The organism is Pseudomonas sp. TWR1-1-4, assembly GCF_049897165.1.
Classification (GTDB): domain Bacteria; phylum Pseudomonadota; class Gammaproteobacteria; order Pseudomonadales; family Pseudomonadaceae; genus Aquipseudomonas; species Aquipseudomonas canadensis.
The window spans coordinates 171,826-270,716 of the sequence record NZ_JAFCVS010000006.1 but is presented as its reverse complement, the minus strand read 5'-3'; the positions used below and the strand labels follow the sequence as shown (position 1 = coordinate 270,716).

Genomic DNA, 98,891 nt, shown 5'->3' with positions numbered 1-98,891 from the left:
CTACCCGGGCACCCCCGGGGCTGGGGGGCCCGGGGGCCGGGCGCGGGCCCCCACACCCCCCCCCGCCCCGCCACCCCGGCTCCTACAGGTCGGGTGTCAAATGCCCTGGCTGCGAAGCCACGCCATCAACTGCGGCAACGGAAACGCCCCGCTCTGGCGCGCCACTTCGCGACCGTTCTTGAACAGAATCAAACTGGGAATCGAGCGAATCCCCAACTGCGCCGACAACTGCTGATTGGCCTCGCTGTCCAGCTTGGCCAGCCGGCACTTGCCCGCCAACTGCCCGGCCGCCTGCTCGAACACCGGCGCAAACGATTTACACGGTCCACACCAGTCGGCCCATACATCCACCAGCAACGGCAGGTCGCCTTTGATCTGGCTGGCGTAGTCGCCTTGTTTCAGCTCAAACGGCTTCTTCAACAAAACCGGCTGCTTGCAGCGCCCGCACTTTGGCGCATCACCCAGGCGTTCACCAGGGATGCGGTTGAGCCCGTTGCAGTGGGGGCAGGGGATTACAAGAGGTTCGGACATCGGGGGCTCCTAGGGTGTGGCCATTAGGTTCAATCTGGAGCCGGCAACGAGGTTTATCAAGACCAGATGCGATCTGCCGGGGGGGGGGGGGCGCAATCGCTCGTCTCCGAGAGATTGCGTGGCAAGCGCCAGCTCAACATACGTCAAATACGTTGGCTGGCTGAGCGTTTTGGGGTTTCAGTAGAAACCTTCATTTAAAGGTTTTTACGAGGAACAACTAATCTCCAAATGCTTCCCCCAATCCGGCGGCCGCTGTGCGTATTGCTCCATCCCCGCTTGCTCCTCAAACGGCTTGGAAAGCACCTCATGCAGCCGTCGCACCTCGCTGTAATCCCCGGACTCGGCGGCAGCGATGGCATTCTGCGCAAGATAGTTGCGCAAGATATACAGCGGGTTCACCGCATGCATCCGCGCACGGCGCTGTTCCTCGCCGTAGTCACCATCCCGTGCAACACGCGCCTTGTACTGCTCGGCCCAGGCATCAAACCCGGCCAGGTCGACGAAGTCATCGCGCAACCGCGCCACGGCCAACGCCGCCGACTCATCCCCCAGGCGGCGGAAGAACAGGGTGTAATCCACGCCGCTGTTCTGCATCAGCTTCAATAACCGCTCCACCAACTGCTGGTCATCGTCTTCGGCGGTGGTGAGTCCCAGGCGGCGGCGCATCAGATCCAGGTAGTTCGCCTGATACAGCGGCAGGTACAGCCCAAGGGCTTCTTTCAAGGCGTCGACGCTGATAAACGGCGTCAGTGCTTGCGCCAATGCACTCAAGTTCCACTGCCCAATCGGCACCTGATTGCTGAAGGAATAGCGTCCTTCATGGTCCGAGTGGTTGCAGATGAAGTGCGCGTCAAAATCATCCAGAAACGCAAACGGCCCGAAGTCGAAAGTGATGCCGAGGATCGACATGTTGTCGGTGTTCATCACGCCATGGCAGAAGCCATAAGCCTGCCACTTAGCGATCAATTCGGCGTTGCGCTCGACGATTTCGCGGAACATCGCCAGGTACGGCTCGGGTTGTTCGCGGCACTCGGGGTAGTGCAGGTTCAGTACATGCTCGGCCAACAGCGCCTGCTGCTCGGGCTTCTTGGTGTAGTAGAAATATTCGAAATGGCCGAAGCGGATATGGCTGTGCGCCATGCGCAATACCATCGCGCCACGCTCCTGTTTCTCACGCCACACGGGGGTGTCGGAGCCGATCACGCACAGTGCGCGGCTGCTGGGGATGCCCAGCGCGTGCAGGGCTTCGGAGGCCAGAAACTCACGGATCGACGAGCGCAACACGGCACGCCCATCGCCCATGCGTGAGTAAGGTGTCATCCCGGCGCCCTTGAGGTGCAGGTCCCAGTGCTCGCCGGCTTCGTTGTACACCTCACCCAGTAACAACCCACGGCCGTCACCCAGCTGCGGGGTGTAGCCGCCGAACTGATGCCCGGAATAGACCATCGCCCGCGGTTCTGCCTCGGCCCACAGCTTGTGGCCGCCAAACAATTCGGCAAATACCGGCGTTTGGGCAACAGCGGGGTCAAGGTCGAGCAGGGCCATCGCGGCCTCACTCGCTACGACCAGGCGCGGTGCGTCGAGGGGCTCAGGCAGTACGTGGGTCGAGAATGCGTCGCCCAGGCGTGCGAAGCGGTTGTCGAAGGTCAGTTTGTCGAGGGCTTTCACCGGCCATCTCCAGCAGAATGTCCGAGCATTCTGCTGGGGATAGCGGAGTTAGTCGAGCTTGCTCGGCGGCGGTTCCGGCGCATCGTCGACTTTGCCGGGTGGCGGCTCGGGGGCGTCTTGCTCTGTCTCAGGCCCTGCGATGGTCTTGCGGTCATCCTCAACCGGCACCAATTTGTATTCCTGACCGTGCATATTCTTCAGGTACACCTCCATCTGCCGGAACGAGATGTTGATGTGCTGTTTCTTGAACTCACGGTTGATGTAGCGGTTGACCTCGTCCAGCACCGGGTTACGGTCACCCAGGTCGCGTACATGCATGCGCAGTTCGTGGTCGAGCGTGCTTTCGCCGAAATTGAGGAAGTAAACATGGGGTTCTGGCTCTTTCAGGACCCGTGGGTTTTCCCTGGCAGCCTTGAGTAACAGTTCCTTCACCAGGTCCAGATCCGAGCCGTAGTCCACGCCCAGTTTCAGGGTGACGCGGGTGATGGTATCGGTCAGCGACCAGTTGATCAGTTGCCCAGTGATGAAGGTTTTGTTCGGGACAATGATGTCCTTGCGGTCAAAGTCAGTGATCGTGGTGGCGCGGATGCGGATCTTGCTCACCGTGCCCGACAGGTTGCCGATGGTGATGGTGTCGCCGATGCGCACCGGGCGTTCGAACAGGATCATGATGCCGGAGATGAAGTTCGCGAAGATCTCCTGCATACCAAAGCCCAAGCCCACCGACAGCGCCGCCACCAGCCATTGCAACTTGTCCCAGCTCACGCCGAGGGTGGACAAGGTGGAGACGAAACCGACGCCGGCAATCACATACGACAGCAACGTGGTGGTCGCATAGGCGCTGCCCTGGGCCAGGTCCAGCTTGGACAGCACCAGCACCTCGAGCAGGCCGGGCAGGTTGCGCGCCAGGGCGAAGGTGATGCCGATGATGATCAGCGCGCCGAGCAAGTCGCCGATGCTGATCGGCACCATGCTGATATTGGCACCCGTACCGCTGGTGTATTCGTACAACGTGACGTTATCCAAATACGAAAACACCGAGATCAGGTCAGACCATACCCAGTACAGCGCGGCAATAAAGCCGCCGAGCAAGGCCAGGCGAATCAGTCGCATGGACTGTTCGTTAACCTGTTCGATGTCCAGGGTCGGTTCTTCGATCACTGCTTCGCCGTCGCCGGCTTCCTTGGCGGCCTGGCGTTTGGCCAGGGCACGCGCATAGGCCAGTCGCCGGGCGGCAACGCCCAGGCCGCGGACGAAGGTGGCTTCGATCACCAGCCAGAACATCAGCAGGTAAAGGGTGTTGATCAGGCGGTCGCTGAGCTTGAGCGCGGTGTAGTAGTAGCCAAAGCACACGGCGATAAACAGCGCGACCGGCAGCGCGGTAAACATCAGGCCCACGGCCTTGCGGAACAGTGAGGCCTTTTCATGGGTCGGGCTGTTGAGCAACAGGCGGCCGAGCAGCCAGGCCATCAGCGCGTAGCAGGTGAGTACCACGCCGATGCCCAGCACGTCGTCGGCCAGCGCCGCCGGTTGGTGTTCAGCGATGGCCACCACGGCCACCAGCGCGAGTACCACCAGCCCGAGTTTGCGCACCCAACCTTGCAGGAATTCGACCTGGGGCTTTTCCCAGCGAAAGTGCAGTTCCGCCACGCCACCCGGCGCCAGGATGCGATAAGCGGTATAGAACACCAGCCAGGCCTGGGCGATTTGCAGCAAGGCCGAACCGAGGTTGGCGTTCTGCCCACGGGCGTCGATTTGCAGCGCGTAGCCGCACAGCGCCAAGCCTAAGGAAACCGGCATTGCCAGCAGAATATTGATCAGGATGGCCTGGGGCGTGTGCCACTGGCTGTCGCGCTTGAAGTGGCCAATATCCAGATGCACCTTGTTCAGGCGCTGGTACAGGTTTTTACGGCGCCATAGCAGCGCGCCAATCAACAGCAGCAGCGGCAGGAACAGCAGCGGGCGCTGGGTCAGGCCGTCGTACAGTTCGCTGACGCTGGAGGCCCAGGGCAAGGTGGCGACTTGCTTGCTCAGGTGCGCCGGTACCGTTTCCAGCCATTCGGTGTCCAGCGGCTTGTTGCTGGGGATCCAGAACATCTGCTCATCCAGCGTCGCGCGCAGGGTGGTGGCGGTGCTGAGCAGTTGTTTCTGGTTCAGTTGCAGGGTGATGGATTCATTGAGCAGCGCGCTCAGCTCACGGCTCAGGCGCTCCAGCAGGTCGCTGCGGGTGATCGCCAGTTCCAGCAGGGTGCGGCGCAGTTGGGGGGTGATGTCTTCCGGCGCTTGGTTGGCCAGCAAGTTATCCACATAGGCACTTGGCGAACTGATCAGTTCGCGTTGCTGGTTGACCTCGAATTGGTACAGGCGAATGTTGGCGATGTCGTCCGCCAGGTCGCGGTCCACGGTCAGGCGTGGCAAGGCTTGTTTCTGTTTGTAGAGGATCTTGGACAGCAACAGGCTGCCCTTGAGCACGTTGATCTGCTCGTCCAGGGCCGAGTCGCTCTGGGTCACCGTGTCGAGTTGCTGCTTGGTTTTCAGGTTCTTCTGGGTCAGATCGTTGAGGCGGTCGGTGCTTTTGAGCAGGTAGTCGGACAACTTCAGGTTGGCCGCGCTTTCCGTGGCCAGCAGGCTACTGCCGCCGGCCTTTTGCGCTTCGATGGACTGCTGGGTCACCGTTTGTTGGGACTGGGCCAGGCGTTTCTGGTTGATCAGGGTTTGCAGGTCCTGGATCTCTTGTTCCAGGCGCGCGGTTTTTTCCATCACCAGGTCGTGTTGGCTGTTGCCCAGGTCTTGCAGTTGACTGTTGCCGGCCAGTTCCTGGCGACGCAGCGGGATCAGTGCGTTGAGGGCGGCCAGTTCGGCATTGAGCTGGTTGCGCTGGTCGCCGCTGAGGGTCTTGCCGTTGTCCTTGCCGGCCTTGAGGATCGAGTTGATCTGCAGGATGCGCGTCTGGCTGCTGCTGATTTCAGTCTGGGCGCGCTCCGGGCGGGTCTGGGCGGCGATGGACAGGCTATTGGCGTCGGCCAGTTCTTTTTGCAGGTCACCTTGCTGGGTGGTGCGTTGCACCAGCAACTGCTCAAGCTGCGGCACCGGCAGGGTGGCGTAGCGCTGGGCGACCGGGATGATTTTGGTGGCCTTGAGCCGGGTCAGTTCGCGCTGGTTGTCGGCGGTCTCGCGCGGCGCGTCTTCCAACTGGCGCTTGAGGTCGACCAGGCGCTGCTCGTAATCCTGCTTGTTGCCCAGGTACGTCAAGGTCTGCTGCAGGATGCCCTGCAGGGCCTTCATGTCGGCGTCGGGCAGCTTGCGGTCGGGCAGCTTGTCCAGAGTTTGCTGGATGGCGTCGGCGCTGGGCGGGTCGGCCGCGTGAACGGTGCCGACACAAAGGGTCAGGCCCAGCAGGGCAGTGGCGAGGAACGTGCGCAGGGTAGGCATAGAGACCGGTCTTGCAAGGTGAAGAATCGGGGGCGTCGTCGCCCCGCAGTTTAGAGGAAGAGTCCGGGGCCCGGGCGACTTCCTTCGGGGAATCTGACGCCCACTTTGCCAATCTTGTTCCCGTCCATGACCGCGACGGTCCAGATGGTGTTGTTCCACTCCACCTGGTCGCCGACGATGGGCGCGCCGCCGACTTTCTGGGTGATGAAACTGCTCAGCGGCATATCCGGGTCGATGCCTTCCAACTTCAGGCCGTACAGCGCGGAAACCGCGCCCAGTTGGGCATCGCCTTCCAGCACGAAGTCGCCGAAGAAACGCAGGTCCAGACCGCGTTGCGGGGCTTGGCTGAACAGTTTGCCCAGGGCCGGCAGGTTGTGTTCGTGGCCGATCACGCAGAGCAGGTCGCCGACTTCCAGCACGGTACTACCCGACGGATGGAGCAGTTGCTGGCCACGGAACAGCGCGGCGATCCGCGTGCCTTCGGGCATTTTCAGCTCACGCAGGGCTGCGCCGATGCACCATTTTTCCGCGCCCAGGCGGTAGACGAACAGCTCCCACTCGCTGGTGACGTGCACTTCCAGCGCGGCACGGGAAATCGGCGCCGGGTCCGGCGGTACGGTGACTTTGAGCAGCTTGGCCACCCACGGCAGGCTCGTGCCCTGCACCAGCAGCGACACCAGCACGATAAAGAACGCGAGATTGAAGTACAGCTGCGCATGGGGCAGCCCGGCCATCAGCGGGAACACCGCCAGAATGATCGGCACCGCGCCGCGCAGGCCCACCCAGGCGATAAAGGCCTTTTCCCGACCGTGGAACGCTTTGAAAGGCAGCAGGCCGACCATTACCGACAATGGCCGCGCAAACAGAATCATCCACAGCGCCAGGCCCAGGGCCGGCAACGCGATGGGCAGCAAGTCATGGGGCGTGACCAGCAGGCCCAGTACCAGGAACATGCCGATCTGCGCCAGCCAAGCCATGCCGTCGAGCATATGCAAAATGCCATGACGGCTGCGCACCGGGCGGTTGCCGATCACCAGGCCGCACAGGTACACGGCGAGGAAGCCGCTGCCGTGCAGGGCGTTGGTTACGGCGAACACGAACAGGCCGCCAGCGATCACCAGGATCGGGTACAGGCCGGTGGCCAGGTTGATGCGGTTGACCATTTGCAGCATCAGCCAGCCGCCGCCCAGGCCGACCACGCCGCCGATGCCGAACTCGCGCACCAAGTGAGTCAGCAGGCTCCAGTGCAGGCCGGTCTGGCCGCTTGCGAGCATGTCGATCAAGGTGACAGTGAGGAACACCGCCATTGGGTCGTTGCTGCCGGATTCGATTTCCAGGCTGGCGGTGACCCGTTCGTTGAGGCCCTTGCCGCCGAGCAGCGAGAACACTGCCGCAGCGTCTGTGGAGCCGACAATTGCGCCAATCAACAAGCCTTGGATGATATTGAGGTCAAACAGCCAGGCCGCGGCCATGCCGGTGAGGCCGGTGGTAATCAACACCCCCACCGTGGCCAGCGACAACGCCGGCCAGAGTGCCACGCGGAAACTCGCCACCCGTGTGCGTAAACCGCCATCGAGCAGGATCACGGCCAGGGCGAGGTTGCCCACCAGGTAGGCGGTTGGGTAGTTATCGAAGATGATGCCGCCGCCATCGACGCCGGCGACCATGCCCACGGCCAGGATGATCACCAATATCGGGATACCCAGGCGGGACGAAAGAGAACTCACCAGAATGCTCGCACTCACCAGCAACGCGCCGATCAAGAACAGGCTGTTGATGGTCGTCGCATTCAAAGGCAGTACTCCATGAGCAAACAAGACGGGGCGCAAACTGACCATGCAGTCTGCGTGCCAGCGATTCTAACCTGTTGAATTGCTGCGCTGTCAAAAAGCTTTTTCTGATTCGTGCGGAGCTAATGTGGAAGCTGGCTTGCTGTAGTGAGCAGGGCTCTAGTGGTGAGCAGGCAGGCTGTGATGATCAAGACTTTTGTGGTGAGCAGGCTTGCCCTGCGCTGGGCTGCGAAGCAGCCCCAAAACCAGTCACCGGATACTGTCTGTAAAAATGAGGTGTTCCTGTTGGGGCTGCTTCGCAGCCCAGCGCGGGGCAAGCCCGCTCACTACAGTCGGTCGGGGTCAGTTACAGGCGGAAGCGCCCGACCATTCCATTCAAGTCCACCGCCAGGCGCGACAGCTCGCTGCTCGCCGCACTGGTCTGGCTGGCACCGGTGGCCGATTGCACCGACAGGTCACGGATGTTCACCAGGTTGCGGTCCACTTCCCGCGCCACCTGGGCCTGTTCTTCCGCTGCGCTGGCGATCACCAGGTTGCGTTCGTTGATCTCGACGATCGCGGTATTGATGGTATCCAGCGACATCCCGGCGCCTTTGGCGATATTCAGCGTCGATTCGGCGCGTTCGGTGCTGTTGCGCATCGAATCCACCGCGTGTTCGGTGCCGGCCTGGATACTGCCGATCATCCGCTCGATCTCGCTGGTCGATTGCTGCGTGCGATGAGCCAGGGCGCGCACTTCATCGGCGACCACCGCAAAACCGCGACCGGCTTCGCCAGCACGTGCCGCTTCAATCGCCGCGTTCAGGGCCAGCAGGTTGGTCTGGTCGGCCAGGCCACGGATCACGTCCAGCACCTTGCCGATATCGCGGGACTCATTGGCCAGGTCGCCAATCAAGGTGGCGGTGGCTTGCACATCGCCGCTCATGCGTTCGATGGCGCTGACGGTTTCCTGCACCAGGTCACGGCCATCGCCGGCAGAAGTGGTGGCGTTGCGCGATGCCTCGGAGGTGCTCACCGCATTGCGGGCAACTTCTTCGACGGCACTGGTCATCTCGTTCACCGCCGTGGCGGCTTGTTCGATTTCGTTGTTTTGCTGGGTCAGGCCACGGGCGCTTTCGTCGGTGACGGCGTTCAGTTCCTCGGCAGCCGACGCCAGCTGGGTCGCGGACCCGGCAATGCGTTGCAGGGTGTCGCGCAGTTTGTCCTGCATCTTGGCCATGGCCGCCAACAGGCGCCCGGCTTCGTCGTTGCCGTCGACTTTGATCGGGCGCGTCAGGTTGCCTTCGGCCACTTCTTCGGCTGCTTCCAAGGCCTGGGAGATGGGCAGGGTGATGCTGCGGGTCAGCAGCCACGCAAACAGCAGTGTCAGCAGGGTGGCGATCACCAGAAGGCTCACCACCATGTTGAAGGCCATGTTGTATTGGTCTTCGGCGTCTTTATTGGTAGCCAGGGCCATCTTATTGTTGATGTCCAGCAGGCGGGTGAGCACGGCGTTGACCTGCTCGGAGTTGCTCAGCAGTTCGGTGTTGAGCAGGGTGCGCAGCTCTTCCACTTGATTGGCGCGCGACAGGCTCTTCATGCGCTCTTCAATCTGATGGTACTGGCCCAGCAGGCGTACGTATTCGTCGTAGGTCGAGCGCTCTTCGCTGCTCTCGATGAGTTTTTCGTAGATGCCCTGGGCCGTGCGAATCTGCTGATTGCGCAGCTCAAAGGCTTCCAGGGTTTTTTGCTGGACCTCCGGCTCGCGGTTGGTCAGCAGGCGGTACGACAGCACCCGCAGGCGCAGAGTCAGTTGGGTGAACTCATCGAGGGCACGAATGCTTGGCACGCTGGACAGGGTGATGTCTTCCGTGGCGGCGCGTATCTTGCTCATTTGATTCAGGGCGAACACACCGAGAAACAACATCAACGCGCCAATAAACGCGAAGCCGAGGAAGGCCCTCGGAGCGATATTCATATTACGAAGCGACATGCGGGAATCCTGGGGGAGATGCGCGATCCGTGCGGCCATCAGACGGGGTGTCCCTCTTTATCGGTCGTACGACTAAAGTCTAAAGGGGCGTGTGCGGTTTTGTCGCATCTGACGAGGGGTTTGATCGATTCAGGAACCAGATCCGGTAAATGCAGTCACTAAGGCTCGAAAGTGCGGCCCGGCCCTTAAAAATCGGGCTGCGCGCCGGGGATAACCCTGGCATCCGAGGTGAATTTTCTTTATCGTCACCGCCCTTTTAAAAAGCTCGAGAAATCAAAATGTTAGAAGCATCCCTCAGCCAATTGGAACAACTGGTCAGCGACCTGGTACAGCAGAACCAGGATCTGCTGGGCACCAACGAATCCCTCAAGGCCGAACTGGCCCGCGCCAAGGACGAGAACGACAGCCTGCAACTGAACCTGATGGAACAGGAAGAAAAGCACGGCGCCACCGCCGCGCGTATCCAGGCGCTGGTTGAGCGTGTGAGCGCAGGGCCTGTCGGCGCATGAGTGAAGGGATAAAGGTCGTTTCGATTCTCGGAGAGGATTACTCGATCAAGGCACCGGCCGGGGAAGAGAAAACCCTGATGCACGCCGTGACCCTGCTCAAGGCGTCCCTGGCCACCACCAAGAAGAAGTACCCGACCCTGATCGGTGACAAGCTACTGGTGCTGGCGGCGCTGAACCTGTGCGCCGAGCAGATCGAAATGCAGCAGGCGCACCAGCAGGAACTCGACCGTTACCAAGAGCAAGTCAGCGCCACGGTCGATGTGATTTCCAAGGCGATCGGAACGCCTTAGAACCACTCATCTTGCATGCCGAGGCACGTGTCATCGCGGGCCTCCAAGATTGCCAGTTCATGATGGCAGCTCGGCACTTCCCAGGTCAGGAAGTACCGGGCAGCCTGGAGCTTGCCTCTATAGAAGGCCACATCCGCCGCATGACCCTTGGCCAAGCCTGCTTCGGCGCGAATTGCCTGTTCCAGCCAGCGCCAGCCAATTACCGTATGCCCGAACACCTTCAGGTACAGCGCCGAATTCGCCAGGCTGCTATTGACCTTGCCCTGGGCGAGATCCGTCAGCAGGCCAAGGGTGACGGTTTGCAGGCGGTTGACCAGCTGTTCCAAGGGTTCCCTCAGCACGGTAAGGCTCGGGTATTCCTGCGCACGGGCGCCGGTTTCGGCGATCAGTCTTATCAGTTGCTTCAAGCCCGCGCCGCCATTCTGCGCCAGTTTGCGCCCGAGCAAATCCAGGGACTGGATGCCGTGGGTGCCTTCATGAATCGGGTTCAGGCGGTTGTCACGGTAATACTGCTCCACAGGGTATTCGCGGGTGTAGCCATGGCCGCCGAGAATCTGGATCGCCAGTTCGTTGGCTTTGAGGCAGAACTCCGACGGCCAGGATTTGACGATGGGCGTGAGCAGATCCAGCAGTTCGTGAGCTTGTTTGCGTTCGGTTTCGGTGGCCAGGGTGGTGGTGTCGTCGAACAGCCGCGCGGCGTAGAGGCCGAGGTCGAAGGCGCCTTCTACGTAGGATTTTTGGGTGAGCAGCATGCGCTTGATGTCTGCGTGCTGAATGATCGAGACCGGTGCGGTCGTGGGATCTTTACTATCGGGCAGGCGGCCTTGTGGGCGTTCGCGGGCGTATTCCAGCGAGTAGAGGTAGCCGGCGTAACCGAGCATGACGGCGCCCATACCGACGCCAATCCGCGCCTCGTTCATCATCTGGAACATGCAGCTCAAACCCTGGTGCGGCTTACCCACCAGATAACCGATGCAATTGCCGTTATCGCCGAAGTTCAGCGCAGTGGACGTGGTGCCGCGCCAACCCATCTTGTGGAACAGCCCGGCCAGCAACACATCGTTGCGCTCGCCCAGGCTGCCGTCGTCGTTGACCAGGAACTTGGGCACGATAAACAACGAAATGCCCTTCACCCCGGCCGGTGCGTCCGGAAGTTTGGCCAGCACCATGTGCACGATGTTTTCCGACAGCGGGTGGTCACCGCCGGAAATGAAGATCTTATTGCCCTTGAGTCGGTAAGTACCGTCAGCCGCTGGCTCTGCGCGTGTACGAATATCTGACAGGGATGAGCCGGCGTGAGGTTCGGTGAGGGCCATGGTGCCAAAGAAACGGCCGTCGATCATCGGTTGCAGAAAGCGTTGTTTCTGGTCCTCAGTGCCGAAGCTCTCGATCAGGTTGGCGGCGCCCATGGTCAGGAACGGATAGGAAGTAGATGCCGCGTTGGCCGACTGGAAGTGCGCAAAACAGGCTTGGGACAGCAGGGTCGGCAGTTGCATACCACCCGCTGCAAAGCTGCGGGCTGCGTTGAGGAAGCCGGCTTCGAGGAACGCATCCACCGCTGGCTTCACTTCCGGAATCAGGATGGCCTTGCCGTCTTCGTAGCGCGGTTCGTTTTCGTCGTTCTTGCGGTTGTGAGGAGCGAAATACTTCTCGGCAATAGTGCGCGCGGTACTGATGGCCGCATCGAAGGTTTCGCGATTGTGCTCGGCAAACCGCTCGCGCTGGGTCAGGCCCTCGGCATCGAGGACTTCGTACAGCTCGAAAGCCAGATTGCGGGAACTGAGCAGCGTCTCGGACATGGCGGCTTACCTTTGGAGGAATTGGCCTGAGTCTAAGTGCGCGAATAGAGGCTGGATAGCAAGATTGATTTGGGTGATGGAAGGCCAGAACAAACTCGGTTCTTGTGGGCGCTGGCTTGCCTGCGATGCAGACACCTCGGTGCGTCAGTTGCACTGAGGTGCTGCTCTCGCAGGCAAGCCAGCTCCCACAGGGTTTACCGTTAGCCGATGGTCATGAGGCTGGCGTTACCGCCAGCTGCCGCCGTGTTAACACTCAACGCCCGCTCGATCACCAGGCGTTCCAGTGCAATCGCGGTCTCGCCTTGGGACAAACCATGCACCCCGACAATCGCCCCACTGCGCTGCGCAACTTGCTGGCACACCGCACGCAATTGATCGGAATCACCGTGATGCAAGACCGCGTCGAACACTACGTCGTCCTTGGTCCAGTCGGCCACGCGCTTGATCTTCGCCTGAATCTCCTTCGGCAGGCGTGGGAACAAGGCCTTGGTCAGGTCAGATTCCGGCCATACCGCCGAACCGCCCACGGCCAGTACCGCCGCCAGTTGCGTCAGCAGATCGCCTTCCACTTCTGCCAGGCACAGTACGTGCTCGCGGGGCAGGATGGCGTAGCTGTTGCGTTCGCCGGTCGGGCCGGCCAGTTGGCGGGTGATACCGCTTTGCGATTGCGCGGCGAACTGGCTGCACAGGGCGCTCAGGTCGCTGAACTTATTGCTGTCGGCCCAGGATTTCAGGGCGGTCAGCGGCTGGCTCATGGCATCTCGCAGGCGCACGTCCGGCGCGGCCAGTGCGTCGCCGCGTACGAAGGATTGCTCGATGGCATCCGTAGGGCGCGTCGACAGCAGGCGGTACAGGTACAGCGGGCCTCCGGCTTTCGGGCCAGTGCCCGACAGACCTTCGCCGCCGAAAGGTTGCACGCCGACCACAGCGCCCACGATGTTGCGGTTCACATAAACGTTACCGGCGTTGACGTTGTCGATCACCTTGGCGATGGTCTCGTCGATACGGGTGTGCACGCCCAGGGTCAGTCCGTAGCCGGAAGCGTTGATCTGGCCGATGAGCTGGTCGATCTCTTTGCGCTTGTAGCGCACCACGTGCAGCACCGGTCCGAAGATCTCCCGTTGCAGCTCGTCGAAGCTTTCCAGCTCGATCAGGGTCGGCATCACGAAGGTGCCGCGCTTGATCTCTTCACCGTCGGCAATCGCCACTTGATACACATTGCGGCCTTTGTCGCGCATGGCCTGGATGTGTTTTTCGATGCCGGCCTTGGCTTCGGCATCGATCACCGGGCCGATGTCGACGGACAGGCGCTCAGGGTTGCCCAGACGGCATTCCGCCATGGCGCCCTTGAGCATTTCGATGACACGGTCTGCCGAATCTTCCTGCAGGCACAGTACACGCAGGGCCGAGCAGCGTTGGCCGGCACTGTCAAAGGCCGAGGACACCACGTCGATTACCACTTGTTCGGTGAGCGCCGAGGAGTCGACGATCATCGCGTTCTGGCCGCCAGTTTCGGCGATCAGCGGGATCGGACGGCCCTGGGCATCCAGGCGGCCGGCGACATTGCGTTGCAGCAGGCGCGCCACTTCGGTAGATCCAGTGAACATCACGCCTTTGACGCGATCATCCCCCACCAGGCGGGCACCCACGGTTTCGCCCTGGCCCGGCAGCAGTTGCAGCACGCCTTCCGGAATACCGGCTTCCAACAGGATGCGCACGGCTTGCGCGGCGACCAGCGGAGTTTGTTCGGCCGGCTTGGCCAGTACCGGGTTGCCGGCGGCCAATGCGGCGGCGACTTGGCCGCTGAAGATGGCCAGCGGGAAGTTCCACGGGCTGATGCACACCACCGGCCCCAGTGGGCGGTGGGCGTCGTTGGTGAAATCGTTGCGTGCCTGCACCGCGTAATAGCGCAGGAAGTCTACGGCTTCACGCACTTCGGCGATGGCGTTGGCGAAGGTCTTGCCGGCTTCACGGGCCAGCAGGCCCATCAGTGGCTGAATCTCGCCTTCCATCAGGTCGGCGGCACGTTCCAGGATGGCGGCGCGCTCGGCGGGCGGGGTGGCCTGCCAGATCGGACCGGCGCTGATGGCGCACTGGATAGCGTTGTCGACGTCTTCGACGGTGGCTTCTTGAACATGACCGACCACGTCACGCAGGTCGGACGGGTTCAGTACCGGCGCCGCCGCTTGCTCGCTGGAGGCGCAACCGAGCATCGGCGCAGCTTTCCAGTTGTTGTGAGCCGTGGCCAGCAAGGCGCAGGACAGCGACGCCAGGCGGTGTTCGTTGGCCAGGTCGATACCGGCCGAATTGGCGCGGTCGCTGCCGTACAGGTCACGCGGCAAGGGGATACGCGGGTGCGGCAGGCCGAAGCCGCCTTCCAGCGTGGCCATTTGCTCGATGCTGGCCACTGGATCGGCCACCAGCTCCTGAATGGAGATGGATTGGTCGGCAATGCGGTTGACGAACGAGGTGTTCGCGCCGTTTTCCAGCAGGCGACGGACCAGGTAAGCCAGCAGTGTTTCGTGGGTGCCGACTGGAGCGTACACACGGCACGGACGGTTCAGCTTGCCATCGGCAACCTTGCCTACAACCTGCTCGTACAGCGGTTCGCCCATGCCGTGCAGGCATTGGAACTCGTACTGGCCGGGGTAATAGTTCTGACCGGCGATATGGTAGATGGCCGACAGCGTGTGAGCATTATGCGTGGCGAACTGCGGGTAGATGACTTCCGGCACCGACAGCAGTTTGCGTGCGCAGGCAATGTAGGAAACGTCGGTGTACACCTTGCGGGTGTAGACCGGGTAGCCTTCCAGGCCTTCGACCTGGGCGCGCTTGATCTCGCTGTCCCAATACGCGCCTTTCACCAGGCGGATCATCAGGCGATGGCGGCTGCGGCGCGCCAGGTCGATGACGTAGTCGATCACATACGGGCAACGCTTCTGGTAGGCCTGGATCACGAAACCGATACCGTTCCAGCCGGTCAGTTGCGGCTCGAAGCACAGGCGCTCCAGCAGGTCCAAAGACAGCTCCAGGCGGTCGGCTTCTTCGGCGTCGATGTTCAGGCCGATGTCGTATTGCTTGGCCAGCAAGGTCAGGGACAGCAGGCGCGGATACAGCTCGTCCATCACGCGCTCGTACTGCGCACGGCTGTAGCGCGGGTGCAGTGCCGACAGCTTGATGGAGATACCCGGACCTTCATAAATCCCACGGCCGTGGGAGGCTTTGCCGATCGAATGGATGGCTTGTTCGTACGAGGCCAGGTACTTCTGCGCGTCGTGTTCAGTCAGCGCAGCTTCACCGAGCATGTCGTAGGAATAGCGGAAACCCTTGGCTTCGAACTTGCTCGCGTTGGCCAGGGCTTCGGCGATGGTTTCGCCGGTGACGAACTGTTCGCCCATCAGGCGCATCGCCATGTCGACGCCCTTGCGGATCATCGGCTCGCCGCTCTTGCCGATGATGCGGCTCAGGGACGAGGTCAGGCCTGCTTCGTTGTGGGTGGCGACCAGTTTGCCAGTCAGCAGCAGGCCCCACGTAGCAGCGTTGACGAACAGCGACGGGCTGTTGCCCAAGTGCGGCTGCCAGTTGCCGGTGCTGATCTTGTCGCGGATCAGTGCGTCGCGAGTACCCTTGTCCGGGATGCGCAGCAGCGCTTCGGCCAGGCACATCAGTGCCACGCCTTCCTGGGACGACAGGGAAAACTCCTGCAGCAGGCCCTGAACAATACCGGCACGGCCGCCAGCACTTTTCTGGTTACGCAGTTTTTCGGCGATTGAGGCGGCCAGCTTGTTGGTGGCTTCGGCCATCGGGGCCGGCAGACGAGCCTGTTCGATCAGCATCGGCACCACTTCCGGCTCGGGGCGGCGGTAAGCGGCGGTGATCGAGGCGCGCAATACGGATTGCGGCAGGATGCTCTCGGCGAACTCAAGGAAGCACTGGTGGGCGTGGTCGGTCTGGACCTCGCCTGCATCGTCCGCGTCCTTGCTGCTCAAACCATTGAGTTCGGACAGGGTTGCACCACCCTCCAGTTTCTCCAGGTAATTGAAAATCGCCTGCTTGATCAGCCAGTGCGGCGTGCGATCAATGGAGGTCGCGGCAGCCTTCAGGCGCTCGCGGGTCGGGTCGTCGAGTTTGACCCCAAGGGTGGTCGTAGCCATTTTCTTATCCTCATGGGTGCCACTACCGAGTGGCATTAGCTGGCGGCAAGATTAGCTTTGCGCATGCAGAGGTGCAACCGGGTGCAACCCTTTTTATTCAGGAAATTTTCGATCGTGATCGGCAAAAAAAGACACTGCCGACGGATTCCGCTCTGCCTTGGTGCGTTTACTTCTGAGATCGGCTGTTCTTGCTCCGAAAAGGAGCAAAAACAGGGCGTTTTCCACAAAACATATCAAGGTGCAACTTATTCTCACGAAACTGGTTGCACCTTATTTGCTTTGTTGAATAGCATTCGCGCCCAAGGTGCAACCACTTTGAAAGTTCGGTTCATCGGCTGACGGCTTTCCTGGGGAAACGTCAGTCATAAATGCGCGGCACGCAGCTACGTCTACCTACTTCCAGTGGGTGGCCGTCTGACAGACCGTTGCTACATAAAAACAAAGCCAGGGCGTCACTCTTATGAGCGTTAGTAATCCAACCCTGATCACGTTCGTGATCTATATCGCAGCAATGGTGCTGATCGGCTTCATGGCCTATCGCTCCACCAACAACCTTTCCGATTACATCCTGGGCGGTCGCAGCCTCGGTAGCGTGGTGACTGCCTTGTCGGCCGGCGCTTCCGACATGAGCGGCTGGTTGTTGATGGGCCTGCCGGGCGCGATCTACATGTCTGGTCTGTCGGAAAGCTGGATCGCCATCGGCCTGATCGTCGGTGCCTACCTCAACTGGCTGTTCGTCGCCGGTCGCCTGCGGGTCCAGACCGAGCACAACGGTGACGCGCTGACCCTGCCGGATTACTTCTCCAGCCGTTTCGAAGATAAAAGCGGCCTGCTGCGGATCATCTCCGCCGTGGTGATCCTGGTGTTCTTCACCATTTACTGCGCCTCCGGTATCGTCGCCGGCGCCCGCCTGTTTGAAAGCACCTTCGGCATGTCCTACGAGACTGCCTTGTGGGCCGGTGCCGCAGCGACCATTGCCTACACCTTCGTCGGTGGTTTCCTGGCCGTGAGCTGGACAGATACCGTACAAGCCACGCTGATGATTTTTGCGCTTATTCTCACGCCGATCATCGTGCTGCTGGCCACCGGTGGCGTCGACACCACGTTCCTGGCGATCGAAGCCCAGAACCCTGACAACTTCAACATGCTGAAAAACACCACGTTCATCGGCATCATCTCGCTGATGGGCTGGGGCCTGGGTTACTTCGGCCAGCCGCACATCCTGGCGCGTTTCATGGCGGCGGATTCGGTGAAGTCGATTGCCAAGGCACGTCGCATTTCCATGACCTGGATGATCCTGTGCCTGGGCGGCACCGTGGCGGTGGGCTTCTTCGGTATTGCCTACTTCTCGGCGCATCCGGAAGTGGCAGGTCCTGTGACCGAAAACCACGAACGCGTATTCATTGAGCTGGCCAAGCTGCTGTTCAACCCATGGATTGCCGGCGTGCTGCTGTCGGCCATCCTGGCGGCGGTGATGAGCACTTTGAGCTGCCAACTGTTGGTGTGCTCCAGCGCCTTGACCGAAGACTTCTACAAGACCTTCCTGCGCAAAAACGCGTCCCAGGTTGAGTTGGTATGGGTCGGTCGCCTGATGGTGCTGCTGGTTGCACTGATCGCCATCGCAATGGCCGCCAACCCGGAAAACCGCGTACTGGGCCTGGTGAGCTACGCCTGGGCCGGTTTCGGCGCCGCATTCGGCCCTGTGGTGCTGATCTCGGTGATCTGGAAAGGCATGACCCGCAACGGCGCACTGGCCGGTATCTTGGTCGGCGCGATCACTGTGATTGTGTGGAAACACTTCGAATTGCTGGGCCTGTACGAAATCATCCCAGGCTTTATCTTCGCCAGCTTGGCGATCTACTTCGTGAGCAAGATGGGCGCACCGACTGCCGGTATGGTCGAGCGTTTTGATGCTGCGGAAAAAGACTACAACCTCAATAAGTAATTCGCTGGGTGTTTAGCGCCAAGTGAGTTGAAATAAAGGCCCGCGTCCTACGGATTGCGGGCCTTTTTTTATGTGTAATTTATGTCGGTCCTAAGAAAATTCGGACGTGCGCACGTAGGGTTTTACTGATTTTCTTGGCGAGTGCTCAGCAGGTTGCAAGGGTGATGCAAAATCGGCAGCCCACTCCCCGCAGAGAAACACCGGATGTTCGCTCCTGCCAACCAAAGCGCCTTTACCCTGACCCTCGACGGGGAGCCCAGTGAATTCCAGGTCCACGGTTTCGTGGGGGATGAGTTCATCAGCCTGCCTTTTCGCTTTGACCTTGAGTTGGTCAGCGAACAGTCCGATCAAGACCTTGAGAGCCTGCTACACCGTCAAGCGTTCCTGGGGTTTGACGCTCATGGCCATGGTATTCATGGCTTGGTGTATCGGGTGGCGCAAGGCGATTCGGGCAGGCGCCTTACCCGTTACCAGATCACCCTGGTGCCGCAGCTGGCTTATCTGGAACACAGCACTCACCAGCGGATTTTCCAGAAAAAAACCGTATCCGAGATCATTGCGCAGGTATTGCAAGCTCAGACTATCCAAAGTGATGCCTTCGCGTTTCAACTGAGCGGCAAGTATCCCGAGTGTGAATACTGTGTTCAGTTCGGCGAAACCGATCTGGAGTTCATTCAGCGTCTATGTGCCGAATCGGGCATTCACTATCACTTCCAGCACACCCCTGAGCGTCACCTGTTGGTGTTTGGCGACGATCAAAGTGTTTTTGCGCGGCCTGATCAACCCACACCGTATTCGCCTGGTACCGGGATGGTTGCCGACGAGACAGCGATCAAGCGCTTTATTCTGCGGCTGAAGACTCGTACCACCGGTGTGAACCTGCGGGACTACGATTTCAAAAAGCCTAGCCTGACGTTGGAAAGCGAAGTATCCAGTCAGCTGCGGCCCACCCTGGACGACCAGCGCTACCCTGGGTACTTCACGGATCGTGAGCGTGGTAAGTACCTGGCGCAACGCCTGCTGGAGCGTCATCGCAGCGATTACCGTCAGGCGAGCGGCGCTAGCGACCAGCCGGCGTTGGTCACTGGGCAGTTCTTGAAGATGACTGGGCATCCTCGTCAGGAATGGAATGATTTGTGGCTGATTACCCAGTTGCACCATGTAGGGCACCAACCTCAGGTGCTTGAGGAGTCTGTTGGCAATGAGTCGCCTCAAGGCTACAGCAATGAATTTGTTGTAACGCCTTGGGACGTAGCGTTTCGAACACCTCTGATTATGTCCCGGCCTCAAATATCGGGTTACCAGAACGCAGTGGTGACCGGTCCCGCCGGCAGCGAAATCCATTGCGACGAATACGGCCGGGTCAAGGTGCAGTTGGCGTGGGATCGCGATGGGGAACATAACGACCATTCCAGCTGCTGGCTGCGGGTTGCCAGCGGCTGGGCGCATGATCGTTATGGGGCGGTATTGATCCCTCGGGTCGGTATGGAAGTGTTGGTAGGCTTCGTTAATGGCGACATGGATATGCCGCTGGTCATGGGCTGCCTACCCAATGCGGCCGCCCAGGTGCCCCTCGATCTGCCTGCGGACAAGACCCGCAGCATCTTCCGCAGCCAGAGCAGCCCCGGTGGTGGTGGCTACAACGAGTTGCGCATCGAGGACCGCAAGGGGGCCGAGGAAATCTACCTGCGTGCCCAGCGGGACTGGACCCAACACGTGCTGCATGACCTTCGGGTAAAAGTGGACGGTGAGTCGCATCACGAACTGCAAGGCGAGGAGCTGCGCATTATCCATGGCAACCGTCTGACAGACCTGAAGCGAGACGACCACTTGATGGTTGGCGGCTCTCGGCAGGTAAGGGCAGGGCAGGCCATTCTGATAGGCGCGGGGCAAAGCGTTGTGATCGATGGTGGCGCAACTGTCACGATTCAGGCGGGCGGGCAGTCGATCACGCTGTCTGCGGGCGGGATTTTCAGCAGTATGCCAATCCAGCTTGGCAGTGCGCCCGCTGCTACTGCAGCGCCGTTAACGCCTGGACTGAAGGAAACACTGCTGGCGGTGATTCCTGCTCCGCTGAGCCGCGTGCAGGTGGCCAGCCTCAAGCGCAGCGCGCCGTTTTGCGAAGAGTGCGAGCGTTGCAAAAACGGCCAGTGCGGCCCCATCTGACTTTTAAAGGGATTTACGAAGATGCATCAACCTTTGCTGCCTGGCGAACAACTGTTTGCAGTGCTGAGCGCTGCCAGCGACGCCAAACCCCTTGACGCTTGGCGGGCGCTTGCCGTCGGTGCTCCGCCGCAACCCATATGGGCCGGCACGGCCTATGCGACATGGGACGAGATCATGCCCTATGTAGGTATTGTCGAGCCGGGCAGTCCTTTCCTGGAATGGGCCGCCTGCACTGATGCCACGGATTGGGGGTGGTTGGCCATATCGACCCACCCGCTGGAAACCGTGATTGCACACCTGCAAGGACTGACCAAGGTCTACCTGCCCGATGGTCAGGATGTGTTCTTACGGTTCTGGGATGGTGCTCAATTCCTGCCAATCCTTCAGCAGTCGGGCGATGAGCTATTGCCGGTGTTCCAGCGCTACGTGATCAATGGCCAGTCGCTGACCGGCACTTCTGGCCCAGTCACAGCCGCCAAGGCGAGCCCGTGGTGGCGAGTGCCTGCGCCTTTACTGCAACATCTGGCCGAGCAATCGCCCCAAACCCTGATCGATAACCTCCTGCAAGGGCTCGAAGAGCAGCGGCCCGACCTTTACACCGCATTCGTGCCGACGACCTTGCGGCACAAGGTCGCCTATTTCACGCGCCGCCGGGATGTCAGCCATCACGGTTTGGCGGACTACCTGGCTTCAGAGTTGAGTTGAACCCAGCGCCTGCTGCAGATCTTCGATCAGGTCTTCAATCGCCTCGATGCCTACTGACAGGCGAATCATTTCCGGCTTCACGCCGGCTTTGGCTTGTTCCTGCTCGTTCATTTGCCGGTGAGTGGTGGACGCCGGATGACACGCCAGGGACTTGGCGTCGCCGATGTTCACCAGGCGCTTGAAGATTTGCAGCGCATCGTAGAAGTGCACACCGGCGGCATAACCGCCTTTAAGGCCGAACGAAAGAATCGCCGAGGGTTTGCCCTGCAGGTATTTCTGCGCCAGTTCGTGGTGCGGATGATCCGGCAAGCCGGCGTAGCTGACCCATTCCACCTCGGCATGGCCTTGGAGGAACTGCGCAACTTTCAAGGCATTTTCAGTATGACGTTCCATGCGCAGGGCCAGGGTTTCCAAGCCTTGTAGCAGCAGGAAGGCATTCATCGGTGCCAGCGCCGCGCCCGTGTTGCGCAACGGCACGGTACGCGCGCGGGCGATGAAGGCGGCGGGACCGAACTTTTCGGTGTAGACCACACCGTGGTAGGCCGGCTCTGGGTTGTTGAGACCGGGAAATTTCTCCGGGTAGTCGGCCCAGGGGAAAGTGCCGCTGTCGACGATTACGCCCCCCAGGGAATTGCCGTGGCCGCCGATGTATTTGGTCACCGAGTGCACCACGATATCGGCGCCGAACTGGATCGGCTTGCACAGGATCGGCGTGGCCACGGTGTTGTCCACCATCAGCGGCACGCCACGCGCGTGGGCGACCTTGGCCAGGGCTTCCAGGTCGACGATATTGCCCGCCGGGTTGCCGATACTTTCGCAGTAGACCAATTTGGTGTTGCCGTCGATCAGTTCGGCGATAGCTTCGGCCGAGTCGTCACGGGCGAAACGCACATCGACGCCAAAGCTGGGCAGCAAGTGCGCGAACAAGGTGTAGGTGCCGCCGTAGAGCTGCGGGGTGGTGACGATATTGTCACCCGCTCGCGTAAGGGTCTGGATCGCATAGTGAATCGCTGCGCTGCCGGCCGATACCGCCAGCGCCGCGATACCGCCTTCCAGCGCGGCGATGCGCTGTTCCAGCACGTCATTGGTGGGGTTCATGATCCGTGTGTAGATATTGCCGGGCACGTCCAGGTTGAACAGATCGGCGCCGTGCTGGGCGTTATCGAATTCGAACGCGACGTTCTGGTAGATCGGCACAGCGACGGCCTTGGTGGTCGGGTCCGACTTGAAGCCGTGGTGCAATGCGATGGTGGCGTCTTTCATGATGGTGGTGGACCTCCCTGGCGTGTGGATCGCCACAATAAATCCGCACCCTCACCAACATTTAGACTTTTTTCAGGTGCACACCTCTCTTTTCGACATAAGCACCGCCCGGCACGCCGCACTGCACCAACGCCCGCGTAAAAGGTAAACTTCGCCCCCTGCGCAGGAGCAACCATGAATTATCGTCACGCCTTTCACGCCGGCAACCACGCCGATGTCTTCAAACACCTGACCTTGACCCGCCTCATCGCCCTGATGTCGCGCAAGGAGCAGCCGTTCGCCTACCTCGACACCCACGCCGGGATCGGCCTGTACGATCTGCAGGGCGACCAGGCCAATCGGACCGGTGAATACCTGGAAGGCATCGCGCGCCTGTGGGGCGAAAGCGATCTGCCGCCGTTGACAGCCGATTACATGCGCGTGCTGCATGAGATGAACCCGGATGGCGAGTTGCGTTACTACCCAGGTTCGCCGGAGTTGGCGCGACGCCTCACTCGTCCACAGGACCGTGTGCTGCTCAATGAAAAACACCCGGAAGACGGTGTGCTGCTCAAGGACAATATGAAGGGTGATCGCCGCGTGAAGGTGCATTTGGGCGAAGGCTGGCATGTACCGCGTGCCCTGCTGCCGGTGCCGGAAAAGCGTGCGCTGATGCTTATCGATCCACCGTTCGAGAAACTCGACGAGATGCAACGCTGCGCCGCTTCCCTCAAGGAAGCCGTGAGCCGCATGCGCCAGACCGTCGCGGCCATCTGGTACCCGGTGAAAGACCAACGCATGTTGCGCCGTTTCTACCAGGACTTGGCCGGCACCGGTGCGCCGAAGTTGCTGCGTGTGGAGTTGCTGGTGCATCCGTTGGACACACCCAACACCCTGACCGGCTCGGGCCTGGCGATCGCCAACCCGCCGTGGGGTTTAGAAGAGGAGTTGCGTGAGCTGCTGCCGTGGCTGTCCAAGAAGCTGGGCCAGACCCAGGGTGGATGGCAGATGGATTGGCTCATCGCTGAGTAGTCAGCAACGCTGATCAAATTGCGGGGGGCGGGCTGTTGTGGTGAGCGAGCTTGCTCGCGCTGGGCTGCGTAGCAGCCCCAAAACCAGTCACCACGGTCTATCAGAAAAACCGTAGCGGCCTTGTTGGGGCCGCTTCGCGCCCCAGCGCGAGCAAGCTCGCTCACCACAGGGGATCTGTGTAACCACAAAATGGCTTCAGATCGGGCAGCTCACGCCCGTTCCGCCAATCCCGCAATAGCCCTGCGGATTCTTCGCCAGGTATTGCTGGTGATACGCCTCGGCAAAATACACCGTCGGCGCTTCTTCGATTTCCGTGGTGATCGCACCCAGTCCGGCTTTGGTCAGCTCAGCTTGATAAGCCTCGGCACTCGCCTTCGCTGCCGCCAATTGCTCCGGCGTGGTCGCATAGATCACCGAGCGGTACTGGCTGCCGATGTCGTTGCCCTGGCGCATGCCCTGGGTCGGGTTGTGCAGTTCCCAGAACATCTTCAGCAAATCTTCGTATTTCACCTTGGCCTGGTCATACACCACCAGTACCACTTCGCTGTGGCCAGTCAGGCCGGAGCAGACTTCTTCGTAGGTCGGGTTCGGCGTGTAGCCGCCGGCGTAACCGACCACGGTGCTGACCACGCCATCGCGCTGCCAGAACCGGCGCTCGGCCCCCCAGAAGCAGCCCAGGCCGAAGATCGCAAAGCCGACGTCATCAAGGAACGGGCCCAGCAGCGGGTTGCCGTTGACGAAGTGATTCTCTGGCAGCGCCATCGGGGTTTCACGGCCAGGCAGAGCTTGTTCTTGGGTAGGCAGCACGTTTTTGTTCACCAGAATTTCCGAGCGCAAGACCATGATCAGTCCTCTCGTCAGGTTGAGTTAGCGGTAAATTTTCAGACCGTCAGTGTGCCCGAGTGTTACAGCGCTGTCAGGCGATTGGCCCGCGCGGGTAGCGTTTGAGCATCGCCAGCAGCTCTGCACCGGGGATTGGCCGGTCAAACAGGTAACCCTGGCCCACATCACAACGGTGCCGACGCAGGAACGCCAGCTGCTCGGCGGTCTCGATGCCTTCGGCGACCACCTTGAGCTTGAGGTTGTGGGCCATGGCGATCACCGCGGAGGTGATTTCCATGTCGTCCTGGTTGTCCGGGATTTCGTGGATAAAGCTGCGATCGATTTTGATGATGTCGATGGGGAATTTTTTCAGGTAACTCAGCGACGAGTAGCCGGTGCCGAAGTCGTCCATGGCCAGGGTCAGGCCAAAGCTTTTCAGTTGATCAAGCTGTAGGCGCGTGTCTTCGGTGGCTTCCAGCAGCAGGCCTTCGGTCAGTTCCAGCTCCAGCAGGTTGGCCGGCAACTGTTCTTCCTTGAGGATCGCGGCAATCGAGGCCACCAGGTCCGGGTCGGAGAACTGCTTGGGCGACAGGTTGATTGCCACCTGCAAGTTGCCCATGCCGCCGGCGCTCAGTTGCTTGCTCATGCGGCAAGCCTGGCGGGCGATCCATTTGCCGATCGGGATGATCAGGCCGGTCTCTTCCGCCACGCTGATGAATTGGTCCGGGCGGATCATGCCTTTTTCCGGGTGGTTCCAGCGCAGCAACGCTTCCATGCCCAGCAGGCGGCCGCTGCGCAGGCACAGCTTGGGCTGGTAGAACACGTCCAGCTCGTTCTGGGTGAGGGCGCGGCGCAGGTTGTTCTCGACGAACAGCTTGTAGCTGGCCTCGGCGTTCAGCGCTTCGGTAAACACTTGGACCTGATGCTTGCCGTTGGCCTTGGCCTTGTGCAAGGCCAGGCCGGCGTTGCGCATCAGTGTTTGCGGATCGCGACCGTGCAGTGGCGCGCACGCCAGGCCCACGGAGCCGGTGACGCTGATCAACTGGTTGTCGACGAACATCGGTTTGTCGAGGGTTGCCAGCAACTGGCTGGCAACCTGCTGGCCGCTCTCCAGGTCGGTGTCGTCGAGCAGCACCGCGAACTCGTTACTCGCAAACCGTGCCAGGCTGCCGCCGGCACTCAGGCTGTTACGCAAACGCCGTGCGAGGCTGATCAGCAGCTTGTCGCCGGTCTGGTGGCCGAGGCTGTCGTTGATGCGCTTGAAGTTGTCGATGTCCACCAGCAACAGGCTGATCGGGCTGTCGCTGTCGCGGGCAAAGCGTTCGTCGAGGTTGCGGATGAACGCCGGGCGGTTGCCCAGGTTGGTCAGGTTGTCGGTGTAGGCCAGGCGCTCGATGCGCTGCTGGGCCAGCTTGGTCTGGGTGATGTCTTCGTAGATGCCTATGTAGTGGGTCAACTCGCGGTTGTCGCCATACACCTTGGAAATCGACAGTTGGCCCCAGTAGGGTTCGAGATTTTTGCGGCGGCTCTTGAATTCACCCTGCCAGCTGTTGCTCTTGGCCAGGGCTGACGGTGCGTCGAACAGCAATTCACTGAGGTTTTCCAGCGCCGGCAACTGGGCCAGGCGGTGGCCATGGACCTCTTCGGCACTGTACTGAGTGATCGCGGTAAAGCTCGGGTTGACGTACTCGACCACACCGTCGCAATTGACCAGCAGAAAGGCATTGGCGCTTTGCTCCACGGCGCGCTGGAACAGGTGCAGAGCGCTGGTCGCCGTACGGCGGTTGTGGTTGTTGATGACCTGCGCGAACTGATCGGCCAGCTCGCCGGCAAAGGCAATTTCATCGGCTTGCCAGGCGCGGGTGCTGCCGCTTTGCTCCAGGCACAGCACGCCCACCACATGGCCGTCGACGCGAATGCTCGCGTCGAGCATGGCGTGGATGTCTTTATCGCGCAGGCTGTCGGCCATTTCCCGGGTGCGAGGGTCGCGCAGCGCGTTGGTGGCGTCGATCGCCCGGCTGCTGTGCAAGGCTTCCAGGTAGTCCGGGAAGCAGCTTGCATCAATGGATTCGGGCAGGTGGTGTTGCTCGTCGGCGCGGTGGTAGGCGGAGATCGGCACCAGGCGCTGGCCTTCGAGGTTCCAGATGCTGGCGCAGTCAATCTGGTAGATATCACAGGCACTGCGGGTGATCAGTTCGGCGGCTTCTTGCAGCGAATTGTGGGTGGTGTAGCGCTGGCGGGCCAGCAACAGGATCAGTTCCTGCTGGGCGCGCACCCGCTCCAGATGCTGCAATTGTTCAAGTTGGGCACGCTGGTTGAGCTCCAGGGCGATCTGCAGGCGGCTGTTCTGGTTCTCCAGGTCTTCCGTCGGGGCAGCGGTGGGAATTTCGCTGAACAGGCCGTCGACCACCATCAAGTAACCGCGCAGCAGGTGGCGATTGTGTTGTTTATAGGATTCGCCCATCTCCAGCAGGCTCATCGGCCCGTCGTTGGTGTGCAGGGTGTAGCGCACCAGGTAATGCGGGCTCTGGGTCAGTTGCTGCTGGATGGTGTCGTGCAGTTGATAGCGTGCCTGGGGCTCCATCAGGCTGGCGTAGGGCGTGCCGATCAAGGCGCACAGCTCGACCGCCGGCAGGCCGAATTGGCGTTCGCAATTGGGGTCGAGGTAAAGGAGGGCCCAGCTTGCCTCATTCAGCCGCTCGAAACGCAGCATACCGAGGCGCGAAGGCACCGGTAACTGCGTCACTACCTCGGCCGCCATACGGGCGACATCGGGCTGGCTTTTCATGGGGGAAACTCACTTGAAATTACGCGCACGGCGCCGGGCTCACGCCCTCTTTTCTGTTGCCTGCGGCAAGGTTGCATCATGCGGCGCGGGCTGACAAGAGAGGATGAAGGCTAAGTGCTATAAGGGGGGTATCGGCCGCGAAAGGGATTTCTGCAATCGGGGTGATGGAAGGTGTACAAGCCTGTTTTTATTGTTCAACAAACCGGCAAAAAAAGCCCCGCCAAGTGGCGGGGTTGAGGTACGAGCGTGGCGCTCGAAAATCGGTGCAACCAGGCCTCCCGGGTGAGCGGGAGGCCTGTTCCTGCTTATAGCAGGATGGTACGGATGTCGTTCAGCAGTTGGCTCAGACGCTGGGTGAAGCGAGCAGCAGCAGCGCCGTTGATCACACGGTGATCGTAGGACAGCGACAGTGGCAGCATCAGCTTCGGCTGGAACGCTTTACCGTCCCACACAGGCTGGATGGTTGCCTTGGACACGCCCAGGATCGCCACTTCCGGCGCGTTGACGATTGGCGTGAAGCCAGTGCCGCCAATGTGACCGAGGCTGGAGATGGTGAAGCACGCGCCCTGCATGTCGTCCGGGGTGAGCTTCTTGTCGCGGGCCTTGGCAGCCAGTGCAGCGGCTTCCGCAGCGAGTTGCAGCAGGCTCTTCTGGTCGACGTTCTTGATGACCGGTACCAGCAGGCCGTCCGGGGTGTCGACCGCAAAACCGATATGCACGTACTTCTTGCGGATGATCGCCTTGCCGCTTGGCGCCAGCGAGGCGTTGAAGTCCGGCAGCTCTTTGAGCAGGTGCGCGCAGGCCTTGAGCAGCAGCGGCAGCACGGTCAGTTTCACGCCGGCCTTTTCGGCCACGGCTTTCTGCGCAACGCGGAAAGCTTCCAGGTCGGTGATGTCGGCCTGGTCGAACTGAGTCACGTGCGGGATGTTCAGCCAACTGGCGTGCAGACCGGCCGCGCCGATTTGCATCAGGCGGGTCATCGGCACTTCTTCGATTTCACCGAAGCGGCTGAAGTCGACGGTGCGGATCGGCGGAATGCCCGAACCACCGGTAGCGCCGCCGGCAGCCGGAGCTTCCTTGGCTTTCTGCATCATGGCCTTGACGTAGACCTGCACGTCTTCCTTCAGCACGCGACCGTGAGGGCCGGTGGCCGACACAGCGTTCAGCTCAACGCCGAACTCACGGGCCAGCTGACGCACGGCAGGGCCGGCGTGCACCTTGGCGCCGCTTGGCGCTGGAGCGGCAGCAGCAGGGGCCGGAGCAGCCTCGGCTTTGGCAGCAGGCGCAGGGGCGGCAGCAGCCGGAGCCGGAGCCGATTCAGCCTTGGCAGCCGGAGCGGCCGCTGGTGCTGGCGCGGCAGCAGGTGCAGCGCCTTGTACTTTCAGCTTGAGGATGAAGTCGCCAGTGCCGACTTCGTCTTCCAGCTTGACCGCGATGCTTTCCACCACGCCGGCAGCCGGCGAAGGGATTTCCATGGAGGCCTTGTCGGACTCCAGGGTGATCAGCGACTGGTCGGCTTCGACGGTGTCGCCGACTTTGACCAGCAGCTCGATGATCTTGGCCTTGCCCGACGAACCGATGTCCGGGACATGAATGTCCTGGACGCTGGCGGCGGCAGGTGCGGCAGCCGGGGCCGGAGCGGCCTCGGCAGCAGCAGGCTTTTCAGCAGCAGGGGCAGGGGCAGCAGCCGCAGCAGGAGCCGCCGCAGGGGCCGCATCAGCGGCACCTTCGATTTCCAGTTCCAGCAGTTCGTCGCCTTCTTTCAGGCGGTCGCCCAGCTTCACTTTCAGGCTCTTGACCACGCCGGCCTTGGGAGCAGGGATTTCCATGCTCGCCTTGTCCGACTCCAGGGTCAGGATGCTCTGGTCGGCTTCGACGGTGTCGCCGACCTTCACAAACAGCTCGATTACTTCACCTTCACCGCTGCCGATGTCAGGTACGCGAATGAGTTCGCTCACAAAAAATCTCCTCAGCAGTCCAGTGGGTTGCGTTTTTCCGGGTTGATCCCGAACTTGACGATAGCGTCAGCCACCACCTTAGGTTCGATCTCACCACGGTCAGCCAAGGCTTCCAGGGCTGCCAACACCACGAAGTGACGGTCAACTTCGAAGAAGTGACGCAGCTTCTTGCGGCTGTCACTGCGGCCGAAACCGTCGGTGCCCAGGACTTTGAATTCCTTGGACGGGACCCACTGGCGAATTTGTTCAGCAAACAGTTTCATGTAGTCGGTCGATGCGATCACCGGGCCTTTACGGCCAGTCAGGCATTCTTCGACGAAGGTGCGCTGTGGCTTCTGGCCAGGGTGCAGACGGTTGTGACGCTCTACGGCCAGGCCATCGCGACGCAGTTCGTTGAAGCTGGTCACGCTCCACACGTCAGCGCCAACATTGAACTCGTCACGCAGGATCTTCGCCGCTTCACGCACTTCGCGCAGGATGGTGCCGGAGCCCATCAGCTGTACGTGGTGCGCCGCTTCCTTGGTGTCTTCTTCGAGCAGGTACATGCCCTTGATGATGCCTTCCTCGACACCGGCCGGCATGGCTGGCTGCTGGTAGGACTCGTTCATCACGGTGATGTAGTAGAAAACGTCCTGCTGCTCTTCGGTCATCTTCTTCATGCCGTCCTGGATGATCACCGCCAGCTCATAGCCGTAGGTAGGATCAAAGGTGCGGCAGTTCGGGATGGTGGCAGCCAGGATGTGGCTGTGACCGTCTTCGTGTTGCAGGCCTTCGCCGTTCAGCGTGGTCCGGCCGGCGGTGCCGCCGATCAGGAAGCCACGGGTACGGCTGTCGCCTGCAGCCCAGGCCAGGTCGCCAATGCGCTGGAAGCCGAACATCGAGTAGAAGATGTAGAACGGCAGCATCGGCTGGTTGTGGCTGGAGTACGAAGTACCGGCAGCGATGAAGGAGCTCATTGCGCCCGCTTCGTTGATGCCTTCTTCGAGGATCTGGCCCTTCTTGTCTTCCTTGTAGAACATCACTTGGTCTTTATCGACTGGCTCGTAGAGCTGGCCGACGGAGGAGTAGATGCCCAACTGACGGAACATGCCTTCCATACCGAAGGTACGGGCTTCGTCCGGGATGATCGGAACGATGCGCGGGCCGATGTCCTTGTCCTTGACCAGCTGCGCCAGGATGCGCACGAAAGCCATGGTGGTGGAAATTTCACGGTCGCCCGAGCCGTCGAGGATAGCCTTGAGGGTGCTCAGGTCTGGCGTCGGTACGCTGAAGCTGTTGGCGCGGCGCTGCGGCACGAAACCACCCAGTGCGGCGCGGCGCTCGGCCAGGTAACGGGCTTCGGCGCTGTTCGGCTCCGGCTTGAAGAACGGCAGGTTCTCCAGCTCTTCGTCCTTGACCGGGATGTCGAAGCGGTCGCGGAACAACTTCAGGCTGTCGACATCGACTTTCTTGGTGTTGTGCGCAGTGTTCTTCGCTTCGCCGGCACCGGTGCCATAACCCTTGATGGTCTTGGCCAGGATGACGGTCGGTTGTTCTTTGTGGTTGACCGCTTCGTGGTACGCCGCGTAGACCTTGTACGGGTCGTGGCCGCCACGGTTGAGTTTCCAGATCTCGTCGTCGGACAGGTCTGCAACCATTGCCTTCAGTTCAGGCGTGTTGAAGAAGTGTTCACGCACGAACGCGCCGTCTTTGGCTTTGTAGTTCTGGTACTCGCCGTCGATGACTTCGTCCATGCGACGTTGCAGGATGCCGTCGACGTCTTTGGCCAGCAGTGGGTCCCAGAAGCGGCCCCAGATGACTTTGGTCACGTTCCACTGAGCACCGCGGAACACGCCTTCGAGTTCCTGGATGATCTTGCCGTTGCCGCGAACCGGGCCGTCGAGGCGCTGCAGGTTGCAGTTGATGACGAAGATCAGGTTGTCCAGCTTCTCGCGGCCGGCCAGGGAGATGGCGCCCAGGGATTCTGGCTCGTCACACTCGCCGTCGCCCAGGAAGCACCAGACTTTCTGCTTGCCTTCAGGGATGAAGCCACGGGCTTCCAGGTACTTCATGAAACGTGCCTGGTAGATCGCCTGGATTGGGCCCAGACCCATGGAAACGGTCGGGAACTGCCAGAATTCAGGCATCAGCCAAGGGTGCGGGTACGACGACAGGCCGTTACCGTCCACTTCCTGGCGGAAGTTGTTCATGTGTTCTTCGGTGATGCGGCCTTCCATGAACGCACGGGCGTAAACGCCTGGAGAAGTGTGGCCCTGGAAGTAGATCAGGTCGCCGCCGTGTTCGTCGGTCGGGGCCTGGAAGAAGTAGTTGAAGCCGATGTCATACAGGGTTGCGCTGGAAGCGAAGCTGGAGATGTGACCGCCCAGGTCCGAATCTTTCAAGTTCGTGCGCATTACCATCGCCATGGCGTTCCAACGTACCAGCGAGCGAATGCGGCGTTCCATGAACAGGTCGCCAGGCATGCGTGCTTCGTGGGTAACGGGGATGGTGTTGCGGTATGGCGTAGTGATGGCGTAAGGCAGTTGCGAGCCGCTGCGGGTCGCGAGTTCGCCCATACGGGTCATCAGGTAGTGAGCACGGTCTTCGCCTTCTTTGTCGAGAACCGATTCCAGGGCGTCCAGCCATTCCTGGGTTTCGACGGGATCGAGGTCTTGCATGGCTTGCTCCAGGGCGGAAAGGCTACCAGAATCGGTTGCCTGAAGTTTGCGACTGGCCTTGTGGGCAGACGACATAAATTCTTGGATGGCCGAAGGTTGCTTCGGCGTCCTGTAGTTTTACTACAAATCGTCGGCCATTTCAGCCTTTCGAATGTATATACGAGTAGTAAAACTACACAAGACTGAGCGTATGGCTCGGTCTGGCTGGTGAGCATAATCGTTATTGTTGATCTTTTGCGAACAAGAAAAGGTGAATGTTTGATGTTGGCTGCCAAAATGAAATTAATTTCAGCTATTTCTAACCTTTGTTCGACAGTCCTTCATAGAGCGTGGTTCTTGCGTTCACAGCAACAGGCCATTTACGCGCCGATCAAGGATAGACCATGAGCCTTCCAACACTCGCCGAACTCCCGGCCATTCTCTTGCCAAAAGCCCAGCGGGCCGAGCAGTCATTTCGTGACGCAGTGGCCGCGCTGGACGACGATCATGGACTTTCCGCGTGGACGCCGCAACGGTGGGCCGACTTCGCCCGCGTGTGCGCGGCGAGTGATTTCGTCATTGAACAGAGTGTTCGTGACCCTTTGATGTTGCTCGAACTCGTGGCCTGGGGCGAGCTGGACCGTGGTTTTGCCCCTGGTGAGCTGTGCGGGCAGATTGCTGGCGCCGTGCAACAAGCCGAAACAGAAGATGAGCTGAGCCGTGTGCTGCGTCGCCAGCGTACGCGCCAGCAGGTGCGCATCATCTGGCGCGACCTGACCCGCCAGGCCGACCTGGTGCAAACCTGCCGCGACCTCTCCGACATGGCTGACGCCAGCATCGACCAAGCCTACCAATGGCTGTACCAGCGCCACTGCGTGCAATTCGGCACGCCCACTAGCCGGCGCAGCGGCGAGCCGCAGCACATGGTCATCCTCGGCATGGGCAAGCTCGGCGCGGTGGAGCTGAACCTGTCGTCGGATATCGATCTGATCTTCGCCTACCCCGAGGGCGGCGAGACCGTTGGCGTCAAACGCTCTCTGGACAACCAGGAGTTCTTTATTCGCCTTGGTCAAAAACTGATCAAGGCCCTCGATCCAATGACCGTCGATGGCTTTGTGTTCCGTGTCGACATGCGCCTGCGCCCCTACGGTTCGGCCGGCGCGCTGGTGCTCAGCTTCAATGCGCTGGAGCAGTACTATCAGGACCAGGGCCGCGACTGGGAACGCTACGCCATGATCAAGGCGCGGGTTGTTGCCGGCGACCAAGTGGCCGGTGCGCAACTGCTCGACATGCTCCGACCGTTCGTCTACCGCCGCTACCTGGATTTTTCCGCCATCGAGGCGCTGCGCACCATGAAGCAGCTGATCCAGCAGGAAGTGCGGCGCAAGGGCATGGCCGACAATATCAAGCTGGGCTCGGGCGGGATCCGCGAAGTGGAATTCATCGCCCAGGCCTTCCAACTGATCCACGGCGGACGTGACCTGAGCCTGCAACAGCGCCCGTTGCTCAAGGTACTCGGTACGCTGGAAGGCCAGGGCTACTTGCCGCCGACGGTGATCGCCGAATTGCGCAATGGCTACGAATTCCTGCGTTACACCGAACACGCGATCCAGGCGATTGCCGACCGGCAGACGCAAATGCTTCCAGACAGCCCGGAAGACCAGGCGCGCATAGCCTTTATGTTGGGCTTTGCCGACTGGGCCGCCTTCCACGAACGCCTGATGTACTGGCGCGGTCGGGTGGACTGGCATTTCCGCCAGGTGATCGCCGATCCTGACGAAGAAGAGGGCGAAGAAAGCGAGTTGGTGGTGGGCGGTGAGTGGTTGCCGCTGTGGGAAGAATCCCAAGATGAAGAGGCCGCCTGCCGGCAATTGGCCGAAGGCGGCTTCACCGACGCGACCAAGGCGCTCAAGGCGTTGGCCGGCCTGCGCAACAGCCCGCAACTGCGCGCCATGCAGCGTTTGGGGCGTGAGCGGTTGGATGCATTTATTCCGCGCCTGCTTGCCCAAGCGGTGGAACACGCCAACCCGGACCTGGTGTTGGAGCGCGTGCTGCCATTGGTCGAAGCCGTCGCGCGGCGTTCCGCTTATCTGGTGCTGCTCACGGAAAACCCCGACGCCCTGCGTCGGCTGTTAACCCTGTGCGCCGCCAGCCCGTGGATCGCCGAGCAGATCACACGCTTCCCGCTGTTGCTCGATGAATTGCTCAACGAAGGCCGCCTGTTCAAGCCACCGTTGGCGCCGGAGCTGGCTGCCGAGCTGCGCGAGCGCCTGACGCGCATCCCGGAGGACGACCTGGAGCAACAGATGGAGGCCCTGCGGCACTTCAAGCTGGCCCACCGCCTGCGCGTGGCTGCCTCGGAAATCGCCGGCAGCCTGCCGCTGATGAAAGTCAGCGATTACCTGACCTGGCTCGCCGAGGCCATCCTCGAACAAGTGCTGGCCCTGGCCTGGCGCCAGACTGTGGCGCGCCACGGCTCGCCGCAGCGTTTGGACGGGACCCTGTGCGATCCTGGGTTCATCATTGTCGGTTATGGGAAAGTCGGCGGGATCGAACTGGGGCATGGTTCGGACCTGGACCTGGTGTTTATCCACGATGGCGATCCACAAGCGGAAACCGATGGCGCCAAGCCGATCGACGGGGCGCAGTTCTTTACGCGCCTGGGCCAGCGCATCATTCACTTGCTGACCACGCAGACCAACTCCGGCCAGTTGTACGAAGTCGACATGCGCCTGCGGCCTTCCGGCGCGTCTGGTTTGCTGGTGAGTTCGCTGGGGGCGTTTGACCGCTATCAACAAAATGAAGCCTGGACCTGGGAGCATCAGGCGCTGATCCGCGCGCGGGTGCTGGTGGGCAGCCAGGATGTGGGCCAGGCATTCGAGCAGGTACGGGCTAAAGTGTTGGGGCAGGAACGCGACCTGGCGAAGCTGCGCCAGGAGGTCAGCGAGATGCGTGCCAAGATGCGCGACAACCTGGGCACCAAGACTACGGCGGCCGGCACCGGCGCCAATGCCTTCGAGGCCACGGCGGCGTTCGACCTCAAGCAGGACGCCGGAGGTATCGTCGATATTGAATTTATGGTGCAATACGCGGCTTTGGCGTGGTCTGCGCAACATCCATCGTTGCTGCGCTACACCGACAATATCCGCATTCTGGAAGGCCTGGAGCAGGTGGGCTTGATGCCCGCGGCCGATGCCCACCTGCTGCGTGAGGTGTATAAGGCCTACCGTTCCGCCGCACACCGCCAGGCCTTGCAAAACGAGGCGGGCACGGTGACCGGGGATCAGTTCGCCGACGAACGGCGCCAGGTGATGCGAATCTGGAAAGAACTGGGGTTAAGTTGAGTCAACTGTAGGAGCCGGCTTGTCGGCGATGAGGCCCTTGGAATCCATGGAGATCTTTCGGACGTTATCGCTGGCAAGACAGCTCCTGCAATTGTTCGTCTCCTACAGAAAATTTCGATGCGGGGAGGCATAAGCCTCCCCGCATCGTTTGTGGAAACTACATGAATATTCTGATCGTTGGGCCCAGTTGGGTCGGTGACATGGTGATGGCGCAGACACTGTTCCAGTGCCTGCGTATGCGCTACCCGGACTGCCAGATCGACGTACTTGCCCCTGAGTGGAGCCGGCCGATCCTTGAACGCATGCCCGAAGTGCGCAAGGCCCTGAGCTTTCCGCTCGGCCATGGCGCTCTGGAGCTGGCGACCCGCCGTCGTATCGGTAAATCCCTGGCGGGTGAATACGACCAGGCGATTCTGCTGCCCAATTCGCTCAAGTCGGCGTTGGTGCCCTATTTTGCTGGCATCCCCAAACGCACCGGCTGGCGTGGCGAGTTCCGTTACGTGCTGCTCAATGACGTGCGTACCCTGGACAAAGCTCGCTACCCGTTGATGATCGAGCGTTTCATGGCCCTGGCCTACGAGCCGGGCGCCGAGTTGCCCACGCCGTATCCGCGTCCGAGTTTGCAGATTGACCCGGTGAGCCGTGACGCCGCCCTGGCCAAGTTCGGCCTGGAGCTCGACCGTCCGGTCCTGGCGCTGTGCCCGGGGGCAGAGTTTGGCGAGTCCAAGCGCTGGCCGTCGGAGCACTACGCCAAGGTTGCCGAGGCCAAGATCCGTGAAGGCTGGCAGGTGTGGCTGTTCGGGTCGAAGAAGGACCATCCGGTAGGCGAAGACATTCGCCAGCGCCTGATTCCTGGCCTGCGTGAAGAGGCGGTCAACCTCAGTGGTGACACGTCGCTCGCCGAAGCCATCGACCTGCTGTCATGCGCCGATTCGGTGGTGTCCAACGACTCCGGGCTGATGCACGTCGCCGCCGCGCTGAACCGCCCGTTGGTGGCGGTGTACGGCTCCACATCACCGGGCTTCACGCCGCCGTTGGCCGACAAGGTCGAAGTGGTGCGCCTGGGCCTGGAGTGCAGCCCGTGTTTTGATCGCACCTGCCGTTTTGGTCACTACAACTGCATGCGCCAGTTGCTGCCGCAGCCGGTGAATGAAGCCTTGCAGCGGTTGCAGGGCTCTGCGGTCGAGGTCCGATAGTTTGCGCGTACTGGTAATCAAGACCTCATCCCTGGGCGATGTGATTCATGCCTTGCCGGCCCTGACCGACGCGGCGCGGGCGATCCCCGGCATCCGATTCGACTGGGTGGTGGAAGAAGGCTTCGCCGAGATTCCCACCTGGCACCCGGCGGTTGACAAGGTGATCCCGGTGGCGATCCGCCGCTGGCGCAAGAACATCTGGCAGACCATCAAGAGTGGCGAATGGCGGCGCTTCAAGCAGCAAGTCCAGTCGACCAAGTATGACCTGGTGATCGACGCCCAGGGACTGCTGAAAAGCGCCTGGCTGACCCGCTACGTGCGTGCGCCCATCGCGGGTTTCGACAAAAATTCCGCCCGTGAGCCGATGGCTGCACGTTTCTATTCCCGCCGCCTCGCCGTGGCGCGTGGGCAGCACGCGGTGGAGCGTTTGCGTCAGCTGTTCGCCGTGGCCCTCGGTTATGACTTGCCCAAGGGCTTGGGCGACTACGGCCTGAGCACTGAAAAGCTCCTGGGCTTGCCGCCGAAAAAGCCGTTTGTACTGCTGCTGCACGGCACCACCTGGGACACCAAGCACTGGCCCGAAGCCTACTGGCGCGAGCTGGCCGAGCGCATGGGGCGTCTGGGCGTGGATGTCAAATTGCCGTGGGGCAACGCTGCCGAAAAAGCCCGCGCCGAACGCCTGGCCCAAGGCCTGCAAAACGCCGAAGTGCTGCCCAAATTGAACCTGGCCGGTGTCGCCCGGGTACTGGCCGGCGCCCGTGCCTGTGTGGCGGTGGACACCGGTCTCGGTCACTTGGCCGCCGCGCTGGATGTGCCGACCATTTCCCTGTTCGGCCCGACCAACCCCGGTCTCACCGGCGCCTACGGCAAGGGCCAGATTCACCTGGCCAGCGACTTCCCTTGCGCGCCGTGCCTGCAAAAACACTGTACCTATCAACCGACGGCCGACGACCTGCGTCGGTTCGACCTCAAGCGCGAGTCGCCCCTGTGCTTCACGCGCCTGAACCCTGAGCGTGTGGCAAGCCGACTGAGCACGTTGTTATTGGCTGAGGAGCTGCACTGATGCAACTGGCTTTTGTTTTGTACAAATATTTCCCCTTCGGTGGCCTGCAGCGCGACTTCATGCGCATCGCCCTGGAGTGCCAGCAGCGCGGCCACCAGATTCGTGTCTACACGCTGATCTGGGAAGGCGATATCCCGCCCGGTTTCGAAGTGCTGGTGGCACCGGTCAAGGCGTTCTTCAACCATCGGCGCAATGAGAAACTCAGCGCCTGGATGGCCGCCGACCTGGCCAAGCGCCCGGTGGACCGTCTGATCGGCTTCAATAAAATGCCTGGCCTGGATGTGTATTACGCCGCCGACGGCTGCTTTGAAGACAAGGCACAAAACCTGCGCCACTCGCTGTACCGCTATTTTGGCCGCTACAAGCACTTTGCCGAGTACGAGCGCGCGGTGTTCGGCAAGGACGCCAAGACCGAGGTCTTGATGATCTCCGAAGTGCAGCAGCCGCTGTTTATCAAACACTACGACACGCCGCTGGAGCGCTTCCATCTGCTGCCGCCGGGGATTGCCCAGGACCGCCGCGCGCCGCCGAATGCCGCAGAAATTCGCGAGGGTTTCCGTAAGGAATTCAACCTGGGCGACGACGATTTACTGCTGGTTCAGATCGGCTCGGGCTTCAAGACCAAGGGTGTCGACCGCAGCCTCAAGGCTCTGGCCGCGTTGCCGTCTGAGCTGAAAAAACGCACGCGCCTGTTTGTAATCGGCCAGGACGACCCCAAAGTATTCCAACTGCAAAGCGCAACGCTGGGTCTGGGCGACAACGTGCAGTTCCTCAAGGGCCGCAGTGATATCCCGCGCTTCCTGCTGGGCGCCGACCTGTTGATCCACCCGGCGTACAACGAAAACACCGGCACCGTATTGCTTGAAGCCCTGGTGGCCGGGCTGCCGGTGCTGGTCTCGGCCGTGTGTGGTTATGCCCACTACATTGGCGAAGCCGACAGCGGCCTGGTGCTGGATGAGCCGTTCGAACAAGCGCAGCTCAATCAATACCTGGCGAATATGCTCACTGACACTGCACGGCGCGCGGCCTGGAGCCGCAATGGTTTGGCCTTCGCTGAGACGGCCGACCTTTACAGCATGCCGCAGCACGCTGCGGATGTGATCCTGGCGGAGCCAAAACGATGAAGTTGATTCTTGCCGAACCGTTCCAGACGTTATGGGCCGGGCTTGATGCCTTTGCCGAAGTCGAGAAACTGCAAGGCGAAGTATTCCGTGAGCTGGCGGCGCGTCGCACCCTGCGTACCGTGGTGGATGGCCGTCCCTATTTCGTCAAGATCCACCGTGGTATCGGCTGGGGCGAGATCTTCAAGAACCTGATCACCGCCAAGCTGCCGGTGCTGGGCGCGGGCCTTGAGTGGGCGGCGATTCATCGCCTGCAAGCACTCGGCGTGCCGACCATGACCGGCGTGGCCTTTGGCGAGAAGGGCAGTAACCCGGCGGACCAGCACTCGTTCATCATCACCGAAGAGCTGGCGCCGACCCTCAGCCTGGAAGACGTGACCATCAACTGGGTGGCCGAGCCTCCGGCGCCTGCGTTGCGTCATGCGCTCACCCATGAACTGGCGCGCATGGTCGGCGACATGCACCGTGGTGGTGTGAACCACCGCGACTGCTACCTGTGCCATTTTCTGCTGGACACTGCCAAGCCCATCGATGCGAAGAACATCAAGCTGTCGGTGATCGACCTGCACCGCGCCCAATTGCGCGCGCACTTGCCGTTGCGCTGGCGCGACAAGGATCTCTCCGCGCTGTACTACTCGGCGCTGGAGATTGGCCTGACCCGTCGCGACAAACTGCGCTTCCTCAAGGGTTACTTCCGCCAGCCGCTGCGCCAGATTCTGGCCGAGCAATCGGCGTCGTTGAACCTGATGCAGCGCAAGGCCGACAAGCTCTACGCACGCAAGCAGCGCCTCGGGGATGCAATCTAATGGCGGGTTGGAACCTGGAGCCTGCTTACGCCAACCTGGCGGATGATTTTGGAAGCCTCGAAGCGGTATTCGCCCTGCAAGGCGAGCGGCTGACCCGTGACCCACTGTCGGAAGTGATCCGCGTGGAGCGCGGCGGGGTCAATTACTACGTCAAGCGCTACACCGGCGCCGGCAAGGGCCTGCGGCGTTACTTGGGCAAGCCGCGGGTCAAGTCCGAATGGCAGAACCTCAAGCGCTTCGCCAAGTGGGGCATTCCCACCGCCGATGTGGTGGCCTGGGGGCTGGAGCGCAAAGGCCTGGCCTACAACCGCGGGGCGATGATCACCCGCGAGCTGCCGAGGACCGAAGACCTCTCGGTGCTGGCCGAGCGCAACGATGCGCGCCTGAGCGACCCCAAGTGGGTCAATGCGGTGAGCCGCCAACTCGCCGAATACACGCGCACGATGCACGGCCATCGTTTTACCCATAATGATTTGAAGTGGCGCAACCTGCTGATCGATGACCAGGCCACCCTGTACCTGATCGATTGCCCCAATGGCGATTTCTGGCGTGGGTTTTGGCTCAAGTACCGCATCACCAAAGACTTGGCCTGCCTGGACAAGGTGGCCAAGTATCATCTGTCCGCCACCCAGCGCCTGCGCTTCTACATGCAGTACCGTCAGTGCCGGCACTTGAGTGCATCGGATAAAGAGCGGATTCGCCACGTGGTGAAGTTTTTCGAGGGACGCGAATGAGTGATTTCCTGGCGGCTGAAGACCGTGCGCTGTTGGAGCGGCACGGCCTGGCGACGTTCGACGCCTTGTGGGCCAAACAACTGGACGCGGTGGATGAACCCAATACCAGTCGCGGTGGCTGGAGCAGCGTGTTCCGCCTTGAACTCGACGGTCAGGGTTACTACCTCAAGCGCCAGAGCAATTACCTGACGCGCAGCTTGCACCGCCCTTTTGGCGAGCCGAGTTTTTCCCGCGAATTCCGCAATATCAGCCGTTATCGCAAGCTCGGTATTCCCGCCTTGCAAGCGGCGTTCTACGGCGAGCGTAAAGTTAACGGCGAACACCGTGCCATGTTGCTGACCCGCGCCCTGGACGGCTGGAATGACCTGGATTCGCTGCTGGAGCAGTGGGCGCAACTGAGCGATGCGCAGCACTGCGCGATCCTGTTGGCCTGCGGTCAGCTTGCGCGTCAATTGCACAGTGTCGGCCAGGTGCATGGCTGTTTCTATCCCAAGCATATTTTCCTACAGGCCACCGGCGACGGTTATGCCGCGCAGTTGATCGACCTGGAGAAAACCCGCCCGCTGCTGTTCGGCTGGCGTGATCGGGTCAAGGACCTGGAGCCGCTGTTGCGTCGTGCGCCGCAGTGGTCGGACGAGCAGGTGCGTCAACTGCTGGCTGCCTACCTCGATCAGCCGGAAGACAGCGCGCTGGTCGCCACTTGGCTACAGAAGTTGACCGTCCGCCGCAGCCACAAGGAAAACCGTTGATGCGTTTGTCCGAGCTGAAAACCGCCGGCCGTTCCCCGGACTTGCCCCTGACACTTGAGCTGGCCGATGCGGCGGGCCCAGGTCAGTTGCAACTGTTGAGCCTGTTGCGCGTGCTGCCGGGCGAACGCTATGTAGGCGCCGCCGTGTGGCGTGGCCGTCCGGTGTTGGCCAAGTTACTGGTGGGCAGCAAGGCGGCACGGCACTTTCAGCGAGAGCTCAGCGGCGTGCGCCTGCTGGCCGAGCAAGGCCTGACCACGCCGTTGTTGCTGGCCGATGGCTTGCAGGAAGGCGAGGGCGGTTGGCTGCTGTTCGAATTCATCGAGGGCGCCGAAAGCCTGGCCGATGCCTGGCAGGCCGTCGAAGGGTTGCCGCCGTTGGCTGATGAACAAACCGCGGTGCTGGCCGAAGCGCTGGGCGCAATTGCGCAGATGCACACTCGGGGGCTGTGGCAGGAAGACCTGCACCTGGACAACCTGCTGCGCCAGGACGGCAAGCTGTACCTGATCGATGGCGCCGGGATCCGCGTCGAAGAGGCGGGCAAGCCGTTGTCGCGCAATCGCGTCCTGGAAAACCTCGGCGTGTTTTTCGCCCAGTTGCCAAAGAATCTCGAACCGTTCACCGAAGAACTGCTGGTGTACTACCTGCTGAGCAATGGCGAGCACGCCCTGCCGTTGGAAGCCCTGGAGAAGCAGGTGCGCAAGGTCAGCGCCTGGCGCCTCAAGGACTTTTTGAACAAAGTCGGGCGCGAGTGCACCTTGTTCAGCGTGGTGCGTGGCGCTTTTGCTTTGCGCGCCATTCGTCGCGAAGAAGAGGCGGCGATGCTGCCGGTGCTGGAGCAGGCCGATTCGCTGCTGGATAAGGGCCATCTGTATAAAACCGGTGGTGCTGCCAGCGTGGCCAAGGTCGAAGTGGCTGGGCGTCAGTTGGTGATCAAACGCTACAACATCAAGGGTTTCGCCCATTGGCTCAAGCGCTTCTGGCGTCCGAGTCGCGCCTGGCATTCCTGGCGTGAAGGCAACCGCCTGGCGTTCCTCGGTATTGCCACGCCCAAGCCGCTGGCGGTACTGGAAAAACGCTTCTTCTGGTTGCGTAGCCGCGCGTACCTGATCACCGAATACCTGCCTGGTCCGGACATCATCGAACGCTTTGCGCCGTACGTTGAAAACGGCGATGCGCCGGAAAACGAGCTGCGGGCGCTGGATCACCTGTTCGCTGAACTGATCCGCGAGCGCATCAGCCATGGTGATTTCAAGGGGCACAACCTGTTTTGGGACACGGATCGCTGGTCGCTGATCGACCTTGATGCCATGTGCCAACACACCTCCGACGCCAGCTTTGCCTCAGCGTATGCCAAGGATCGTGCGCGGTTTATGCGTAACTGGCCATCGGAGAGTGCGTTGTACAAACTCATCGATCAGCGCTTGCCAGCTCAGGTCTGATCGCGGTCAAAATGTGGGAGCGGGCTTGCCCGCGAGTAGGGTGTGTCAGTTAGTACATTTGTTGCTGACCTAACGCATTCGCAGGCAAGCCAGCTCCCACATGAGCCTTGAGGTGGTTTTAGAATTGGTACTCGGCACCAGCACCGGCGTACCACGAGCGGCCAGGAGCGGCTTCGTAGTAACGGTTGTTGCCATCGCCGACGATCACCGAGCCGACGTACTGGCGGTCGAGCAAGTTGTCCAGGCGCAGGGTCTGGTGGAAGGTCCAGTGTTCGACCTTCTGCTCAAAACGTGCGCGCCAGTTGAAGACGCTGTAGGCCGGCGCGGCACGCTGGCTGTTGGTGTCTTCGACATAGACCTTGCTGCGGTACAGGCCTTCGATGGCGGTGCTGACCCAGTCGCGGGGCTTCCAGTTGAGTTCGGCGAACAGCGTGGTTTGCGGCACGCCGGGCAGGTAGTTGCCCTTGTCGACGGCAGTGCTGCCGCCGCTGACGAAGTCGCTGTCGTAGGTGGCTTGCAGGCGGGTGTAGGCGAGGTTGGCGGTCCACTGTTCGCTGAGTTGGCTTTCGACGCCCAGTTCGAAGCCGCGGCGCAGGGTGCGACCGGCATTCTGGTAGCTGGTGCGACCGCCCAGGGATTGATAGACCACCAGTTCATCCTCGGTGGTTATCTGGAAGACCGCCGCGTTGATGCGTGTGTTGTTGAGCTGGGCCTTCAAGCCCACCTCGTACTGGGTGCTTTCGGAAGGCTTGAGACCGAAGTTGAAGCCCTCGATGCTGCCCGGTGCGTAGGCCAATTCCGCCTGGGTCGGTGTTTCGAAGCCTTTGCCGGCACTGACATAACCGTGCAGCTGCGGTGTGAACGCATACATCACGCTCATCGACGGCGTGTTTTTTTGATAGGTCTTGTTACCGCTGGAATCGCCGTTGCTGAGGAATTGGTCGTCGACGTCCAGCTCCATGGTGCTGTGGCGGACCCCGGCTTGCAGAGTCCAGCGGTCGAGGGCCCAGTTGGCCTGGATATAGGGGTCGAGGCTGCGGGCGGTGTCGATTTCATCACGGCGTAGTTGGCCTTTCACGCCGAGGGTGTTGCCACTGTAGTTCTGGTAACCGTGGCGACTGTCCTCGCTCTGGTCGAAGTCCAGGCCGGTGATGATCATCAGCTCGCCCGGTGCACTTTCGATGGGCTGCATCCAGCGCACGCTGCCGCCGTAGAACTTGCGGTCGAATTGCACCACGCCGCCGCCGCGTTCGTTGGCCGGGGTGCCTTTGGGAATCGACAAATACTGAATCACACTCCGCCGCCCCGTATACCCATTCACCTGCAACGTCGCATCACCGATATAGCGCTCGTAATTCATCCCCAATTGCTGATGATCGATACTTTTTCGCGTGTTGTAGGTGAGTGCATTGGCACTCACCGAGCGCGGATCGGCCTTGTACGCCGCCCAGGTCTGCCCCAACGGATCCTGCGTGCCGTTTTGTTCCAGGCTGCTGTAGATCAGTGCCAGTTTGCTGTCGTCATCCGGCTGCACGTTGAGCTTGGCAAAGGTCTGGTCACGGCGTGCGCTGCTGTGGTCGCGGTAGCCGTTGGTATCCATGCGCGAGGCGTCGAGCACGAAGCCTGCGCCATTCGCTGCGCCCTCGGCGGTCAGGTGGTTCTTGTTCAATCCGTCGCTGCCCACCAGGGTTTCGGCGCCAATGCGCGGCGGGCCTTCGCCGTCGCGGGAGAACATCTGGATCACGCCGCCAGCATTGCTGCCATACAAGGTGGCTGCAGGGCCGCGCAGCACTTCGATGCGTTCAGCGGTGTCGAGGTTGAACGTGGCTGCCTGGCCCTGGCCATCCGGCGTGCTGGCGGGAATGCCGTCGGCGATCAGCTTGATGCCGCGCACACCGAAGGCGGAGCGGGCGCCGAAGCCGCGGGAAGAAATCTGTAGGTCTTGGGCGTAGTTCTGGCGGTTCTGCACCACCAGACCCGGCACGCGGGCCAGCGCCTCGGAGGCATTGATGCCCAATTGGCCGTCGCTGATCTGCTCACGGCTGATGCCGTCGACCGAGTAAGGCAGGTCGAAGGTCGGGCTGGCGCTGCGTGAGCCGGTGACCACGCTGGGGTCGAGGATCAACGGGGCATCATCGGCCAGCGCAGGAGTGCTCAGGCCCAGCAGTAATAGGGCAAGGCGAGTGGAGGCGATTGTGTTCATGGAGAGGCCGGATCAGTGGCGCGACGCGTGGTAAGGAGCGTAGGCGCAAAAAAAACGCGAGTTTAACGGCTGCCTCCCTCGTTTACCGAATTTCTGACACGTCAGGCATATGGGACGTTTCCTACGCAACGTTACGTTGTCGGGTGACTGTAAATAGCTGGGTGCGGTGGTAGGTTTTTGGTCCCTCTACAGATTGGAGAGATTTATGATGTCTAACGTTGCAGGGTTATTGGCATTGCTGGGTGTGTCTTTGATGGTGGCCGGTTGCGGCACCATGACCACGGTGCTGCGTGAAGACAGTGCTACAGTCCAGTCGCTCAAAGCGAAAAAAACCTATTGCCAGTCGGTTCCGCGCGTTTACAGCGGAGTGGCTTATGACTTGTGCGTGCTGCATGCGCCGCCGAACTCTGGAAGTTGGGTCTCCTTGAACGATGTTCCATGGCCTTTTCTCGATGTGCCCGTATCCGCTGTCCTGGATACATTTTTCTTGCCCTACACCATTTACCGCCAGAGTCAGGACGGCAGCATCGAGATCTTCCGCTGATCCCTCTTGACGCTTGCCGCTAACAGCTTCCCTTCGCTTTTAAGCTATAATCCCGCCCTTTAGCTGTTTCCTGCCCGGGCAGGAGGCACACTTTTTTCAGGCGCAACCCGCCTGCATGCAGACTAAAAGAGGCTAGACCCCTGTGGCATTGACGATTCTTGGCCTGTCCGGCGCCCTTAGCCATGATCCTTCCGCAGCCTTGTACATCGACGGCAAGCTGATCGCGGCCGCCGAAGAAGAGCGCTTCGTACGCGACAAACATGCAAAGAACCGCATGCCCTACGAATCGGCGAAGTTCTGCCTGGAACAGGCCGGCATCAAGCCTTCCGACGTTGACGTGGTGGCGATTCCGTTCGCCCCGATCAGTCTGTTCGGCGAGGCGCGCTGGCACTACGCCAAGCGTTACTGGTACGCCCCGGACCGCGCCCTTGACGCGATCCTGATGGGCAACCGTCGCTACAAGCGCTATCGCAACAAGATCGTCTGGTGCCTGGAGCAGCTGGGCTTCGATCCAAAGAAAATCAAGATCGAGCCGGTTGAACACCACCTGGCACACGCCTCCAGCGCCTACCACTGCTCCGGCTTCCAGGAGAAAACCGCGATCCTCGGCATCGACGGTAAAGGTGAGTACGCCACCACGTTCTTCGGCTACGGCGAAAACGGCAAGATCCACAAGATCAAGGAATTCTTTGACCCGGACTCCCTCGGCGGCCTGTACGGCGCGATCACTGAGTTCCTCGGTTTCGAGATGCTCGACGGCGAGTTCAAGGTCATGGGCATGGCGCCGTACGGCGACGCCAGCAAATACGACTTCTCGCGCCTGGCCTCCTTTGAAAACGGCGAGTTGGTGATCAATACCGAATACGCCAACGTCATCGGCCTGCGCCGCTACAAAGAAAAAGGCAAGGGGTTCTACTTCTCGCCAAAACTGATCGAGTGGCTGGGTCCGAAGCGCGAAGGCGATATCGCCGACGAGCCGTACATCCACTACGCCGCCAGCATGCAAGCGCTGTTCGAGAAGCTGGCGCTGCAGATGATCGACCACTACCTGGGCGACATCCTGAAAGACACCGGCAAGCTGGCCTTTGCTGGCGGCTGCGCGTTGAACGTCAAGCTGAACCAGAAGATCATTGCCCGCGACGACGTGAAGGAGCTGTTCGTGCAACCAGCGTCCGGCGATGCCGGTACGGCTGTCGGTGCAGCGGCCTACGTGTCCCACGCCCGTGGTGTACCGGTCGAGAAGATGGAGCACGTCTACCTCGGCCCGTCCTACAGCAACGAAGAGGTGATTGCGGCGTGCGCCAAGCACGAAAGCAAGCCCGTGTGGCGCAAGATCGACAACATGCCGCAGCGCATCGCCAAGATCATGGTCGACGGCAACCCGGTGGCCTGGTTCCAAGGCCGCATGGAGTTTGGCCCGCGCGCCTTGGGCGGTCGTTCGATCATCGGTTGCCCGAGCGCCACCGGCGTGGCTGACCGCATCAACCACCAGATCAAGTTCCGCGAGCGCTGGAGGCCTTTCTGCCCGTCGATGCTCGACACTGTCGCCCCGCAGATGATCAAGGTCGACCATCCGGCGCCGTTCATGACCTTCACCTTTGAAGTGGCGGAAGAGTGGAAGACCCGAGTGCCGGAAGTGGTCCATGAAGATGGCACCTCTCGCGCCCAGGTGCTCAAGCGCGAGTACAACCCGCGCTACTACGACATGATGAAAGAGCTGGAAGTGCTGACCGGTAACGGTGTGTCGCTGAACACCTCGCTCAACCGTCGTGGCGAAGCGATGATCTGCTCGCCGAAAGACGCGCTGGACATGTTCTTCGGCTCCGACCTGCAATACCTGATCATGGAAGACATCCTGGTCGTCAAAGACGGCGTGGACCCTTATGACGCCGTGGTCTAAATGCTGAACCGCTTCCAGGGTTGGCGTGAGCGTGGCTGGGCGCCAGTCGAGGCCGAGGTTTACGCCCAGGCCTGGCAGCGGTTTGGCGGCAGCGTGGCGACCCATCCGCAGATTGTCGAGCGGTTGGCGGGCCTGGCGCAGATTCCTGTGCGCTACCTGGGCTGGGAACAGGACGGCGAACTCAAGGGGGCGATTGCCACCTGGGGGCGCGACCTGGCCCTGTCCAAGGACGTGCTCAAACGCAGCGGCAAGAAAGGCCTGTTTGACCTGGGCAATGCCGAGATCATCCTGCCGATCGCGACCGATGCGCAGTTGCCGGTGCGCCATCGCGGGCGCTACCTCTCAGCGCTGAACGAGGGGCGTATCAGCACCCTCAAGCCCCAGGCCGAGCAATTGGCCATGGCGCGTACCCCCGAAGACTTGTCGAAGAAGTTTCGCTACAACCAGCGCCGCGAACTGCGTCTGCTGGAAGAGGCGGGCGGCGTGGTGCGGGCGGTGAGCGAGTTTTCGAGCACGGAACTGGCGGCGATCTATTGCGATCTGTTCCAGCGCCGCTGGGGCTTTGCGGCCACGGGCGCCGAGCGCCTGGCCGAGGTGCTGGCGCTGCTCAAGGAGTTCCTGATCGGCTCGGTGCTGTTTCTCAACGATGCGCCAATTGCTGTGCAACTGGTGTATCGCGTCGAGGCGCCCGAGTGGACCAGCATTGAGTACGTCAACGGCGGGGTCGACCCTGAAACCCGCGCGTTCAGCCCCGGTAGCGTGTTGAGCTTCCTCAACACGCAAAGCGCCTGGGAACAGGCGCGTGCCGTGGAAAAACCGCTGCGCTTTTCCTTCGGGCGTGCCGACCGTGAGTACAAGGAGCGCTGGTGCAACCCGGTGCCGGTGTTCAGCGTATGAGTCGCAAACAGCAACTGCTCAAGCGCCACCGGCGCAATAAACGCATTGCGCTGCTGATCGGGCTGCTGCTGTTGATCGCGGCCGGTGTGCTGGTGGCCTGGTGGCTGCCGCTGATCCTGGCGGTCGTGTTGTGGGTGGCCCACGAAGCCTGGTTTGCTGACCACCTGTTTTATTCGCCCAAGGATGACTACCAGTACCGTTTTGCGCCGAGTGGCCAACAGGTCGGGTTGCGTCTGGAAGGCAGCAGGTTGCTGGCCGATAGGCCGCTTGAGCTGGCTGGCGATGAAACGCTGATCGTCGAAGTACAGCTCAAGAGCAACCTGTGGGGGCGTTTATTTGATCCTGCGGTTGAGTTTCTGGATGATCGCCAGGCATTCGAGCGCGGCGTGGCCGGCAAGCGTTACCTGAACCTCACTGGCTCGGCGGCGGCATTGGCCGGCGGTGAACTGCGCCTGCGCGGTCGTTTTTGCCGCGTGATCGGCCAGCCTGTCTTGTGGGTATTTCGCCAGCCCGACGCTGCCCGACAGCGCGTGATGGTGATCGCGCCCCATGCCGACGATGCCGAGTTAGCTGCCTTCGGCCTGTACGGTCAGGCGGATGAAAGCTGGATCGTGACCCTGACCGCGGGTGAAATCGAGGCCGAGCACTATCAACAGATGGGCATGGCCAAGGCTGAAGCGGCGCGGATCAAAGGGCGCCTGCGCGCCTGGGACAGCATTGCCGTACCGCGTTGGGCCGGTGTGCCCGAGGCGCACTGCGTGCAACTGGGGTACTTCTGTCTGCAACTGCCGGCCATGCGTGACGCCCCCGATCAGCCCCAGGCATCGCGCGAAGCGCAGTTGGACGATACGCGGCTGTTCCGTCAGTTCAATGCCTTGGCGTTGCCGGGCGATGTAGACGGTGCGCCGACCTGGAATAACCTGATTGCCGACCTGCGCGCGGTGCTGCTCAAGGCGCGCCCCGAGGTGATTGTGTTGCCGACACCGGTGCTCGACCCGCACCCGGACCATATCTGCGCGCACACCGCCGTAGTGCAAGCCTTGCAGGGCCTTGAGTGGCAACCGACCACATTGCTTGGCTACGCCAATCATCTGCATGATAACGACCGTTGGCCCATGGGTGATTCAGGCGCCGGCATTGCTTTGCCGCCGCAGTTCGATGCCGCTCAGGTACTTGAGCCCTATTGCCGCGTGCTGAGCCTGAGCCAGCAGCAGGACAAGGCCATGGCGCTGGGCATGATGCATGACCTGCAGCCCCGGGCACCGTTCAAGCGTCGGGTGCGTCGCTTGTTGCAGCAATGGCTTGCGCGTCGTGGTCCATCGCCTTACGGCGAGAATGAATTTTTTCGCAAGGCCGTGCGCCGTCACGAGCTGCTTTGGGTGCTGAAGCAGGACTGAAATTGAATTTTTTCGTCGGGCTGCCCGCGTGTAGCCGCCCGATTGCCTCATGGAGTGATATGAAGCCTCGTTTCAAGGTTTTGCAATTGCAGCCTGACTACAACGTCAAACTCAATGATTTCGCCGATCTTGGCGAGCAGATCGTCAAGGCGTTGCCGACCGAGCGGTTTGAGGTGACGTCGGCCTTCCTCAGTGGGCGACCGCAGCCGGGACAGCCGTTGAGCGTGGCGGATCACTCCAAATATTTCGAATTTCCCGAAAAAGCGCTCAAGGGCATTCGCCTGGGCGCCATGTGGGAGATCTACAAGTACTGCCGCGAGCAGAAGTTCGACGTGGTCATCTGTAATCGCTTCAAGTCGGTGAACATGATGCTGTCGCTCAACCGCTGGTTGAAGATTCCATTGTGCATTGGTATCTCCCACGGTTTCGGCGAGTACGAGCGTGCCTATCGCCGGCGCCAGACGCGTCGTTTGGTCAGCCCGGCCTGGCGTTTTGTCGGGGTGTCGGCGGCGGTCAGGGATTACCTGGTCGGCCTCAACTGCGGCTTTACCCACGAGAACACCACCTTCGTCACCAACGCCATCGATATTCCGCAGGCCGAAGCTTTACAGTTGCCACGCGAGCAGGCGCGCCAGGCGCTCGGCCTGCCGCTCGACGCGCGGATCATCGGCGCATTGGGACGCCTGGTGCCGATCAAGGGCCATACGCATCTGTTGCAGGCGTTCGCGCGCCTCAAGGACAAATACCCCAACGCCCAGGTCGGCATCATCGGTTCCGGCCGTGCCGAGGCGGATTTGCGTGGGGATATAGAGCGCCTGGGGCTCACCGGCCGTGCCCATCTGCTGGGCTTTCGCGAGGATGGTCTCAAGTATGTGCGTGCCTTCGATATCTGGACCATGCCTTCCCTGCTTGAAGGCCTGGGCCTGGCGCTACTGGAAGGCATGAGCGGACGCTTGCCGGTGATTGCCTCCAACGGCCCGGCAATGCTGCCGCTGGTTGAAGGGGCGGGCGGCTTGTCCCACGAGCCTGGCAATGTCGAGCAACTGACTACTGCCCTGGACACTTACCTGGCCATGAGCGATGAGCAATTGCGCGCCAAGGGTGAACAGGTGTTCCGTTACCTGGAAGAAAACCACGCACTGGCTGAATTCCAGCAGAAGTACCTGAACCTCATCGAAACCGGTTTGAAAGAAGTAGGTAGAGCATGACCGCGCAACAACCCCTGGTCTCGGTGATTATCGCGTCCTATAACCACGGCCGGTATATCGAAGAGAGCATCCTCAGCGTGCTCGGCCAGACGTACCCGAATATCGAACTGCTGGTGGTGGATGACGGCTCCAAGGATGACAGCGTCGAGCGCATCCAACGCCTGCAGGCCGAGCACGGCTTTGATTTCCAGGTGCAGCAGAACCAGGGGCTGACCGCCACGCTCAACGGTGCCATCGCCCGCGCCAAGGGCAGCCTGATCGCTCCGTTCGGCTCGGATGACATCATGCTGCCGGACCGTATCGCCATCCAGGTGGCGTATATGGCAGACAAACCAAAGGTGGGCATGTGCGCCGGCAATATCGAGCTGATCGACGGTGATGGCAACCTGCACCCGGAGAAAAAACAGCGCCGCGACGTACCGTTTCGCAGTCTCGACTTCGACGATATGTTCATGGATCGCAAGCCTTTCCCGCCAGCACCAACCATGCTGATCCGCCGCGAAGTGCTGGAGGAGGTCGGCGGCTTCGACCCGCTGATTCCCCTGGAAGATCTGCTGATCCAGCTGAAGATCACTGCTGCTGGCTACACGATCGATGCCCTAGGCGTGGTAATGGCGCAGTATCGGCAGCACGCAAGCAACACCTACAAGAACCACCGCTACATGATCCAGAATATTCTCAAGACGTATGCCCAGTTCAGCGAACACCCGGCTTATGATGCGGTGCGCTACAACTTCCTGAACTCGATGTTCCTCAAGACAGCCGACCGTGACCGGCCATTGGCGCGGGAAATCCTCAAGCAGATCCCGCTGAAGTTCTGGGGGCGCAAGACCTTGCGTGGCTTGGTGCGGTTGTATCTGGCGCCTCTGAGGAAGTGAGGCGGTAGGCGAAATGAAAAAGGCGACTATCAGCAGTGATAGTCGCCTTTTTTATCAGGCGGCGGTGCTGGCCAACGCCAGTACGTGCTCGCGGATTTTCGCTGTGGCGCCTGGGCTGGCGACCGACGCATAACCTTTGGCCAACTGTTCAAAGTGAGTTTCGAACAGCCAGGCGCGGTCCTGCGGATAGCGCTGCATATGGCGAAGGTTGCGCTGGCGCAACGCGTTGCGCAGCGGTGACGGGTAGATGCGCAGGTCGGCGATATCGATCAGGCCGAACTCACCGTCTTCCATCAACAGCACGTTGCCCAAGTGCAGCGAGCGGAAGTACACGCCGCGCTCATGCAACTGGGCCATGAACTGGCCAAAGCGTTCGATCAGCGACTCACGCAGGCTGTTGTCCAGGCTTTGCAGGGCCTGGCGCAGGGTCAGGCCGGGCAGTGGCGTATAGCTGACGGCACTGCTGGCGTCGCGCAGTCGATAGACACCGAGAATCTGCGGCGTGGGGATACCCAGGGAGCGCAATTGCTCGGCGTTGCTGGCAAACCGTTCGGAGTAAGGGTTGAAGCTGCCTGAGGTATACCACCGGCGCGGGCGGAACACTTTGAGGAAACGACCGTCGGCCAGGCGCAGGACCTTCGGGCCCAGGCCGTCGGCTTCGATCACGTGGGCATCGGCGCACAATTGCTCGTAGTCTTCAGGCTGCAGGTTTTGTACCGGTATGCTCAGCAGGCTGCGGCGGCGCTGGGCGATGCTCAGGCCGGTGATGATGGCCAGTGGGATCCACAGCAGGAACCAGTGCTCCTTGGGCCGTGACAGAATGCCACCGCCTTCGGTCAAGCCGGCGCCGATGCCATAGGCAAGCAGCGACGAGGCCAGGATAAACAGGGGTTGTGCCCGTTCCTTGAGGCCTTTGTACAGGCCCCAGCCGAGCATGAAGATCCATGGGATAAAACCGATGATCCCGACGTAATACAGCACGCCCAGGGCAAAACTGTGCGGCTCGCGCAGCTCGTTGCCGTCGGCCAGGGTCAGGTACAGTTCGGAGTCATAGCTGTGGCCGATCCATGGATGTTCAGCAATGCGCTGCAGGGACATGCCCCACAATTCGAAGCGGAACGAGCTGCCGCGACTGGTGATCACCTCGGGGTAGAGCAGCAGAAGCCCTGCGGCGCCTAGGATCATGCCTGCGATCAGCCAGGCTGAGCGGCGGTTGCGGCTGACGAAGGTCATCCACAGGATGGTCAGTGTCAGGGCTACCAGCGGAGTGCGCGAGCCTGTGGCCAGAACCGCAGCAAGCATGACGGCCAGGGCCGGGGCGCTGAACCACAGGACTTTCAGGCGCTGGGTGGTCATGCAGACATAGAGCCAGTAGACGCTGAAGAAACCGAATAGATGAGAACTCAGCAGCGGGTTGTCGAGGGCGCCACGTCCACCGATCATGCGCATGCCCGGTTCGAAGCCTTTGACGAACGCCACCAGGTTGCACAGGCTCACCACCAGTGCAATTACAGCTGCACTGAAGAAGATCGGCTTGAACAGTTCGTTGCGGTAGTGCAGCAGCAGCCCGCAGCCGCCAAACAGCATGAAGGTATTGAGCGGGCGCTTGAACAGGTCGGTGTCGGCGGTGGGCTCGGGGCTCCACAGCAGGCTGGTCAGGGCCCAGGCGGAGAAGACCAGGAATGCGAGCGCCAGGGGCTCGCGCAGTAACGCTTTCAGCTCCCGGGGGCGCATGCACAACATGAACAGGGTCGGTACGCTGAACAGGATGTAGACGATTCGATGCAGTACGTTGCGGTTGGATACGAAGAACAGCGAACTCAGTAATAACAACAAGCCAATGGGCAAAATCCACAGGACCAGGAAGTCGAAAACGCGATTTGAGCCATAGATCAGGCGCTTGGAGTGCATACAGTAAAGCCATTCCATTTTGAGAAAGCCAACCATCTTAAAGTAGTGGCTATGTAATGTCGCTGGTCGGGTCCGACCAGGCTGTGGGTCATGCAGGGTGCAAGTACAACAGAGAAGCTGTGCTAAAGTCAGCCTCCTTTTTCAAAACGCCGCGTGATATGACCGACTCCAGTCCGAGCGCAAGCCCTTCGAGCTTGAAAATATACTTCCGCCTGCTCAGTTACGTTAAGCCCTACGCCGGCTTGTTCGCGCTGAGCATCGTCGGATTTCTGATTTTCGCGTCGACCCAGCCAATGCTGGGGTACATCCTCAAGTACTTCGTCGACGGCCTTTCCAATCCTGAAGCCGTGCTGTTCCCCAGCGTGCCATTCCTGCGGGACCTGCAATTGCTGCAGGCCGTGCCGTTGCTGATCATCCTGATTGCCGCCTGGCAGGGCCTCGGTTCGTTCCTTGGCAACTACCTGCTGGCCAAGGTTTCCCTGGGTCTGGTGCACGACCTGCGTGTGCAGTTGTTCAACAACCTGCTGACACTGCCAAACCGCTACTTCGACAACCACAACTCCGGGCACCTGATTTCCCGTATCACCTTCAACGTGACCATGGTCACGGGCGCGGCCACTGACGCTATTAAAGTGGTGATTCGCGAAGGCATGACGGTGATCTTCCTGTTCGCCTCGCTGCTGTACATGAACTGGCGCCTGACGCTGGTGATGATCGCCATCCTGCCGTTGATTGCAGTGATGGTGAGCACGGCCAGCAAGAAATTTCGCAAGCAGAGCAAGAAGATCCAGGTGGCCATGGGCGACGTGACCCACGTCGCGTCGGAGACCATCCAGGGCTATCGCGTGGTGCGCAGCTTTGGTGGCGAAGTCTACGAGGAAAAACGTTTCCTCAAGGCCAGCCAGAGCAACACCGACAAGCAACTGCGCATGACCCGTACCGGGGCGATCTATACGCCGGCGCTGCAACTGGTGATCTACACCGCGATGGCGGTGCTGATGTTCCTGGTCCTTTATCTTCGCGGTGATGCTTCGGCGGGTGACATGGTGGCCTATATCACCTTGGCCGGCCTGTTGCCCAAGCCGATTCGCCAGCTTTCGGAAGTCAGCTCGACGATTCAGAAGGGCGTGGCAGGCGCCGAAAGCATTTTTGAACAGCTGGACGAAGAGGTCGAAGTTGACCGCGGCACGATCGAGCGTGAAAAAGTCAGCGGTCGTCTTGACGTACGCAACCTCAATTTCACCTACCCAGGCACCGAACGCCATGTGCTCAAGGACATCAGCTTTACCGCCGAGCCTGGGCAGATGATCGCCCTGGTAGGGCGTTCGGGCAGTGGCAAATCGACCCTGGCCAGCCTGATCCCGCGTTTCTATCATCATGAAAGCGGCGAGATCCTGCTGGACGGCGTCGAGATCGAAAATTACAAGCTGCTCAACCTGCGCAAGCACATCGCCCAGGTGACCCAGCACGTGACGCTGTTCAGCGACACCGTGACCAACAACATCGCCTACGGCGACCTGGCGGGTGCACCTCGGGCGGACGTTGAAGCCGCCGCGGCGGATGCCAATGCCAAGGACTTCATCGACCAGTTGCCCAAGGGCTTCGACACCCAGGTCGGCGAAAACGGCGTGTTGCTGTCCGGCGGCCAACGCCAGCGCCTGGCGATTGCCCGTGCCCTGCTCAAGAACGCGCCGTTGCTGATTCTCGACGAGGCCACCTCGGCCCTCGACACCGAGTCCGAGCGCCACATTCAGGCGGCGCTGGACACGGTCATGCAAGGTCGCACCACGCTGGTGATCGCACACCGTTTGTCCACCATCGAGAAAGCTGACCTGATCCTGGTGATGGATGACGGTCGGATTGTCGAGCGTGGCACTCACGGCGAACTGTTGGCCCAGAACGGCTACTACGCCCGCCTGCATGCCATGGGGCTGGATGCGCCAGTTTCCGCCGACATCACCTGAGCCTCCCTTGTAGGAGCCGGCTTGCCGGCGATGAGCGCTTAAAGTCCATCGCTGACTTGAGGCCGCCATCGCCGGCAAGCCGGCTCCTACATTGCAAATCCCTCCCGCAATCCTCCTGTAACCCTGTGCTAATATCGCGCCCCTGTTCATTTTGTATGTGGGTTGCTCCATGAAGTTGTCCATGCCGCGATTCGATCAAGCCCCTGTCTTGGTGGTCGGCGATGTCATGCTCGACCGTTACTGGCATGGCGGTACCTCACGGATTTCCCCTGAGGCGCCGGTACCGGTAGTCAAGGTCGAGCAAATCGAAGACCGTCCAGGCGGCGCTGCCAACGTTGCCCTCAATATTGCCGCCCTCGGCGCCCCGGCCTCCCTGGTGGGTGTGACCGGCGACGATGAAGCCGCCGACAGCCTGGCCAATAGCCTGCGCGGTGCTGGCGTGCGCGCGCTGTTCCAGCGCATTGCCCACCAGCCGACCATCGTCAAGCTGCGGGTCATGAGCCGGCACCAGCAATTGCTGCGTATCGATTTCGAAGAACCCTTCAGCACCGACGCCCTCGCCCTCAGTAGCCAGGTCGACCAGTTGCTCGAAGGCATCAAGGTGCTGGTGTTGTCCGACTACGGCAAAGGCGCCTTGAAGAATCACCAGGAACTGATCCAGGCCGCCAAGGCCAAGGGCATTCCGGTATTGGCCGATCCCAAGGGTAAGGACTTCTCGATTTATCGCGGAGCCAGCCTGATCACGCCCAATCTCAGCGAATTTGAAGCCATCGTCGGCGGTTGCACCGATGAGCACGACTTGGTGACCAAGGGCGCGGCGCTGATGGCCGATCTCGACCTGGGCGCCTTGCTGGTGACCCGTGGCGAGCACGGCATGACCTTGCTGCGTCCTGGCCACCCGGCGATGCACCTGCCGGCACGTGCCCGTGAAGTGTTCGACGTTACCGGCGCCGGCGACACCGTGATCTCCACCCTGGCCGCCTCGATTGCGGCGGGCGAAGAACTGCCCCACGCCGTGGCCCTGGCCAACCTGGCGGCGGGCATTGTGGTGGGCAAATTGGGTACTGCTGCCATCAGCGCGCCTGAGTTGCGTCGTGCGATCCAGCGCTCCGAAGGTTCGGAACGCGGTGTGCTGACCATCGAGCAACTGCTGCTGGCGATTGACGATGCCCGCGCCCATGGCGAAAGCATTGTGTTCACCAATGGCTGCTTCGACATCCTGCACGCTGGTCATGTGACTTACCTGGAGCAAGCGAGCGCCCAAGGCGACCGCCTGATCGTGGCGGTCAACGATGACGCTTCGGTGAGTCGCCTGAAAGGCCCTGGCCGTCCGATCAACAGCGTCGACCGTCGCATGGCGGTGCTGGCTGGCCTGGGCGCGGTGGACTGGGTGATCAGCTTCCCTGAAGCGACCCCGGAAAACCTGCTGGCCCAGGTCAAGCCGGACGTTCTGGTCAAGGGTGGCGATTACTCCGTCGACCAGGTCGTAGGGGCGGATATCGTCAGCGCCTACGGCGGCAAGGTCAAAGTGCTGGGCCTGGTCGAGAACAGCTCGACCACCGCCATTGTCGAGAAGATCCGCAACAATGAGTAACGCTGATAAGTGGGTCCTGATCACCGGCGGTGCCGGCTTTATCGGTTCGCACCTGGTCGATGCACTGCTTGCCAAAGGCTATGGCGTGCGAGTGCTGGATAACCTGTCCACCGGCAAGGGCAGCAATTTGCCGCTGGACAATCCACGCGTCGAACTGCTGGAAGGTGATGTGGCCGATGCCGAGCTGGTGGCCCGTGCCGCTGTCGGCGCAACGGCGGTGGTGCACCTGGCGGCAGTGGCCTCGGTGCAGGCCTCGGTGGATGATCCGGTCAGCACGCACCAGAGCAATTTCGTCGGCACCTTGAATGTCTGCGAAGCCATGCGCAAGGCCGGCGTAAAACGCGTGGTGTATGCCTCCAGCGCGGCGGTCTATGGCAACAATGGCGAAGGCGCTTCGATTGACGAGGACACCACCAAGGCGCCGTTGACGCCCTATGCGTCCGACAAGCTGGCCAGTGAGTTCTACTTCGACTTTTACCGTCGCCAGCATGGCCTGGAACCGGTGATCTTCCGCTTCTTCAATATCTTCGGGCCCCGCCAGGACCCGTCATCGCCGTATTCCGGCGTGATCAGCATCTTCAGCGAACGCGTGCAGCAGGGCGTGCCGATTGCCGTGTTTGGCGATGGCGAGCAAACCCGTGACTTCATGTACGTGGAAGACCTGGTGGACGTGTTGGTGCAGGCCATCGAAGCGCCGGACGCACCGGTGGGAGCGATCAACGTGGGCTGGAACCGCACGACCACCCTCAAGCAGGTGCTGCAGGCGTTGGAAGAAATTGTCGGCAAGTTGCCGACGGTCACTTACGGGCCGGCGCGTTCCGGGGATATTCGCCACTCGCGGGCGAATAACCAGCGCTTGCTGGCGAGCTTCAAGTTGCCCGAGCCCACACCGTTGAAGGTGGGGCTGGAACGCTTGCTCGAAGGCTGAACGCAATCAAATGTGGGAGCTGGCTGGCCAGCTTCCACAATAGCCAGTTCCCATATCGCGTTGGCGTCAGGCCTTGGCTTTTTTCTTGGGCACAATCTTGCGCAGTACCCGCTGTGCCAAGCGCTTCAATTTCGACTCTTTCTCCGGCTCCGCCAAGCCCTGCTGGCGTAGCCAATCCTTCCAGCGAATCCGCTCCTCACGCACCAGCCAGCCTTCCTGCTGGGCGAAGCTTTCCGCCAGGTACAAACCCCGTGTACTCGCCGGGTACAGCTGGTCTTTCTTGACGGTGTACAGCTCGGCCAGAGGCTGGCCGTCTTTCAACGGCATCAGGTACAGGTCAGGACGCTGGCGGTCCAGGCGTGCCACCAGTTGATCGCCTTCCAGGCGCTCGTCCACATGGAACAGGCTCAGGGACTTGGCTTCCTTGGGCACTTCCAGACGCAGGTCATAGATCAGTTGCAGGGAGGCGGTGGGCAGGTGCACATAAGCGCGTGGGCGCTCGATCAATTGGGTGGTGGCGCAACGTACCGGGCGGGCGGCACCGGACAGCGGGCTGAGGCGAAAGGGCAGGGCTTCACGGTAATGCAGCGCTGCGGAATAGGGCGCGGGTAGCCAGGTGTCGTTGAAGCGTCCGCCCAGCCAGCCTTCCGGCGTCTCCAGCAGGCACTCTTCGGCGATTTCCTGGATGGCGGTGTGCAGCGGCAGGTTCAGTTCATGGGCGGGCACGTAGCCGGAGATCAGCTTGAGCACCACATCGCCACGGTCCTGGCGGCGTTGGCGCACCAGCACCCAGTAATCGCGGTTCTGCCAGTGCAAAGTCAGGCGAACCGATACGCCGAGGTTGGCCAGTTCCAGGGCGAAACGTTCTGGGTCGGCCACTTCCACCGGTTTGCGCCGTTGCAGGGTCTGGGCAAAGTTGAGCGGCATGCCGACGCTCTGGTAACTCAGGCCTTCGGGGGTGGCTTCGACGTGCAGCGGCAGTGTCTTGAAGTTGCTGGGGTTTTTTCTTATGAGCGTTCGCGGCATGTCGGCTCCTTCTTGCGACGGGGTCGGCCGCATGGGCGGCATCAGAGTTGACGAATGACCTGGGCAGCGGTCGCCACGTTATGGGCCAGGTGCAGCGGATTAATGGTCCCGACAATAGCACTGGCGACGCCCGTTTGCGCAAACAACAGCATGAAACTCGCACGAATTGGATCCATTCCAGGCTCCAGGCAAACATGGCCACTGGCCAAGGCCTTTTTCACCAGGATGCCTTTGCCGTGGGTCGCCGCATAATCAATGACGGCTTTCTCGGCCTGTTCGTTCAAATTGTAGGTGACCATGGCGCAATCGCCCTGTTCCAGAGCCTTCACCCCGCCTTCGACGGTTTTGCCGGAGAAGCCGAAACCACGGATCTTGCCTGCCTTTTTCAGCTCGGCCAGGGTCTGGTAGACCTCACAGTCGTTGAGGATATGCAGGTCGTTACCGTCGGAGTGCACCAGCACCAGGTCGATAAAATCGGTTTCAAGTCGTTTCAAACTGCGCTCGATCGACAGGCGGGTGTGGGCCGCGCTGAAGTCGTGACTGGACAGGCCATTTTCGAACTCTTCACCGACCTTGCTGACAATCACCCAGTCCTGGCGTTGACCGCGCAACAGTGGCCCCAGGCGTTCCTCGCTCATGCCATAGGCCGGCGCGGTGTCGATCAGGTTGATGCCCAGTTCGCGTGCCTGTCGCAATAGCATGCGCGCCTCGTCGTCACCAGGAATCTGGAAGCCGCTGGGGTACTTCACCCCTTGGTCGCGGCCCAGCTTGACGGTGCCCAGGCCCAGTGGCGAGACCATCAGGTCGGTGCTGCCCAGGGGGCGATGCAGGTCGTGCAGGGTGGGCAGGCTCATGGCAACAGTTGCTCCCAGGCAGGTACGCCGATGGCGGGTTTTGGCAGGTCGGGCAGGGGCTCGCTGGCGCTTGGGCGGATGCCGTCACGTTCCAGGCTGGTGATCACCCGATCGGCGAAGTCCGGCGCCAGGGCCAGTTTGGTCGGCCAGCCCACCAACAGGCGGCCTTCCTCGGCGATGAAGGCGTTGTCGGGACGGGTCAGGCCCGATTGCAGTGGCTCGGCACGGTCGACCCGCAGGGTCGCCCACTGGGTTTGGCTCATGTCGATCCACGGCAACAGCTGAGCAAGCTCTTTCTGCGCGGTGGCGATCTGCTCTTCCGGCGTGCGCGCTACGCCGTCGGCTTCGGCAATGTCGCCGCCCATGTACCACACCCAGTTGCCATCGGCGGCCGGGTGAGTGGTGACGGTGATGCGCGGCTTGGTGCCGCCGCCCAGGCAGTGGGCGTACAACGGCTTCAGGCCAGGCCCTTTGGCGATGATCATGTGCAGGGGGCGCGTTTGCATCGCCGGCTGGCTCAGCCCCAGCGCGGTCAGCAGATCCGCCGTGCCCGCGCCGGCACTCAACACGATGCGCTGGGCGCGGATCTCGCGGCCGTCTACTTTCAAACCGATGAGTGTGTTGCCTTCCAGCAAGGGTTCGATGTGCTGCCCAGCGAGCAAACCATCACCGGCCAGCTGGGCCAGTCGCTTGATCAGGCTCGGTACGTCGATAACCAGCTCTGCCAGGCGATAGACCTTGCCCTTGAAGCGACGGTCTTGCAGGGCTGGCGGCAGGTCGTCGCCCTTGACCTGATCGACACGGCCGCGCACGGCCTTGCTGGCGAAGAAGCTGGTGAGGTTGCCAGCAATCGTACCGGGCGACCACAGGTAATGGGCTTCGGAAAGCAGGCGCACGCCGGTCAGGTCCAGCTCACCGTTGCCTGCCAGCGCTTCACGCCAGCGGCGCGGCATGTCGGCAATGGCTTCGGAGGCGCCAGTGAGGGCGCCGTGCAGAGCGTATTTGGCACCGCCGTGAATGATCCCCTGGGACTTCACGCTTTGCCCGCCACCCAAGGTGGCGCTTTCCACCAACACCGTGGAAAACCCCTGGCGGCGCAGGCGCGCATTCAGCCAGAGGCCGGCAACCCCGGCGCCGACAATCAGAACGTCGGTGGAAATAACGGATGGCATGGGCGACCTCAGTGTTCAAGACAAGAGGCGCAGTATACAGGGATCACTATTTGTAGGAGCCCGGCTTGCCGGCGATGGCGTCTGAGAGACCGCCATCGCCGGCAGGCCGGGCTCCTACAGGTGTGTAGTTCAGTGCCCGGCGGTTTTCGAGAACAACTGGATCACCACCACACCCAGTACAATCAGGCCCATCCCCAGCATCGCCGGGATATCTAACTTCTGCCCGTAGATAAACAGCGCCGCGATGCTCACCATCACGATGCCCATCCCGGCCCACACGGCGTAGGCCACGCCCACCGGCACCGTACGCACCACCAGCGTCAGCATCCAGAACGCCACGCCGTAGCCGACGATTACCAGCAGCAGTGGAATCGGCGTGCTCCAGCCCTTGATGGCTTTCATGGAAACGGTGGCGATCACTTCCGAGCAGATGGCAATGGCCAAGTAGTAGTAAGCGACGTTCATGGGGTAATCCTCGGGGTAAAGCGATCAGATAAGGCTGGCATTCTAGAGTCTAATCAGATGGGGTAAAGTCATTACCTATCCGAATAAGAGATAGGTTGAGCCATGAGCGTGCAGTGGGATCTTGAGCAAATGCGTCTGTTTGTCAGCGTCGCCGAGCAGCGTTCGTTTTCGGCTGTGGCGCGTCAGCAGCGCAAGGCGCAGTCAGCGGTAAGCAATGCGATCGCGATGCTGGAGGCGGACCTCGGCGTCAGCCTGTTCGAGCGTAGTAGCGGGCGCCAACCACGACTGACCGAAGCCGGCAGCGTGTTGCTGGAGGAAGCGCGCGAAGTGCTGCGCCAATGTGAGCGGCTCAACGGCCGGGCGCTTTCACTGACGCGCGGCGAAGAGGCGTGTCTGCGCCTGGCCCAGGATGAGGCCATGTTGTTTCAGCCGGTACTCGACAGCCTGGAGGCGTTGGCGGGCAAATACCCGTTGCTGGAAGTGCAGCTATCCAGCGCCGCCCAGGGCGACGTGGCGCGCAAGTTGGTAGAGCGCAAGGCCGACCTGGGTCTGCTGTTCTACCACGACCAGATTCCCGAAGCCCTGGAGCGGCGTGTGGTCGGCAGTGTGGAGATGGTCACGGTGTGTGGCGTGAATCACCCGCTGGCCAAGGAAAAGTACGTGACGTGCCAGCGCCTGGCGCAGTTCCGCCAGCTACTGATGTCGACCCAGACCAGTGTCTACCCCGGCAGCGAAGCGGCCAGCCCGTTGGTGTGGCGCGCCGACAGTTTCTACGTGTTGGCCGAGTGGCTGATGAGCGGCCTGGGCTGGGCCTGGCTGCCCCGACATATCGTGCAGTACCCGACGTATCAACAACAAATGATCGAGTTGGACAGTGAATGGACGCCGCCGGCCCTGGTGGTGGAGTTGGTCTGGCGCCGCGACGAACACCTGGGACCTGCCGCACGCTTCCTGGCCAAACGATTTGCCGAGTGCTTGCAGGCGATCGACTGAAAAAGCCGATAAACTCCGCCGCCATGAATAGAACTCTCTACAGCTGTCTGTTTTACCTGGCGCTGCCCTTGGTGGCTTTACGTCTGTGGCTGCGTGCGCGCAAGGCGCCGGCCTATGCCGAGCGCGTCGGTGAGCGCTTCTCCTATGGCTTGCCGGTGATGCAGCCCGGCGGGATCTGGGTGCATGCCGTGTCGGTAGGCGAGAGCATTGCCGCCGCACCCATGGTGCGCGGGTTGCTGGCGCGTTATCCGACGCTGCCGATCACGGTTACGTGCATGACGCCCACCGGGTCCGAGCGCATCCAGGCGTTGTTCGCCAACGAGCCGTGCATCCAGCATTGCTATTTGCCGTATGACTTGCCGTGCGCGGCCAAGCGTTTCCTCGACCGTGTGCAGCCGAAACTGGCGGTGATCATGGAAACCGAGCTGTGGCCCAACCATATCCACGCCTGCGCCCAGCGTGGGATTCCAGTGGTATTGGCGAATGCGCGGCTGTCGGCGCGTTCGGCCAAGGGCTACGCGCGCTTTGCCAGGCTGACGGCGCCGATGTTGTCGCAAATGAGCCTGTTTGCCGTACAGACGCACGCCGAAGCCCAGCGCTTCCTGAGCCTCGGCGCTCGGCCGGAAACCGTCGAAGTCACCGGCTCGATCAAGTTCGACCTGACCATCGACCCCGAACTGCCCGTGCGGGCGGCTGCGTTGCGCGAGCAATGGGGCGCCAGCGAACGTCCGGTGTGGATCGCCGCGAGTACCCATGAAGGTGAAGATGAAGTCGTCTTGGCAGCCCATCGCCAATTGCTCGACAGCTATCCCAACGCAGTGCTGATTCTGGTGCCGCGCCACCAGGAACGCTTCGGGCCGATGTTCGAGCTGTGCCAGCAACAAGGTTTTGCCACCGTGCGCCGTTCCAGCGGCGAAGCGGTCACCGCGCAAACTTCGGTACTGCTCGGTGACACAATGGGTGAGCTGCTGTTTCTCTACGCCTTGGCCGACAGCGCTTTTGTCGGCGGCAGCCTGGTGGCGACCGGCGGGCATAATCCACTGGAGCCGGCGGCATTGGCCAAGCCTGTGATCATGGGCCCGCACGTATTCAACTTCCTCGAAATCACCGCGATGATGCGCGAAGCCGGGGCGCTGCGAGAGGTGGATGACGCCGAAGGCTTGGCCGAAGCCGTGCGGCAATTGTTCGAATTGCCGCAGGATGCGCGCAAGATGGCGCAGGCGGGTCTCAAGGTGATGCAGGCCAACCAGGGCGCGTTGAAGCGCTTGCTGGATGGCCTTGATCGACTCATCACCCTGTAGGAGCCGGCTTGCCGGCGATGGCGATCTTAAGGACGCCATCGCTGGCAAGCCAGCTCCTACAGAAGGTATGTCAGTAGCCGGGGCGGGCCTTGAGCTGCTCGGCCGCAGCCTTGGCCAGATCTGGCGGCAGGAAGTCGCGGTCCGGGTTGTAGTCAGCCTTGAGGTAGCGCGCCAAATCCTGCAAGTCGCCTGGATTCAAAGTGCCCGCCGCCTGCTTCAAGCGCAAGTTGTCGAGGATGTAGTCATAACGGCTGTTGTTGTAGTTGCGCACCGACGCATAGAGCTGGCGTTGTGAATCCAGCACATCGACGATGTTGCGCGTGCCCACCTGGTAACCGATTTCCGTGGCTTCCACCGCACTCTGGTTGGAGATGATCGACTGGCGGCGCGCCTGTACCTGCTCCACATCGGTGTTGACTGCACGGTGCAGGTTGCGGGTGTTTTCCACTACCTGGCGGCGCAGGCCTTCGCGCTGTTGCTCGGTCTGGCCAAGGCGTGAGTAGGACTCGCGCACTTGCGAACTGGTCAGCCCGCCGCTGTAGATCGGGATGCTCAGGCGCAGGCCGATGGTGCGTTGTTCCACATCGCCACGGTACGGCGTGCCGAACGCATTCGGGTTGCTGAAGCCCAGGGCGTCGTTGTCGCCTTTTTCGTATTGCGCCACGGCGTCCAGGGTCGGCGCATGCCCGGCCTTGCGCTGCTTGAGGGTTTCCTCGGCGGCGGTGACGGCGTAGTTGCTGGCGAGCAGGTTGAGGTTCTGGCGGCCGGCGGTTTCGACCCAGGCCTTGGCGTCGTTCGGCAGCGGCGGCAACACCGGCAGGGTGTGGACAATGCCCTGGATCGAGTTGTACTGGCGGTTGGTCAAGGTGATCAAGGCTTCGAACGCGTCTTCCACCTGGCGTTGGGCCAGGATGCGGTTGGCGCGGGCGGTGTCGTAGCTGGCCTGGGATTGCAGCACGTCGGTCTTGTCCGACAGGCCGACGTCGAAGCGCTCGTTGGACTGGTCCAGTTGGCGCTTGAATGCGTTCTCTTCGGCCTTGGTCGACGCCAGGTTGTCCTGGGCGCGCAGCACGGCGAAGTAATTTTCGGCACTTTGCAGGATCAGGTTCTGCTCGGTGGCCGACAGTTGCAGCGCGGCCTGCTCGTTGGTGGCCTCGGCCGCCTGCAATTGGAACCAGCGGTCGGCGCGGAACAGCGGCTGGCTCAAGGTGGCCCGCCAGGAATGCGCATCGCGGTTGGCGGTAGCGGCGGGCGTGTCGATCTGGGTGCGTACGTTATTGATATCGGCGCCACCGGTCAGGTTTGGCAGCAGCCCGGCGCGGGCCTGGGGCACTACTTCTTTTTGCGCGCCGTATTGGGCGCGGGCGGCGGCCAGGTCGGCGTTGTTGTCCACCGCTTCCTGGTAGACGCTGACCAAGTCAGTTTTAGCGGACAAGGGCGCTTCTGCTGCCCAGACCATTCCGTTGGTCGCACAAGACACGGCGAGCGCCAGTGAGAGTTTGCGCAGCATGAGGCGATCCCTAGTTTTAATATTACGGTGATAATTTAGCGCCCAAGGCTAAGGCGGCCCATTCCTGGCGTCAAGCACTGTAGCGGCAACCGAGTGTAGTGGTGCTGACTCGGCGCAACAATCCCGCAATCACGCCATTCATCACGCTGAATGCACCGCTATTGGCAATTTGCCCACGCCATGGTCTAGACTGGCCGCGTTCTTGTCGGGGTGCCTTGTTGGAAGGCTGAGATCGGTAAATACCGGATCCCGTTGAACCTGATCAGGTTAGCGCCTGCGTAGGGAACAAGATTTCTCGTCACCCGGCGAGTCCTCTTGTGCTTCGTCCGGGATGCTGTTCATTTATTGAACAGCCCTCGTGCACAGAGCACAGCACTGGTTTCAGTGCGTCCATCCGTCACAGGTTCGCTCCGACAAAAATCCACCGCCTGGATAAGTTGGAGAGCCCGTGATGAGTACAAGACCAAAAAATACCGTGCACCTGAGTGAGTCGGCCAAAGTCGACTCCGGCTCCGTGCAACCCTTTACCCGCTCGCAAAAAATCTACGTACAAGGCACCCGCCCGGACATTCGTGTGCCGATGCGCGAAATCAGCCTGGACGTGACCCCCACCGACTTCGGCGGTGAAATCAACGCGCCGGTCGTGGTTTATGACACCTCCGGCCCGTACACCGACCCTAACGTCATCATCGACGTGCGCAAAGGCCTTGGCGATGTGCGCTCGCCGTGGATCGAAGTGCGTAACGACACCGAGCGCTTGCCAGGCCTCAGCTCCCACTTCGGCCAGCAGCGCTTGAGCGATGCCGAACTCACCGCGCTGCGCTTCGCCCATGTGAAGAACCCGCGCCGTGCCAAGGCCGGCGCCAACGTCACGCAGATGCACTACGCGCGCAAAGGCATCATCACCGCCGAGATGGAATACGTCGCCATCCGTGAAAACATGAAGCTGGAAGAAGCCCGCGCCGCTGGCCTGCTCGACCAGCAACACGCCGGCCACAGCTTTGGCGCCAGCGTGCCGAAGATCATCACGCCTGAATTCGTGCGCGAAGAAATCGCCCGTGGCCGCGCGATCATCCCGGCCAACATCAACCATACCGAACTGGAACCGATGATCATCGGCCGTAACTTCCTGGTGAAGATCAACGGCAACATCGGCAACAGCGCACTGGGTTCGTCCATCGAAGAAGAAGTGGCGAAACTGACCTGGGGCATTCGCTGGGGTTCGGACACCGTGATGGACTTGTCCACCGGCAAGCACATCCACGAAACCCGTGAGTGGATCATCCGCAACTCGCCCGTGCCGATCGGCACCGTGCCGATCTACCAGGCCCTGGAAAAAGTCGGCGGCGCCGCCGAGGACCTGACCTGGGAGTTGTTCCGCGACACCCTGATCGAACAGGCCGAGCAGGGCGTGGATTACTTCACCATTCACGCCGGCGTGCTGTTGCGCTATGTGCCGCTGACCGCCAAACGCGTGACCGGCATCGTGTCCCGTGGCGGTTCGATCATGGCCAAGTGGTGCCTGGCGCACCACAAAGAGAACTTCACCTACACGCATTTCGACGAAATCTGCGAAATCATGAAGGCTTATGACGTCAGCTTCTCCCTCGGCGACGGCCTGCGCCCTGGCTCGATTGCCGACGCCAACGACGCCGCGCAATTCGGCGAGCTGGAAACCCTTGGCGAGTTGACCAAGACCGCCTGGAAGCACGACGTGCAAACCATGATCGAAGGCCCTGGCCACGTGCCGATGCAGTTGATCAAGGAGAACATGGACAAGCAGCTCGAGTGCTGCGACGAAGCGCCGTTCTACACCCTCGGTCCACTGACCACCGACATTGCGCCTGGCTACGACCACATCACTTCCGGCATCGGCGCGGCGATGATCGGCTGGTTCGGTTGCGCCATGCTCTGCTACGTCACGCCCAAGGAACACCTGGGCCTGCCGAACAAGGATGACGTGAAGACCGGGATCATCACCTACAAGATCGCCGCCCACGCGGCTGACCTTGCCAAAGGCCATCCGGGCGCGCAGATCCGCGATAACGCCTTGAGCAAGGCGCGCTTCGAATTCCGCTGGGAGGACCAGTTCAACCTCGGCCTGGACCCGGACACGGCGCGTTCGTACCACGATGAAACCCTGCCGAAGGACTCGGCCAAGGTCGCGCATTTCTGCTCGATGTGCGGGCCGAAGTTCTGCTCGATGAAGATCACCCAGGAAGTGCGTGAGTACGCGGCCAACCAGCGCATTGAAGCGGTGGATGTGGATGTGGCCAAGGGCTTGGCGGAGCAGGCGGAGCGGTTCAAGCAGGAAGGCAGTCAGCTGTACAAAAAGGTCTGATCCAGAGGCGGCGGTGACTGTGCCGCCGCCATCGCGGGCAAGCCCGGCTCCCACATTTGAAATGCATTCCGGTGTGGGAGCCGGGCTTGCCCGCGATAGCGATCTGCCAAACATCAAAGTGTCCCTCAGAGATAACACCCTTGAGCATTCAACCCAGCACCTACTCCCCAGACATCGCGGTTCCCGCTGACAAAAGAGTCTTCGGCGCCCGCGACCTGTTCTCCCTCTGGTTCTCCCTCGGCATCGGCCTGATGGTCCTGCAAACCGGCGCATTGCTCGCGCCGGGCCTGGGCTTGTCCGGTTCGTTGCTGGCGATTTTCCTCGGCACCCTGGTGGGCGTCCTGTTACTGGCCGCCGTCGGCGTGATCGGCAGCGACACCGGCCTGTCCGCCATGGCGGCCCTCAAGCTCAGCCTCGGCGCCAAAGGTGCGAGTGTGCCGGCGCTGCTCAACCTGCTGCAGCTGATCGGCTGGGGTTCGTTCGAAATCATCGTGATGCGCGACGCGGCCAGCTTGCTAGGCACGCGGGCCTTCAGTGACGGCAGCCTGTTCGCCAGCCCATTGTTGTGGACCCTGTTCTTCGGTGGTCTGGCGACGCTGTTGGCGGTCAGTGGCCCGCTGACCTTTGTGCGTCAGATCCTGCGCAAATGGGGCATCTGGCTGCTGCTCGCCGCTTGCCTGTGGCTCACCTGGAACCTGTTCGCCAAGGCCGACCTCGCCGCACTTTGGGCCAAGGCGGGTGACGGTTCGATGCCGTTTGCGGTGGGTTTTGACATCGCCATCGCCATGCCGCTGTCGTGGCTGCCGCTGATCGCGGATTACTCACGTTTCGGCAAGCGCGCCAAAAGTGTGTTCGGCGGCACGGCGCTTGGGTTCTTTATCGGAAATTTCTGGCTGATGGGCCTGGGTGTGGCCTACACCCTGGCGTTTGCGCCGAGCGGTGAAGTCAACGCGCTGTTGCTGGCATTGGCCGGGGCTGGCCTGGGGATTCCGCTGCTATTGATCCTGTTGGATGAATCGGAAAACGCCTTCGCCGATATTCACTCGGCGGCGGTTTCCAGCGGAATATTGTTGCGTTTGAAGGTCGAGCACCTGGCACTGGCTATCGGTGTGATCTGCACGCTCATTGCCTGCTTTGCGCCATTGGCCCAGTACCAGAACTTCCTGCTGCTGATCGGCTCGGTATTCGCGCCGCTGTTTGGCGTGGTGCTGGTGGATCACTTCATTCTGCGCCGTCGTAGCGCGGGTGCAGTAGCCAGTCTGCGCTGGCCGGCATTGGTCGCCTGGCTGGGCGGCATTGCGACTTACCACCTGCTGGCCAATCTGTATCCGGACGTCGGCGCGACCCTGCCGGCTTTGGTGCTGGCAGGGCTGTTGCAACTCATCCTGGGCCGGGCCTTCAGCGGCGCGCGGGCACCAGTTCAGGCTTGAGAATGCCGTCCAGGCGCGAGTAGGGAATCTGCAACTCGACGTGGCCCAAGGCATACGGCGCAATGGTGGTGGTGGGGTACTTGAGGATCACGCCACCGTAGGTGAGCGCCACGTTAGGGGTTTTCTGGAAAGGGTACTGTTTCACGTACTCCGGCTCCAGGCTCAGGCGGGTGCTGATCAGCCAGCTGTTATGGGCCACCTGGGCGGCTTTCCAGAACGCGTCTTCCTTGCCGGGCAACAACATGTCGGTGAGGGTCAGGGCTTTCTGCTGCTGGCGCGAATAGTTGATGAACGCACGGCCCGGTTCGCCGTGGGTGGCGCCCTGGTCCAGGTAGCTGGAGAGTTCGATGATCACCAAGCCGTCATGCTGCTCACGTACCTTGGCCTGCAAGTACATGCTGTTGCGTGGGGCGGCGGTGCGCAGGAACTGCTCGCTGTACGTCGCGAGGCTGCTCGGCAGCGGGTCGGTCTGGGTCATTTCCAGCAGGCGCTGTTCGATCAAGGCGTCCAGCTTGGGTTCCTTGGCAAAGTGCACCGTGTCGATGTTCACCAGCGGGCAGTCGGCGTTGGCGCAGCCTGGCTTGCTTTGCTCGGTGGCGTCGCGGGTGGCGTCCAGCGGGGTTTTGTAGCTTGGCTGGAACAGGCTTTGGCAGGCACCGAGGGTCAATGCGATGCAGGCCACGGAGGCGATTTTTAAAAGCGACATGTAGGGTCTTCGTCCGTCGATAAGAGCGAAATTGTGCAGCTTCGACTACCGGCAAGGCAGTCAGTTCGCCACTAAGCTGATTAGAGTGAGTTTGACGCCCGCCGTCTATCCCGGCAACTGGAAAGGGGCTGCATCTGGAGGCATGAGCGCGTTAGGATGGCGCCAAATGCGCAGGCTCAATGAGGAAGGGATATGACGGACATTGCAAAATCGACGCCGAGCACCATCGAGATTGTTCAGCGCGACAATGCGTACCAGGGCTTCTACAAGCTTGATCGCGTGCAACTGCGTCACGAGAAATTCGATGGCGGCATGAGCCGGGTGATCAACCGCGAAGTCTTCGTTCGTCATGATGCCGTGTGCGTATTGCCTTACGACCCGCAGCGCGACGAAGTGGTGCTGATCGAGCAGTTCCGCGTAGGTGCCATGGGCCGAACCGACAACCCGTGGCTGGTGGAGATGGTTGCCGGCCTGATCGACAAGGATGAAGAGCCGGAGGAGGTTGCACACCGCGAAGCCGAGGAGGAAGCTGGGCTGACATTCTCAGCGCTGTGGCCGATCACCAAGTATTTCCCGTCGCCCGGCGGCAGTACCGAATTTGTCCACTTGTACCTGGGCCGTTGCGACAGCTCGGGCGCCGGTGGCGTCCATGGACTGGAAGAGGAAGCTGAAGATATCCGTGTCACCGTCTGGGCTTTCGAAGATGCCCTGCAAGCGGTGCGCGACGGCAAAATTTCCAACGCAGCCAGCATTATCGCCCTGCAATGGCTTGCGCTTAATCGCGCGGAAGTGAGGGGGTTATGGCAGTAAAGGCACGGGAACGTTATCGAGTCGACCTGATCGGGTTGCAAGCGGCCTGCGAGGCCAACTATGCGCGGCTGATGCGCCTGCTCCCCGACATGCGCCATGCTCCCGAGGCGCGGCGTATCGGCGTGACCCACGGCGACCAGATGCTCGGCGTGCTGGCGCTGGAAGTCATCGTCAATTGCCCGTACACCACCACCCTGCGTGTGCGCCAGGAACACAGCCTGCCGTGGCTGCCGGTGCCGCAACTGGAAGTGCAGGTGTACCACGACGCGCGCATGGCCGAAGTGATCAGCGCCGAACATGCACGACGCTTTCGCAGCATCTATCCTTACCCCAACGTGTTCATGCACCAGCCCGATGAGAAAGCACAGCTCAATGTGTTCCTCGGTGAGTGGTTGAGCCATTGCCTGGCCCTAGGCCATGAGTTCGAAGTTGTGCGGTAGATGTGAACTGCATCTGCTTCCTATGGTTTCCTCTTGTGTCCTGCCCCAGCATAATCACGCCAAACGTCCATTCCTGTGATTGCCTTGGGAGAGCGCCTTGCCGAGCGTATCCACTGTGAGTCCCGATGCGCCCGCATTGCTGGTGCAGCTGTCTGATAGCCATTTGTTTGCCGAGGCCGACGGCACGCTGCTGGGCATGAACACCCGTGAAAGCCTGCAAGGCGTCATCGAATTGGTGCGCGCGCAGCAGCCGCACATCGATTTGGTGTTGGCCACGGGGGACCTGTCACAGGACGGCACGCTGGAGTCGTACCAGCAATTTCGTGACATGACCCGGCAGATCGACGCCCCGGCGCGCTGGATTCCCGGTAATCATGACGAACCGCAGATCATGGCCCGCGCCGCGGTGCACAGCGATTTATTGGAGCCGGTGGTCGATATCGGCAACTGGCGCGTCACCCTGCTGGACTCCGCTGTTCCCGGCTCCGTGCCGGGCTACCTGCAGGATCAACAACTGCAACTGCTCGTCCAGGCCTTGAGCGAAGCGCCGAACCGTCATCATCTGGTGTGTTTTCACCATCATCCGGTGTCCATCGGTTGCGCCTGGATGGAGCCCATTGGCTTACGCAATCCTGAGGCGTTGTTTGCCGTGCTCGACCGTTTCCCGCAGGCGCGGGCGGTACTGTGGGGGCATGTGCACCAGGAGATCGACCGCGAACGCAACGGCGTACGCCTGCTGGCATCGCCGTCCACCTGCATCCAGTTCGCACCGGGCAGCGAGGATTTCAAGGTCAGCGAGCAGGCGCCGGGCTACCGCTGGCTGCGGCTGCATGCCGACGGACGGTTGGAAACGGGCGTAGAACGCTTGGCCGGCTTCGTGTTTACAGTGGATTACGGTAGCAACGGCTACTGAGATTTACCTGTAAACTGCGCCTTTTTTGGCGCAAGCACGGAGAGCCCGGCATGTCCGCTTCGATCCTGTATATCCACGGTTTCAACAGTGCGCCGGCGTCCAATAAGGCCAGCCAACTGATCACCGTGATGGACACTCTCGGCCTGGCCGACCAACTGCGCGTACCGGCCCTGCATCACCATCCCCGTCAGGCGATTCCGCAATTGGAAGCAGCGATCGCCGAGCTGGGGCGGCCACTGCTGGTCGGCAGCTCACTCGGCGGCTACTATGCAACCCATCTTGCCGAGCGCCATGGCCTCAAGGCGTTGCTGGTGAACCCGGCGGTCAGCCCTCATCGGATGTTCGACGGTTACCTGGGCACCCAGAAGAACCTCTACACCGATGAAACCTGGGAACTGACCCACGACCACGTTACGGCGCTGGCCGAGCTGGAAGTACCGGCTCCCCAGGATGCCGCGCGGTATCAGGTGTGGTTGCAGACCGGGGATGAAACCCTGGATTATCGCCTCGCCCAGCAGTACTACCGGGCCTGTGCCTTGCGCATCCAGGCCGGGGGCGACCATGGTTACCAAGGGTTCGCCCAGCAATTGCCGGCCATGTTGAGCTTTGCCGGCATTGGCGCAGATCAGTATCAATCCTTCGATTTTTCTTCATTGTAAGAATCGCAGGTCACTTTTTAATCGAACGACTCACGACGAGACCCCATGGCCACTCCCAGCGCTAGCTCTTATAACGCCGACGCCATCGAAGTCCTCTCGGGCCTCGACCCGGTGCGCAAACGCCCCGGCATGTACACCGACACCAGTCGGCCGAACCACCTTGCCCAGGAAGTCATCGACAACAGCGTCGATGAAGCCCTGGCCGGCCACGCCAAGTCGGTGCATGTCATTCTCCACGCTGACCACTCCCTGGAAGTGTCCGACGATGGTCGCGGCATGCCGGTGGACATCCACCCGGAAGAGGGTGTGTCGGGCGTCGAGCTGATCCTCACCAAGCTCCATGCGGGCGGCAAGTTCTCCAACAAGAACTACCAGTTCTCCGGCGGTCTGCATGGCGTGGGTATTTCGGTGGTCAACGCCTTGTCCACGCTGGTGCGGGTCAAGGTCAAGCGCGACGGCAACGAGTACCAGATGACCTTCGCCGATGGCTACAAAGCCACCGACCTGGAAGTGATCGGCACCGTGGGCAAGCGCAACACCGGCACCAGCGTGTACTTTGCGCCGGATCCGAAATACTTCGATTCGCCGAAATTCTCCATCAGCCGCCTCAAGCACGTGCTCAAGGCCAAGGCTGTACTGTGCCCAGGCCTGCTGGTGACCTTTGAAGACAAAGGCACCGGTGAGAAGGTCGAGTGGCACTATGAAGACGGCCTGCGTTCGTACCTGGAAGACTCCGTCAGCGACTTCGAGCGCCTGCCCAACGAGCCGTTCTGCGGCAGTTTGGCCGGTAATAAAGAAGCTGTGGACTGGGCGCTGCTGTGGTTGCCGGAAGGTGGCGACAGCGTGCAGGAAAGCTACGTCAACCTGATCCCGACGGCCCAGGGCGGCACCCACGTCAACGGTTTGCGCCAGGGCTTGCTGGATGCCATGCGCGAATTCTGCGAATACCGCAGCCTGCTGCCGCGCGGTGTGAAGCTGGCGCCGGAAGACGTGTGGGAGCGCATCGCGTTCGTGCTGTCGATGAAAATGCAGGAGCCGCAGTTCTCCGGCCAGACCAAAGAGCGCCTGTCGTCCCGCGAGGCGGCGGCGTTTGTCTCAGGCGTGGTCAAGGATGCCTTCAGCCTGTGGCTCAACGAGCATCCTGAATTGGGCCTGGCCCTGGCGGAGTTGGCGATCAACAACGCCGGTCGTCGTTTGAAGGCCAGCAAGAAGGTCGAGCGCAAGCGCATCACCCAGGGCCCGGCATTGCCCGGCAAGCTGGCCGATTGCGCCGGGCAAGACCCGATGCGCTCCGAGCTGTTCCTGGTGGAAGGTGACTCCGCCGGCGGTTCCGCCAAGCAAGCGCGGGACAAGGAATTCCAGGCGATCCTGCCGTTGCGCGGCAAGATCCTCAACACCTGGGAAGTCGATGGCAGCGAAGTCCTGGCCAGCCAGGAGGTGCACAACATCGCCGTGGCCATTGGCGTTGATCCCGGCGCAGCGGACATGAGCCAACTGCGCTACGGCAAGATCTGCATCCTCGCCGACGCCGACTCCGACGGCCTGCACATCGCCACGCTGCTGTGCGCGTTGTTCGTTCAGCACTTCCGCCCGTTGGTGGATGCCGGTCACGTCTACGTTGCGATGCCGCCGTTATATCGGATCGACCTGGGCAAGGAGATTTACTACGCCCTGGACGAAGCCGAGCGCGATGGCATCCTCGATCGCCTGGTCGCCGAGAAGAAACGCGGCAAGCCACAGGTCACGCGATTCAAGGGCCTGGGTGAAATGAACCCGCCGCAGCTGCGCGAAACCACCATGGATCCGAATACCCGGCGCCTGGTGCAGTTGACCTTGGAAGACTACGCCGCCACGTCGGAAATGATGGACATGCTGCTGGCGAAGAAACGCGCGCCTGACCGTAAGTCCTGGCTGGAGTCCAAAGGCAACCTGGCCGAGGTTCTGGGCTGATGCGCACAGGTTTCGCCCTGGCGATCCTGATGTTGAGCGGGGTGGTGGCTACCACGGTAGTTGCCGCGCCCGTGGCTGAGCTAAAGCTGATGTCCGAACACCCGGTGGACGGCATGCGCGGCGGTAACCTGTCGGGCCTGGCCTTGTGTGGCAAGGAGTTGTGGACGGTTTCCGACCGCGATGACGACCAGATCTACCGCCTGGATGTCAGTGCGCCAACCTGGCAGGCCGAGGCGGTAAAGATCGACGTACCACCGGTGCCGGAATCCGGACTGCCGTGGGGTTTGCGTTCGCGCACCAAGGCTGCATCGTTCATTCGCGGTGGCGATTTGGACTTTGAAGGCATCACCTGCGATGCCGCCGGCAACCGCTACGTAGTCAGCGAAGCCCATGCGGCGGTGCTGCAAGTGCCGGTGACGGGTTCGCCTGAGTGGTTGAAGATCGCGCCGGGCATGGTGCGTGAAGCGCGGGCCAGCGGCATGTTGCTGCACTTCAACGCCTTGTTTGAAGGCCTCGCGATCAATCCCGAAGGCAATCAGATTTGGCTGGCAGCCGAGCGCGAACGACGGGGGCTAATTTCGATCAAGCGTCCGCAAAGCCTGTGGGATTGTGACGGCCCCTGCGTATTGTTGAGCGAAGCCGGCCAGGAAGTGCAACCGGCCCAGTTCCCGAACCCCAAGGCGGTGTCCAAGGACTTCGCCGACCTGGCGCTGTTCAACGGAAAGCTGTTTACCCTGGAGCGCAATGCGTTCCAGATTTGCCGGCGTGATGCGGTCACGGCCAAGGTCGAACTGTGCTGGTCGTTTGCCGACGAGACCCTGACGCCCGAGCGGCGTTATCCTCAGCCCTATGGCCTGGCAGAAGCCCTGGTGGTGGACGCCGACGGTGCCTGGCTGGGCATCGACAACAATTTCGGCCCGCGTGCCGATGGTGAAAAGCGCCCCGTGGTCTATCGTTTCGCCGCCCCTGTCGGTGGCTGGAGCGCTCGCCCATGAGCCCCTGTTTTTTTGAATTGACCCGGTGCAGCGGCAGTTCCGCAGCACCTTACCCGACCATGATGAGGCCCGCATGAGTGACATCCTCGCAGACAGCTTAGATGGCGTAGAACGCCGGTCGCTGGCTGACTTCACCGAAAATGCCTACCTCAACTACTCCATGTACGTGATCATGGACCGTGCCTTGCCGCATATCGGCGACGGCCTCAAGCCCGTACAACGGCGCATCATCTACGCCATGAGTGAGTTGGGCCTGGACGCTGATTCCAAGCACAAGAAGTCGGCGCGTACCGTCGGTGACGTGCTCGGTAAGTTCCACCCCCACGGCGATTCCGCCTGCTACGAAGCGATGGTGCTGATGGCGCAGCCGTTCAGCTATCGCTACACGCTGGTAGACGGCCAGGGCAACTGGGGGGCGCCGGACGATCCCAAATCGTTCGCTGCGATGCGATATACCGAAGCGCGTCTGTCGCGTTATTCGGAAGTCCTGCTGAGCGAATTGGGCCAGGGCACCGCCGACTGGGGGCCTAATTTCGACGGCACCCTCGACGAGCCGCTGGTGTTGCCGGCACGTTTGCCGAATATCCTGCTCAATGGCACCACCGGTATTGCTGTGGGTATGGCCACTGACGTGCCGCCGCATAACCTGCGTGAAGTCGCCACCGCCTGCGTGCGCTTGCTCGATGAGCCCAAAGCCACGGTAGAACAACTCTGCGAGCACATCCAGGGGCCGGATTACCCGACCGAAGCGGAAATCATCACGCCGCGCGCCGACCTGCTGAAGATGTACGAAACCGGCAAGGGTTCGGTGCGTATGCGCGCTGTTTACCACATCGAAGATGGCGACATTATCGTCACCGCGTTGCCGCACCAGGTGTCCGGTGCCAAGGTGCTGGAGCAGATCGCCGCGCTGATGCAGGCCAAACCGTCGAAATTGCCGCAGGTTGCCGACCTGCGTGACGAATCTGACCACGAAAACCCTTGCCGCATTGTGATCATCCCGACCAACAGCCGGGTCGACCACGAAGTGCTGATGCAGCATCTGTTTGCCAGCACGGACCTGGAGTCCAGCTACCGGGTCAACGTCAACATCATCGGCCTGGACGGCAAGCCACAGCTGAAAAACCTGCGCAACCTGCTGGTGGAGTGGCTGGAGTTCCGGGTCAACACCGTGCGTCGCCGCCTGCAATTCCGCCTGGATAAGGTCGAGCGTCGCCTGCACCTGTTGGACGGCTTGCTGATTGCCTACCTCAACCTGGATGAAGTGATCCACATCATCCGTACCGCCGAGCACCCGAAAGCCGAGTTGATTGCGCGTTTCGAGTTGAGCGAGATTCAGGCTGACTACATCCTCGACACCCGCTTGCGTCAGTTGGCGCGACTGGAAGAAATGAAGCTGCGCGACGAACAGGACGCGCTGCTCAAGGAGCAAGCCAAGCTGCAAGCGCTGCTGGGCAGCGAAGCCAAGCTGAAGAAGCTGGTGCGCAGCGAGCTGATCAAAGACGCCGAAACCTACGGCGATGACCGTCGTTCGCCGATCGTGCAGCGCGCAGAAGCGAAAGCGCTGACAGAAACCGAGTTGCTGCCAAACGAGAAAATTACCGTCGTTCTGTCGGAAAAGGGTTGGGTTCGCTCCGCCAAAGGGCATGATATTGACGCCACTGGCTTGTCGTACAAGGCGGGTGACGGGTTCAAGACCGCTGCCGCCGGGCGTTCCAACCAGTTTGCGGTGTTTATCGATTCCACCGGGCGCAGTTATTCGGTACCGGCCCACACCTTGCCGTCTGCACGGGGGCAGGGTGAGCCATTGACCGGGCGCCTGACGCCGCCGCCAGGGGCGAATTTCGAGTGCGTGCTGCTGCCGGACGACGATGCGCTGTACGTGATCGCCTCCGACGCGGGCTATGGGTTTGTGGTGAAAGGTGAAGACCTGCAGGCCAAGAACAAGGCGGGCAAGGCTCTGCTGAGCTTGCCTAACAACGCCAAGGTGATCCTGCCGCGGCCGGTGGACGACCGAGAGAGCAACTGGCTGGCGTCGGTGACTACCGAGGGGCGTTTGCTGGTATTCAAGATCAGCGACCTGCCGCAGTTGGGCAAAGGCAAGGGCAACAAGATCATTGGCATTCCCGGCGAGCGAGTGGCCAGTCGCGAAGAGTATGTGACCGACATCGCAGTGATCCCGGAAGGCGCGACGTTGGTGCTTCAGGCCGGTAAACGTACCCTGTCGTTGCGTCCTGACGACCTTGAGCATTACAAGGGTGAGCGCGGTCGGCGTGGTAACAAATTGCCTCGTGGCTTCCAGCGCGTGGATGCTTTGCTGGTGGAAACGCCGGTTTAACGCGTATTAGAGCCCTCGATCTACGATTTAACGCGTAGATCGACGCTTTGGCGCTGGAGTCATGGCGCATATTCACGGATGATATGGCCTTTCCAGCGCCGGCGTGGCCGAGCGTGTTTAGGTTATTTTTAGTATTACATTGTGGTTCGCCTTGTGGCAGCCACCTGGATGGGATGATGACTGCTCCACGCCTTCCTTTATTTTTCGTGCTCGCTGGCCTTTTGGGGCTGGCGGGTTGCAGCACACATCAACCGGTGTCGCTGTACCAGCTGGACAGCGGAAGTCCGGCTCAACCTGCACAGACCGCCGGCATGGCCGTCTTGCTGGGCCCGGTAGTTGTCGCCGACTACCTGCAACGCGAAACCCTGCTACAACGTCAGAACGACGGCAGCCTGCAAGGTTCCACCGATGGTCGTTGGGCGGGCAGTTTGTCGTCCGACATCAACCAATTGATGTTGCGTCAGGTCGCAGGTCAACTGGACAGCCAGCGTGTGGTGCTGGCGCCCGCGCCGACCGGGTTTACTCCGGACGTGCAGGTGTTGCTGACGATCACCCGTCTTGACTCCGGTACGTCGCAGCCGGCGATTCTCGATGCGCAATGGCGCTTGATCGATCGTCGTGGCCAGGTACGCGATAACCGCATCGTGCACCTGCAGGAGCAGCACACCGGCACCACCGCGTCCCAGGTCCAGGCCCAGGGCGTGTTGTTGCAACATCTGGCACAGCAGTTGTCGGTGGCCCTCAAGCCATTGGCCAACCAACCGCCGATTGCCGAAGCGCCGCGCAAGCAGAGCGCCCCGGCGCAGGCTAAGCCGGCAGAACCGCAGAAGCCGAAGATGCCAATGGCGACGCCGATTCGCACGGATATGGAAGTGTTCAGGTTCTGATCTGAATCGCAGACAAACAAAAAGGCCCGCTGATTCAGCGGGCCTTTTTTGTTGTTTGCTTCTGTGATGAGAGGCTTCCTGTGGTGAGGGAGGCTTTTGTGGTGAGCGGGCTTGCCCCGCGCTGGGGCGCGAAGCGGCCCTAAAACCAGGCGGCCGGTTCTACCTGGAAACATGCGGTGACTGGATTGGGGCCGTTTCGCAGCCCAGCGCGGGGCACGCCCGCTCACCACGCCAAGCCCGCTCGCCACAGAAGCCCTTCACCACAGGAGCCCTCTGCGCTACAGCAAGCCCGTTTCACCTTAACCTTTGGTGCGGGTCTCGTGCATCCGCGCCAGCTGCCGCTCCAGCATCGAGGGATACGGCTCCATCAACCGCTCCACACAGCTTGCACCCTCTGGGCTGGCAATCGGGCGGATGCGTGCGCGCTGGCGGATCAGTGTGTCTTCACTGATCTTACGTTCCACCAGCAACAGGTTGCGGCTGTGCTGCGACAGCGCCAGGGCGTCCTGGGCGCTTTCGGTGAGCAGCAGGTCGATCTGGCTCATGCCAAACAGGTCATCGCTCACCGTCAGGCCCAACTGCAGTTGCAGCGTGATGCCACTGTCGGCCACTTCGATCTGCAGGGCATGGCCCAGGGCGCGAAGCAACTCGCCGCAGCAGATGGCGTTGGTCAGGTAGTCTTCGCCGCTGTCTTCACTGTGGAACAGCATCAGCGTGCTGCCGTCGTTCAGGGTGTGCAGCTCGCTCTGGTACAGCGAAGCGGCCTGGTCGAGGCAGTCGCGGTAGCGCTCCAGCAGCTCGGTCAGGCGTGCGCGGGGCAGGCGACGCAGTTGGTCCTGAGCGCCCAGTTGCACAGCCAATACGGCGCTGAACTGGGGTTCGGTGTTCTTCACCGGGACTGGCTTCGGTGCGACGGCCGGTTCGCTGGCCGAGGTGTCGCGCAGGTCGGCGAAGGGGTCTTCGTCGTCCAGTTCGTCTTCTTCGGCTTTGAACGCCTGGCGGGTGGCAGGCTTCAGGCCTGCTACCGGCGCTTCTTGCACTTCAAACGCAGGCTCGTCGTCGTAGTCTGTTTCGTCGAACTCAGGCTCTGGCTCTACTTCGCGCACCACCGGTTCCGGGGCGAAACTGGCGTGCAACTGGCGGGCGAGGTCACCGATCTCATCCTGGCGTTCAGTGGCCGGGGTGTGTTCGTCGATATCGCGCAGCCAGATGCGCAACTGCATCAGTGGCGTGGAGATGTGTCGACCCAGGCGCAGACTCAACGCCAACGCCAGTGCCAGCAGGATCGCGCTCAAGATGCCCATGCTTTGCAGGCTGATGGTCATCGGCTGCTGGAATTGCTGCATGTCCAGGCTGATGCGCAGTTGGCCGGCTTTCACATCCTGAAACGTAATATTGCTCTGGTAGAGACCTTCGGCTTCACCCAGCAGGCCGTTTTTCGGGCGTTGCCCGGCTTCGGCCATGATCCGGTTGTCCACGCTGTAGATGGCGGCGTGGGCCACCAGCGGGTTCTTGGTCAGGTTGTTGAGCAGCACGTTGAGGCTGAGGATGTCATTGGACACCAACAACTCAGTCGCCGAGGTGGCGGTCTGGGTGGTCAAGCTCTCGCCCAGGGCGTCGGCTTGCTCATGCATGGCCTGTTTGAACTGCAAACCCATCACGCAGGCGTAGATCACCAGGGCCAGGGCGACCAGGATCACGTTATGGCTGGCGATGCGTAATGCGATCGGTACACGGCGGTGGCGCAGTGCCCGGAAGATCAGCAGGAAGAAATTATCGGTTTTTACTGGCGTGGGCCGGTTCACTTGCGCTCGGCTCTTGGTCCGTGAAGTTGACGCGCAGTATAGCGACAGCCCTAGGACCGGCAAAGCGCTGGCTGTGCCCGATGGTCACTGAAAGTGGGTAGAATGCGGTTTTTTTCCAGCCTGGGGGTGCGCCTTGCGCGAAATTGTCCTGATAAACATCACGGGGGAAGACCGCCCAGGTCTGACCGCAGCCATTACCGGTGTTCTGGCCCAGGGTGGTGTGAACATTCTCGACATCGGTCAGGCGGTGATCCACGACACCTTGTCCTTCGGCATCCTGGTCGAGATCCCGAGCACTGAACAGGCGTCTTCGGTGCTCAAGGACATCCTGTTTACGGCGTACAAGCTGGATCAACAGGTGCGTTTCACCCCGGTCTCCGAAGAGGACTACCAGCAATGGGTCGCCGGCCAGGGCAAGAAACGCCACATCGTGACGCTGCTGACCCGCAAGGTCACCGCCGAACAGTTGCAGCGCGTCAGCTCCATTACTGCGCAATACGGCCTGAATATCGACCATATTGACCGTCTGTCGGGTCGTATGCCGCTGGACACCCCGGCCGACAAAGGCAAGGGCTGCATCGAGTTCTCCGTGCGCGGTGAACCGGCCGACCCGCAAGCCCTCCGCGCCGAGTTCCTCAGCGTGGCCCAGGAGCTGAATGTCGATATCGCGTTCCAGGAAGACTCGCTGTTCCGCCGCAACCGCCGTCTGGCGGTGTTCGACATGGACTCCACGCTGATCGAGGCTGAAGTCATCGACGAGTTGGCCAAAGCCGCCGGTGTGGGCGAGCAGGTTTCCGAAATCACCGAGCGCGCCATGGCCGGTGAGCTGGATTTCCGCGCCAGCTTCAAGGAGCGCCTCGCGCTGCTCAAAGGTCTGGATGTGAGCGTGCTGGACTCCATCGGCGCCTCCCTGCGCCTGACCGAAGGCGCCGAGACCCTGTTCGCCGAACTCAAGCGCCTGGGTTACAAGACCGCGATCCTGTCGGGTGGCTTCACCTACTTCGCCAAGCAATTGCAGGCCAAGCTGGGCATTGACTACGTGTTCGCCAATGAGCTGGAAGTGGTGGATGGCAAGGTGACCGGCGTGGCCGTGGAGCCGATTGTTGACGCGCAGCGCAAGGCGGACCTGTTGAAGGAGTTGGCCCACAAGGAAGGGTTGCGTCTGGAACAGACCATTGCGGTCGGCGACGGTGCGAATGACCTGCCGATGCTGGCGATCGCCGGGTTGGGTGTGGCGTTCCGTGCCAAGCCGCTGGTGAAGCAGTCGGCCAAGCAGGCGATTTCGACGCTGGGGCTGGATGGCGTGCTGTATCTGCTGGGCTTCCGCGACCGCGACGGCCAGCTTTAGGCCGTCACGCCACCCCCTGTAGGAGCGAGCTTGCTCGCGAAAATCGTCAACGATTACACGGGCATTCTGGATGCCCGCGGTGTTCTTGAGTTCTTCGCGAGCAAGCTCGCTCCTACAGGGTCTGTGTCGATCAGGCTTTAGGTGCGGCGATGCCTTGGCCCATCTGTACCGGAGTACCAGCGGCCAGTTCTTCAGCCCACTTCACCTGATCCGGCCCGAACAGTACGATTGCGGTCGAACCCAGCTTGAAGCGACCCAACTCCGCACCTTTTTCCAGATGAATCGGCGCACGTGCAGCCTCGTCGTAGCGGAAGGTTTTCAGCTCGCGCTTCGGCGGTGTCACCAGGCCGGCCCATACGGTTTCAATCGACGCGACGATCATCGCGCCCACCAATACCACGGCCATCGGGCCGCGTTCGGTGTCGAAAATGCAGGCAACGCGCTCGTTGCGCGCGAACAGTTCAGGTACGTTTTCAGCGGTAGTCTGGTTCACCGAGAAGATGCGACCCGGGATGTAGACCATCTCACGCAGCGTGCCGGCCAGCGGCATGTGCACCCGGTGGTAGTCCTTCGGCGACAGATAGATGGTGGCGAAATCACCACCCATGAACGGCGCTGCTACGGCCGAATCACCACCTAGCAACTCCAGCACGCTGAAGCTGTGGCCCTTGGCCTGGAACACCCGGCCATGCTCGATCGGGCCCAGTTGGCTGACCGCACCATCGGCAGGGCTCAACACCGCGCCTGGGGTTTGATCCAGTGGGCGCGCGCCGTCTTTCAGGGCGCGGGTGAAGAAGGCATTGAAGTGCTCGTAAGCGGTCAGGTCCTCAACCAGGGCTTGGGACATGTCCACTTGATAACGCTTGGCGAACCATGTGGTGAACGCATTTTTGAACCAGCGCACACGGCACTCGGCAACGCAACCGGCCAGGCGCGACAGCAAGTGGTGCGGCAGCAAGTACTGGCTGAGGATAAACAACTGCTTTTTCATAACTGTCCTTAAACCTTAAATCTCGACGGGGGTGTCGGGGTGGTTGCCCCATTCGCCCCAGGAACCGGCATAACCTTTGACTCGCGGATAACCGAGCGCCTTGGCCACCAGGTAGGTGAAGCCAGAGCGGTGGTGAGTCTGGCAGTGGGTGATGATTTCTTTGTCGCGGGTCAGCCCGAGGTCTTCGAGGATCTGCGGCATGTCACGGCGGATACGCAGGTTGCGCGTCTTGTCCATGCCGGCGGTCCATTCGAAGTTCACCGCGCCGGGGATGTGTCCGCCTTTGGCTGCGAGGACCTTCTCGCCGGAGTACTCCAGCGGACCGCGTGCGTCCCAGATGCCCAGGTCGGCAGCGCCCAAGCGGCTTTGCAGGTATTCGCGGGTGGCGGTGGGGCCGTCGTGCAGCGTGAGGCTGACCGGGCCGCCGACGGGGGCGGGCACCTCGGTCGAGACCGGGTGCTTTTCTTCCAGCCAGGCCAGCAGGCCGCCGTCCAGGTAGTGGTACTTCTGGTGGCCGATCACGTCGAGCATCCAGATGAATCGTCCGGCCCAGCCGCCGCCTTCGTCGTCGTAGACCACGTAGGTGGCGTCCGGGGTATGACCCAGTTCGCCGAACAGTTTCTCAAGATCAGCCTTGTTGGGCAGCAGGCCGGGCGCCGGCGGCTGGCCCAGTTGGGTGCGCTTGGGGTCAACGAAATGCGCGCCGGGGATATGCCCTTCGGCGTAGCGGGCGGCACTGGTGAGGTCCACCAGTATCAGGTGTTCGGCATCGAGGCGACCAAGCAGGTCGCTGGATTCGATCACCAGCGGCAAGCCAGAGAAGTCAGGCATGTGAGGTCTCCTGGGCACAAATGTTGGCGATAAAAGACGGCAATTGTAGCGCAAGCATCAGGCGCTGCGGTTGGTAAAGCAGTGCAGGGCTTTCTCGATGCATTGGGCAGTTTTGCCGAAGGCCTGCACGGTGGTTTCCGAGAACGGGCCGCCGCCCTGGTCGGCCACCATCAGCATCACCACCTTGCCATTGCAGCTCAAGGAGCGCAGCAACAGGTGTTCGCCGGTGAACAGGCGGCGCAGGATCGGCGGCAGCAAAGCCGAAAACTGCGCGTGGTTTTCAGGGTTGAGGCGTACTTGGGCGGACTTTTCCAGCAAGCGCTGCAGCAACGTACTGTTGACCACATCCAGGCTCAAATTGGCCGCATCCTTGGGCAGGCCATCGGCCTGGTGCACGCGCAAGGTGCTCATGGCGCGGTCAGCCATCAACAACATGACCCGCTGCATACCACTGGCCACCAGGGCCTCCTTGGCGCAGGTGGTCAGGTGCATGGCGTTGGCAAAGCGGCTCGGCTCTACCAGCAGCTCGGTGCAGCGCTTGCGCCACACGGCCAGGGCCTCGGCAGTGGGCGGCGGCGCTGGGAGCAGGCCGCGATGAATCTTCTGTACATGCCACGGCCAGATCAGCGACAGCGCCGGGTGCCAGAGGTCGGGCATCAAGGCGGTGCGGGCGCTGGTGACAGCCTGTTGGTGGACCAGTTGCTGCACCTCGCCCAAAGGCTGTTGCAGGTACAGCGCAGTGAGCAATTGCCAGCGTTCGGTGTGCGGGCAGGTCCAGGACTCCTGGGCCGACATCGCCAGGCCGTTGGCCAGCAGCACGGTGTTGGCCGGCTGGTTCAACCAGCGGCGCAGAATGGGTTCGGCGTCGAGCAATTGCTGGTGGCGCAGTGGGTCGTCCTCGCGGGCGATGTGCAGCGCCTTGACCAGCAAGCGTTTCTCGCTCATCAGCAGCTTGTAGCCTTGGGATACCCAGATCGGTAAGTGCCAGGCTTCGGTCAGGGCGACGCACAGGTCCAGCAAGCGCACGCCGAACAACGCTTGCTCGACCTCGCGCGCCGATTGGCCTTTGTGGATCACCCGCAGTTCCCATTCTTCGAGGAGTTTGGGGTAGGCGACCGCCATCGGCCACAGCGGCGACAGAAACAGCAGGCTGCCCCAGTGAATGTCCTGCCACAGTCGCGCCAGGCGGCTGCCGAACAAACCGTTGGCTTGTTGCGACGCGTGCTGGCTCACCAGCAGCAATTGGCGCAACGCCACAGGAATCTCGTTGGCCGGCACCGACGGCAGGCGTGCCAGCAGTTCTTCGGCGCGCTTGAGGCCCAGGCGATTGAGCGCCACTTCGAGGTTTTCCGCCGGTTCCGCCAGGCTGCCATGGGTGTGGCTGTTGGCCTCGCGCATCACGCTGAGCACGAGCGCCGGGCTGCTTTGCATCAGCTCGGCAATATCTCGCAATGAACTGCGGCTGTCGCGGATGCCTTTGCACACACGGTCGTGGCTGGCCTGGGGCACAGGCAGCAGCACATCGTCCAGGCGCTTGACCCAAGCGGCGAGAGAGGTCGGTTTTGCAGTTGGGACTGTCGTTTCATTAGCCATGATAGGGGCGCGATCATCACTTGCGGTCTACACGCCCGGAGCGGGCCGAACTGGCTTTTCGCCTTAACGGGCTATAGTCTGGCGCAGTTTTGCCGATAAGTAGAACAAGAGTTTTCTGCTACACCCAATATGTCCATGAACCCGACGGCGCAAGTACTCATCCCCTATGGCTAAAATTATCGGCATCATCGTCGTCATCGCAAGCGTGCTCGGTGGCTACGTCCTGTCCCACGGTAAAATTGCTGCGTTGATCCAGCCCTTCGAAGTGCTGATCATCGGTGGTGCGGCGTTCGGCGCATTCTTGCAGGCCAACCCCGGCTACATGACCATGCACGTGGTCAAGAAGTCCCTGGGCATGTTCGGTTCGCGCTTCACCCACACCTTCTATCTGGAGGTTCTGGGCCTGGTCTACGAGATCCTCAACAAAAGCCGTCGCGAAGGCATGATGGCCATCGAGGCTGACATCGAAGATGCCGCCGCCAGCCCGATTTTCGCCAAGTACCCGGCCGTGCTCAAAGATGAGCGCATGACCGCCTACATCTGTGACTACCTGCGCATCATGTCCTCCGGCAACATGGCCCCCCATGAGCTGGAAGGCCTGTTCGACATGGAGTTGTTCAGCCTTAAAGAAGAGCTGGAGCATCCCTCCCACGCCGTGACAGGGATCGCTGACGGTATGCCGGGGTTCGGTATCGTTGCGGCGGTACTCGGTATTGTGGTGACCATGGCGTCCCTGGGTGAGGGCGACCAGGCTGCCATCGGTATGCACGTCGGTGCGGCACTGGTCGGTACCTTCTTCGGTATTCTCGCGGCCTACGGCTTCTTCGGCCCGCTGGCCACCTCCCTGGCCCATGACGCCAAGGAAGAAATCAACCTGTACGAATCGATCAAGGCCAGCTTGGTCGCCTCAGCCTCCGGCATGCCGCCGTCGCTGGCGGTGGAATTCGGCCGCAAGGTGCTGTACCCGAAACATCGCCCAAGCTTCGCCGAGCTGGAACAAGCGGTTCGCGGTCGCTAAGCCATGGAAAACAACCAGCCGATAATCATCAAGCGCGTCAAGCGCTTCGCTGCGGGGCACCATGGCGGCGCCTGGAAAATCGCCTTCGCCGACTTTGCGACGGCGATGATGGCGTTCTTTCTGGTGTTGTGGCTGATGTCCACCGCCACGCCGGAACAGAAGATCGCCATCGCCGGTTACTTCAAAGACCCGATTGGTTTCTCGGAAAGCGGCACGCCCTTCGTGATCGACCTGGGCGGTTCGCCGCAGTTGGCGCCTGAGCGCACCATCAACCCGGAAGTGCAGACCGAATCGCCCCAGGAAAAAATCCCGATCGAGCGCGACACGGTCGAGTCCATGGCCGAACAGGTCGAGCAGGAGCGCCTTGAACTGTTGCTGCAAGAACTGCAGACCAAGGTTGAGGAAAACCCGCAACTGCTGAAATTCAAGGACCAGATTTCCTTCGAGATCACGCCTGAAGGTTTGCGTATCCAGATCACCGACGCGGCCAACCGGCCGATGTTCGACTCCGGCAGTGCACGCTTGAAGCCGTACTTTGAAGACATCCTGCTGGCCATGGCCGACACCATCAAGGCAGTGCCGAACAAGATCAGCATCAGCGGCCACACCGACGCCAAGCCGTACGCAGGCCAGGGTGACTTCGGCAACTGGGAACTCTCGGCCAACCGCGCCAATGCCGCTCGCCGCGCGCTGGTAGCCGGCAGCTATCCGGACCCGCAAGTGGCGCGTGTCGTGGGCTTCGCTTCATCGCAGTTGTTTGATCATCAAGACCCGTTTAACCCGGTCAACCGCCGGATCGATATCGTAGTGCTGACCAAAAAGGCCCAGCGTGCGATTGAGGGTGATCAGCCGCCAGCGCCGCAACCCACCCAAGGTGCAGGCGCACCGGGTGAAGTACCGGTCGACCCGAACGCCATTCCGCCAGGGCAAGAGCCGCTGCCGGCGCATGAGCTGCGCCAGAAGCTGAATTTGTTTGATGATGGTGGGGTGAAGGATCCTACGGTGCCGGGTACGGGTTCGTAAGCTTTACATATAAAAAGGCCGCGATGATCGCGGCCTTTTTATACCTGCCTGTAGGAGTGAGCTTGCTCGCGAAAGCGTCAACGATAACGCGTTCATCCAGGATGCCCACGTCGTCTGTGTGTTCTTCGCGGGCAAGCTCGCTCCTACAGCGGCGGTGGTTTAGTAACTGCTCTCCGGCAAACTCGCAATAATCGACCGATAGCTATTCATCCGTTGCTGCTGCACACGCCCATCCTCCAGCGCCTTGAGCAACGCACAGCCCGGCTCGCGGTCGTGTTTGCAGTCGCGGAAGCGGCAAGTGCCGATCAGGTCGTTGAACTCGATAAAGCCCGCTTCCACATCGCTGCGGCTGACGTGGCCAAGGCCGAATTCGCGGATGCCTGGGGAGTCGATCAACTCGCCGCCGCCGGGGAAATGGAACAACCGCGCGGTGGTGGTGGTGTGGGTGCCCTGGCCGGACAGTTCCGACAGCGGGCCCACACGGGTGTCGACTTCCGGCAGCAGGCTGTTGACCAGCGAGGATTTGCCCACGCCCGACTGGCCGACAAACACGCTGATGCGCCCGTCCAACTGCTGTTGCAGCTGTTCCATGCCATTGCCGTGATGCGCCGAAACTTCCAGCACCGGGTAGCCGAGCGTGCGGTATACCGCCAGCAAGGCATTCAGCGCGGGAGCGTTTTGCTCGTCGATCAGGTCGAATTTGTTCAACAGCAACAGTGGGCGAATGCCAGCGTGCTCGGCTGCGACCAGGTAGCGGTCGATCAGGTTGGCATGCGGCTCCGGCAGCGGCGCGAACACGATGACGATCATGTCGACGTTGGCCGCCACCGGCTTGAGTTGGCCACGGCTGTCCGGGCGACGCAGTTCGGTGGTACGTGGCAACTGGGCAACGATCACGCCGATGCCTTGGTTTCCGGCGCGCCAGACTACTTTGTCGCCGGTGACCAGCGCCGGCAGGTTGGCGCGCAAGTGGCAACGGGAGACCGAGCCTGCGAGTTCGCCTTCCAGCGCCTCGACTTCGACCTGCACACCAAAGTGCGCGATCACCAGGCCCGTTTGCTCGGGGCCCAGGTCGCCGCCTTCAAGCGCTTCTACGGCGGAGGATTCACGTTTGGCGGCGCGAGCGGCGCGTTCACCTTGAATCTTTTCGATGCGCCAGTTTTGGCGACGATTGAGCTGGCGTTTGGCCATTGGTGTTCCGTGTCGATAATGCAAAGGTTGGGTAAAACGGTGGCGAGTCTAGCACGCCCCCGCCTGCTAAACTGCGCAGCTACGCCAAGGTGCCAAGAGAATCAAGCCATGCAAAACCCACAGAACCTGATTTGGATCGATCTGGAAATGACCGGTCTGAACCCCGACACCGATGTCATCATCGAGATGGCGACGATTGTCACCGACAGCAACCTCAACACCTTGGCCGAAGGTCCGGTGATCGCCATCCACCACAGCGACGCCGTGCTCGCCACCATGGACGAGTGGAACACCCGCACCCACGGTAACTCCGGCCTGACCCAGCGCGTGCGCGACAGCCGCGTCAGCATGGCCGAAGCCGAAGCCGAAACCATCGCCTTCCTGGAAAAGTGGGTGCCTAAGGGCAAGTCGCCGATCTGCGGCAACAGCATCTGCCAGGACCGTCGTTTCCTTTATACGCACATGAAGGCGCTGGAAAGCTACTTCCACTACCGCAACCTGGATGTGTCCACGCTTAAAGAGCTGGCCGCGCGTTGGGCGCCGGAAGTCAAAGACAGCTTCCATAAAGGCAGCACTCACCTGGCGTTGGACGATATCCGCGAGTCGATTGCCGAGCTGCAGCATTACCGCAAGCATTTCATCAAGGCTTGATGACCGTCATCCTGTAGGAGCCCGGCTTGCCGGCGATGGCGCCCCAAAGATCGCCATCGCCGGCAAGCCGGACGCCACAGGATCGAGTTTGCGGCAGATAATGGCTTGCCCTCTTTTGGTGCCATCAGCAAATGATTAGACTGCCGGCCTCTTTGCAAGGATCGCCATCATGCTGCTGATGCTCTACCTCATCGCCATCACTGCCGAAGCCATGACCGGCGCGCTGTCGGCCGGGCGGCGCGGCATGGACTGGTTTGGTGTAGTGCTGATCGCCTGCGTCACAGCGTTGGGCGGTGGATCGGTGCGCGACGTGCTGCTCGGGCATTACCCGCTGACCTGGGTCAAACACCCGGAGTACCTGGTGCTGACGTCGATTGCCGCACTGGTGACGATCTTTATCGCACCGCTGATGCGTCGTCTGCGCTCGTTGTTCCTGGCGCTGGACGCCGTGGGCCTGGTGGCGTTCACCCTGATTGGTTGCATGACCGCGTTGGAGATGGGCCACGGCATGCTGGTGGCGTCGGTCAGTGGTGTGATCACTGGAGTTTTCGGTGGCATCCTGAGAGACATCTTCTGCAACGACATCCCGCTGATCTTCCGCCGCGAGCTGTACGCCAGCGTGTCGTTCCTCGCCGCTTGGTTCTACATGCTCTGCCTTTATCTGGAGCTGCCCAGCGAGCAGTCGATCCTGCTGACCCTGTTCAGCGGCTTTCTATTGCGGCTGCTGGCGATCCGTTTTCACTGGGAAATGCCCAAGTTCGTCTACAACGACGACGTGCACTAGCGCGTAGCGTGCTGGTTCAGCGCCCATTCCACATGCTCTCGTACCAATTCCGAGGGGTAATCCCGGCGCGCCTTCAAGGCCTCCAACACTGGAATGCTCGAGGGCGCATTGCCCAGGCCGACCGCGAGGTTGCGCAGCCAGCGCTCATAGCCGGCACGGCGCAGGGGTGAGCCTTCGGTGCTGCTGAGGAATTTATCCTCGTCCCACATAAACAGTTCGGCCAACTCCGCGTTATCCAGATTGTGGCGTGGCTTGAAATCGCTTTCAGCGGTAGGGCGGGCGAAACGATTCCATGGGCACACGATCTGACAGTCATCGCAACCGAACACACGGTTGCCGATCAGGGGGCGCAGCTCCTCGGGGATCGCGTTCTTCAGCTCGATGGTCAGGTAGGAAATGCAGCGTCGGGCGTCCAGCACGTAAGGGCCGACGAAGGCATTGGTGGGGCAGATATCCAGGCAAGCAGTGCAACGGCCGCAATGTTCGGTGCTGTGGGGCGCGTCGATCGGCAGCGGCAAGTCGACAAACAGTTCGCTGAGGAAGAAATAGCTGCCGGCCTTGCGATTGAGGACCAGGGTGTTTTTACCGATCCAGCCCAGCCCGGCTTTTTCGGCGATGGCTTTTTCCAGCACAGGCGCGCTGTCGACAAAGGCGCGGAAGCCGAAAGGGCCGATCTGCGCTTGAATGCGGTCGGCCAGTTGCTGCACGCGCTTGCGGATCAGCTTGTGGTAGTCGCGGCCCAAGGCGTAGCGGGAGATATAGGCTTTTTCCGGCTTGGCCAGCAATTGGGCCATTTGCGTATCGCCCGGCAGGTAGTCCATGCGCAGCGACACCACGCGCAAGGTGCCCGGCACCAGTTCGTCGGGGTGGGAGCGTTTGCTGCCGTGGGCGCCCATGTAGTCCATCTCGCCGTGGTAGCCCGCGTCGAGCCAGCGTTGCAGGTGCTGCTCATGCTCGGCGAGGTCCAGGCCGCTGATGCCGACTTGTTGAAAGCCCAGCTCGCGGCCCCAGTCTTTGATCGATTGGGCGAGGGCGGGAAGATCGGACGTAATAGCAGGCATGAGACACGGGAAACCACAGGTTAGATGCGTATAATTCTGCCAGACATCGGAGCTTGAAGACGCATGCCGCAGACAAAACACGCAATAACCGACGTACAGCCCCTCTTGCACGGCCATCTGCCGCAACTGGCGGCGCGTTCCCCGGACGCCCATAAAGGCCAGTTTGGCCACCTGTTAGTCATTGGCGGCGACCGCGGCTTTGGCGGCGCAGCCTTGCTGAGCGCGGAAAGTGCCTTGCGCAGTGGTGCGGGGATGGTGTCCCTGGCGACGCGCCTGGAACACGTGTCGGCCGCTTTGGCCCGCTTGCCGGAAGTCATGACCGTCGGCGTGAGTTCGGCCAATCAACTGATGGGCCTGTTGGAAAAGATCTCGGTCATCGTGATCGGGCCTGGGCTGGGTGACGCGTCCTGGGGTAAAAGCCTGCTGTCCGTCGCCGCCAACGCGAAGCAGCCACAAGTCTGGGATGCCGACGCCTTGAACCAACTTGCCAGTGGCGGCGTCAGCTTGCCGGCCAACTGCGTGATCACCCCGCATCCAGGGGAAGCCGCGCGGTTGCTGGGTATTTCGACAGCCGAGGTTCAGGCCGATCGTCTTAAGGTGGCGCGCGCGTTGAGTCAGACATTCAATGCAGTGGCTATCCTCAAGGGGGCTGGAACTTTGATTGCCAGTCCGGACGGACGTGTTTCACGGTGTGACCAGGGCCATCCAGCGATGGCAACGGCGGGCCTGGGTGATGTCCTGGCCGGTCTGGTGGGCGCGTTGCTGGCCCAGGGCATGCCGGCTTATGAGGCAAGCTGCCTGGCCGTGTGGTTGCACGCCACGGCGGGAGATCGCCAGGGCACCTTTGGTCGCGGCCTGGCGGCAAGCGACCTGATACCCGCCATTCGTCAATTGCTGGAGGAACAGTCGCCGTGTCTGAAGTAATTCTTTTCCTGGCCGATGAAGAGGCCATGGTCAGCTTCGGCCAGCACATTGCCCAGGTCACGGCCGGGGCGGGGCTGATCTTTCTGGAAGGCGACCTGGGGGCGGGCAAGACCACGCTGTCCCGGGGGATCATTCGCGGGTTGGGCCACACCGGCGCGGTAAAAAGCCCGACGTTCACCCTGGTAGAACCCTATGAGATTGGCGACGTGCGAGCGTTCCATTTCGACCTCTATCGCCTGGTGGACCCCGAAGAGCTGGAATATATGGGGATCCGCGATTACTTCGATGAAGATGCGTTGTGCCTGATCGAGTGGCCAGATAAAGGCACAGGCTTTTTGCCAAAGCCTGACATGACCATTACCATTACGCCGCATGAGCATGGACGTCAGTTGAAGTTGTTGCCCCAGAGCACGCGCGGCCAGTCTTGGTGCGCCGCTTTGGCATTGGAATTCAAATAATTGGTGGGGTTAGGTATGCGCTTTCGCGCGTTGGTTGCTGTCGTGGGGGTGTTGCTTGCGGCAATGACTGTCAATGCTCTGGCTGCTTCACAGGTGAAAAGTGTTCGCCTGTGGCGAGCGCCGGATAACACGCGACTGGTGTTCGACCTGTCTGGCCCGGTCCAGCACAGTGTCTTTACCTTGACGTCGCCTGATCGCCTGGTGATTGACATCAACGGTGCGACCCTGGCCGCGCCGTTGAAAGTGTCCACCGCCAACACCCCGATTACCGCCATGCGCTCGGCGCAGCGTACGCCGACTGACCTGCGTGTGGTGATCGACCTGAAAAAGGTCGTGACCCCAAAAAGCTTCTCCCTGGCGCCCAACGCCCAGTACGGCAACCGACTGGTGGTCGACCTGTTCGACAACGCCGCCGATGCCAACCCGCCGCCTGCACCGCCTCCAAGCGTCGCGACGGTGCCGGCTGTGCCGGTCAACCCGTCGCAACCGCAGGTCAAGCTGCCTCCGCCGCCACCGGCTCCGGCCGGCAAGCGTGACATCATCGTAGTGATCGACGCTGGTCACGGCGGTGAAGACCCGGGCGCCTCCGGCTCACGCGGCCAGCATGAAAAAGACGTGGTACTGGCGATCGCCCGTGAACTGCAGCGCCAGATCAGCGCGATGAAAGGTTATCGCGCTGAGCTGACCCGTACCGGCGACTACTTCATTCCGTTGCGTGGCCGTACCGAAATCGCCCGTAAGAAGGGCGCCGACCTGTTCGTCTCGATCCATGCCGACGCCGCGCCGTCTACTGCGGCCTTCGGTGCCTCGGTGTTCGCTCTGTCGGATCGCGGCGCGACGTCCGAAACCGCGCGCTGGCTGGCCGACAGTGAAAACCGTTCTGACTTGATCGGCGGGGCCGGCAACGTCTCCCTCGATGACAAGGACAAAATGCTCGCCGGCGTGCTGCTCGACTTGTCGATGACCGCTTCGCTGACGTCCAGCTTGAACGTCGGTCAGAAAGTCCTCAGCAATATCGGCCGTGTTACCTCGCTGCACAAACAGCGCGTGGAACAAGCAGGATTCATGGTGTTGAAGTCGCCGGATATTCCGTCGATCCTGGTAGAAACCGGGTTTATCTCCAACTCCAATGAAGCCTCGAAGCTGGCCAGTGCCAGCCACCAGCAAGCGCTGGCGCGTTCCATCAGTGCCGGTGTGCGCCAGTTCTTCCAGCAGAATCCGCCACCGGGCACCTACATCGCCTGGCTGCGCGACTCCGGGAAAATCGCCCAGGGCCCGCGCGACCATCGCGTACAGCCCGGCGACACCCTGGCCATGCTGGCTGTGCGTTTCCAGGTGTCGGCCGCTACCTTGCGCAGCGCCAACAACCTGAAGACCGATGAATTGAAAGTCGGCCAGGTGTTGACCATCCCTGGCACCGAATTGGCGGCGCAGTAATGAGCGACTCGATTCTGGATAACGGCTCACGCATCGAACTGCTCAGCCCGCGCCTTGCCAACCAGATTGCGGCGGGCGAGGTTGTGGAGCGTCCGGCATCGGTGATCAAGGAGCTGCTGGAAAACAGCATCGACTCCGGCGCCAAGCGCATTGATGTCGACGTGGAGCAGGGTGGCGTCAAGCTGCTGCGCGTGCGTGACGATGGTAGCGGTATCTCGTCCGACGATCTGCCGCTGGCCCTGGCCCGTCACGCCACCAGCAAGATTCGCGACCTGGAAGACCTTGAGCGGGTGATGAGCCTGGGCTTTCGTGGTGAGGCCCTGGCGTCCATCAGTTCTGTGGCGCGCTTGACCCTGACGTCCCGTACCCGCAGCGCCGAGCAGGCCTGGCAAGTTGAAACCGAAGGTCGCGACATGGCGCCTCGGGTCCAGCCGGCAGCCCATCCCGTCGGTACGTCGGTGGAAGTGCGCGACCTGTTCTTCAACACCCCGGCGCGGCGTAAATTCCTCAAGGCTGAGAAAACCGAATTCGATCACCTGCAGGAAGTCATCAAGCGCTTGGCTTTGGCTCGCTTCGATGTGGCGTTCCACCTGCGGCATAACGGCAAGACCATCCTCAGCCTGCACGAAGCCCACGATGACGCCGCGCGCGCTCGCCGTGTGTCGGCGATTTGCGGGCCGGGTTTCCTTGAGCAGGCGCTGCCGATTGAAATCGAGCGCAATGGATTGCGCCTGTGGGGGTGGGTCGGTTTGCCGACCTTCTCCCGCAGCCAGGCGGACTTGCAGTATTTCTTTGTGAATGGCCGTGCGGTGCGCGACAAGCTGGTGGCCCACGCGGTGCGCCAGGCCTATCGCGACGTGCTGTTCAACGGGCGCCACCCCACGTTTGTGTTGTTCTTTGAAGTCGACCCGTCGGTGGTAGACGTCAACGTGCACCCGACCAAGCACGAAGTACGCTTCCGTGATGGGCGCATGGTGCATGACTTCCTCTATGGCACCTTGCACCGCACGCTGGGTGATGTACGTCCGGATGATCAGCTGTCCGCGCCGATTGTGACGGCCGTGGTCCGCCCGAGTGGCCCGCAAGCCGGTGAGTTCGGCCCTCAGGGCGAAATGAGCCTGGCGGCCAACCTGCTGCAATCGCCGCAGTCGCAACCTGCCTATACCGCGCCGAATGCTGGCGCCGGCTCGGGTTATCAATACCAATATACGCCGCGCCCTCAATCGGCAGTGCCGGTGGCTGAGGCCCAGGCGGCTTACCGCGAGTTTTTCGCGCCGCTGCCAGGTGCCGAACCGGGCACGCCTGTGGCCTTGCCGGAAGGCGGTGGAGATATCCCGCCGCTGGGCTACGCGTTGGCGCAGCTGAAGGGCATCTACATTCTGGCGGAAAACGCCCATGGCCTGGTGCTGGTGGACATGCACGCCGCCCACGAGCGGATCATGTACGAACGCCTCAAGATCGCCATGGCCAGCGAAGGTCTCAGCGGCCAGCCGCTGCTGGTGCCGGAGTCCCTGGCCGTCAGTCAGCGTGAGGCCGATTGTGCCGAAGAACACCACGGCGTGTTCCAGAAGCTAGGCTTTGAATTGCAGCGCCTGGGCCCGGAAACCCTGGCCATCCGCCAGATTCCTGCGTTGCTCAAACAGGCCGAGGCCAACCGCCTGGTCGCTGACGTGCTGGCGGACCTGATGGAATACGGCACCAGTGACCGCATTCAGGCGCACATCAACGAATTGCTCGGCACCATGGCCTGCCACGGCGCCATCCGCGCCAATCGTCGCCTGGCCCTGCCGGAAATGAACGGCCTGCTGCGCGACATGGAAAACACCGAACGCAGCGGGCAATGCAACCATGGCCGACCGACCTGGACCCAAATGGGCCTGGACGATCTGGACAAACTGTTCTTGCGCGGCCGTTGATGAGTGCCTTGCCCCCCGCGATCTTTCTGATGGGCCCCACGGCCGCCGGCAAGACCGACCTGGCCATCGAGCTGACCAAAGTGCTGCCGTGCGAGCTGATCAGTGTCGACTCTGCCCTGGTTTACCGGGACATGGACATCGGCACCGCCAAGCCTTCCAAAGAGCTGTTGGCCCAATACCCGCATAAGCTGATCGACATCATCGATCCGTCGCAGAGCTATTCGGCCGCGGATTTTCGCAGCGACGCCCTGGCGGCCATGGCCGACATCACCGCACGGGGCAATATTCCGCTGCTGGTGGGCGGTACGATGCTCTATTACAAGGCTTTGCAGGAAGGACTGGCGGATATGCCGCCGGCCGACGCCCAAGTGCGCGCCGAGCTGGAAGAAGAGGCTGTACGCCTTGGCTGGCAAGCCTTGCACGACCAGTTGGCCGCCGTGGACCCGGTGTCCGCCGCGCGCATTCACCCCAATGACCCCCAGCGCCTCACTCGCGCTCTGGAAGTCTGGCGTGTCAGCGGGCAGACCATGACTGAACACCGGCTGAAACAAAGTGCGCAAAGTGCTGACGCAGGCGCATCTGGCGCGTCACAATTGCCCTATACTGTGGCGAATCTGGCCATCGCTCCGGCAAATCGCCAGGTGCTGCATGATCGAATTGCACAAAGATTCACAATTATGTTGGAACAGGGGTTTGTGGACGAGGTCGTAGCTCTGCGTTCCAGAGGTGACCTGCATCCAGGGTTACCTTCGATACGTGCCGTAGGCTACCGCCAAGTCTGGGATCATCTGGATGGCAAGCTGACGTCAGCCGAAATGCAGGAGCGCGGCATCATTGCCACGCGCCAATTGGCGAAACGCCAGTTCACCTGGTTGCGCAGCTGGAGCGATTTGCACTGGCTGGACAGCCTGGACAGCGACAATCTGTCACGCGCCTTGAAATACTTGGGAACGGTCTCCATATTGAGCTGAGTCCTTGCAATTGCCGTCTATCCTTGGGGGTGTGACGGCCATAAGCTATCTATTTTCCGATTTTTTATTATTGATCCTTAAAGGAGTGCGGCACATGTCAAAAGGGCATTCGCTACAAGACCCTTACTTGAATACTTTACGTAAAGAGAAAGTGGGGGTTTCCATCTACCTGGTCAACGGTATCAAGCTGCAAGGCACGATCGAGTCGTTCGACCAGTTCGTGATCCTGCTGAAAAACACCGTCAGCCAGATGGTCTACAAGCACGCTATCTCGACAGTCGTCCCTGTTCGTCCAATCCGTCTGCCTAGCGCAGCAGGTGATGATGCAGTTGACGCTGAGCCAGGTAACGCCTGATAGGAGTCTCCTTTGTTCTTTGAGCGCCACGGTGGTGGTGAGCGAGTAATCCTCGTTCACTTGGATGGACAGGACCCTGAGGCGCGCGAAGATCCGCAGGAGTTTCAGGAGTTGGCAAATTCGGCCGGCGCCGAGACCGTTGCGTTTTTTAACGTACCGCGTCATCGGCCAACCGCCAAATTCCTGATTGGCAGCGGCAAGGTCGAGGAACTGCGCGACCTGGTGCACGCCGAAGAAGCCGATCTGGTGATCTTCAATCACGTCCTCACGCCCAGTCAGGAACGTAACCTCGAACGTGTCTTCGAGTGTCGCGTGATCGACCGTACCGGTCTGATTCTCGATATCTTCGCCCAACGCGCCCGTACCCATGAGGGCAAGCTCCAGGTTGAACTGGCCCAGCTTGACCACATGAGCACCCGCTTGGTCCGCGGCTGGACTCACCTTGAGCGTCAAGGTGGCGGCATCGGCATGCGCGGTCCGGGTGAAACCCAGCTCGAAACCGACCGACGTCTGTTGCGGGTTCGCCTGCGCCAGATCAAGGGTCGCCTCGAGAAGGTACGCAGCCAGCGTGAGCAATCGCGCCGTGGGCGTACCCGCGCGGATATCCCGACCGTGTCCCTGGTGGGCTATACCAACGCCGGCAAATCCACACTCTTCAATAACGTGACGAAATCGGACGTGTACGCGGCCGACCAACTGTTCGCCACCCTCGACCCGACCTTGCGTCGTCTGGATCTGGACGACCTGGGGCCGATTGTCCTGGCCGACACCGTGGGTTTCATTCGTCATTTGCCGCACAAGCTGGTCGAGGCATTTCGGTCTACGCTCGAAGAGTCGAGCAATTCCGACCTGCTGCTGCACGTGATCGATGCGGCCGAACCGGATCGCATGTTGCAGATTGAACAGGTGATGCTGGTGCTGGGCGAGATTGGTGCCCAGGACTTGCCGATCCTCGAGGTCTATAACAAACTCGATTTGCTTGAAGGCGTTGAGCCACAAATCCAGCGCGATGAGAACGGCAAGCCCCAGCGGGTCTGGCTGTCGGCGCGTGATGGCAGTGGCCTTGAGTTGCTTGAACAGGCCATTGCCGAGTTGCTCGGCGGCGATTTGTTCGTTGGTACCTTGCGCTTGCCTCAGCGTTTTGCTCGACTGCGTGCACAGTTTTTCGAGTTGGGCGCGGTACAGAAAGAAGAACACGACGAAGAAGGTGTCAGCTTGCTGGCCGTTCGATTGCCGCGCTCGGAGCTGAATCGGCTGGTCAGCCGTGAGGGCGTTGTACCGACAGAGTTCATCGAACAACACACTTTGCAATAAAAGCCTCCTAAAGCGGTTGTGCCGCAGTGGCAGGCATTCTGTAGCATTGGTCGGCGCGCCGTGGGTGCGTCTTTGCTTTATCAGATGGAGAGCGCTATGGCTTGGAATGAGCCGGGTGGCAACTCGAATAATCAGGATCCTTGGGGTGGTAAACGCCGCAATAATGGCGACCGCAAGGGGCCACCAGATCTCGACGAGGCCTTCCGAAAGCTGCAGGAAAGCCTGAATGGGTTGTTCGGTGGTGGAAAAAAACGGGGTGGTGACGACGGCGGTCGCACAAGCAAGGGCGGCGGCTATGGCCTGCTGGGCCTGGGTCTTGTCGTACTGGCGGCCGTATGGCTGTACAGCGCCGTGTACGTGGTGGACGAGCAGGAGCAGGCTGTGGTGCTGCGCTTCGGCAAGTACTACGAGACTGTCGGCCCTGGCCTGAACATCTATTTCCCGCCGATCGACAAGAAGTACATGGAAAACGTCACGCGTGAGCGTGCCTACACCAAGCAGGGCCAGATGCTGACCGAAGACGAGAACATCGTCGAAGTGCCGCTGACCGTGCAGTACAAGATCAGCAACCTGCAGGATTTCGTGCTGAACGTTGATCAGCCGGAAATCAGCCTGCAACACGCTACCGAAAGTGCCCTGCGCCATGTCGTCGGTTCGACCGCGATGGACCAGGTGCTGACCGAAGGTCGTGAATTGATGGCCAGCGAGATCAAGGAGCGCCTGCAACGGTTCCTCGATACCTATCGCACCGGTATTACCGTCACCCAGGTCAACGTACAGAGCGCAGCTGCACCGCGCGAAGTGCAGGAAGCCTTCGATGACGTGATCCGTGCCCGTGAAGACGAGCAGCGTTCGCGCAACCAGGCTGAAACCTACGCCAACGGTGTCGTACCGGAAGCCCGTGGTCAGGCCCAGCGTATCCTCGAGGATGCCAACGGTTACCGCGACGAAGTGGTCTCTCGCGCCAAGGGTGAGGCGGATCGCTTTACCAAGCTGGTCGCCGAGTACCGCAAGGCGCCGGAAGTCACGCGTGAGCGTCTGTACCTGGACACCATGCAGGAAGTCTTCAGCAACACCAGCAAGGTTCTCGTGACCGGCAGCAAAGGTGGGCAGAA

73 protein-coding genes, 3 pseudogenes and 1 riboswitch (1 of these 77 running past the window's edge) are annotated in these 98,891 nt (G+C 61.3%); of the genes and pseudogenes, 49 read left to right on the top strand and 27 right to left on the bottom strand.

What is annotated here, in order from left to right:
* Positions 1–96: 96 nt before the first annotated feature.
* On the bottom strand, positions 97–531 hold the full coding sequence (trxC, locus tag ACP7C6_RS20445; protein WP_058423529.1) for a thioredoxin TrxC: 435 nt from the start codon (positions 529–531) through the stop codon (positions 97–99).
* A gap of 81 nt (positions 532–612) precedes the next feature.
* On the opposite strand from trxC, the pseudogene ACP7C6_RS20440 reads away from it, so the two are divergent.
* Positions 613–729, top strand: a pseudogene (locus ACP7C6_RS20440) (transcriptional regulator); the annotation flags it as partial.
* A gap of 6 nt (positions 730–735) precedes the next feature.
* On the opposite strand, the gene selO reads toward ACP7C6_RS20440, so the two are convergent.
* From selO to ACP7C6_RS20415, 5 genes and pseudogenes are all read right to left on the bottom strand, one after another.
* Entirely contained in the window at positions 736–2,199 is a 1,464-nt protein-coding gene (gene selO, locus ACP7C6_RS20435; RefSeq protein WP_426109165.1) for a protein adenylyltransferase SelO, read from the bottom strand.
* Between the two features lie 48 nt (positions 2,200–2,247).
* On the bottom strand, positions 2,248–5,631 hold the full coding sequence (gene mscK / locus ACP7C6_RS20430) for a mechanosensitive channel MscK (protein ID WP_028615454.1): 3,384 nt from the start codon (positions 5,629–5,631) through the stop codon (positions 2,248–2,250).
* Positions 5,632–5,681: 50 nt separating this feature from the next.
* A complete protein-coding gene (locus tag ACP7C6_RS20425; RefSeq protein ID WP_016977199.1) occupies positions 5,682–7,424 on the bottom strand; it encodes a potassium/proton antiporter in 1,743 nt (580 codons plus the stop codon).
* Positions 7,425–7,767: 343 nt separating this feature from the next.
* Positions 7,768–8,367, bottom strand: a pseudogene (locus tag ACP7C6_RS20420) (methyl-accepting chemotaxis protein); the annotation flags it as partial.
* A gap of 303 nt (positions 8,368–8,670) precedes the next feature.
* A pseudogene (locus ACP7C6_RS20415) lies at positions 8,671–9,327 on the bottom strand (MCP four helix bundle domain-containing protein); the annotation flags it as partial.
* Positions 9,328–9,671: 344 nt separating this feature from the next.
* Here ACP7C6_RS20415 and ACP7C6_RS20410 point away from each other — a divergent pair.
* Complete coding sequence (locus ACP7C6_RS20410) at positions 9,672–9,902, top strand: hypothetical protein (protein WP_016977201.1); 231 nt, start codon at positions 9,672–9,674, stop codon at positions 9,900–9,902.
* Positions 9,899–10,192 carry a cell division protein ZapA gene (locus ACP7C6_RS20405; RefSeq protein WP_016977202.1) on the top strand — a complete coding sequence of 98 codons (294 nt, stop codon included), beginning with the start codon at positions 9,899–9,901 and terminating at the stop codon, positions 10,190–10,192. Before ACP7C6_RS20410 ends, ACP7C6_RS20405 begins: the two co-directional genes overlap by 4 nt.
* Here the strand turns inward: ACP7C6_RS20405 and ACP7C6_RS20400 are convergent.
* Entirely contained in the window at positions 10,189–11,991 is a 1,803-nt protein-coding gene (locus ACP7C6_RS20400) for an acyl-CoA dehydrogenase (RefSeq protein ID WP_426109164.1), read from the bottom strand. The two genes, ACP7C6_RS20405 and ACP7C6_RS20400, sit on opposite strands and share 4 nt — an antisense overlap.
* 200 nt (positions 11,992–12,191) lie before the next feature.
* Entirely contained in the window at positions 12,192–16,145 is a 3,954-nt protein-coding gene (putA, locus tag ACP7C6_RS20395; RefSeq protein WP_308908264.1) for a trifunctional transcriptional regulator/proline dehydrogenase/L-glutamate gamma-semialdehyde dehydrogenase, read from the bottom strand.
* A gap of 460 nt (positions 16,146–16,605) precedes the next feature.
* Here putA and putP point away from each other — a divergent pair, with 460 nt between their 5' ends.
* The 3 genes from putP (at position 16,606) to ACP7C6_RS20380 (ending at position 20,961) form a co-directional block, all read left to right on the top strand.
* Complete coding sequence (gene putP, locus ACP7C6_RS20390) at positions 16,606–18,090, top strand: sodium/proline symporter PutP (protein ID WP_028615458.1); 1,485 nt, start codon at positions 16,606–16,608, stop codon at positions 18,088–18,090.
* Between the two features lie 204 nt (positions 18,091–18,294).
* Positions 18,295–20,256: a type VI secretion system tip protein VgrG gene (locus ACP7C6_RS20385; protein ID WP_426109163.1), complete on the top strand. Its 1,962-nt coding sequence runs from the start codon at positions 18,295–18,297 to the stop codon at positions 20,254–20,256.
* Between the two features lie 21 nt (positions 20,257–20,277).
* Positions 20,278–20,961 (top strand): DUF4123 domain-containing protein, encoded by a 684-nt coding sequence (locus ACP7C6_RS20380; protein WP_311894296.1) that lies wholly within the window; start codon positions 20,278–20,280, stop codon positions 20,959–20,961.
* Here the strand turns inward: ACP7C6_RS20380 and ACP7C6_RS20375 are convergent.
* Positions 20,947–22,224 (bottom strand): O-acetylhomoserine aminocarboxypropyltransferase/cysteine synthase family protein, encoded by a 1,278-nt coding sequence (locus tag ACP7C6_RS20375; RefSeq protein WP_311894298.1) that lies wholly within the window; start codon positions 22,222–22,224, stop codon positions 20,947–20,949. The two genes, ACP7C6_RS20380 and ACP7C6_RS20375, sit on opposite strands and share 15 nt — an antisense overlap.
* A 174-nt stretch (positions 22,225–22,398) precedes the next feature.
* Here ACP7C6_RS20375 and ACP7C6_RS20370 point away from each other — a divergent pair, with 174 nt between their 5' ends.
* Entirely contained in the window at positions 22,399–23,235 is an 837-nt protein-coding gene (locus ACP7C6_RS20370) for a 23S rRNA (adenine(2030)-N(6))-methyltransferase RlmJ (RefSeq protein ID WP_028615462.1), read from the top strand.
* Positions 23,236–23,430: 195 nt separating this feature from the next.
* On the opposite strand, the gene msrA is transcribed toward ACP7C6_RS20370, so the two are convergent.
* The 4 genes from msrA to aceE all read right to left on the bottom strand — a co-directional run bounded on the left by msrA (position 23,431) and on the right by aceE (position 31,460).
* Complete coding sequence (msrA, locus tag ACP7C6_RS20365) at positions 23,431–24,078, bottom strand: peptide-methionine (S)-S-oxide reductase MsrA (protein WP_028615463.1); 648 nt, start codon at positions 24,076–24,078, stop codon at positions 23,431–23,433.
* A 73-nt stretch (positions 24,079–24,151) separates the two neighbouring features.
* Positions 24,152–26,845 carry a putative bifunctional diguanylate cyclase/phosphodiesterase gene (locus tag ACP7C6_RS20360; RefSeq protein ID WP_028615464.1) on the bottom strand — a complete coding sequence of 898 codons (2,694 nt, stop codon included), beginning with the start codon at positions 26,843–26,845 and terminating at the stop codon, positions 24,152–24,154.
* A 305-nt stretch (positions 26,846–27,150) separates the two neighbouring features.
* Positions 27,151–28,803 (bottom strand): dihydrolipoyllysine-residue acetyltransferase, encoded by a 1,653-nt coding sequence (gene aceF / locus ACP7C6_RS20355; RefSeq protein ID WP_122685811.1) that lies wholly within the window; start codon positions 28,801–28,803, stop codon positions 27,151–27,153.
* Positions 28,804–28,814: 11 nt separating this feature from the next.
* Positions 28,815–31,460, bottom strand: a complete 2,646-nt coding sequence (gene aceE, locus ACP7C6_RS20350; RefSeq protein WP_028615466.1) for a pyruvate dehydrogenase (acetyl-transferring), homodimeric type — start codon at positions 31,458–31,460, stop codon at positions 28,815–28,817.
* A gap of 383 nt (positions 31,461–31,843) precedes the next feature.
* Between aceE and glnE the strand changes: the two genes are divergently transcribed.
* From glnE to ACP7C6_RS20310, 8 genes are all read left to right on the top strand, one after another.
* On the top strand, positions 31,844–34,783 hold the full coding sequence (gene glnE / locus ACP7C6_RS20345) for a bifunctional [glutamate--ammonia ligase]-adenylyl-L-tyrosine phosphorylase/[glutamate--ammonia-ligase] adenylyltransferase (protein WP_426109162.1): 2,940 nt from the start codon (positions 31,844–31,846) through the stop codon (positions 34,781–34,783).
* 161 nt (positions 34,784–34,944) lie between these two features.
* Positions 34,945–35,979, top strand: coding sequence for a lipopolysaccharide heptosyltransferase II (gene waaF / locus ACP7C6_RS20340; protein WP_028615468.1), 1,035 nt, complete (start codon positions 34,945–34,947; stop codon positions 35,977–35,979).
* A 1-nt stretch (position 35,980) separates the two neighbouring features.
* On the top strand, positions 35,981–37,042 hold the full coding sequence (waaC, locus tag ACP7C6_RS20335; protein WP_122730532.1) for a lipopolysaccharide heptosyltransferase I: 1,062 nt from the start codon (positions 35,981–35,983) through the stop codon (positions 37,040–37,042).
* Entirely contained in the window at positions 37,042–38,166 is a 1,125-nt protein-coding gene (locus ACP7C6_RS20330; RefSeq protein ID WP_323988684.1) for a glycosyltransferase family 4 protein, read from the top strand. The genes waaC and ACP7C6_RS20330 overlap by 1 nt, the downstream gene beginning before the upstream one ends.
* Entirely contained in the window at positions 38,163–38,969 is an 807-nt protein-coding gene (gene rfaP / locus ACP7C6_RS20325; protein WP_068932718.1) for a lipopolysaccharide core heptose(I) kinase RfaP, read from the top strand. The genes ACP7C6_RS20330 and rfaP overlap by 4 nt, the downstream gene beginning before the upstream one ends.
* Positions 38,969–39,703 (top strand): lipopolysaccharide kinase InaA family protein, encoded by a 735-nt coding sequence (locus tag ACP7C6_RS20320; protein WP_028615472.1) that lies wholly within the window; start codon positions 38,969–38,971, stop codon positions 39,701–39,703. The genes rfaP and ACP7C6_RS20320 overlap by 1 nt, the downstream gene beginning before the upstream one ends.
* Positions 39,700–40,452 carry a lipopolysaccharide kinase InaA family protein gene (locus tag ACP7C6_RS20315; protein WP_236318016.1) on the top strand — a complete coding sequence of 251 codons (753 nt, stop codon included), beginning with the start codon at positions 39,700–39,702 and terminating at the stop codon, positions 40,450–40,452. The genes ACP7C6_RS20320 and ACP7C6_RS20315 overlap by 4 nt, the downstream gene beginning before the upstream one ends.
* Positions 40,452–41,891, top strand: a complete 1,440-nt coding sequence (locus ACP7C6_RS20310; protein ID WP_308908273.1) for a lipopolysaccharide kinase InaA family protein — start codon at positions 40,452–40,454, stop codon at positions 41,889–41,891. Before ACP7C6_RS20315 ends, ACP7C6_RS20310 begins: the two co-directional genes overlap by 1 nt.
* 118 nt (positions 41,892–42,009) lie before the next feature.
* Here ACP7C6_RS20310 and ACP7C6_RS20305 read toward each other — a convergent pair whose 3' ends face one another.
* The gene (locus ACP7C6_RS20305; protein WP_236318020.1) at positions 42,010–44,094 is read right to left on the bottom strand and encodes a TonB-dependent receptor family protein; all 2,085 of its coding nucleotides are present in this window, start codon (positions 44,092–44,094) and stop codon (positions 42,010–42,012) included.
* 205 nt (positions 44,095–44,299) lie between these two features.
* Between ACP7C6_RS20305 and ACP7C6_RS20300 the strand changes: the two genes are divergently transcribed.
* From ACP7C6_RS20300 to ACP7C6_RS20275, 6 genes are all read left to right on the top strand, one after another.
* Positions 44,300–44,638: a YceK/YidQ family lipoprotein gene (locus tag ACP7C6_RS20300; RefSeq protein ID WP_122730539.1), complete on the top strand. Its 339-nt coding sequence runs from the start codon at positions 44,300–44,302 to the stop codon at positions 44,636–44,638.
* A gap of 142 nt (positions 44,639–44,780) precedes the next feature.
* Entirely contained in the window at positions 44,781–46,538 is a 1,758-nt protein-coding gene (locus ACP7C6_RS20295) for a carbamoyltransferase family protein (RefSeq protein ID WP_028615477.1), read from the top strand.
* A complete protein-coding gene (locus ACP7C6_RS20290; RefSeq protein ID WP_028615478.1) occupies positions 46,539–47,435 on the top strand; it encodes an antimicrobial resistance protein Mig-14 in 897 nt (298 codons plus the stop codon).
* A complete protein-coding gene (locus ACP7C6_RS20285; RefSeq protein ID WP_236318022.1) occupies positions 47,432–48,832 on the top strand; it encodes a PIG-L deacetylase family protein in 1,401 nt (466 codons plus the stop codon). Before ACP7C6_RS20290 ends, ACP7C6_RS20285 begins: the two co-directional genes overlap by 4 nt.
* 59 nt (positions 48,833–48,891) lie before the next feature.
* Positions 48,892–50,040 carry a glycosyltransferase family 4 protein gene (locus ACP7C6_RS20280; RefSeq protein WP_068932706.1) on the top strand — a complete coding sequence of 383 codons (1,149 nt, stop codon included), beginning with the start codon at positions 48,892–48,894 and terminating at the stop codon, positions 50,038–50,040.
* On the top strand, positions 50,037–50,918 hold the full coding sequence (locus ACP7C6_RS20275; RefSeq protein WP_028615481.1) for a glycosyltransferase: 882 nt from the start codon (positions 50,037–50,039) through the stop codon (positions 50,916–50,918). The genes ACP7C6_RS20280 and ACP7C6_RS20275 overlap by 4 nt, the downstream gene beginning before the upstream one ends.
* Before the next feature lie 54 nt (positions 50,919–50,972).
* Here ACP7C6_RS20275 and ACP7C6_RS20270 read toward each other — a convergent pair whose 3' ends face one another.
* The gene (locus tag ACP7C6_RS20270; RefSeq protein ID WP_426109159.1) at positions 50,973–52,829 is read right to left on the bottom strand and encodes an O-antigen ligase family protein; all 1,857 of its coding nucleotides are present in this window, start codon (positions 52,827–52,829) and stop codon (positions 50,973–50,975) included.
* Between the two features lie 158 nt (positions 52,830–52,987).
* On the opposite strand from ACP7C6_RS20270, the gene msbA reads away from it, so the two are divergent.
* From msbA to ACP7C6_RS20255, 3 genes are all read left to right on the top strand, one after another.
* Positions 52,988–54,793, top strand: a complete 1,806-nt coding sequence (msbA, locus tag ACP7C6_RS20265) for a lipid A export permease/ATP-binding protein MsbA (RefSeq protein ID WP_426109158.1) — start codon at positions 52,988–52,990, stop codon at positions 54,791–54,793.
* A gap of 169 nt (positions 54,794–54,962) precedes the next feature.
* Positions 54,963–56,387 carry a bifunctional D-glycero-beta-D-manno-heptose-7-phosphate kinase/D-glycero-beta-D-manno-heptose 1-phosphate adenylyltransferase HldE gene (gene hldE / locus ACP7C6_RS20260; protein WP_016975611.1) on the top strand — a complete coding sequence of 475 codons (1,425 nt, stop codon included), beginning with the start codon at positions 54,963–54,965 and terminating at the stop codon, positions 56,385–56,387.
* Complete coding sequence (locus ACP7C6_RS20255; RefSeq protein ID WP_028615484.1) at positions 56,380–57,315, top strand: NAD-dependent epimerase/dehydratase family protein; 936 nt, start codon at positions 56,380–56,382, stop codon at positions 57,313–57,315. The genes hldE and ACP7C6_RS20255 overlap by 8 nt, the downstream gene beginning before the upstream one ends.
* Before the next feature lie 66 nt (positions 57,316–57,381).
* Here ACP7C6_RS20255 and ACP7C6_RS20250 read toward each other — a convergent pair whose 3' ends face one another.
* The 4 genes from ACP7C6_RS20250 to ACP7C6_RS20235 form a co-directional block, all read right to left on the bottom strand.
* Positions 57,382–58,341 (bottom strand): hypothetical protein, encoded by a 960-nt coding sequence (locus tag ACP7C6_RS20250; protein ID WP_028615485.1) that lies wholly within the window; start codon positions 58,339–58,341, stop codon positions 57,382–57,384.
* A 41-nt stretch (positions 58,342–58,382) separates the two neighbouring features.
* On the bottom strand, positions 58,383–59,195 hold the full coding sequence (locus ACP7C6_RS20245; protein WP_426109157.1) for an aldo/keto reductase: 813 nt from the start codon (positions 59,193–59,195) through the stop codon (positions 58,383–58,385).
* Positions 59,192–60,367, bottom strand: coding sequence for an NAD(P)/FAD-dependent oxidoreductase (locus ACP7C6_RS20240; RefSeq protein WP_028615487.1), 1,176 nt, complete (start codon positions 60,365–60,367; stop codon positions 59,192–59,194). Before ACP7C6_RS20240 ends, ACP7C6_RS20245 begins: the two co-directional genes overlap by 4 nt.
* A 129-nt stretch (positions 60,368–60,496) precedes the next feature.
* The gene (locus tag ACP7C6_RS20235) at positions 60,497–60,832 is read right to left on the bottom strand and encodes a DMT family transporter (RefSeq protein WP_010213655.1); all 336 of its coding nucleotides are present in this window, start codon (positions 60,830–60,832) and stop codon (positions 60,497–60,499) included.
* A 102-nt stretch (positions 60,833–60,934) separates the two neighbouring features.
* Here ACP7C6_RS20235 and ACP7C6_RS20230 point away from each other — a divergent pair, with 102 nt between their 5' ends.
* Both ACP7C6_RS20230 and waaA read left to right on the top strand, forming a co-directional pair.
* A complete protein-coding gene (locus ACP7C6_RS20230; RefSeq protein ID WP_122685827.1) occupies positions 60,935–61,825 on the top strand; it encodes a LysR family transcriptional regulator in 891 nt (296 codons plus the stop codon).
* A gap of 23 nt (positions 61,826–61,848) precedes the next feature.
* A complete protein-coding gene (gene waaA / locus ACP7C6_RS20225) occupies positions 61,849–63,126 on the top strand; it encodes a lipid IV(A) 3-deoxy-D-manno-octulosonic acid transferase (protein WP_426109156.1) in 1,278 nt (425 codons plus the stop codon).
* A 70-nt stretch (positions 63,127–63,196) separates the two neighbouring features.
* Here the strand turns inward: waaA and ACP7C6_RS20220 are convergent, their stop codons facing one another.
* Complete coding sequence (locus ACP7C6_RS20220; protein WP_028615490.1) at positions 63,197–64,636, bottom strand: TolC family outer membrane protein; 1,440 nt, start codon at positions 64,634–64,636, stop codon at positions 63,197–63,199.
* Positions 64,637–64,832: 196 nt separating this feature from the next.
* Positions 64,833–64,938: riboswitch (TPP riboswitch) on the top strand.
* 149 nt (positions 64,939–65,087) lie between these two features.
* Here ACP7C6_RS20220 and thiC point away from each other — a divergent pair.
* Positions 65,088–66,977, top strand: coding sequence for a phosphomethylpyrimidine synthase ThiC (gene thiC / locus ACP7C6_RS20215; RefSeq protein WP_426109155.1), 1,890 nt, complete (start codon positions 65,088–65,090; stop codon positions 66,975–66,977).
* 140 nt (positions 66,978–67,117) lie between these two features.
* Entirely contained in the window at positions 67,118–68,407 is a 1,290-nt protein-coding gene (gene cytX, locus ACP7C6_RS20210) for a putative hydroxymethylpyrimidine transporter CytX (protein ID WP_028615492.1), read from the top strand.
* On the opposite strand, the gene ACP7C6_RS20205 is transcribed toward cytX, so the two are convergent.
* Complete coding sequence (locus ACP7C6_RS20205) at positions 68,376–69,113, bottom strand: RsiV family protein (RefSeq protein ID WP_426109154.1); 738 nt, start codon at positions 69,111–69,113, stop codon at positions 68,376–68,378. The genes cytX and ACP7C6_RS20205 overlap by 32 nt on opposite strands.
* 192 nt (positions 69,114–69,305) lie before the next feature.
* Here ACP7C6_RS20205 and ACP7C6_RS20200 point away from each other — a divergent pair, with 192 nt between their 5' ends.
* The 8 genes from ACP7C6_RS20200 to ACP7C6_RS20165 all read left to right on the top strand — a co-directional run bounded on the left by ACP7C6_RS20200 (position 69,306) and on the right by ACP7C6_RS20165 (position 78,105).
* Positions 69,306–69,923, top strand: a complete 618-nt coding sequence (locus ACP7C6_RS20200) for an NUDIX domain-containing protein (protein WP_028615494.1) — start codon at positions 69,306–69,308, stop codon at positions 69,921–69,923.
* Positions 69,914–70,363, top strand: a complete 450-nt coding sequence (locus tag ACP7C6_RS20195) for a DUF1249 domain-containing protein (RefSeq protein WP_003171323.1) — start codon at positions 69,914–69,916, stop codon at positions 70,361–70,363. The genes ACP7C6_RS20200 and ACP7C6_RS20195 overlap by 10 nt, the downstream gene beginning before the upstream one ends.
* Positions 70,364–70,460: 97 nt before the next feature.
* On the top strand, positions 70,461–71,276 hold the full coding sequence (cpdA, locus tag ACP7C6_RS20190; protein WP_028615495.1) for a 3',5'-cyclic-AMP phosphodiesterase: 816 nt from the start codon (positions 70,461–70,463) through the stop codon (positions 71,274–71,276).
* A gap of 50 nt (positions 71,277–71,326) precedes the next feature.
* Positions 71,327–71,935, top strand: a complete 609-nt coding sequence (locus ACP7C6_RS20185) for a YqiA/YcfP family alpha/beta fold hydrolase (RefSeq protein WP_028615496.1) — start codon at positions 71,327–71,329, stop codon at positions 71,933–71,935.
* Between the two features lie 45 nt (positions 71,936–71,980).
* Positions 71,981–73,885: a DNA topoisomerase IV subunit B gene (gene parE, locus ACP7C6_RS20180; RefSeq protein WP_028615497.1), complete on the top strand. Its 1,905-nt coding sequence runs from the start codon at positions 71,981–71,983 to the stop codon at positions 73,883–73,885.
* Positions 73,885–74,880 carry an esterase-like activity of phytase family protein gene (locus ACP7C6_RS20175; RefSeq protein ID WP_426109153.1) on the top strand — a complete coding sequence of 332 codons (996 nt, stop codon included), beginning with the start codon at positions 73,885–73,887 and terminating at the stop codon, positions 74,878–74,880. The genes parE and ACP7C6_RS20175 overlap by 1 nt, the downstream gene beginning before the upstream one ends.
* 73 nt (positions 74,881–74,953) lie before the next feature.
* Positions 74,954–77,218 (top strand): DNA topoisomerase IV subunit A, encoded by a 2,265-nt coding sequence (gene parC, locus ACP7C6_RS20170; protein WP_028615499.1) that lies wholly within the window; start codon positions 74,954–74,956, stop codon positions 77,216–77,218.
* Between the two features lie 176 nt (positions 77,219–77,394).
* A complete protein-coding gene (locus tag ACP7C6_RS20165) occupies positions 77,395–78,105 on the top strand; it encodes a PqiC family protein (protein ID WP_028615500.1) in 711 nt (236 codons plus the stop codon).
* Positions 78,106–78,404: 299 nt separating this feature from the next.
* On the opposite strand, the gene ACP7C6_RS20160 is transcribed toward ACP7C6_RS20165, so the two are convergent.
* Positions 78,405–79,910, bottom strand: a complete 1,506-nt coding sequence (locus ACP7C6_RS20160; RefSeq protein WP_311894340.1) for an AhpA/YtjB family protein — start codon at positions 79,908–79,910, stop codon at positions 78,405–78,407.
* A gap of 133 nt (positions 79,911–80,043) precedes the next feature.
* On the opposite strand from ACP7C6_RS20160, the gene serB reads away from it, so the two are divergent.
* On the top strand, positions 80,044–81,258 hold the full coding sequence (gene serB, locus ACP7C6_RS20155) for a phosphoserine phosphatase SerB (protein WP_028615502.1): 1,215 nt from the start codon (positions 80,044–80,046) through the stop codon (positions 81,256–81,258).
* A gap of 130 nt (positions 81,259–81,388) precedes the next feature.
* Here serB and asd read toward each other — a convergent pair whose 3' ends face one another.
* From asd to ACP7C6_RS20140, 3 genes are read right to left on the bottom strand one after another with little or no spacing between them, the layout of a single operon-like run.
* Positions 81,389–82,249: an archaetidylserine decarboxylase gene (gene asd / locus ACP7C6_RS20150; protein ID WP_028615503.1), complete on the bottom strand. Its 861-nt coding sequence runs from the start codon at positions 82,247–82,249 to the stop codon at positions 81,389–81,391.
* Between the two features lie 15 nt (positions 82,250–82,264).
* A complete protein-coding gene (locus tag ACP7C6_RS20145; RefSeq protein WP_028615504.1) occupies positions 82,265–83,080 on the bottom strand; it encodes a rhodanese-like domain-containing protein in 816 nt (271 codons plus the stop codon).
* A 57-nt stretch (positions 83,081–83,137) separates the two neighbouring features.
* Positions 83,138–84,673 carry an HDOD domain-containing protein gene (locus tag ACP7C6_RS20140; protein ID WP_426109152.1) on the bottom strand — a complete coding sequence of 512 codons (1,536 nt, stop codon included), beginning with the start codon at positions 84,671–84,673 and terminating at the stop codon, positions 83,138–83,140.
* Between the two features lie 166 nt (positions 84,674–84,839).
* Here ACP7C6_RS20140 and motA point away from each other — a divergent pair, with 166 nt between their 5' ends.
* Both motA and motB read left to right on the top strand, forming a co-directional pair.
* Positions 84,840–85,691 (top strand): flagellar motor stator protein MotA, encoded by an 852-nt coding sequence (motA, locus tag ACP7C6_RS20135; protein WP_016976894.1) that lies wholly within the window; start codon positions 84,840–84,842, stop codon positions 85,689–85,691.
* 3 nt (positions 85,692–85,694) lie between these two features.
* Positions 85,695–86,714, top strand: a complete 1,020-nt coding sequence (gene motB / locus ACP7C6_RS20130; RefSeq protein WP_028615506.1) for a flagellar motor protein MotB — start codon at positions 85,695–85,697, stop codon at positions 86,712–86,714.
* 159 nt (positions 86,715–86,873) lie between these two features.
* On the opposite strand, the gene rsgA is transcribed toward motB, so the two are convergent.
* Positions 86,874–87,905 (bottom strand): small ribosomal subunit biogenesis GTPase RsgA, encoded by a 1,032-nt coding sequence (rsgA, locus tag ACP7C6_RS20125; protein WP_003171340.1) that lies wholly within the window; start codon positions 87,903–87,905, stop codon positions 86,874–86,876.
* Between the two features lie 108 nt (positions 87,906–88,013).
* Here rsgA and orn point away from each other — a divergent pair, with 108 nt between their 5' ends.
* Both orn and ACP7C6_RS20115 read left to right on the top strand, forming a co-directional pair.
* A complete protein-coding gene (gene orn, locus ACP7C6_RS20120; RefSeq protein WP_010563317.1) occupies positions 88,014–88,556 on the top strand; it encodes an oligoribonuclease in 543 nt (180 codons plus the stop codon).
* 166 nt (positions 88,557–88,722) lie between these two features.
* Positions 88,723–89,340, top strand: a complete 618-nt coding sequence (locus tag ACP7C6_RS20115; protein WP_174890954.1) for a trimeric intracellular cation channel family protein — start codon at positions 88,723–88,725, stop codon at positions 89,338–89,340.
* On the opposite strand, the gene queG is transcribed toward ACP7C6_RS20115, so the two are convergent.
* A complete protein-coding gene (gene queG / locus ACP7C6_RS20110) occupies positions 89,337–90,401 on the bottom strand; it encodes a tRNA epoxyqueuosine(34) reductase QueG (protein ID WP_028615508.1) in 1,065 nt (354 codons plus the stop codon). The two genes, ACP7C6_RS20115 and queG, sit on opposite strands and share 4 nt — an antisense overlap.
* Before the next feature lie 63 nt (positions 90,402–90,464).
* Between queG and ACP7C6_RS20105 the strand changes: the two genes are divergently transcribed.
* The 8 genes from ACP7C6_RS20105 to hflK all read left to right on the top strand — a co-directional run.
* On the top strand, positions 90,465–91,325 hold the full coding sequence (locus ACP7C6_RS20105) for an NAD(P)H-hydrate dehydratase (protein ID WP_068932624.1): 861 nt from the start codon (positions 90,465–90,467) through the stop codon (positions 91,323–91,325).
* Positions 91,313–91,783: a tRNA (adenosine(37)-N6)-threonylcarbamoyltransferase complex ATPase subunit type 1 TsaE gene (tsaE, locus tag ACP7C6_RS20100; RefSeq protein WP_068932625.1), complete on the top strand. Its 471-nt coding sequence runs from the start codon at positions 91,313–91,315 to the stop codon at positions 91,781–91,783. Before ACP7C6_RS20105 ends, tsaE begins: the two co-directional genes overlap by 13 nt.
* A gap of 15 nt (positions 91,784–91,798) precedes the next feature.
* The gene (locus ACP7C6_RS20095) at positions 91,799–93,220 is read left to right on the top strand and encodes an N-acetylmuramoyl-L-alanine amidase (RefSeq protein ID WP_028615511.1); all 1,422 of its coding nucleotides are present in this window, start codon (positions 91,799–91,801) and stop codon (positions 93,218–93,220) included.
* Positions 93,220–95,136, top strand: a complete 1,917-nt coding sequence (gene mutL, locus ACP7C6_RS20090; RefSeq protein ID WP_032864089.1) for a DNA mismatch repair endonuclease MutL — start codon at positions 93,220–93,222, stop codon at positions 95,134–95,136. The genes ACP7C6_RS20095 and mutL overlap by 1 nt, the downstream gene beginning before the upstream one ends.
* The gene (gene miaA / locus ACP7C6_RS20085; protein WP_426109151.1) at positions 95,136–96,107 is read left to right on the top strand and encodes a tRNA (adenosine(37)-N6)-dimethylallyltransferase MiaA; all 972 of its coding nucleotides are present in this window, start codon (positions 95,136–95,138) and stop codon (positions 96,105–96,107) included. The genes mutL and miaA overlap by 1 nt, the downstream gene beginning before the upstream one ends.
* 94 nt (positions 96,108–96,201) lie before the next feature.
* On the top strand, positions 96,202–96,462 hold the full coding sequence (hfq, locus tag ACP7C6_RS20080) for an RNA chaperone Hfq (RefSeq protein WP_028615514.1): 261 nt from the start codon (positions 96,202–96,204) through the stop codon (positions 96,460–96,462).
* A gap of 12 nt (positions 96,463–96,474) precedes the next feature.
* On the top strand, positions 96,475–97,776 hold the full coding sequence (hflX, locus tag ACP7C6_RS20075; RefSeq protein ID WP_016976905.1) for a ribosome rescue GTPase HflX: 1,302 nt from the start codon (positions 96,475–96,477) through the stop codon (positions 97,774–97,776).
* Positions 97,777–97,872: 96 nt separating this feature from the next.
* On the top strand, positions 97,873–98,891 hold the 5' portion of the coding sequence (hflK, locus tag ACP7C6_RS20070; RefSeq protein ID WP_028615515.1) for an FtsH protease activity modulator HflK. It continues 157 nt past the right edge of the window; only the first 1,019 of its 1,176 coding nucleotides appear in the window; its start codon is at positions 97,873–97,875; its stop codon lies beyond the right edge, outside the window.

Bases quoted from the DNA above. Each gene is read 5' to 3' on its own strand.
- ACP7C6_RS20375 (WP_311894298.1), bottom strand. From the start codon at position 22,224: ATGAAAGACGCCACCATCGCATTGCACCACGGCTTCAAGTCGGACCCG.
- ACP7C6_RS20275 (WP_028615481.1), top strand. From the start codon at position 50,037: ATGACCGCGCAACAACCCCTGGTCTCGGTGATTATCGCGTCCTATAAC.
- orn (WP_010563317.1), top strand. From the start codon at position 88,014: ATGCAAAACCCACAGAACCTGATTTGGATCGATCTGGAAATGACCGGT.
- ACP7C6_RS20205 (WP_426109154.1), bottom strand. From the start codon at position 69,113: ATGTCGCTTTTAAAAATCGCCTCCGTGGCCTGCATCGCATTGACCCTC.
- ACP7C6_RS20315 (WP_236318016.1), top strand. From the start codon at position 39,700: ATGAGTGATTTCCTGGCGGCTGAAGACCGTGCGCTGTTGGAGCGGCAC.
- ACP7C6_RS20410 (WP_016977201.1), top strand. From the start codon at position 9,672: ATGTTAGAAGCATCCCTCAGCCAATTGGAACAACTGGTCAGCGACCTG.
- ACP7C6_RS20240 (WP_028615487.1), bottom strand. From the start codon at position 60,367: ATGCCATCCGTTATTTCCACCGACGTTCTGATTGTCGGCGCCGGGGTT.
- ACP7C6_RS20145 (WP_028615504.1), bottom strand. From the start codon at position 83,080: ATGCCTGACTTCTCTGGCTTGCCGCTGGTGATCGAATCCAGCGACCTG.
- ACP7C6_RS20320 (WP_028615472.1), top strand. From the start codon at position 38,969: ATGGCGGGTTGGAACCTGGAGCCTGCTTACGCCAACCTGGCGGATGAT.
- ACP7C6_RS20330 (WP_323988684.1), top strand. From the start codon at position 37,042: ATGCAACTGGCTTTTGTTTTGTACAAATATTTCCCCTTCGGTGGCCTG.
- motA (WP_016976894.1), top strand. From the start codon at position 84,840: ATGGCTAAAATTATCGGCATCATCGTCGTCATCGCAAGCGTGCTCGGT.
- aceE (WP_028615466.1), bottom strand. From the start codon at position 31,460: ATGCAAGACCTCGATCCCGTCGAAACCCAGGAATGGCTGGACGCCCTG.
- ACP7C6_RS20310 (WP_308908273.1), top strand. From the start codon at position 40,452: ATGCGTTTGTCCGAGCTGAAAACCGCCGGCCGTTCCCCGGACTTGCCC.
- ACP7C6_RS20380 (WP_311894296.1), top strand. From the start codon at position 20,278: ATGCATCAACCTTTGCTGCCTGGCGAACAACTGTTTGCAGTGCTGAGC.
- ACP7C6_RS20245 (WP_426109157.1), bottom strand. From the start codon at position 59,195: ATGAGCCTGCCCACCCTGCACGACCTGCATCGCCCCCTGGGCAGCACC.
- rsgA (WP_003171340.1), bottom strand. From the start codon at position 87,905: ATGGCCAAACGCCAGCTCAATCGTCGCCAAAACTGGCGCATCGAAAAG.
- thiC (WP_426109155.1), top strand. From the start codon at position 65,088: ATGAGTACAAGACCAAAAAATACCGTGCACCTGAGTGAGTCGGCCAAA.
- ACP7C6_RS20290 (WP_028615478.1), top strand. From the start codon at position 46,539: ATGCTGAACCGCTTCCAGGGTTGGCGTGAGCGTGGCTGGGCGCCAGTC.
- ACP7C6_RS20370 (WP_028615462.1), top strand. From the start codon at position 22,399: ATGAATTATCGTCACGCCTTTCACGCCGGCAACCACGCCGATGTCTTC.
- ACP7C6_RS20185 (WP_028615496.1), top strand. From the start codon at position 71,327: ATGTCCGCTTCGATCCTGTATATCCACGGTTTCAACAGTGCGCCGGCG.
- rfaP (WP_068932718.1), top strand. From the start codon at position 38,163: ATGAAGTTGATTCTTGCCGAACCGTTCCAGACGTTATGGGCCGGGCTT.
- ACP7C6_RS20270 (WP_426109159.1), bottom strand. From the start codon at position 52,829: ATGCACTCCAAGCGCCTGATCTATGGCTCAAATCGCGTTTTCGACTTC.
- mutL (WP_032864089.1), top strand. From the start codon at position 93,220: ATGAGCGACTCGATTCTGGATAACGGCTCACGCATCGAACTGCTCAGC.
- ACP7C6_RS20195 (WP_003171323.1), top strand. From the start codon at position 69,914: ATGGCAGTAAAGGCACGGGAACGTTATCGAGTCGACCTGATCGGGTTG.
- ACP7C6_RS20305 (WP_236318020.1), bottom strand. From the start codon at position 44,094: ATGAACACAATCGCCTCCACTCGCCTTGCCCTATTACTGCTGGGCCTG.
- asd (WP_028615503.1), bottom strand. From the start codon at position 82,249: ATGAAAAAGCAGTTGTTTATCCTCAGCCAGTACTTGCTGCCGCACCAC.
- ACP7C6_RS20235 (WP_010213655.1), bottom strand. From the start codon at position 60,832: ATGAACGTCGCTTACTACTACTTGGCCATTGCCATCTGCTCGGAAGTG.
- ACP7C6_RS20300 (WP_122730539.1), top strand. From the start codon at position 44,300: ATGATGTCTAACGTTGCAGGGTTATTGGCATTGCTGGGTGTGTCTTTG.
- msrA (WP_028615463.1), bottom strand. From the start codon at position 24,078: ATGGTCTTGCGCTCGGAAATTCTGGTGAACAAAAACGTGCTGCCTACC.
- ACP7C6_RS20200 (WP_028615494.1), top strand. From the start codon at position 69,306: ATGACGGACATTGCAAAATCGACGCCGAGCACCATCGAGATTGTTCAG.
- putP (WP_028615458.1), top strand. From the start codon at position 16,606: ATGAGCGTTAGTAATCCAACCCTGATCACGTTCGTGATCTATATCGCA.
- ACP7C6_RS20165 (WP_028615500.1), top strand. From the start codon at position 77,395: ATGACTGCTCCACGCCTTCCTTTATTTTTCGTGCTCGCTGGCCTTTTG.
- parE (WP_028615497.1), top strand. From the start codon at position 71,981: ATGGCCACTCCCAGCGCTAGCTCTTATAACGCCGACGCCATCGAAGTC.
- ACP7C6_RS20095 (WP_028615511.1), top strand. From the start codon at position 91,799: ATGCGCTTTCGCGCGTTGGTTGCTGTCGTGGGGGTGTTGCTTGCGGCA.
- hfq (WP_028615514.1), top strand. From the start codon at position 96,202: ATGTCAAAAGGGCATTCGCTACAAGACCCTTACTTGAATACTTTACGT.
- ACP7C6_RS20285 (WP_236318022.1), top strand. From the start codon at position 47,432: ATGAGTCGCAAACAGCAACTGCTCAAGCGCCACCGGCGCAATAAACGC.
- msbA (WP_426109158.1), top strand. From the start codon at position 52,988: ATGACCGACTCCAGTCCGAGCGCAAGCCCTTCGAGCTTGAAAATATAC.
- ACP7C6_RS20140 (WP_426109152.1), bottom strand. From the start codon at position 84,673: ATGGCTAATGAAACGACAGTCCCAACTGCAAAACCGACCTCTCTCGCC.
- ACP7C6_RS20250 (WP_028615485.1), bottom strand. From the start codon at position 58,341: ATGCCGCGAACGCTCATAAGAAAAAACCCCAGCAACTTCAAGACACTG.
- ACP7C6_RS20405 (WP_016977202.1), top strand. From the start codon at position 9,899: ATGAGTGAAGGGATAAAGGTCGTTTCGATTCTCGGAGAGGATTACTCG.
- waaF (WP_028615468.1), top strand. From the start codon at position 34,945: ATGAATATTCTGATCGTTGGGCCCAGTTGGGTCGGTGACATGGTGATG.
- waaA (WP_426109156.1), top strand. From the start codon at position 61,849: ATGAATAGAACTCTCTACAGCTGTCTGTTTTACCTGGCGCTGCCCTTG.
- ACP7C6_RS20280 (WP_068932706.1), top strand. From the start codon at position 48,892: ATGAAGCCTCGTTTCAAGGTTTTGCAATTGCAGCCTGACTACAACGTC.
- ACP7C6_RS20105 (WP_068932624.1), top strand. From the start codon at position 90,465: ATGCCGCAGACAAAACACGCAATAACCGACGTACAGCCCCTCTTGCAC.
- queG (WP_028615508.1), bottom strand. From the start codon at position 90,401: ATGCCTGCTATTACGTCCGATCTTCCCGCCCTCGCCCAATCGATCAAA.
- hldE (WP_016975611.1), top strand. From the start codon at position 54,963: ATGAAGTTGTCCATGCCGCGATTCGATCAAGCCCCTGTCTTGGTGGTC.
- trxC (WP_058423529.1), bottom strand. From the start codon at position 531: ATGTCCGAACCTCTTGTAATCCCCTGCCCCCACTGCAACGGGCTCAAC.
- mscK (WP_028615454.1), bottom strand. From the start codon at position 5,631: ATGCCTACCCTGCGCACGTTCCTCGCCACTGCCCTGCTGGGCCTGACC.
- ACP7C6_RS20385 (WP_426109163.1), top strand. From the start codon at position 18,295: ATGTTCGCTCCTGCCAACCAAAGCGCCTTTACCCTGACCCTCGACGGG.
- motB (WP_028615506.1), top strand. From the start codon at position 85,695: ATGGAAAACAACCAGCCGATAATCATCAAGCGCGTCAAGCGCTTCGCT.
- ACP7C6_RS20400 (WP_426109164.1), bottom strand. From the start codon at position 11,991: ATGTCCGAGACGCTGCTCAGTTCCCGCAATCTGGCTTTCGAGCTGTAC.
- putA (WP_308908264.1), bottom strand. From the start codon at position 16,145: ATGGCTACGACCACCCTTGGGGTCAAACTCGACGACCCGACCCGCGAG.
- ACP7C6_RS20220 (WP_028615490.1), bottom strand. From the start codon at position 64,636: ATGCTGCGCAAACTCTCACTGGCGCTCGCCGTGTCTTGTGCGACCAAC.
- ACP7C6_RS20175 (WP_426109153.1), top strand. From the start codon at position 73,885: ATGCGCACAGGTTTCGCCCTGGCGATCCTGATGTTGAGCGGGGTGGTG.
- parC (WP_028615499.1), top strand. From the start codon at position 74,954: ATGAGTGACATCCTCGCAGACAGCTTAGATGGCGTAGAACGCCGGTCG.
- ACP7C6_RS20255 (WP_028615484.1), top strand. From the start codon at position 56,380: ATGAGTAACGCTGATAAGTGGGTCCTGATCACCGGCGGTGCCGGCTTT.
- ACP7C6_RS20230 (WP_122685827.1), top strand. From the start codon at position 60,935: ATGAGCGTGCAGTGGGATCTTGAGCAAATGCGTCTGTTTGTCAGCGTC.
- glnE (WP_426109162.1), top strand. From the start codon at position 31,844: ATGAGCCTTCCAACACTCGCCGAACTCCCGGCCATTCTCTTGCCAAAA.
- miaA (WP_426109151.1), top strand. From the start codon at position 95,136: ATGAGTGCCTTGCCCCCCGCGATCTTTCTGATGGGCCCCACGGCCGCC.
- ACP7C6_RS20360 (WP_028615464.1), bottom strand. From the start codon at position 26,845: ATGAAAAGCCAGCCCGATGTCGCCCGTATGGCGGCCGAGGTAGTGACG.